Genomic DNA, 115,343 nt, shown 5'->3' on the forward strand with positions numbered 1-115,343 from the left:
GAGCTTCAGCCTGGCCAACATGGCCGATGGAGGCCCGCCGCCGGCTGTGGCTATCGAGCTGTCGCCGATGATGGTGGCGCCGGCGGTGCGGGTGGACTCAGCGGCCGACGTGGTGACGCCCGAGCCGCCGAACCAGATCGAGGAGGCGGTTGCCGAACTGAAGCCCGTCGTAGAGCCCGAGCCCGGTAAGCCGGAGCCGGTCACCGAGAAGAGGGAAGCGGCTCAACCCGATAAGACCGCTCCGATCGAGACCGCAGCGGCCGAGCAGCCCGATCAATCGCCGCCGCTGGATGAGATGGTGCCCGACATCGTCCCGACCATAGCGCCGGATGTGGTCATTCCGCTGCCCCAGACCAAGCCGGCGGAGACCAAGCCGGTGGAGGCCAAGCCGATCGAGAAGGCGAAGAAGGCTGCCGAAAAACCCAAGCCGAAACCGAAAGAGAAGAAGGAAAAGGCCGCGCCGGCGAAAGCGGTCGTGACCGCCAGTGTCGATCAAAAGGCAGCGGCGAAGGCGTCGGCGCCGAAGGCTTCGCAATCGAGAGGATCATCAGTCAGTGCAAGCAAATGGAACTCCCAGCTGATCGGATGGATCAATCGGCACAAGCGCTACCCGAGCGCGGCAAGGTCGCGGCGCGCCGTGGGTACCGCAAATGTGACCTTCGTCGTCAGCGCTTCGGGCAAGGTGACCTCCGTCCGGCTGACACGATCTTCGGGGGACGCCGATCTCGATCGCGCCGCGCTCAGCATTCTGCAGGGTGCGACGGTGCCCGCGCCACCGCCTGAGAAGGCCGGTACGGCTGTCGTGGCGCCTTTGATGTTCACGCTGCGGAACTAGAAGCAGCCGGACAAGGCCGATCCCATGACCACGTACTTTCCCGCTTGACTGACCCGCCGGACCGAATACGCTAGCGCAAAATACCGGCCTTGGTCGCCGGGCGGCAAATATGCCTCGCATGCCTCGCCCTCCGGCGCTGGCTGCGGGGCATTGTCATTTCTGAGGATCGGTTTGAAACGGCGTATCGAGATCGGCATCCTGTATTCCCGCTCGGGCAGCTACCAGCTGGTCTCCGATGCGTGCCGGATGGGGGCCATGCGCGCCATCGCCGACATCAATGCCGATCGGAGCTATGGCATCGAACTGGTTCCGGTCGAGCGCGATCCGCAAAGTAATGCCGATCGCTACGCGACTTTGTGCGAGGACATTTTCAGGACCAGCAGCGCGCGCCATGTCGTCGGTTGCGTCACCTCCTGGAGCCGCAAGGAAACGATCCCCGTGCTGGAGAAGGCCGGCGGCATGCTCTGGTATGCCTGCCCCTATGAAGGGTTCGAGGCCAACGAGCATGTCGTCTACATGCACGCCTGCCCCAACCAGCATCTGGTTCCGCTGATGGCGCATGTCGTGCCGCGTTTCGGCGCCAACGGCTTCCTGCTCGGCTCGAACTACATCTGGGGCTGGGAGATGAACCGCGTAGCGCGCGACCTGATCGCGGATGCCGGCGGCAAAGTGCTGGGCGAGCGCTATCTGCGCATCGGCGAGACCGACGTGTCGCGGCTAATCGCGGAAATCCGGGCGACGAGGCCGAGCTTCATCCTCAACAATCTGATCGGCACCTCATCCTACGCCTTCCTGGCGGCTTACCGCGAGCTGGGCGATGAGGATGCGGCATTCAGGCCGGAAAACTGCCCCGTCATCTCCTGCAACCTCACCGAAGGCGAGTTGCCGGCGATCGGCGAGACAGGGAAAGGGCATCTGTCGGTCGGGCCCTATTTCGCGCCCCGGCCGGCTGCCTTCGCTTCGTCCTTCGAGGCCTCCGCCTATGCCTCGGTGCAGGTGATGGCCGACGTGCTGTCGCGCGACACTGATGCCGGCCCGGCGGAATTTTCCAAAGCCTTCGCCGAGCGGCGCTTCTCCACCCGGCTCGGGCCGATCGCCATCGACGCCCACTCCCAGCACGCGACGCTGCCGGTGATCATCGGCCGGATCGCCGATGGCTTCTTCGAGGTCGTCAGCCAGGAGGATGAGGTCGCGCCGGATCCCTATCTGTCGCGCTACGACCCCGCCAAGACATTCGGCCGTCCGCGCCTGAGGGTGGTGTCATGACCCGGGCGCGCATCCCCAATCTCGGTGGCGCCAGAGCCTTTATCCTGCATCGCCCGCATCCGACGGTGCAGGCCATCACCAGGCAATTGTCGGCCATCGGCCTGGCTACGATCGACTGCTGGCCGGAATTGCCGCCGGAAGCTCTCGCCGCCGACTTCGTCTTCTTCGATGCCGATCTCGGTTTCGACGAGCAATTCCCGTGGAAAGCCGGTGAAGCGCCGATGCCGATGGTGGCGCTGATCGGTTCCGAGGCGCCGGGGCGTATCGAATGGGCGCTGTCGCACAAGGCCGATGCGCAGCTGCTGAAGCCGGTCGGCAATGCCGGTGTGTACAGCGCATTGCTGATCGCAAGGCAGAGCTTCGAGGCACGCAAGCATTTAGCTGGCGAGATAGCGTCACTGCGCCAGCGCGTCGCCGAGCGCCAGACCATTGTGCGCGCGGTGACGGCACTGTCGAAAGGCAGCGACGACGAGCGTGCCTATGCACAACTGCGATCGCTGGCGATGAGCTGGCAGATCAGCGTCGAGGATGCCGCGCGTCGCATCGTGGCAATGCAAAGCGAGGAAGCAACGGGGGAAGAAGGCGGCGATGACCAGTCCCATCGCGCCTGATCTGCCGGTGCGCATGCCGGTCAAGCCGCGCGCCGGTGTCTGGCGCCGGCTGGTGAAACGCCGCCTGGCGCTGCTCGGCCTGGTCATCGTCGCCATTGTCCTTGCCGGCGCTGTGCTGGCGCCCCGGCTGACCGGCTATGACCCCAACGAGCAGATGTTCGACGGCCTGACCATCGAGGGCTCGCCGCTGCCGCCCAGCGCCCAGTACTGGCTCGGCACCGACCTGCTCGGACGTGACCTCTTGACCCGCATCCTCTACGGCGCCCGCACCTCGCTGATCATCGGCATCGTCGCCAATGGCGTGGCGCTTTTGATCGGCACTTTGGTGGGCGTCACCGCAGGCTATTTCCGCGGCTGGATCGGCAGCGCGCTGATGCGCTTCACCGATCTGATGATGGCGTTCCCGGCGCTGCTGCTCGCCATCTGCCTGGCGGCAGTGTTTCAGCCCAGCCTGTGGATCGTCGCCATGGTCATCGCGCTGGTCAACTGGGTGCAGACGGCGCGTGTCATCTACACCGAGACATCGTCGCTGGCCGAACGCGAGTTCATCGATGCCGAGCGCAGCATCGGGGCGAGTGCGCCGCGCATCCTATTTCGCCACATCCTGCCGCATCTGCTGCCGACCATCATCGTCTGGGGCACGCTCGGCATCTCGACCACGGTTCTGCTCGAGGCGACGCTTTCCTTCCTCGGCATCGGTGTGCAGCCGCCGACCGCGTCGTGGGGCAACATCATTTTCGAGAACCAGACCTATTTCCAGGCCGCCCCCTGGCTGGTGTTCTTCCCCGGCGCCGCAATCCTGGCGTTGGCGCTGGCCTTCAACCTGATCGGCGACGCATTGCGCGACATCCTCGATCCGACGCAAAGGGGCCGGGAATAATGGGGGGCCGGTCATGATCGCCTATCTCGGCCGCCGGCTGATCCAGTCGCTGCTCATCCTGCTTGGCGTCTCGCTGATCACTTTTGCGCTGCTCTACCTCTTGCCGGCCGACCCGGTGCGGCAGATCGCCGGCCGCAGTGCTACGCCGCAGACGGTGGAAAACATCCGCCAGCAGCTCGGCCTCGACCAGCCTTTCGTCGTCCAGTATTGGCACTACCTGACGAAGCTAATCAGCGGCGATCTCGGCCGCTCCTACATCCAGCGCTCGGAGGTTACCGAGCTCATCGTCTCGCGGCTGCCGGCCAGCCTGCTTTTGATGGTGGGCGCCATATTGTGCGAGTTGCTGATCGGTCTAAGCATGGGGCTGATCGCCGCCGTCAAGCGCGGCTCCGCCACCGACCAGACCCTGATGGTGGCCTCCTTCGTCGGCGTCTCGGCGCCGCAATTCGTCGTCGGCTTGTTGCTGCTCTACGTCTTTGCCGTGCGGCTAAGCTGGTTTCCGATCGGCGGCTACGGCACATGGCGCCATCTGGTGCTGCCGTCGCTGACCATGGGCATACTCGGCGCCGGCTGGTACGCGCGCATGATGCGCTCGTCGATGATTGACGTCCTGCGCCAGGATTATGTCCGCACGGCGCGGGCCAAGGGCCTGGCGCGCAGCGCCATCATATTCCGCCACGCACTGCCGAATGCCATCCTGCCGGTCATCGCCATGATCGGCATCGACATCGGCATCTTCATGGGCGGCATCGTCGTCGTCGAAAGCGTGTTCGGCTGGCCCGGCATCGGTCAGCTGGCGTGGCAGGCGATCCAGCGCGTCGACATTCCGATCATCATGGGCGTCACGCTGGTCTCGGCCTTCGCCATCGTGCTCGGCAATCTGCTCGCCGACATCATCGCGCCGTTCATCGATCCCCGCATCAAGCTCAGATGAAAATGAAACAGAGAAAGGGAACACAACAATGAAAAAGTTTCTCGCATCCACAGTCGCGGCATCGGCCTTGGCCCTCATGCTCGGCATGACAAGCGTCCGCGCCGAAGACACGGTCGATCCCAACGCCAAGCAAGGCGGCGCCATCACCATCACCTACAAGGACGATGTTGCGACCCTCGATCCGGCGATCGGCTATGACTGGCAGAACTGGTCGATGATCAAGAGCCTGTTCGATGGGCTGATGGATTACGAGCCGGGCACCACCAATTTGAAGCCCGATCTGGCAGAAAGCTACGAGATTTCGCCCGACGGCCAGACCTTCACCTTCAAGCTGCGCCATGGCGTGAAATTCCACAATGGCCGCGAGATGACGGCCGACGACGTGAAATATTCGCTCGACCGCGTCACCAATCCGAAGACGCAGAGCCCCGGCGCCGGCTTCTTCGGCTCGATCAAGGGCTATGACGATGTCGCCGCCGGCAAGGCCGAAGGCCTGTCCGGTGTCACCGTCATCGACCCCTACACGGTCAAGTTCGAACTGACCCGGCCCGACGCCACCTTCCTGCATGTCATGGCCATCAATTTCGCCCATGTCGTGCCGAAGGAAGAGGTCGAGAAATATGGCGCCGATTTCGGCAAGCATCCGGTCGGCACCGGCGCCTTCAAGCTCGCCGAGTGGACGCTGGGACAGCGCATCGTCTTCGAGCGCAATGCGGACTATTGGCACAAGGGCCTGCCGCATCTCGACAAGATCACCTTCGAGATCGGCCAGGAGCCGATCGTGGCGCTGCTGCGCTTGCAGAAGGGCGAGATCGATGTTCCCGGCGACGGCATTCCGCCGGCCAAGTTCCAGGAGGTGATGGCCGATCCCGAGCAGAAGGCGCGTGTCGTCGAAGGCGGTCAGCTGCACACCGGCTACGTCACCATGAACACCACCATGGCGCCGTTCGACAATGTTAAGGTGCGTCAGGCCGTCAACATGGCGCTCAACAAGGCGCGCATCATCCAGATCATCAACGGCCGCGCCGTGCCGGCCAACCAGCCGCTGCCGCCGTCGATGCCGGGCTACGACAAGGACTACAAGGGTTATCCCTATGACGTAGCCAAAGCCAAGGCGCTGCTGGCCGAGGCCGGTCATGCCGATGGTTTCGACACGCAGCTGTTCGCCATGAACACCGATCCCAACCCGCGCATTGCCCAAGCGATCCAGCAGGACCTGGCGGCGATCGGCATCAAGGCCAGCATCCAGTCGCTGGCGCAGGCCAATGTCATCGCCGCCGGCGGTGACAAGGCCGGCGCGCCGATGATCTGGTCGGGCGGCATGGCCTGGATCGCCGACTTCCCCGATCCGTCGAATTTCTACGGCCCGATCCTCGGCTGCGCCGGCGCGGTGCCGGGCGGCTGGAACTGGTCGTGGTACTGCAATAAGGACCTCGACGCCAAGGCGGCCGAGGCGGATTCTGTGGTCGACCCGGCAAAGGCCGGCGAACGCGACAAGATGTGGAGCGCCATCTACGACAAGGTGATGGAAGACGCGCCCTGGGCGCCGGTCTTCAACGAACAGCGCTTCACCATGAAATCCGCCCGAATGGGCGGCGCCGACAACCTCTATGTCGACCCGGTCCATATCCCGATCAACTATGACAATGTGTACGTAAAAGATGTGCAATAGCTGCGACTACACCATCCATGGGCGCCATCACCATTTCGGCTGGGACAATTCCTTTGTCCCGGCCGAGCGGGTGGCGCCCGGCGCGACCATCGAGTTCCAGTGCCTCGATGCCGCCGGCGGCCAGCTGAACGCCGACAGCACGGTCGCCGAAATCGTCAAGCTCGACTTCGCCGGGGTCAACCCGGTGACCGGGCCGATCTTCGTCGAGGGCGCCGAGCCGGGTGACGCGCTCAAGGTGACGATCGAGATGTTCAAACCGTCCGGCTTCGGTTGGACGGCGAACATTCCCGGTTTCGGCCTGCTCGCCGATGACTTCACGGAACCGGCGCTGAACATCTGGAAATACGATGCAGCCGCGCTCGAACCGGCGCTGTTCGGGAAAAACGCGCGCGTGCCACTGAAGCCGTTCGCCGGCACCATCGGCAATGCGCCGGCTGAGATGGGGCTTCACTCGGTGGTGCCGCCACGGCGGGTCGGCGGCAATCTCGACATCCGCGATCTCGCTGCCGGCACGACGCTCTATCTGCCGGTTGAGGTGGCCGGCGCGCTGTTCTCGGTCGGCGATACGCACGCCGCACAAGGCGATGGCGAGGTCTGCGGCACGGCGATCGAGAGCCCGATGGACGTCGTGCTCAAGCTCGACCTTGTCAAGGACGCCAGGCTGAAGACGCCGCGCTTCACCACGCCGGGCCCGGTGACGCGCCATCTCGATGCCAAGGGTTACGAGGTGACGACGGGGATTGGGCCGGATCTGATGGCGGGCGCGAAGGAGGCGGTGGCGCAGATGGTCGATCTGCTCGCTGGGCGTTACCAGATCGATCCGGTCGAGGCCTATATGCTGGCCTCGGTGTGTGGTGATCTGCGCATCAGCGAGATCGTCGACATGCCGAACTGGGTGGTGTCGTTCTATTTTCCGCGTTGCGTGTTTGAATGATGTCAGGTCGGCGCTGCACCCCCACCCCGCTGCTTCGCAGCGACCCTCCCCATAAGGGGGAGGGTAAAGCGCTGCCGCCCTACCTCCCCCTTGTGGGGAGGTCGGACCGGACGTCCGGGTGGGGGTCAGCGCCAAGGTTTGTGCGAATGGTGCGACGGAACCAATCCGTCGCAGGGCTCCACCCACAATGACCCTCGCCGACACCCCCGTCCTCTCCATCGCCAACCTCTCCGTCAGCGTGCGCGGCGAGGACGGCGAGCGCGATGTCGTCTCCAACCTGTCGCTGACGCTGGCGCGCGGCGAGACGCTCTGCATTGCCGGCGAATCCGGCTCCGGCAAGTCGATGACCGCGCTGGCGATCATGCAGCTTTTGCCGCAGCCGGCGGCGCGCATATCGTCAGGCATGATCCGTCTTCGGGATGGGAATCGGGGCGACACCGACCTAGCAACCCTCGACGAACGCCAGATGCGGCGCATTCGCGGCGACCGCATCGCCATGATCTTCCAGGAGCCGATGACCTCGCTCAATCCGGTGCTGTCGATCGGCCGGCAACTGACCGAATCCATCGAAGCGCATACCAGCCTGTCGTCGGCGCAAGCCCGCCAGCGCGCGATCGAGGCGTTGAAGGCGGTGCGCATTTCGGAGGCGGAAAGCCGGCTAAAGCAGTTTCCGCACGAACTCTCCGGCGGCATGCGCCAGCGGGTGATGATCGCCATGGCGCTGGCGCTCGAGCCCGACGTGCTGATCGCCGATGAGCCGACGACGGCGCTCGACGTCACCGTGCAAGGCGAAGTGCTGGAGCTGTTGCGCGACCTGCAGCGCCAGCATGGCACCAGCGTCATCCTGATCACCCACGATATGGGCGTGGTTGCCGAAATGGCCGACCGGGTCATCGTCATGCGCGACGGCCGCATGGTCGAAGAAGGCACGACATCGGATATTTTTGCCCGCCCGCAGGCCGACTATACGCGCGAACTGCTGGCTGCCGTGCCGCGCATCGGCAGTGGTGTCGGTCGACAGAAATCCAGGGATGCGATTGACGTCTTGGAGCCGGCCAATGTCGCCGAGGTCAACGACCTGCATGTCCGCTTCGATCTGCGTGGCGGCATCTTTGGCCAGGTCACCCGCCGCGTCCACGCCGTCGAGGGCGTCAGCTTCTCGATCGCGCCCAACGAAACGCTCGCTCTGGTCGGCGAATCCGGCTGCGGCAAGTCGACCACCGCCAAGGCGCTGGCCGGACTGGCGCCGTATAGCGGCGACATCGTCATTGGCGGGCGCAATCTCTCCGGTCTTGGCCGCGACGAACGCAAGGCGGTGCGCCGTGACGTCCAGATGATTTTCCAGGATCCCTTCGCCTCGCTCGATCCGCGCATGCGCGTCGGCGACCTCGTTGCCGAGCCGCTGGTGATCCATGGCATCGCTTCGAAGGACGAGCGCCGGGAACGGGTGGCGGCGCTGTTCGAGCGTGTCGGCCTGTCGGCCGAACAGATGGAGCTTTACCCGCACGAATTCTCCGGTGGCCAGCGCCAGCGCGTCTGCATCGCCCGAGCGCTGGCGCTACGACCAAAACTGATCATCGCTGACGAAAGCGTCTCCGCGCTCGACGTCTCGGTGCAGGCGCGTGTGCTCGATTTGCTGAAGGAATTGCAGCGCGAATTCGGCGTCGCCTATCTCTTCATCTCGCACGACATGGCGGTGGTCGAGAACATTTCCGACCGCGTTGCCGTCATGTATCTCGGCCAGATCGTCGAGATGGGCACGCGCGACCAGGTGTTTTCCAACCCGCGCCATCCCTACACCAGGCGGCTGATCGACGCCGTGCCGGTGCCCGATCCGGCGCAGCGCAGAACGCGCTTCGCGCGCCTCGACCAGGAAATCCCGAGCGCCACCCGCAGGATCGGGGAGGCGCCGCTGAAGCTGGCGCTGAACGATGTCGGCGGCGGCCATCTGGTTGCTGCGGAAAGCTGAGCCCGCACTGGCTGGCAGCTGTTCTTTTACTTTGTTGAGTACAACCAAGAACTGCCGTCTCGGGTTTACCGCGTCTTAGGTGGACGGCGGCCACTATACGGTCGGAGTTCTTGCCAAGGGGAAAAATAGTGCTCAAGGCGGTTCTGCAGCTGCTGCCGGGTCGGTTCATGGATGTGCGCATGCGCGTATCCGCCGACTACGAGACGCGCGTCGTGGAGCGGCCCGGGCGCTGGATGAAGGCTGCCGAACTGGAGCAGCTGAGCAGCGATCTGCGGCTGGTAGCGTCCAAGACACTGAAGTTCGGCAGCCTGACCTATGGCGTGTTTTCCGGCGACCGCAGCCGGCTGGAACATTCCATCATCACCATTGTCTACCGGCGCAGCGACCGGCAGCCGATCGCCTTCAACGCGCTGGCGCTGATGGAGATATCGCTCGCCGGCAAGCCCTATGAAGTCTTGCACCTCGGTCTGGTCATGATCGATCCCGACGAGCGCAGCCGCGGGCTGAGCTGGATCCTTTACGGCCTGACCTGCTTCCTGATGTTTTTGCGCAATCAACTGCGGCCGATCTGGATTTCCAATGTCACCCAGGTACCCGCTGTCGTCGGCATGGTCGCGGAGGCGTTCAGCAATGTGTTCCCAGGACCGCATGCCGGCGCGCGCCGCTCGCTTACCCATGTGCTTCTGGCGCGGCAGATCATGGCGCGCCATCGCCATGTCTTCGGTGTCGGCCCCGAAGCTGGTTTCGACGAAGAGCGCTTCGTCATCACCAACGCCTATACGGGCGGCTCGGACGATCTGAAGAAGACCTTCGACGGGGCGGCCAAGCACCGCGTCGAGACCTTTAACGAGTTCTGCCGCAAGGAACTCGACTACACGCGCGGCGATGATGTGCTGCAGATCGGCCAGATGAGCTTTCAGTCGGCGCGCACCTATCTCGCCGACGCGGTTCCGCGCGGCTCGCTTGCCGCCCTTGCGGTAGCAGGTGCGGCGGCCACGCTGCAGCGGCTGGTTTTGCCGGTGGTACACTGGGCGGATAGCAGCCGCCAATGGAATGTGCTGAGACCATGGACACGCTGATGGCTTCATCCGTGATGATGCCTGGGTGTGAGCTGATGGGCGCTGACCGATGAACCTCGACGACACGCTCGTGGCCGACACCATCACCTCGCTGGCGGCGCTGTTCGGGCTGCTGATCGTGATATCGGTCGTCGGCGGGCGCGACACCGGCGATCCGCTGTCGCGGCGTTTTCTGTTCGGTTTGCGGGTGCTGACGGTTCTGCTCGCCTGCCGCATCCTCGACTGGACTACCGGCCTCGCACTCTTCCGCTTCGTCACCATCGCGGCGGCGGGCCTGCTGCCGCTGGCCGCACTGCTGCTGACCGAAGGCCTGCTACGCCGGCACGCGCCGTTTGCGCTAAAGTTCTTTGCCGCCGGCGGCGCCCTGCTGTTTCTACTGCTGGCGCCGATCCCGGAACGCTTTGCCGAGCCATGGCGGATGGCGGTACTACTTGCCTTCCAGTTCGGAGGTTTTCTCGCCATCGGCTGGCTGGTGATGACGCGCGATCGCGACAGCCTGTCGGCGGCCGAAAACCGCACGGTCGAGCGCATGGCGCTGTCGCTGCTGTTGATCATTCCGTTCATGGTCACCGACTACCGGCCCGGCCTGTTCGAAGTGCCGGTTCGGCTTGGCGGCATCGCCATCCTGTTCCTGTGCTGGCTGACGATCGGCCTTGGACGCGCCAGCCTCGGCCATCGCGACACGATCGGCGCCTTTACCGTGATTACGCTGAGCTCGGTTTTCGCCGGGCTGGCGCTGGGCGGCATCGACGATCTCGGCTGGCGCGGCAGTGTGCAGGGCGTGGTGATCGTGCTGTCGGCGACGCTGCTGGCAGTCATCTACAATGACAGCGTCAGCCTCACCGCGGAGAAGCGCCGCGACTCGTTGCTGAAGCATATGGCCGAGGGCGACCTCACCGATTCGGCGCGCTTCCTGCGCGGCCTGCAGAGCCATATTCTTGTCGACGGTGCGCTGATCCTGCCGGCAGCCGACCTCGGTGATTTCGACCTGAAGGTGCTGGCCCGTGCACTGGAGCAGGAGCCCGTGCGCTCGCTCGCCGATACGCAGCCGGGGGCGCCAGTCGACCAGGATACACGCGAGCAGCTGGCATGGCTGTTCGAGAAATTTGAGGCGACCCATGTGCTGCTGGCGACGCTCGAGCCGTTGACCGTGGTGGCGCTCAACATGCCGGCGCTGGCATCGTCGCCGGGCGTGGAAATGGAGCTGCGGGCAGTCCAGCGCATGGCGATGCTGATCTCGCAGCGGCATGCGAAGGGTTGATCATACTGAACGGGCCGGCTCTTGCGTCGGCCCGTTGCCGTAGCCGGGTCAGGCGGCCTTGGTCTTCAAGGCCTCTTCGTCGCGCACCATTTTTGTCACGGCGGCGAAGTCGAGCTTGCCGGAGCCAAGGACCGGTACCTTTGAGACCACCCGCACTTCGGCCGGGACCATCAGGTCCATGGCGCCGTTGGCCTTGGCGTAGGCGAGGAATTCCGCTCGTGTGGCGCCAGATGCCTCGGTGATGAGGATCAGCTTTTCGCCCTTGCGCGCGTCGGGCACTGTGGCGACCGCCGACAGCGAGCCCTTCCACAATTCGCCGGCCAGCGCTTCGACAGCGGCGAGCGAGATCATCTCGCCGCCGATCTTGGCGAAGCGCTTGGCGCGGCCGCGAATGGTGATGAAGCCGCCTTCGTCGATAGCGACGACGTCGCCCGTATCATGCCAGCCGTCGTCGAGCGGTTCGAGCACGCCGGGCTTCTCGGCCCGGAGATAACCGGCCATGACATTGGGGCCGCGCACGAACAGCCGGCCGCCTTCGTCGACGCCGGGGACCGGATCGAGGCGGTATTCCATGCCGGGCATGATCTTGCCGACGGTTCCGGAGCGATTGTACATCGGCGTGTTGATGGAGATCACCGGCGCCGTCTCGGTGACGCCGTAGCCCTCGAGGATGCGTAGGCCGAACTTCTCCATATACGTCATGCGCGTCGCTGTCTTGACCGGTTCCGCGCCGGCAAAACAATAGCGTATCGAGCGGAAGTCGTAGGGGTGCGCGGTGCGCGCGTAGCCGGAGAGGAAGGTGTCGGTGCCGAAGATGATCGTCGCGTTCGAGCCGTAGATCAGTTCCGGCACGAGGCGGTAGTGCAGCGGCGAGGGGTAGAAATAGACCGGCACGCCGGAGATCAACGGCAGCACCGTGCCCGCGGTCATGCCGAAGGAGTGGAAGATCGGCAGCACGTTGAACACCTTGTCGCCCGAATGGAAGTCGATACGCGACGCCGCCTGGGCGGCGTTGGCCAGGATGTTGCGGTGGGTCAGAACGACGCCCTTCGGCGTGCCTTCCGAACCCGAGGTGAACAAGATCACCGCCGCATCGCCGGGCTTGCGTTTCGCGCGCGGCGTCGACTTGCGCAGCAAGCCGAGCAGCTTATCCTTGAGACTGATGGTCTTTCTGAGATCGTCGAGCCACACGATGTCGACCGAGCGACCGAGTTCCTCGACTACAGCGCCGAGCTTTGCCTGTTCGACGAACGCGCGGGAGGTAAGCACGGTGCGGACTTCGGCGGCCTTGCAGGCGGACAGAATATTGGCAGCACCTGCGGTGAAGTTCATCATCGCCGGAACCTTGCCGGCGGACATGACGCCGAGCAGTGTCGCGCAAGAGCCGTTGGCGTTGGGCAGCATGATGCCCAGCGTCTGCTGGTCGGCATAAAGGTTCTGGAACTTCTCACCAAGCACGGCGGCAGCCGTGAGCAGCTTGCTGTAGCTGAGAGAACCGGTGACCGGATCCTGAACTGCGAGCTGTTTCATGCCGCGTTCGTTCGCCGTCTCGATGATCTTTTCCAGTACGGTCTTGTCTATGTCCTGGGTGCGGAAAACGAGATCCGACATCACCTGGTAGAGCGCGGAACCCGCAGCGGCGCGGCGCTTGCGGCCCTTCAGCTCCTGCGGCACCTCGAGCTTGACCGGTTCCAGAATAGTCACGTTGACCTTCGGGAACAGGCGGCGGCGCACATGCTGCGAGCTCAGCCGCGAGAAGTAGGTCTTCTCCAGCCCGTCGATGCGCACCGGCACAACCATCGAGCCGGTCTTGTCGGCAACCATGGCGGCGCCGTCATAGACCTTCATCAGGCCGCCGGTCACGGTGATGCGTCCCTCCGGGAAGATCACCAGCGGGTCGCCGCCCTGCACGATCTTGATCAGCGTGCGGGTCGACATCGGCTTGGCCGGGTTGAGCGGCAAAGCGCGGGCAAGTTTCATGAACGGCTTCATCCACCAAGCCTGGGCAATGGTGTAGTCGATGGCGAAGACCGGTTCCTCATCGGTCAGCGTCAAGGCGAGCGGACCGTCGAGGAAGCTGACATGGTTGAGCGCCAGGATCGGCGCCTTGCCGGCCGCCTTGAGGTTTTCCATACCCTCGACTTCGAGGCGCAGGAAAGCGCGGAACAGGATGGAGACGAAGTCACGGAAGGGGTTCGTCGGCAAATATTTCAGCATCAGCCAGGCGGCAATCGCATTGGCCGCGACGAGGCCGAACAGGATGCCGCCGGTCGAGACCTTCGTCTGGATCAGGGCCATGATGATGCCGCCGCCAGTCATGAAACCGGCATTGACGATACTGACGGCGGCGACGACCCGGGCGCGCCGCGCTTCGGGCGACCAGGCCTGCACGGCGGCGAAGGTCGGCACCACCAGGAAAGCGGCTGCAATGGCCATGCCGGCGAGGTCGATGGCGACGCGGATCGTGTTTGGGCCGGCGAAGAATGCGCCAAGGGTTTCCGCCTGGGGCGACGGCGTCATGCCGGAGATGGTCCAGGCGAGATGCAGGCCGAACAGGGCGAGCAGCGCCGTGCCGACCGGTGCCGGCAACAGCACGATGCGGCCCTGCGACATCCAGGCGGCGATGGCCGAACCGATGGCGATCGAGACGGCGAACACGGCGAGGTAGACGGTGACGGCCATTTCGTTGCCGCCGAGCGAATCCTTGATCAGGACCGGCAGGAGCGAGAGCACGATGGCGCCGATCAGCCAGAACCACGACGTCATCAGGCCGGCGCGCCAGATGCGCGTGTCGGTGCGCAATTCGGCGACCTGGCGCCAGGTCGAGCGGAAGATGTTCTTGTCGATGACAAGGTCGGGCGCCGCCGAACCGGTGGACGGGATATAGCGGCTGACGAGCCAGCAACCGACGGCGAGCGCCATCATGATCGGTCCGAACACCGCGACGCCGATGCCATCGGCGGAAACGACGCCGCCGGCTATGGTGCCGCCGAGAATCGCGGCAAACGTGGCTGACTCGATCCAGGCGTTGGCCTTGGGCAGTTCCTTGCGTTCGAGGTGATCGGGCAGGATTCCGTATTTGATCGGTCCGAACAGCGCCGAAATAACGCCGAACATCAACAGCGCCGTCATCAGCACGGGAATGGACGACAGGGCGATGCCGACGACGGAGACACCCGCCGCGGCGATCTCGGCGAATTTCAGACGCTTGGCTATGAGAGCCTTGTCGAAGCGGTCGGCGAGCTCGCCGCCGAGCGCCGACAGGAGCAGGAAGGGGGCCATGAAGACGGCGCCCGCCAAGGTGACCAGTGATGCCGCCTGGTCCGCCGCCAGCGTGAACAGAATAAGGAACACCAGCGTGTTCTTGAGGAAATTATCGTTGAAGGCGGACAGGAACTGCGTCCAGAACAAGGGCGCAAAGCGCCTGGACGTCATCAGATGAGCTGTCGGTCGGTTGATCGGGGCGATTTCCATAGCGGCGACTTCCATTGGGCAAGACCGATTAAAATCCTGGCTGGATTGATCAGCGGTCTTGCGCGTTGAGCCTTGTTTAGCGGGAACCCGGTTACACTTCGTTACTGCGGCTGACTTCCATCAGCAACTTCTCGGTCTTGGCGTCTTCCAGCCGGTTGATGAAGCGGCTTGCCTCTTCCGAGTCGCGCAGCGTCTTGGTGATGGTGATCGAGGTGTGCACGAGCATGATGGCGGCCATGGCGTAAAACCCCTTGGCGGCGAAGCTCGCCTCCATGAAGTAGATGCCGCCGGCCATCATCGTGGCGGCAACGGCGAAACTGGCCATGGTGAAGGTCTTCCAGGCGCTTGAGTCCTTGGGGGAATAGGTGTTCGGGGTCATCGATATGGTCCTTTCGTTTCAAGGTCAGGTTGGTTGGGCGTGGGTCTGTTTCAGGCTGGATACAATCAGGCTGGATACCATCAGGCCGGATACAATCAGACTGGATAACAATCAGGCCGGCTTGGTCATGGTCTTCGTGAGCCGTTCGAGCACGGCGTCGGCGCTGCTTCTCAGCGGCGCACCGCAGCCGGCGGCCGCAAGCTTCTCTGAGACGGCGGCAGGATCGCCCAACTGTTCCATCTCGGTCATGGCGGCCGCGGTGGCGTCGATCTGCTTTTGCCTGGTGCGCAGGCGCAGCAGCGTCTCCTCGGCGTCCCTGAGCGCCGACAGGCTGGAGCCGGGCGCGCTTTCTCGCAGGCGCTGGGTCGAGTCGACCGCGGCAACGATGCGCTGGCCGCGCTGCAATTCGCGCAGGCGCATTTCGGAGACGCGGATGATCCGCTTGAGACGCTCGATCTCGGTGTCGAAGCTTTTCTGCGCCTCGGCGGAGGCGTCGCGTTCGGCTTCCAGCATGGCGATGGTTTCGGCGGCTTCGCGGGCCAGTTCATTCTGTCCCTGCTCGATGGCGGCGATCGTGCGCTTCTCCAAATCGTCGATGCGGAGGACAAGCTTCTTGAACTGCGCGACTTCCTGTTCGTTCTGGGCGATGGCAATTGCAACCGCCCGGCGGGCGGCCGCGATAGCGTCGGCGCAATCGCGGATCTGCTGGCGCAGGATTATCAGCGCGTTGCGGTCGACGACCGCCTCGGCGGCTTCGTAGCTTCGGCCGCGAACGAGAGCAAAAAACTGTTTCAACATTTCCGTTTCTCCTCTATGAACGTTGTTCATGAGGCAAAGTAGCACATTGTGAACGGCGTTCAAGGAGAAAATGAACGGTGTTCATGATTGCGCATAAGAGAAGGTTAATGACCGCAAAACGGGACGCCAAACGCGAGGACCTCAAAGGCAGGCTGATCGAGGCCGCGCAAGCGCGCATCCAGTCCTCGGGGCTCGCCGGTCTGCGTGCGCGCGACATCACGGCCGATGCCGGCTGCGCGCTGGGCGCGCTCTACACCGCCTTCGCCGACCTGGACGAGCTCATCCTGCACGTCAATTCGATCACACTGGCCAGGCTGGGGGCGGCCCTGCAGCAAGAGGCGACCGGCGTCGCCGAGCCTAGGGCAAGGCTGAAGGCGCTGGCCAAGGCCTATCTCGGCTTCGCCCGCGACAACCGCATGGCGTGGAAGGCGCTGTTCGAGCACCGTATGGCGCCAGGCGTGGCGGTGCCCGAATGGCATCTGGCCGAACATGCGGTGCTGATCCAGCATTTGGTTGAGCCGCTGGCCCAGCTGCTCCCGGCGGCGGCAACGCCGGAGCTTTTGGCCCGCGCGCGCACGCTGTTCTCCGCCGTGCATGGGATCGTCGCCCTCTCGCTCGAAGGCCGTTTCATTGGCCTGGCGTCCACCGATCTCGAAAGTGAGCTGCTGGGTTTCGTCGGCACGCTGGTGAGCGGACTGGAGACGGAAAGGGAATGAACTGCTGCGATCGGCTCTTGCCTCACGGCACTCTGCCCTTATGAAGATCGTGGCGCGAATTGCCGGTTGATCCAGGCCGGCTGAGACTGTTGGGGGATACCCGGTGACAATCGATCAGAACCGTCGGTTTCGACCCGAAATACAAGGGTTGCGCGGACTGGCCGTCGCTCTGGTCGTCGTCTTTCACCTGTGGCCCCATGCTCTTCCCGGCGGATATATCGGCGTCGACGTCTTTTTCGTCATCTCTGGCTATCTGATCACCGGGCTGCTGGCGCAGATGGCGCTGCGCGACGGTCGCGTCTCGCTGATCGAATTCTATTCGCGACGAATCCGCCGGCTCCTGCCAGCAGCGATCCTGGTTCTATTGGTGACGCTGCTCGGTACGCTGCTGTTCATTTCCAAGGCGCGCTGGGAGGAAACGGCCAACCAGATCCTGGCCAGCGCGCTCTATGTCGAGAACTGGCGTCTGGCCCACGAGGCAGTCAGCTATCTCGACGCCGACAATCTGCCGACGCCGGTGCAGCATTACTGGTCGCTTTCCATAGAAGAGCAGTTCTACATCGTCTGGCCGGTGCTCATGATCGGCGTGATCTGGCTGGCGCGGCGATGGCATCTCTCCTTGCGACGATGCTTGGCGACGACATTGTCGCTCGTTTTCCTGGCATCGCTGGCCGCCTCGGTCATCCTGACGAAAACGGATTCGGCACAGGCCTATTTCGTCAGCCATACACGCCTGTGGGAATTGGCGTTGGGCGGCCTGCTGGTGCTTGGCGAGCACCGGTTCCGCCTGGGCGCGGGTGCAAGCCGGGTGATGGCGCTTGCCGGCACCGCCGGCATCCTTGCCTCCGCTCTTCTGTTTTCAGCGGCGACACCGTTCCCTGGCCTCAGTGCGTTGCTGCCAACCCTGGCCACCGTGCTCATCATCCTGGCTGGCGAAGGCCAAGCCGGTCGGTTTCGTGGGCTCGATTTGTGGCCGCTTCGGTTCATCGGCGATAGGTCCTATTCGATCTATCTCTGGCATTGGCCGTTGATCACATTCTTCCTGGGACAGGGCTTTTCGCTGACCTTTGCCAGTGGTGCCGGCCTGATTGCGGTGACTGTGGTCCTGTCGGACCTGTCTTATCGCTATGTCGAACAACCCTGCCGGCAATCCCGGGGTGCCTGGTGGAAGCCGCTGGGGTACGGCACCATCGCTGTCCTGGCATGCGTGGCGGCATCGGAGGGGCTGCTGCATTTCGTGACGACGCAACGCACCGACATTACGCTGATCGGCACGCCGGCCTATCCCGGGCCTGCCGCCTTGCTGACCGGCGCGACGATTCCGGACGATGTGGACCTCCTGCCGCCGCTGGCCCGGCTAAGGCGGGACGTGTCGGGTTTATTCTCGGCGGGATGTCAGCAAAACTTGAAAGGAGCGAAACCGGTGGGATGTGTGCTGGGCGACCCTGCCGGCACGAAAACCATCGTCCTCGTTGGCGATTCCCACGCTGCCCAATGGGGTCCAGCCTTGAACAAGATCGCCAGGGACCGCAAATTCAAACTGGTTTCTTTCTCGAAATCCGCCTGCGCATTCGCGCGTGCGCCTACCAAGTCGGACGGCAAACCGTATCCATCTTGCTACGAGTGGAGGGAGAAAGTGCTGGCTGAGGTTTTAAAGCTCAGGCCGCTCGCCGTCATCACCAGCCAGTCCAACGCCGGATCGGTTCCGGATGACCTGATGATCGAGGGGCTGCGCAATGTCTGGAGCGAACTGACCGAGGCAGGTTCGCAGATCATCGTCATCCGCAACACGCCCTTGATGCGATTCGAACCCGGCGATTGCCTGAGCGCCACGCCCGCAAAATGCTCCACCAAAAGAAGCGACGCCGAGCTCAACAACCTGTTGGCGCTTGCCGCGGAGGGTCAGAATAACGTGCGCGTCGTCGATATGACTGACGCTTTGTGCGGACCGGAACTATGCCCGGCGGTCGTCGGCAATATGATCGTCTGGCGCGACACCGGTCATTTGACGGCCACCTATTCGCTTGCGCTCGCGCCTTATCTCGCCCCCAGGCTCGGCCTGTGATGCGATTCCCAAAGCGAAAGGGCCTCGCGCTTTCCCAAGTTGCTCCAGCAGGCACAGAGTCCAGATATTTTTCGGGACGAGCAAAGAAATGGAAATTCCGCTGGTGGAGCTGAGGAGGATCGAACTCCTGACCTCGTCATTGCGAACGACGCGCTCTCCCAGCTGAGCTACAGCCCCGTCCAGCGGATGGCGCATTTATCGAAGGCTGCGGTTTCCTGTCAAGGCGGGGTTTTGCCGAAATCCCTTGTGCCCGATGCTTGTAGGCGACCGGCCCTTGCCGGTTTCGCGCTCAATGGCTACATGTCGGCAACAATCGGAGACCGGCATGCTCGCCCTCATTCAAACAATCGTCATGGCGCTGGACCTGTACTGGTGGGTCATCATCGCCTCGGCGATCTTTTCCTGGCTCTATGCGTTCAACGTCGTCAACTCGCGCAATCAGTTCGTCGGCAGCATCGGCAACATGCTCTACCGGCTGACCGAGCCGGCGCTGCGGCCGATCCGTCGGTTCATGCCCGACCTTGGCGGCGTCGACATCTCGCCGATCATCCTGCTTCTGCTCCTGTTCTTTCTCAGGCAGCTCATTCTCACCACGATAGCGCCGCTGGTCCTGTGAACCTGACGGCGGCATGAGCGCGCCATTCCGCTTGCGCGCCGACGGCATCGACCTGTTTATCCGGCTGACGCCGAAGTCTTCCGTGGACAGGCTCGGAGGCGTGGAGACGATGGCCGACGGGCGCAGCCATTTGAAGGCGCGCGTGCGCGCCGTGCCGGAGAATGGCGCGGCCAATGCGGCGCTGGAACCGCTGGTGGCCAAGGCGCTGGGCGTTCCGGCATCGGTCGTGTCGGTCGTTGCAGGCGGCACGGCGCGGCTGAAGACGGTGCGTGTCGGGGGTGATCCGGCGGTGCTGGCGCAGCGTATCGGGGCGCTCAGCGGCTGATCGAAGATCCAGCGTTGCGGCATGCAGCCCCTTGATCTGTCGGCGGAACAGCGCCCCCCTCTGTCCTGCCGGACATCTCCCCCACGAGGGGGGAGATTGGCAGCTTCCGCCCCACTCTCAGTCCCCCAGCGGCAGCTTCGGATCGTCGACCTTCAGCGTGTTCACGCTCTGCTTGATGCGGCGCAGGTTTTCGAGAACCCTGGGTCCGCGCGTCTCGGCCACGGAGGTGACGATCATGTCGACGATCGACAGCAGAGCATAGCGCGACGAGGTCGGCTTGTAGATGTTGCCGTCCTCCAGCGACTGGAACTGGATGACGGTATCGGCGGCCTTGGCGAGCGCTGATTCCGGCGGGGTTACGGCGATGGTGGTGGCGCCATATTGCTGGGCCACCTGAACGGCGTCGATCACCGATCGCGCATAGCCGGACACCGAGAACGCGATCAGCGTCGTCTCCGATGTGGCGACCGCGGCATACATGCGCTGCAATTGCCCGTCGATCTGCGCCAGCACCGGCACGCCGAGCCGAAACAGCCGGTTCTGCATCTCGGTCGCCATCATCGAGGAAATGCCGCCGGAGCCGATGCACAGCACATTGCCCGAACTGACGATGCGCGCGGCCACGCCCACCAGCGTCTTCATGTCGAGGTTTTCGCTGGCGCGCTGGATGGCGGCGATTGCCGCTTCGGTGATGGCCGACGCAATGCGCTGCTCGCGCGCGTCGCGGTTCAGCGGTTCGGGCGACAGATACTGGCCGCCAATGGCAATCGCCTGCGCCAGGTAGAATTTGAAATCGCGCAGACCCTCGCAGCCGAGATTGCGGCAGAAACGGGTGACCGTCGGCTCGCTGACGCCGACGCGCGCCGCAATTTCCGAGATTGCCGCCTTGGAGGCGAAGTCGAGATCGGTCAGCACGAGGCCGGCCAGGCGGCGGTCCGATTTGGTGCCGTCCTGCGACATCAGCTGCAGGCGCGTGATGATGTCGGCCGGCGTTTTCATTTCTGGGTTGTCGTCTTCATAGCGCTGCCTTCATAGCGGCAGGCCTGTTGCCGTGTCGAACAGATGAATGTTGCCCGGCGCGACGGAGACCGGCAGCATTTCGCCGGGCTTGACCTGAACCCGGTCGCGGAATACGGCGCGCACCGTGTCAGCGCCGATGGCGCCATAGACATGGGTTTCCGAGCCGGTCGGCTCGACGACATCGACCTTGATCGCCATCGCGTCGACAGCCTCACCGATGACGAAGTGTTCGGGCCGTATGCCGGCCTCGACCGTGCTGCCAGCCGGCACCGTCTTGCTGCCGAGCGCCAGTCGCCCTCCGCCGGCCGATTCGAACCAGCTTTTCTCGGGCGTCGTCTTCAGGGCGCCGGAGACAAAACTCATCGACGGCGAGCCGATGAAGGAGGCGACGAATTTGTTGGCGGGACGGTCGTAGAGTTCCAGCGGTGCGCCGACCTGCTGGATCTTGCCGCGGTCCATCACCACGATGCGGTCGGCCATGGTCATGGCCTCGATCTGGTCGTGGGTGACATAGACGATGGTCGATCTCAGCCGCTGGTGCAGCGCCTTGATCTCGGTGCGCATCTGCACGCGCAGTTGCGCGTCGAGATTGCTGAGCGGCTCGTCGAACAGGAACACCGAGGGTTCGCGCACGATGGCGCGGCCCATTGCGACGCGCTGGCGCTGGCCGCCCGACAGTTCCCGGGGATAGCGGTCGAGATAGGAGAACAGGTTGAGGACGCCAGAGGCCTTTTTCACCTTGGCGTCGATTGCCGTGCGGCTTTCGCCGCGGATCTTTGGGCCAAAGCCGATGTTGTCGGCCGCTTTCAGGTGCGGAAACAGCGCATAGGACTGGAAGACCATCGCGATGTTACGCTGCTGTGGCGGCAAATCGTTGGCGCGCACGCCGCCGATCAAGAGGTCGCCTGCGGTGATCGGCTCCAGCCCGGCCAGCATGCGCAGCAAGGTCGACTTGCCGCAGCCGGAAGGGCCGACCAGCACGACGAACTCGCCGCTCTTGATGTCGAGGCTGATGTTTTCGAGGATCTTGTGGCGTCCGAAGGATTTCGACAGGTCACGGAACTCGACATCGGTCATGGTCAGGCTCCCAATATGTCGTCGATGAAGGGCAGGAAGCCGGCGGTCAGTCCGGCGTCGACCGGCACCACCGCGCCGGTTATCCCCGATGCGCGATCCGAAACAAGGAAGGCCACCGCTTCGGCCACTTCCGTGGCGTCGACGATGCGGCCGAGCGGATAGAGCCGCTTGAGCTTGCCGAGAACATCCGGGTTCTTGGCCAGCCGATGGTCCCATGCGGCGGTGCGGATCGAGCCGGGGCAGACGACATTGGCGCGCAGCCCGTTGCGGCCGAGTTCCACAGCGACCGCTTTGGCATAGGCATTGATGCCGGCCTTGGCCGCGGCATAGGCCGGGTTGCCGAAGTGGGCGATGGCGTTGACGGAAGAGATGAAGACGACGCTGCCCGAACCGCGCGCGGCCATTGCCTTGATCAGCGGATCGGCGAACAGCATCACCCCGGTCAGATTGAGGTCGAGTTCATGCGTGATCTTGTCGGGGGTCAGCGCTGCAAGAGTCTCGGCGCGCGTCCAGCCGGCATTGTTGATCAGGATGTCGGGCACGCCGTCTTTCTCGAGGATCGCCGTGATCGCGGCATCGGTGGAGATCCGGTCGAGAAGGTCGAAGACGTGGCGCGACGCCAGATGCGGACTGCCGAGCTGGTCTTGCGACTGGTCGCAGCCGACGACGCGCGCGCCTCGTTCGGCCAGCAGCGCCACAATAGCCGAGCCGAGCCCGCCGCCGGCGCCGGTCACCAGCACGGTCTTGCCTGCGAATTCGGCCGTTGAAACCACGCTGCGCGCCTCCCTGGGATCTACGATAATCGGAAAACGCTATTTTAAGAAATGTAATTAAGCAACAGGATAATCCGCTTGCACAGCGTGAAATCATGGATAATGTAGGAAAGTCACATAAAGCCGTGGCCGCCTCAAAGCCGCAAGAGTGCAGACGCAATCAAATGGGAGAGATCGAATGAAGCTTGCAAAATGGACTGTCGGCGTGATGGCCGGAATGAGCCTGCTCGCCCTGGCCGCGCAGGCAGATGCCGGCGAGGTGCGCGTAACCGTCGCCGAATACAGCGCCAAGACCGGCCCGTATTTCGAAGCGGTGAAAAAGGAATTCGAGGCAGCCAACCCGGGTATCACCGTCAAGTTCGAAGTTGTGCCGTGGGACGTGCTGCTGCAGAAGCTGACCACCGACATCACGGCCGGTACCAATGCCGACCTGTCGATCATCGGCACCCGCTGGCTGATCGATTTCGTCCAGCAGGATGTCGCCGAGCCGCTCGACGCCTACATCAAGCCGGAGTTCAAGGACCGCTTCATCGACACCTTCCTGTCGCCGTCGATCATGGAGGGCAAGACCTATGGCCTGCCGATCGCGGCCTCGGCGCGCGCCATGTACTACAACAAGGAATTGTTCGAGAAGGCCGGAATCGCCAACCCGCCGGCAACCTGGACCGAGTTGCAGGAGGATGCGCGCAAGATCAAGGCACTGGGCACCGGCACGTTCGGCTTCGGCCTGCAGGGCAAGGAGATCGAGACCGACGTCTATTATTATTATGCGATGTGGTCGCAAGGCACCGAGATTCTCAACAAGGATGGCACGTCGGGCCTCGGCACGCCGGGCGCGCTCGAAGCCGCCAAGCTCTACAAGTCGATGATCGACGAAGGCCTGACGGAACCCGGCGTCACCTCCAACAACCGCGAGGACGTCCAGAACCTGTTCAAGCAGGGCAAGGTCGGCATGATGATCACCGCGCCCTTCCTGTCCAACCAGATCAAGGACGAGGCGCCGAACCTGAAATACGGCGTGGCCGCTATCCCCGCCGGACCGACCGGCGCGCGCGGCACGTACGGCGTCACCGATTCCATCATCATGTTCAAGAATTCCAAGAACAAGGATGAGGCCTGGAAGCTGCTCGACTTCCTGTTCACCACCGAACAGCGCGCCAAGTTCACGCAAGGGGAAGGCTTCCTGCCGGTGAACAAGGAAGAGGCCAAGATGGACTATTACGTCAACAATGCCGATCTGGCAGCGTTCACCGCGCTGCTGCCCGACGCCCGCTTTGCGCCGGTCATCCCCGGCTGGGAAGAAGTCGCCCAGATCACCTCGGATGCCATGCAGAAGATCTATCTCGGCGGCGACCCCGAGGCAGGCTTGAAGGAAGCGGCTGCCAAGGCCAACGCCGTGATCAAGAAATAGGGCGTATCTCCCTGCGCCCGGCGCGCCCCTGAGATCGGGGCGCGCCACACTTTCCTCTCCCTCCGGAGGGGGAGAGGTGGCTCGGCGAAGCCGAGACGGAGTGGGGGAACCACCTGGCAACCGCCGCGAACGGACATAGGAAGGGCAATAGGGGCAAACATCACCTCGCCTTGCGCCCCAAGGGTCGACCCCCCGAGCTTCGCTCGACACCTCTCCCCTGATCGACGGGGGAGAGGAAAGGCATTCTTCTGAAGCGCTGCTAAAGACCGATATGCAAGATTGATCCGAGCTGGCGTGCCAGCGCCACAGAACCACGGTACAAAACCGGCCGATGCAAAATCGCTTCTTGCCCTATCTGCTGACCTTGCCCAGCCTGTTGCTGGCGGCGGTCGTCATCTTCTGGCCGGTCTGGGACCTGATCCAGATCTCGACGCATGACGTCAGCCGCTTCGGCCAGCTACGCGACTTCAACGATTTCGCCAATTATTCAGCCTTCCTCGCCGATCCCGATTTCCTGGCGGCACTCTGGCGCACCGGCCTGTGGACGTTGCTGGTGGTCGGCGGCGCGCTGCTGTTGTCGGTGCCGGTGGCGATGATCCTCAACACCGATTTCTACGGCCGCGGCATTGCCCGCGTCATCATCATGCTGCCCTGGGCGGTGTCGCTGACGATGACGGCGGTGGTCTGGCGCTGGGCGCTCAACGGTGAAAGCGGCATGCTGAACTCGGCGCTGATCGGGCTCGGCCTGATCCATGAAAACATCCAGTGGCTGGCGCGCGCCGAGACGGCATTCCCGATGCAGGTGCTGATCGGCATATTGGTGACGGTACCGTTCACCACGACCATCTTCCTCGGCGGCCTGTCGTCGATCCCCGACGACCTCTACGAGGCGGCGGCCCTGGAGGGGGCGACGCCGCTGCAGCAGTTCCGCGAGATCACCTTTCCGCTGCTGAAGCCGTTCATCAACATCGCCATCGTGCTCAACACCATCTACGTCTTCAATTCCTTCCCGATCATCTGGGTGATGACGCAGGGCGGGCCGGCCAACTCGACCGACATATTGGTCACCCATCTCTACAAGCTGGCCTTCCGCATCGGCAAACTGGGTGAAGCATCGGCGGTGTCGCTGCTGATGTTCGCCATCCTTTTGATCTTCACCATGATCTATGTGCGGCTTGCCATGCGGGAGCAGCGCACATGACGCCCAAGCTGAAGCGTACGATCATCGCCTGGCTGCTGCTTTCGCCGCTGCTCGTGGTGACGATCTTCCCCTTCGCGGTAATGTTTTTGACCGCGGTCAAGCCGCGGCAGGAGGTGCTGTCGCCGACCTGGTGGCCAAGCGAATTCCACTGGTCGAATTTTGCCGACATGTGGGTGGCGACCGGCTTTGGCCAGGCGCTGGCCAATTCGCTCTATGTCTCTGTTATCGCCACCGTCGGCGCCATCCTGATCTCGGTGCCGGCCGCCTATGCCATGTCGCGGTTTCGCTTTGCCGGCTATGGCGCCTTCCGCCAGTTCCTGCTGATCTCGCAGATGATCTCGCCGATCGTGCTGGTGCTCGGCCTGTTCCGGCTGATGGCGGCCTGGGGTCTGATCGAATCCACGACCGCGCTCGGCGTCATCTACATGGCTTTCAACGTCGCCTTCACCGTGTGGATGCTGCAAAGCTATTTCGACACCATCCCGCGCGATCTCGAGGAAGCAGCGTGGATGGAAGGCGCCGGCCGATGGCTGACCTTGCGAAAAGTGTTTCTGCCGCTTTGCCTGCCGGCAATAGCGGTGACCGCCATCTTCACCTTCATCAACGCATGGAATGAGTTCGTCGTTGCGCTCACAATGCTGCGCAGCCAGGAAAGTTACACGCTGCCTATCCAGGTGTTCTCGCTGGTCGCCGGCCGCTACACGATCGAATGGCACCATGTAATGGCGGCGACGCTGCTGGCGACGCTGCCGGTGGCAATCCTGTTCATCTGGCTGCAGCGCTATCTCGTCCGCGGGCTGGCGCTCGGGGCGGTCAAATAACGGCGCCATTCACAACGGAGCTTTCATGCGCATCTTCACCGCCTCGCTGGCGACCGAAACCAACACCTTCTCGCCGGTGCCGACCGACCGGGCGTCGTTCGAGATGGCGTTCTATGCCGGGCCGGGCAAGCATCCAGACACGCCGACCTTGTGCTCCTCGCCGATGGTCGCGCTGCGCCGGCGTGCGGCTGCCGAAGGGCTGACCGTCATCGAAGGCACCGCCACCTGGGCGGAGCCGGGCGGGCTGGTGCAGCGGCAGACCTATGAGTCGTTGCGCGACGAGATTCTCGGCCAGTTGAAGGCAGCCTTGCCGGTCGACGCCGTCATCCTCGGCCTGCACGGCGCCATGGTGGCGCAAGGCTATGACGATTGCGAAGGCGATCTGCTGGAACGGGTTCGCGCAATCGTCGGGCCCGACGTGGTGATCGCGGTCGAGCTCGACCCGCACAGTCATCTGACCCCAAAGCGCGTCGCGGCATGCAATGTCATGGCCTATTTCCTCGAATTCCCGCACACCGACTTCTATGAGCGCGGCGAACATGTCGTCGAGCTTGGATTGGCGGCGGCGCGCGACGAGATCAAGCCGGTGATCTCGACGTTCGACTGCCGCATGATCCAGGTGCTGCCGACCAGCCGCGAGCCGATGCGCTCCTTCGTCGACCGCATCAAGGCGCTGCACGGCAAGGACGGCGTGCTGTCGGTCTCGGTCATCCATGGCTTCATGGCCGCGGACGTGCCGGAAATGGGCACGCGCATCCTGGTCGTCACTGACAATGACAAGGCCAAGGGCGATGCGCTGGCGGAGAGGCTAGGGCACGAGCTTTACGCCATCCGCGAAAGGACGGCGATGACGATGCTGAACACCGAGGACGGCATCGCGCGGGCACTGGCCGTGCGCAAGGAAAATCCCGGCAAGCCGGTTGTGATTGCCGACATCTGGGACAATCCCGGCGGTGGCGTCGCCGGCGACGGTACGGTCGTGCTGCGCGCCATGCTGGAACAGGGCGTGGACAATTTTGGCGTGGCGACGATCTGGGACCCGATCGCTGTCACCTTTTGCCAGGCGGCAGGCGAAGGCGCCGTCATCGACCTGCGCTTCGGCGGCAAGGCCGGGCCGCTGGCCGGCGAACCGATCGATGCGCGCGTCAAGGTGTTGAAAGCCGTCCCCGAGGGCTGGCAGAGCTTCGGGCCGAGCCGGGTGACGCTCGGACCGACGGCGCTGGTGCGGCTCGAAGGCACCGAAATCGACATCATCCTCAACACCAACCGCACGCAGACCTTCGAGCCGGATGTCTTCTCCAACATCGGTGTCGATCCGTTGTCGAAGGACATATTGCTGATCAAGTCAACCAACCATTTCTACGCCGGCTTTGAACCGATCGCGGCGGAGATCATCTATGTCTCGGCGCCGAGCTCGTATCCGAGCAATCCGGCGGTGACGGATTACAGGAAGCTGACGCGGCCGGTGTGGCCACGGGTGGCGGATCCTTGGCGCTGGTGATCTCCCCCTCGAGGGGGGAGATAAGGCGGCGCTATAGCAATCCCCGCTTCACCATCATCGCTTCCGGCGAAGGCATCTTGCCGCGGAACGCCGTGTACAGCTCCTCCGGATCCTTCGACCCGCCAGCGGCATAGATATTCTTCCGAAGCCGTTCCGCCAGCGCCGGGTTGAAGGGATCGCCGGTCTCCTCGAAGGCGGCGAAGGCGTCGGCGTCGAGCACTTCCGACCACATGTAGGAATAGTAGCCGGCTGAATAACCGTCGCCGGAGAAGATATGGCCGAAATGCGGGGTGCGATGACGCATGGCGATGGTGTCGGGCATATCAAGCTTTTCCAGCGTTTCGGCTTCGAAACGCAGCGGTTCCGCCGGCGCATCCGGCCGCGCGTGATACGCCATGTCGATCAGCGCCGACGCTGTGAACTCGACCGTGGCGAAACCGGCGCCGAACGTGCGGGCGGCCAGCATCTTGTCGAGCAGCGACTTCGGCATCGGCTTGCCGGTCTTAACATGCAGCGCATGCTTTTCCAGCACTGCGGGCACCGTCAGCCAGTGCTCGTAGAGCTGCGAAGGCAGTTCGACGAAATCGCGGGAAACCGAGGTGCCCGCCACCGACGGCCAGGTGACGTCGGTCAGCATGCCGTGCAAAGCATGGCCGAACTCGTGGAACAGGGTCTTGGCCTCATCGACCGACAACAGCGCTGCTTCCCCGGCCGGCGGCTTGGCGAAGTTCATGATATTGTAGATCACCGGCTTGGAGCCATCGCCAAGCTTGTAGCCCGACTTCAGCGCGCTCATCCACGCGCCGGAGCGCTTCGAGGACCGGGCGAAATAGTCGGCGAGGAACAGGCCGCGCTCGCTGCCATCGGCGTTCTTCACCACGAAGACGCGCGCGTCGGGATGCCAGGCGGCGATGCCCTTCTTCTCCTCGAAAGTGATGCCGAACAGTTTTGTGGCGACGTCGAAGCAGGCGTCGATGATGCGGTCGAGTTGCAGATAGGGTTTCAGTTCCGCCTCGTCGAAGGCGAATTTTTCGGCGCGCAATTTCTCCTGGTAGAAGCGCCAGTCCCAGGCGGCGAATTTTTCGTTGCTGCCTGCCTTGGTCGCCAGCCGCTCCAGCTCCTTCTGGTCGGCGGCGGCCTTCTCCAGCGCTTTCTCCCAGACCGGGTCGAGGAGGTCGTGCACCGCCTTCGGCGTCTTGGCCATGGTGTCGTCGAGTTTCAGCGCGGCGAACGAGGCATAGCCTAGCAGCCTGGCCTTTTCGGCGCGCAGTTTCAGCATGTCGCGCACCACTGCGGTGTTGTCGCTGGCGCCGCCATTCTGGCCGCGCATGGTGAAAGCGCGGAATGCGCTCTCGCGCAGGTCGCGGCGTTCGGAGAAGGTCGTGAACGGCTCATAGATAGAGCGCGACAAGGTGACTGCGTAGCGGCCTTTCTGGCCGCGCGTCTCGGCGGCTTCGGCCATCGAACTCTTCACGAAGTCCGGCAGGCCCGCAAGATCAGCCTCGTCGAGGAAAAGCGCCCAGTCGCGCTCGTCGGCCAGCACGTTCTGGCCGAAGGTCGTGCCGAGCGAGGACAGCTCCTCGCTGATGTTGGCCAGCCGCTTCTTGCCGTCGGCGTCGAGTTTTGCGCCCGATCGCACAAAGCCTTTCCAGGTCTTCTCCAGCACCCGCAGCGTCTCGGCGTCGAGTTTGAGCGTCTCACGGCGCTGGTAGAGATCGTCGACGCGGGCAAACAATTTCTCGTTCATCGAGATCGCCGAGAAATGCCTCGACATTTTTGGCGAGATATCGCGCTCCAGCGCCTGGATCGCATCGTTGGTGTGGGCGCCGGCCCGGCACCAGAAGATCGACGAGACATGGTCGAGCGGCTCACCGGCGAGCTCGAGGGCTGCCAGCGTATTCTCGATGGTCGGCGCATCCTTGTTGCCGGCGATCGCATCGATTTCGGCCTCATGTGCCTTCAGCGCCGCGTCGAACACCGAGGAGAAATCGTCGTCGCCGATGCTGGCAAAATCCGGCAGGCCGAGCGGCCCTTGCCATTTGGTCAGCGGATGGGCGGCGAGATCGACGGTTTTCGTGGACGGCATGGGGGATCTTTCGATGATTGGCGGAGCTTGCTGACCGATGTAGGGCGATGACTGGCGCGGCGCAACAGCGCGGCCGTTCAAGCCCGCGTCAGAAGCCGTCGCAATTTTCCGCGATCGCCGCTTGCGAACTGGCGGTGATGCGGTTGCCGGTGACGGCGAACGTCTCCTGCATCAGCATGTCATTGTTGGGGAAATCATAGCAGGCGATGACAGTTGTGACGCCGGCCTCGCTCTTTTCGACGCGATGCCGGATTGCGGCTCCGGCGACCGCGCCCTTCCATTCGTCGATCGACGCGATGAACTCCTGCTTCGACTGTACGACGCCGAGATCGTCGAGCTTGATGCGGACATCGTCGGCGAGCAGGTCCGACAATTCGGTGCGATCGGCGACCAGCAGCGCCGAATACCAGCGGTCGATAATGGCGCCGTCATCGGAGCGGGCAGGGACGAGCGAAATCAGCAGCGCCGCTACGGCGAAAGCGATCGCAGGCCAAACCCGCATTCTTGCCTCCTCTTATTTGACCATGCCCTTATCCGAAAACCGGTTCCCACTTTTCGGGATCATGGGTCTACGTCAAATCCGGCCGCTCGAAGTCGCCGGTGTCCTTGTTCATCACCCAGAGCTCGCCGGTCGAGATGTCGAACCAGGCGCCATGCAGCGACAGCCGCCCCTTGCCTTCGAGGATGGAGACGCAAGGGAAGGTCCTGAGATTGGCGATCGAATAGCGGATGGAAATCCGCTCCAGCGCCGTCTGCCGTTCGGTTGTCGTCATGAACGTGCTGGACGAAACGGTTTCGGCCGCCGGCGCGATCAGGCTCATCCATTTGCCGATGAAGTCGCCGGGCGACAGCGGCGCCGAATTGGTGTCGAGCGCGGCGCGGATGCCGCCGCAGCGGCCATGGCCCATCACCACGATGTTTTTCACCTTCAGGCTCTGCACGGCGAATTCGAGCGCGGCCGAGGTCGAGTGGAACTCGCCGTCCGGCGCATAGGGCGGCACCAGATTGCCGACATTGCGCAGGACGAACAGTTCGCCCGGACCGGCGTCGAAGATCGCCTCGGGGGCAGAGCGGGAATCGCAGCAGGCAACGATCATGGTTTCGGGCGCCTGCCCCTCGCGGGCAAGCTCGCGATAGCGTCCGCTCTCGGTGAGATAGCGGCCATTCATGAAGTTGCGGTAGCCGGTCCAAAGATGTTCGGGGAGATGGGGCATGGGCTAGGGATGAAGCCTTTCGGGGTTAGCGACGGCAGCTCATTTCAAGTTAGAAAGGCTCTAACGGCAAATGCCCGTCGCGGGCAATGCCGAATTGCGGATGGCTTCGTCGCAAATCGCCATGCCGCACGCATGGCGCCGCTTGCCTCACGCCCAGATCGCCAGGGGAATGCCGAAACGGTCGGCAAGCGGCGGGTCGGGAAACGGCGTTGCCTCCCCGCCGGCAATGCGTCCGGCAATCAGCATCATCGCTGCGGCGTCGAGGAAATCGTCGGCGGCAGCACCGCGTTGCGGCGGCTGGTCAAGGAAAGCTCTGGTATAGCCGTGCCGGCAGAGCAGTGCCTTGCGTTCTTCCATCCCGGCCGGATTGACGGCGCCCTTGATCTTCTTCGGCAGTGTCATCGGTTTTTCGCCGTTCAGCCGGCAGAAGGCCACTTCGGGATGCGATTCGAAGACGCGGCGGCGCAGTTGCGGACGTGCGATCAGCAGCGCGTCGATCTCGCGTATCTTGGCAAAGATGCCGAAGGCCTGGATCGAGACGCCGCGTGGCGGATCGGAGGTCGCCTTGGCCACCTCGCTGGCGCGCCGATGTGCCTCATACCAGGCCTCGACCGTGGTGAAGCCGCTGGTGTCGGCGTAGAGGGCCGGGCGGGACGGGATAGAGAAGACGCTGGATTGCCGTGCTCCGAGCATTGGCCGTACCAAGGTCTCCGGCCCGCGCCCGCCTCTTTGCGAGACGTCCGGCAGGCCGATCGGCATGTCGACGACCACTGTCGCATCGGCGGGCAAGGCGTCGAGCAGGGTCGCAAAGCTGGGAAAGACGCGGACTGACGGCGCGGCATCCAGATCGCGGCGGACGGCGATCCAGCCGGCCTTGCAGCCGTCGACGCCGACGACCACGGTCGAGGTCACGCCCGGCGGTCCCGCCCCGGATGCGTGAGGTGGCGCAGTTGCACCATCGCCATCGGATGCGACAGGCTCTGGGCATCGGTTTCAAGCTGCAACTCGTCGCCGCCACGCTTGGCGGTTCGCGCCAGGATTTCGTAGACGGCGGCGGTGGTCGATTGCAGCGCCTTGATCGGCGGCTGCCCCGACAGGATGCGGGCGAGGTAGACGGCCGCAGTCAGGTCACCGAGGCCATTCGGCGGCTTGTCGATGAGGCGGTGTTCGGCCAGCAGCGCCTGGGTGCCGTCAAGCAGCAGATTGCCGGTGCCGCCGGTCATCATCGACTGTGCCGACGTCACCAGCATTGTTGACGGTCCGGCATGGAGGGCGGCCGAGATCACCGATTTCAGATCGGGCAAAGGCGCGCCGGCCATCCACTCCAGCTCATAGCGGTTGGGGGTGGCGATGTCGGCGATCGGCATCAGCCGGTCGCGCATCGCGGCGGCCGTCGGCTCGGGCACATAGAGCCCGCCGGAATCGCCCATCACCGGATCGCATATATAAATCGCGTCCGGCGTCTTGGCCTTGACCGCCGCAACCAGCGAGGCGACGGCCTCGGCCTGGCCGGCCTCGCCAAGATAGCCCGACAGCACCGCGCCGACCTCACCCAGCCAGGGCGCGCGCTCGAGATCGGCCATCAGCGCCTTGAACTGGTCGAGCGGCGGCACGATGCGCGTGGCGCGGCCATGGCCCGGATGCCAGGGCAAGATGACCGTCGGTACCGCCCACACGGGAAAGCCCAGCGTCTCCAGCGCAAACACGGCGGCGCGGTTGCCGACCGAGCCGCGGGCGACATGGCTGGAAATGACGATGACCGCGCGCGGCGCGTCGGCTTTTTCGCGGTTCATGGAAAATCCTAGATACGGATAATTTTTCGTTGAATCGTCATCCTGATCTATCTCTTTGGTTGGAGGATGATCTCCGGACAAAACGGTTCCCGTTTGTCCGAGAAAACCGGTTCCCACTTTTCAGGATCATGCTCTAGCTGCCCCGGGAGACGTAGTACGCGAGCCAGATCAAAAGGCCGAGGGCGACGATGAGCCCAAGTGCGCGACCGATGCGGGTGCCCCAGACCTCGATCGGATCGGATCGGTCGGCCTCCGCTGCGGTAACATGATCGCGCGCGCCTTTCGCTGCCCGTGACACCAGCGATGCGCCGCCAAGGCCGCCCTCGTTCGCCACGCGCTCGATAATGCGGCGCGATTCGCTGTCATCGTCGTGGCGTTCCGCCATGATCCTGTCCTGTTTGCCGGCAACCATACCGTGTTCGCGCGATCAATCACAGGGCCTCGCCGGCGCATGAATGCGCGCCAGGAATGCGCGCCAGCGGCAGACATTTTCTTGAGCGCGGATTGTGCTAATGCTTCGCATGCAACTTCTGTCGAGGGACCTCACCATGTTTGCCCAGCGCCTTGCCTTCCCTTTCCGCAGTCTGCCGGCCGTGCTGATGATGGCCGTCGTGCTGCCTCTGCTCGCCGGCTGCGGCTTCAACACCATCCCGACGGCGGAGGAAAACGCCAAGGCGGCATGGAGCGAGGTGCTGAACCAGTATCAGCGTCGGTCCGACCTCATTCCCAATTTGGTCGAGACGGTGAAGGGCTATGCCTCGCATGAAAAGGACACGCTCGATGCGGTGGTCGAAGCGCGCGCCAAGGCGACGCAGATCACGGTGACGCCGGAAACGCTGAAGGACCCCGAAGCGCTCAAGAAGTTCCAGGATGCGCAATCAGGGCTGACCAGCGCGCTGTCGCGGCTGATCGCGGTGTCGGAGGCCTATCCCGACCTCAAGGCCAACCAGAATTTCCTGGCGCTGCAGGCGCAACTCGAAGGCACCGAGAACCGTATCGCCGTGGCGCGGCGCGACTACATCCTGGCGGTCAAGGATTACAATCTGACGCTGAGGACCTTTCCGTCGGTGCTATGGGCAACCTTCTGGTTCCGCAGCAACGAGCCCTTCGCCAACTTCACCGTCGAAGAAGACAAGATGCAGCCGCCGAAGGTCGATTTCGGCACGAAGCAGGGCGGGTGATGACGTCTGGGTGAGCTTGGCCTTTGCCAGCCTTGCGTTCCTTCACACCCCCCTCTGTCCTGCCGGACATCTCCCCCTCAAGGGGGGAGATCAGCTGTCTTCTGTCCTTGCGCCAAATATCAGCGTTGCCGGCTGAGCGTCGGCAGCGAGATTGCCAATCTCCCCCCTCGAGGGGGAGATGTCCGGCAGGACAGAGGGGGACGCGAAGGAACGCCAACCTTGGTGTTCTTCTCGCCTTTCTGGCCGTCTTCCTGCCCCTCACCGCCTTCGCCGCCGACCTCCCCGCGCTGACCGGCCGCGTCGTCGATAACGCCGGCATTATCGACGCGGGAACCAAAGCCGCGCTCACCCAGAAACTCGCCGACTTCGAGACAAAAGGCTCCGACCAGATCGTCGTCGCCACCATCCCCAGCCTCGACGGCGAGGAGATCGAGCCTTACGCCAACCGGCTGTTTCGCTTCTGGAAGCTCGGCCAGGCCAAGGAAAATAACGGCGTGCTGCTGCTGGTGGCGCCGAACGACCGCAAGATGCGCATCGAGGTCGGCTATGGGCTGGAAGGCACGCTGACCGATTTGCACACCAAGCTGATCATCGAAAACGACATGGTGCCGGCGTTCCGCGCCGGCGATTTCTCCGGGGGCATTTCCAAGGCCGTCGACGACATGGTGATGGTGCTGGAAGGCAATCCGGAGGAATTGGAGGCGCGCGGCGAGCGCAACCAGAAGCCGCCCATCAATACCGACAATCTGTTCTTCGGCGTCTTCATCAGCATCTGGGCAATCATCTTCTTCGGCAGCATGGCCGCCTCCATCCTGCCGCCGATCTTCGGCCAAAAACTCGGTCCCGGCCGCTATCGCTGGCTCGGCATGACATTCGAGCCGGGCCGGCGGTCGTCCAGCGGCGGCTGGTCTTCGGGCGGGGGCGGCTGGTCGTCGGGTTCAAGCGGTGGTGGCGGCTTTTCCGGCGGCGGCGGTTCGTCCGGCGGCGGCGGCTCCTCGGGAAGCTGGTGACGAGATGACAACACGCATCGCCAATCCCTGGCATGGCCGCTTCGCCACGATGACCGGCGCTGCCTTGCTGGTCTTGCTCGTCAGCTTCGCGGCGCTGGCGGCGGAACTGCCCGCCCTCACCGGTCGTGTCGTCGACAATGCAGGCATCATCGATGCCGCGACCGAGGCGGCGCTCACCCAAAGACTGGCCGATTTCGAGACCAAAGGCTCCGACCAGATCGTCGTCGCGACGGTTCCCAGCCTCGACGGCGAGGAGATCGAGCCTTACGCCACCCGGCTGTTCAACGCTTGGAAGCTCGGCCAGAAGGCCAAGAACAATGGCGTGCTTCTGCTGGTGGCCGTGAACGACCGCAAGATGCGCATCGAGGTCGGCTACGGGCTGGAAGCCACGCTCACCAACCAGCACGCCACACGGATCATTGAAGGCATGGTGCCGGCCTTCCGCGCCGGGGATTTCTCCGGCGGTATTTCCAAAGCGGTCGACGACATGATCATGGTGATTGAGGACAGTCATGGTGGTTGAGGGGAACTGGTGACGGCATGACAGTACGCGTCTTCAATCCGCCAAGACCTGGCCGCGCAGCCGCGACGATCGGCATCGCGCTGTTGACGATGCTCACCATGCTGTTTGTAGCTTTGGCGGCAGACCTGCCGGCACTCACCGGGCGGGTGGTCGACAATGCCGGTATTATCGACGCCGCGACCAAGGCGGCACTGACGCAGAAGCTCGCGGATTTCGAGACCAAAGGCTCCGACCAGATCGTCGTCGCCACGATCAACAGCCTCGACGGCGAGGAGATCGAACCCTACGCCAACCGGCTGTTCCGCTTTTGGAAACTCGGGCAGGCCGGCGAAAACAACGGCGTGCTTCTGCTGGTGGCCAAGAACGACCACAAGATGCGCATCGAGGTCGGCTACGGGCTGGAAGGCACGCTGACCGACCTGCACACCAAACTGATCATCGAAAACGACATGGTGCCGGCGTTCCGCGCCGGTGATTTCTCCGGCGGCATTTCCAAGGCCGTCGACGACATGGTCATGGTGCTGGAAGGCAACCCGGAAGAGCTGGAGGCGCGCGGCAAGCGCAACCCGGCCGACCGCAGCACGCCCATCGATCCCGTCGTCGCGGTCTTCCTGATCCTGTGGGCGGCGATGTTCTTCGGCGGCCTGGCGATGGCCTTCCTGCCGCCGATCTTCGGCACCAAGCTGTCGCCGGGCGTGTATAAATGGCTGGGCATGACCTTTCGCTACGGCCAGGGGCCGAGCGGATCGTCCTCGGGCTCCAGCAGCTGGACAACAAGTTCGTCGTCGGGCAGCGGATGGTCATCGGGAAGTTCGGGCAGCAGCTGGTCTTCGGGCTCAAGCAGCGGCGGCGGGTTTTCAGGCGGCGGCGGTTCGTCTGGCGGTGGCGGGTCTTCAGGGAGCTGGTGAGAGAAGATGGCAACACGACCGATCAGCCCACAGGACCATGAGCGCATCGCCACCGCGATCCGCGCGGCCGAGGCCAAAACCGACGGCGAGATCTACTGCGTCGTTGCGCATGCCAGCGACGGCTATTTCTTTCCCGCCGCCTTCATGGCGACATCAGGCATGCTGATTGCCAGCCTCGCCGTCGCTTATGGGCTGGAAGCCTGGTGGCTGTCGATCCGGCTGCCGCATTTCGTCATTGTCCAACTGCTGGCACTGGCCTCGGTGTTGGTGCTTTTGTGGGCGCTGCCGGGCTTGCGCATCCATCTGGTGCCGCGCCGGCAGCGTTATCAGGCGGCACATCACAATGCGCTCAGGCAGTTCCTCGCCCGCAATGTCCACCGCACCACGGCGCGCACCGGCGTGTTGGTCTTCGTGTCGATCGCCGAGCGTTATGCCGAAGTGGTCGCCGATTCGGGCATCGACAGCAAGGTCGGCCAGCATGTCTGGGACGGCGTGGTGCGCGATCTCCTGCAGCATGCCGGTGACGACCGGCTCGCCGACGGCTTCGTCAAGGCGATCGGGCAGGTCGGCGCGGTGCTGGCCGAGCATTTCCCGGTGACGTCGGGCGACGCCAATGAGCTGGACGATCATCTCGTCGAGATCTGAAGAGCCTGCACGCGCTACCCGGACGGACGCCTGACCGCGCCGGCTGGGCGCGTTTTCCAGGCAGGCTTTGCCCATTGTCAGCAGTGTCGCGATCGGCTGTGAGAAAGCGGTCGGCGGGCTGACCTCGAGTCTTGCAAATGGCCGATGCGGGTTTATGGTTAACAAATCATGAATACGCTGAGCATCGACATCAGGAAAGCCGAACCGCGCGACGCCGGCGCCATTGCCGACGTGCACCAGCTGGCCTGGGAGGGCGCCTATTCCGGCATCATCCCGCATCGCTCGCTGACCTCGATGATCAACCGCCGCGGCGCCGACTGGTGGGCCAACGCCATCCGCCGCGCCGCCACCGTTCTGGTGGTCGAGATCGGCGGCACCATCGCCGGCTATGCCACGATCGGCAAGAACCGCGCCCGCGAGCTGAAGCAACAGGGCGAAATCTACGAACTTTACCTGCGTCCGGAATATCAGGGCATCGGGCTCGGCAGCCGGCTGTTCAAGGCGGCGCGGGCGCGGCTTGCCGACCACGGGCTGAAGGGAATGGTGGTGTGGGCGCTGGAAGACAACCAGAACGCACTTTCCTTCTATGCCGGCGCGGGTGGCCGTGACGTCGCCGAAGGCGTCGAGATTTTCGAGCAGAGGGCGCTCAAGAAGGTCGCCTTCGTCTGGGAATGACCGGCCTCGGTTACAAATCATCATAAACCGTGCGCTTCCGTTAGCGCTTCGCACCAATCGCCGCATTGCACCATGCCGCGCCGCCCGCTATCGATCTTGGACATCGAGAGAGGGATTTAAGCCATGCGAATCGAAGCCATTGCCATCGGAAAGAACCCGCCCGAGGACATCAACGTCATCATCGAGGTGCCGATCGGCGGCGAGCCGATCAAGTACGAGATGGACAAGGAGGCCGGCACGCTGTTCGTCGACCGTTTCCTGCATACGTCGATGCGCTACCCCGGCAATTACGGTTTCGTGCCGCACACGCTGTCGGGCGACGGCGACCCGATCGACGTGCTGGTCTGCAACACGCGCGCGCTGGTGCCGGGCTGCGTCATCAATGTGCGGCCGATCGGCGTGCTGGTGATGGAAGACAATGCCGGCCAGGACGAGAAGGTCATTGCCGTGCCCTCGCCGAAGCTGACGCTGCGCTACGAAAACGTCACCGAATACACGCAGCTGCCCGAGATCACCCGCGACCAGGTCCAGCACTTCTTCGAGCACTACAAGGATCTCGAGCCCGGCAAATGGGTCAAGATCGAAGGCTGGCACGATTCGAAATACGCCAAGAAGATGATCGTCGACGCGATCGCACGGGCGAAGGCGGCGAAGTAGCGCCGAGAGAGGCCTGCGTCTCGTTCAAGTAAGCGGCAAACGCCAGCGCGAGGCACCCCCCTCTGGCCTGCCGGCCATCTCCCCCTCAAGGGGGGAGATCGGATGTCGCAACGGCTTTCGTCAATTTTCAGCGCCGAAAGAAAAGCGCCGCCAGCGAAGCTGCCAATCTCCCCCCTTGAGGGGGAGATGCCCGGCAGGGCAGAGGGGGGTGCCTTGCACCCACGTGGCTAGTTATCCACCCGACCAAACGCCGGCACGTTGCCGATGACGGTGTGCTTGTCCTTGCCACAGGCGAAACTCTTCGCCTTTTCGTCCGCCAGCTTGCGCGCCTGGTCGTTGGCCTGAGGGTTGCCGGTGGCGAGCACGAGGCCGATGGTGCAGCCGTCGCGGGCTTCCATCTGGGCGACCTTGGCGACGAGCAGCACTTCGGTCGGCTTGTTCTCATCCTCGGGATTGCTGATCGAGCGGCGGTGGATCACCGCGAAGGGAACGGCAACGTCGCCCTTGGTCTCGATGCGCCATTCGACCTTGGCGCCGGACGAGTTGAAGCCGGAAAAGCTCTCCCAGACCGAGGTCATCTCGCCGCCGGGCGGAAATCCGTAGAACAGCGATTCACGGGCGTCGTCATAGGCGATCAGCACGGGATAGCCACGATAGCCGGAGCAGGCGAGTTCGGCCCATTCGCCGTCGCCTTCCTGCGCCTGCGCATAGGTGACGCAGTCCTTTTGCGAGTCGAGGTCGGTGTAGACGCTTGATATGCCGTCGGCATGGGCGGTTTGGGATAGGGCGGCGAGGGCGAATGGAACAAGCAGCAGGGTTCGCATGCGGACGTCTCCCGTGAAGTTCGCCCCAGCCTATCGCCAAATCTGCGGCCGGCCTAGCGTGCCAATCTCAACGTTGGCGCCGCCCAAATCGCCCTGCCGGGCAATTCTCCCCCTGAACGGGAGAAAGTGGCCGGCTGCGCCGCTGGCGACAACCTTGCAACGCTGGCAATTGGCGAAATCGTGATGAGAGCGTTCCTCGCCCCATTTCCGGGAAAGGATGCCGGCAGGTGAGGGGCGGCGCCAACGTTCGAAATGTTATTTCTTCAAGCTCGCCTCGATCAGCAGGTCGGCGTTGTGGGCGACCGCCGCCGCCGGGCCTCCGAGGCCGAAGAGCTGGCCACTGATATAGGCGCCTTCGATCAACAGCAGCAGGCCGTCGCCGAGCGTGTCAGGGTCTTTAGCGCCCATCGCTGCGGCCATGGCGCGCAGGCGGTGGCGCAACTCCTGCTTGTTGGCCTCGCTGACGACACGCGCCGGATGGCCATGTTCGGGATATTCCACCGCCGCGTTGGTCATGCCGCAGCCGCGATAGTCCGGCCTTTGCGTGCGCTTGCCGACGCGAGTCAGAAAAGCCCTGAGCTGTGCCCGCGGGTCGCCGGGATGGGCAGCCACGGCTTCGTCGAAACGCTCCCAATACTCACGGTCATATTGCCTGAGATAGGAAGCGGCGAGCTCGTCCTTGGAGGGAAAGCTGCGGTAGAGGCTGGGCTTGGTGACGCCGGCGCGCTTGACGATTTCGTCGACGCCGATCGCCCGGATGCCGCGGCGGTAGAACAGGTCGTAGGCCACGTCGAGGATTTTCTTGGCAGCCTTGGGCGGTGCGGCTGCATGACCGTCCTTGATGGTCAGTTCATTATTTTTGTCCGTTGGCATGGTATGACTCGATTGACGTGTTACCGATCGGTACGTATACATGTCCTCACCCTGCAACGTACCGGTCAGTAACATGATAGCTCAATCCCGTCCCTTTGGCCAGCGCTACGCTTTCGTCGTGGTTGGCGTCATCTTCCTTTGCCTGTTGATCGCGGCCGGGCTTCGTTCCGCACCCTCGGTGATGATGCTGCCGTTGGATAAAAGCTTCGGCTGGGGGCGCGATACGGTTTCGATTGCCGCTGCGATCGGCATCTTCCTTTACGGCCTGACCGGGCCGTTTGCCGCCGCATTGATGGAGCGTATCGGCTTGCGCCGCACGCTGCTTGCCTCGCTTGTGATCATGTCGGGCTCGACCGCGCTCAGCCTGCTGATGACCGAGCCCTGGCACCTGTTCCTCACCTGGGGCGTGTTTTCCGGCATCGGCTCCGGCGCGGTCGCCACCGTGCTCGGCGCCACCATCGTCAACCGCTGGTTCAAGACCAATCGCGGCTTGGTGATGGGGCTTATGTCGGCCTCCAGCGCCACCGGCCTGTTGGTGTTCCTGCCGCTGCTGGCATCGCTCGCCCAGTCGGGCGGCTGGCAGCCCGTCGCTACCGCCGTCTCGATCGCCACCGCCTGTCTTCTGCCGCTGGTCTGGCTGTTGGTTCCGGAGCGTCCCGCTTCGATCGGCATGGTGCGCTATGGCGCCGGGGCGGATGACGTGCCGCCGGTGTCGCCGGCATCGCAAGGCAATTTCCTGGCGCATACGCTGAACACGCTACGCCGCGCCGCCGGCACCCGCGTCTTCTGGTATCTGTTCGCCACCTTCTTCATCTGCGGCTTCACCACCAACGGGCTGGTCGGCACGCATCTGATCTCCTTCTGCGGCGACATGGGCATCCCCGAGGTACGGGCCGCGGGCCTGCTGTCACTGATGGGGATTTTCGACCTGATCGGCACGACTTTGTCGGGCTGGCTCACCGACCGTTTCGACCCGCGCAAGCTGCTCGGCGTCTACTACGGCATTCGCGGCCTGGCGCTGATCTATCTGCCCTATTCCGGCTTCTCGGCGACCAGCCTGATCATCTTCGCCGTGCTCTACGGTCTCGACTGGATCGCCACCGTGCCGCCGACGCTCAGGCTCGCCAACGAGGCCTTCGGCGACCGCAGCGGCCCGATCGTGTTCGGCTGGATCGTAGCCGGCCACCAGGTGGGCGCCGCCACCGCCGCCGCCTTCGGCGGCACCATGCGCGAACTGCAGGGCAATTACGAGCTGGCTTTCCTGATCGCCGGCATGACGGCGATCGTGGCTGCGTGTCTGTCGCTGCTGATCAATACGAGCAGGCCGGCTTTCGATCCGGAGCCGCAAGCGGCGTAAGGCGCGGTACTAATCACCCCCTGGTGACGCTCGATCCGGTGCGGTCGGCGTAAGCCTATGGGTCGGTGCGAAGGATCGCTACGCCTGGAATGGGCAGCCGTCAGTCCGGGTAGCAAACCGTCGGAATCGTCGGCCACACCGCGCTGTCGCAGCCTGCAACCCGCTGCCTCTGCTTGAAAGAGGCGCTGACCGGGCCGGTGACCACGGGGTCGACGCCATCAGGGGCGTCGGCAAACATCTGCTCGGCCGTCCGGTCGGGCGACGAAGCCGGATTGGCTTCCTTCACCGTGGCGGCCGATTGAGCGGCATTGGCCGCCAGCACGGCAGCGAATGCGACCGAAGCGATGAGGGGCCAAAATCGGTTGAGTTTGTCGGTCATGAATTTCGAACTACCCGGGCCCAGAAAGGTTCCCGCCTTGGTTAACAAAACCATCTCACACCGAGATGCTTAAGATTTGATGAGTATTTGGTGGTGCGCCTCCTCTTTCGCAATTGCGAAAAACCCTGTATGAGCCGCGCAACCGAAAGAGGCGGCGCCTTCTGGCCTGCTGCCTGCAACGCTCCCGAGACCACAAAATGAAAATTCGTAATATCGCGATCATCGCGCACGTCGACCATGGAAAAACCACCCTCGTCGACCAATTGCTGCGGCAATCCGGTTCCTTCCGCGACAATCAGCGCGTCGCCGAGCGCGCCATGGATTCCAACGACCTCGAAAAGGAACGCGGCATCACCATCCTGGCCAAGGCGACCTCGGTCGACTGGAAGGACACCCGCATCAACATCGTCGACACGCCCGGCCACGCCGATTTCGGCGGTGAGGTCGAGCGCATCCTGTCGATGGTGGATTCGGCGATCGTGCTGGTCGACGCCGCCGAAGGCCCCATGCCGCAGACCAAGTTCGTCGTCGGCAAGGCGCTCAAGGTCGGCCTGAAGCCGATCGTCGTCATCAACAAGATCGACCGTCCGGACGCCCGCCACGTCGAAGTGGTCAACGAGGTGTTCGACCTGTTTGCAGCGCTTGACGCCACCGACGAGCAGCTCGACTTCCCGATCCTCTACGGTTCTGGCCGCGATGGCTGGGTCTCGGAAAATCCGGAAGGCCCGAAGGACCAGGGCCTGGCGCCGCTGTTCGACCTCGTCATCAAGCATGTGCCGGAGCCGACCGTTCATCCCGGCCCGTTCCGCATGATCGGCACCATCCTGGAAGCCAATCCATTCCTCGGCCGCATCATTACCGGCCGTATCGAGAGCGGCACGCTGAAGTCCAACCAGGCGGTCAAGGTGCTCCACCATGACGGCACCCAGATCGAAACCGGCCGCATCTCCAAGATCCTCGCTTTCCGTGGCCTCGAGCGCCAGCCGATCGAAGAGGCGCAGGCGGGTGACATCGTCGCCATTGCCGGCCTGTCCAAAGGCACCGTCGCCGACACGTTCTGCGACCTGGCGGTGACCGAGGCGTTGCATGCGCAACCGATCGATCCGCCGACCGTGACCATGTCTTTCCTGGTCAATGATTCGCCGCTCGCCGGCACTGAAGGCGACAAGGTGACCAGCCGCGTCATCCGCGACCGCCTGCTGCGAGAAGCCGAAGGCAATGTCGCGCTCAAGATCGAGGAATCGCCCGACAAGGATTCGTTCTTCGTTTCCGGCCGCGGCGAATTGCAGCTGGCCGTGCTGATCGAGACGATGCGCCGCGAAGGCTTTGAAATCGCCGTGTCGCGTCCGCGCGTCGTCATGCAGAAGGGCGAGAACGGTGAATTGCTGGAGCCGGTCGAGGAAGTCGTCATCGACGTCGACGAGGAGCACGCCGGCATCGTCGTGCAGAAGATGTCGGAGCGCAAGGCCGAGATGGTCGAGCTGCGGCCTTCGGGCGGCAACCGTCAGCGCATCGTCTTCCACGCGCCGACGCGCGGACTGATCGGCTACCAGTCGGAACTGTTGACCGACACGCGCGGCACCGCCGTGATGAACCGGCTGTTCCACGCCTACCAGCCCTACAAGGGCGAACTGCCGGGCCGCACCAACGGCGTGCTGATCTCCAACGAACAGGGCGAGGCAGTGGCCTATGCCATGTGGAACCTCGAAGACCGCGGCCCGATGGTCATCGACCCGGGCGTCAAGGTCTATCAGGGCATGATCATCGGCATCCATAGCCGTGACAACGACCTCGAAGTGAACGTGCTGAAGGGCAAGAAGCTGACCAACATCCGCGCCGCCGGCAAGGACGAGGCGGTGAAGCTGACGCCGCCGATCCGCATGACGCTGGAGCGCGCGCTGGCCTGGATCCAGGACGACGAGCTGGTCGAGGTGACGCCGAAGACCATCCGCCTGCGCAAGCTCTATCTCGACCCGAACGAGCGCAAGCGCTTCGAGAAGTCGGCCAAAGTGGTCGGCGCGGCGTAACGGTTTTTGTTTTGGCGAGATGGGGACGACCCAACCCATCGTCTCGCCGAATGGGACAGGCTTCCCACTGGGAGCAGCCTGGCGCCCAGCCAGCCCAGCGGTGTCTCTTCAAAGGACCACAGCGGAAGCTCATAGTGTCATGATATTCTCGTTCCTCTCACTCCTCCGCACGGTATGCTAGCTGTGGGTGGAGGCGAGGAAACGGGTGTGCGAAATGCCGTTCGGGATTTCGTGCGGAGTCTTATGCAAGACGACACGCGGCGAAGGCTCGCAGCCCACAAAAAGCTTGTTGGATTTGGCAACGCGGCACTGCCGGCGATCGAGTATGAGCTGGCAAAGATCGATCTGGGTAAGGTTTCCCATCGCGAAGTTTCAACGGTTGTGGCGGGCCTCGCTACTGCCCTGCACGATATTAACGAAGATGCATCTCGACGATATATTTCGGATTCGCTTGCAGGACCGATAACTCCCCTTATGCGCGCTGCGCTCCGCAGCATCGTTCGCTTTGCGATGGACGACTGGCTGCGGTCTTCAGTTGGCGACATCACTGTTCTGGAGCATGGCAAGCTCGACAGTGGTTTGGAGGCGGCGCGGCACATTGGCCACTGGCTTGCAAATGTACCTGCAGCCGATCTGATTGGCATTTCGCGAATCTATATAATCCCGGAAATCCCCGAACCCGAGTTCGCCGGCACTTACCTCCAGACAGTATCGGTCATCGAGATTGTCTGGCGACGCCCATCCAAACATTGGATTGGCAACGCATTTCGCAGATTCATGATCGAGAAAACGCTCTATCACGAAATAGGCCACCATGCGCTGCAGCATGTCGAAATGGGACAAGACCCCGATCAGGAAAAGCAGGCAGACCGCTACGCATGGAAAATGATGCGCAGGGCACATCCCAATCTATGGATGCTTACTTTTCCTCTGCGGTTCCTTGGCGCGTCTGAACGACGGAAAAATGCCAAGGAGTTGGAAGCCGTATAGGATGCGTTTCGAAAGGTCGGCCAAGGTGGTCGGTGCAGCTTAAGGGCGCGCAATGAGCGACAAACTGGTCACGGCTGCGGTATTCGACAATCGGCCCGAGGCCGCGGTCTGCATATCGATGCTTCAAGCCTACGGGATTTATGCATTTTCGGCGCATCTCGATACGAGCGGGCAAAGCCTGACCCATGTGCAGGTCGCCGACAGCGATCTCGAAGCGGCCAAGGGTTTGATCGCTTCGACCTCTGAAGAGAGCGATTAACCCCTGGCCGCAGCGGCTCATCCTCCGGCCGCCGAGATGATGACTGCGCGATCCGCTTCGCCGGCTAGGTCGATGCGGATGGTCGTCCCCTCGCGAGCCGGCTTGCGCAAAGCCTTGGCTCCCTCCGGAAAGACGGTCAACACCAGCTTCTCCTCCAGTGCCTGAAGCCGCGACCGCGAGATGCCGAGTTCGCCGGCGAGCAGACGGTCGAGCCGCAGCGATGTCGGCATTTCCAGCCCAAGCCTGATTTCAAGCGCGGCTGCGGGTCGGCCTTCGCCGCCGAGCCGGTGTTTGTGAACGGCGACATCGGGAAACTCCTCGACGCGGCCGACCCGGTTTCGCAACGCCACGACATCGAAGGCATGGCGGCGGGCGAGGGCCGGATCGTTGCTTTCGAGCGCTGCCAGCAGCGCGGGTTCGATGTCGCGGCGGTTGCAGCGTTCGAAAATGCCGCAATTCCACGAATTGTCGCAGTCGATGCAGCGATAGATCAGCCACACGTCGATTCGCTTGCCATTGGCGTTGACGCGGAATTTGTCGCTGCAGCGATAGGCTTTCACGGCGCCGCAGCGGTTGCAGTGGATCAGAGGTCGAGGCGCGATTTCGGGCGTGATTGCCCAGTGGATAGCGAGATGTTGGGACAAGCCGGAAGACCTTCCAGTGTGGAAGTTCTTCAGGTCGGCAATGGCGAGATGCCCATGCGGGCACGGCGTGGCGAGAGCTAGCTATGTCGGAAATCAGCTGTCACGGGCGGCAAAGCGCGCGAGACAACGGTTCAGCAGTGCCAAACCGGTCTCGAACCGCCGCCTGAGGAACACGTGAAATGGAGCAGGCACCGCTTAATGCGGCGCCCTGCCAAGCGTGATCAGGGGAGTTGGCGAGACCGGCGGTTACTGAGGCAAAATGAAGCTCGAAATGAATGTCGGGACGGTTCTTCTAGCGGCAAGATGCCGAGCGGGCAAGGTTCATAGGGTGTCTCGCCCTGCTCAGGCGAAGGCGATCTGTACCTTCATCGATTTGTTGCGGTCGCCGGCGATCTCGAAAGCCGCAACCGCCTCGTCCATCGGATAGATGCCGGTCAGCAGCGGCTTAACGTCGACGCGACGGTTGTTGATCAGATCGACGGCCAGCGCGAACTCGTCGTGGAAACGGAAGGAGCCGCGCATTTCGATCTCCTTGGCGACGATGAGATTCTGAGGCAGCGACATGTCGCCGCCTAGGCCGAGCTGCACGAGCACCCCGCGCGGCTTCAGCACATCGAGCCCGGCTCGCACCGCGCGCTCATTGCCGGAGCATTCGAACATGACGTCGAAACTGCCCTTCTCGACATTGTAGCCAGCGAGCTTGTCGGCATCTGTGGCGACATTGATGGTGCGGTCGGCGCCGATCTCGTTGGCCTTGGCCAGAACCGCGTCCATGACATCGGTGACGACGATCTCACGCGCGCCGTGGACACGTGCGGCAAGGATGCTGAGCGCACCGATCGGCCCGCAGCCGGTGACCAAGACCCGCTTGCCGAGCAGCGAGCCGGCGCGGTTGACGGCATGCAGCGTTACCGCGAACGGCTCGGCAAAGGCGGCTTCGTTGATGGAGACATGGTCGGCGATCTTGTGGCACTGCCAAGCCTCGGCGACGAGGCGCTGGCGGAAGGCGCCCTGTATGTGCGGCATCGGCATGGCGCTGCCGTAGAATCGCATGTCGAGGCATTGGTTCTGCACGCCCTGCAGGCAGTAGCGGCACGCATTGCAGGGCCGGCTGGGCGAAATCGCGACGCGGTCGCCGACCACGAGGCTGGAGACGCCGGCGCCAAGCGCCTTCACCGTGCCGGCGACCTCATGTCCGAGGATCATCGGCTCGCGCAGGCGCACCACGCCGAAGCCGCCATGGTTGTAGTAGTGCAGGTCCGAGCCGCAGATGCCGCCGGCCTCGACCGATATTTCGACCTGTCCGGCGCCAGGCGCGCCCGAATCGGTCTCTTCGATGCGCAGGTCTTTTGCGGCGTGGATGACGATTGATTTCACGGCCGCGATCCTTTCTCAAACCGCTGGCACGGGCAAGTCCGATCTCCGAAATGTGTCGCGTTCGTTGGCCCATCAGGCAGAGGGGTGCCAAATTGACGCCGACCGGATATCATTTGCCATCCAACGAAGGCTCCGCCATGCACCTCACCTCGCTGCTGATCTTCGCCGCCGCTCTCTTCGTTGCCGCCGGCTCGCCCGGCCCATCGATCGCCGCACTGGTTGCCCGCGTCATCTCGAAGGGCTTTCGTGACGTGTTTCCGTTCCTGCTCGCCATGTGGATCGGCGAGGCCATCTGGCTGTCGCTGGCGGTGTTCGGGCTGGCGGTCGTGGCGCAGACCTTCCATTTCGCCTTCGTCGTCGTGAAATGGATCGGCGTCGCTTACCTCGCCTACCTCGCCTTCAAGATGTGGACCGCACCTGTCGACGCAAAAGAAGGCGAGATGCCGCGCGAGGATTCGCCGGCAAAACTGTTCTTTGCCGGCATGGCGGTGACGCTCGGCAATCCCAAGATCATGATGTTCTATCTGGCGCTGCTGCCGACGATCATCGACCTCGCTTCGGTGAGTGTCATCGGCTGGGTCGAACTGACGGCGACGATGGCGGTGGTTCTGATCGCCATCGATCTCGCCTGGGTCGTCGCGGCCTCACAGGCGCGCAAACTGCTGAAGAGCAAGCGCGCCATGAAGATCGCCAACCGCATCAGCGCCACGACGATGGCCGGCGCTGCCGGGGCCATCGCGGCGCGTTGACCTCTCCTGCGAGGAGAAGGAAACTTTCACCTCGCCATGGCGTGGTATTCGTCGTTCGGCCGCATGTCGATGGCCGCCGCCACGCGGTTCGACATGTTGAAGAAGGCGGCGGTCGAGGCGATGTCCCAGATGTCGCGGTTGGTGAAGCCGGCGTTGCGCAGTGCTGCCCTGTCCGCCTCGACGATCTTTGCCGGCTCTTCCGTCAGCTTGACGGCGAATTCGAGCATCGCCGTCTGCTTCGGTGAAAGATCGGCGGCGCGGAAATTCATCACCATCATCTCGCCGAAGGACGGGTCGCCGGAGAGCTGGCGCACCGCCGCGCCATGCGCCGTCAGGCAATAATAGCAATGGTTGATCGATGAGACGACGACCGCGATCATCTCCCGTTCCAGCTTCGACAGGCCGGATTCACCCAGCATCAGATCATTGTATGTGTCGGTGAAGGCGCGCAGCTTCTTCTCGTCGAAGGCATAGGCAAGAAGCACGTTGGGAACCAGGCCGAGCTTTTCCTCGCATTTGGCGAAATAGGCTTTTGTCGCCTCGCTCAGTTCCGCGATACCGAGGTCAAGTGCGCTGATTTTGCCGGACATGGGGTCTCCCTCCTGGTTCACCGCCGCCTGACCGTCGAATTCCTGTAATTCTTATCGAGCCGTCAAACCTTTGTCGCCAAACAGCGGTCATCTGCTACCATAGTCGTAAAAGCATGTGACGGGAGGACAACATGGCGAGCGTGAAATCCGCAGCTAAGCCGAAGAAAACAGCCACTGCCGGGGTGAAACCCGACGGGAAGCCGGCCAGGCTCGCCGACTATCTGCTGGCCCGCGCGCCGGCCGAAGACATTGCCGCCTATGACGCCGCCGACCTGGAGCGCGCCGCCGACCTGGCAGGACGTGCGGTCGCCGCCCACAAGAAGGGCCAAAGTGTCGTCGCCGTCGATGCCGGGTCGGGCGTCTCCCGCGAGGGCCGCCCGATGACGATCATCACCGTCGTCAACGACAACATGCCGTTCCTGTTCGATTCGATCCTCGGCGAGATCACAGAAACTGCCGGCGAACCGACTTTGGTCACCCATCCGGTCATCGTCGTGCGTCACGGCAAGGCCGGCGTCGACGAGATCCTCGGCGACGGCAGCGCCCTCAAGGACGATGGCAATCACGACCGCCTGAGCGTCGTCCATGTCCATATTCCGCGCCTGACGGCGGAGCAGGCCGACGCGCTGGCCGACCGCCTGCGCAAGATGCTCAACCAGGTGCGCGCCGCCGTCAGCGACTGGAAGCCGATGCTCGCCCGTCTCGACCAGGCGATTTCCGAATTCCGCTATTCCGCCGTGCCGCTCGACAAGAAGAGCGTTGCCGAGGCCATCGCCTTCCTTGAATGGCTGCGCGACGACAATTTCACTTTCCTTGGCATGCGCGAGTTCAAATATTCCGGCGGCGCGGAGAGCGGCAATCTGGAGCGCGCCGACAAACCCGGTCTCGGCATCCTCGCCGACCCGGATGTGCTGGTGCTCCGGCGCGGCACCGAGGCGGTGACGACGACGCCCGAAATCCGCGCCTTCCTGCATGGGCCGGAGCCGCTGATCGTCACCAAGGCCAACGCCAAGTCGCTGGTGCACCGCCGCATTTATCTCGATTATATCGGCGTCAAAACCTACACCGCCAAGGGCACGCTTGCCGGCGAGTTGCGCATGGTCGGCCTGTTCACCTCGACTGCCTACACGCGCTCGGTGATGAAAATCCCGTATCTGAGGTCAAAGGCCGAGACCATCATCGCCAAGTCCGGCTTCGACCGGCACGACCATTCCGGCAAGGCACTGATCAACGTTCTGGAGAGCTATCCGCGCGACGAACTGTTCCAGGTGCCGGTGCCGATCCTGAAGAAGCACGCCGCGGCCATTCTCGGCCTGGTCGAGCGGCCGCGGGTGCGGGCGCTGGTGCGCGCCGACCAGTTCGACCGCTTCGTCTCGATCCTCGTCTTCGTGCCGCGCGACCGCTATGACAGCGTTGTGCGCGAGAAGATCGGCGCCTATCTCAAGACCGTCTTCGAGGGCCGTTTGTCGGCTTATTATCCGGCGTTTCCGGAGGGCGGGCTGGCGCGTGTGCATTTCATCATCGGCCGCTCGGGCGGCAAGACGCCGAAGGTCGAGCAGGCGGCGATCGAAGCGGCGATCCGCGATATCGTGCGAACCTGGGACGACGCGCTGGCCGAAGCCGCGGAAGCCGTCGGCGGCGATCCATCGCTGAAGGCGATCGCCGCGCGTCTGCCTGAGAGCTATCGCGATTCCTTCAGCGCGGCCATCGCGCTGAAGGATGCGGGGCGCATCGCCGGCATCAGCACCGCCAACCCGATCGCCATCGACTATTACCGCCATGCCGAACAGAAACCCCATCAGGCAGCGCTGAAGATCTACCACCACGGCAGCCCGGTAGCGCTGTCGCGTCGCGTGCCGGTGCTGGAAAACATCGGCTTCCGCGTCATCAGCGAGCGCACCTTCGAGGTTGGCGAGGACGGCGGCGACACCGTCTTCGTCCACGACATGGAGCTGGAGAACAGCTACGGCAAGCCGATCGACCTCAGCGATGGCGGCGCGCTGTTCGAGGACGCGTTCCTGTCGGTCTGGCGCGGCGACATCGACAATGACAGCTATAACGGGCTTGCCCAGACCGCCGGCCTGTGGTCGGGCGAAGTCAGCATTCTGCGCGCCTATGGCCGCTACCTGCAGCAAGCCGGTATCCCGCAGAGCCAGGATTTCATCGCGGCCGCGCTCAACCGCTATCCCGACATTGCGCGCGGCCTGCATGCACTGTTCGTCGCTCGTCTCGGCCCGACCGCCGAGACGGAAGGCGTCGTCGCCGCCAAGCACCTCAAGGCCAAGATCAAGGACGCGCTGGAGGAAGTCCCCAACATTGATGACGACACCATCATCCGCCGCTATCTCAACCTGATCGAAGCCTCGTTGCGCACCAATCATTTCGTTGCGGGAACGAAGGCGCGGGGCCAGTCACTGGCGATCAAGCTGGACTCGCAAGCGGTCGAAGGCCTGCCGGCGCCGCGGCCGTGGCGCGAGATCTTCGTCTACGGTTCCGAGGTCGAAGGCGTGCATCTGCGCTTCGGCCCGGTTGCGCGCGGCGGCCTGCGCTGGTCGGACCGCGCCCAGGATTACCGCACCGAGGTGCTCGGCCTGGTCAAGGCGCAGCAGGTCAAGAACGCCGTCATCGTGCCGGTCGGCGCCAAGGGCGGCTTCTATCCGAAGAAGCTGCCGATGAGCGCCGGCCGCGACGCCATCTTCGAGGCCGGCACCTCGGCCTACAAGAATTTCGTTTCCAGCCTGCTGTCGATCACCGACAATATCGGCCTCGATGGCGTCATACCCCCAGCCGGTGTCGTCAGGCGCGATCCTGACGACCCCTATTTCGTCGTCGCCGCCGACAAGGGCACGGCAACCTTCTCCGACACCGCCAATGCCATTTCGGAGAAACACGGTTTCTGGCTCGACGATGCCTTCGCCAGCGGCGGCTCGGCCGGTTACGACCACAAGAAGATGGGCATCACCGCCAAAGGCGCTTGGGAAGCGGTCAAGCGGCATTTCCGCGAGATCAACCGCGACATCCAGACCACCCCCTTCACCGTCGTCGGCGTCGGCGACATGTCGGGAGACGTGTTCGGCAACGGCATGCTCTTGTCGCCGCAGACCAGGCTGATCGCCGCCTTCGACCATCGCGACATCTTCATCGATCCCGATCCAGACAGAGTGGCGTCGATGGCGGAGCGCGAGCGCATGTTCGCGCTGCCGCGTTCGTCCTGGCAGGACTATGACAAGACCAAGCTGTCGGAAGGCGGCGTCATCGTCTCGCGCAGCCAGAAGTCGATCACGCTGCCTGCGGCAGCGGCCGCGGCGATTGGTCTCGCCAAGACCACGGCGACACCGGCCGAGATCATGACCGCCATCCTCAAGGCGAATGTCGATCTGTTGTGGTTCGGCGGCATCGGCACGTATTTACGGGCCTCGGGCGAAACCAATGCCGAAGTCGGCGACCGCGCCAATGACGCCATCCGCATCACCGCGCTCGATGTCCGGGCCAAAGTGATCGGCGAGGGCGCCAATCTCGGCGTCACGCAGCGCGCCCGCATCGAATTCGGCATGAATGGCGGCCGCTGCAACTCCGACGCCATCGACAATTCGGGCGGCGTCAACTGCTCCGACGTCGAGGTCAACATCAAGATCGCGCTGGCGTCCGCCATGCGCAAGGGGTCGCTGACCCGGCCGGCGCGCAACAAGCTGCTGGCCGAGATGACCGACGAGGTCGCCGGCCTCGTGCTGTCCAACAATTACGAACAGACGCTGGCGCTCTCCATCGCCCGCAAGCGCGGCCTTGCCGACATCGCGCACCAGAGCCGGTTCATGGCGGCGCTGGAGGCTCGGGGCCTGCTCGACCGCGCTGTCGAGACGCTGCCGTCGCCGGCCGCCCTTGCCGAGCGCGAGGCGCGTGGCGAGCCGCTGACCCGGGCGGAGCTTGGCGTGCTGCTCGCCTATGCCAAGATCGTGCTGTTTTCCGACATCGTCGCCAGCGACGTGCCGGACGACGCGCATTTCGACCGCGACCTGATGGGCTATTTCCCCGATCGGATGGCGAAGAAATACGCGGCCGAGATCCATGGCCACCGGCTGCGCCGCGAAATCATCGCCCGCGTCGTCGCCAACGATCTCGTCAATCGCGGCGGACCGTCATTCGTCAACCGGCTGCAGGAAGCCACGGGGCGCAGCGCGGCCGACGTGGTGCGCACCTTCGCCGTGGTGCGCGACGGCTTCGCCCTGCCGGCGCTCTATCGGGAGATCGATGCGCTGGACAGCCACATCGACGGCCAGGCGCAGCTCGATCTCTACCAGTCCGTCAGCCGGCTTATCTTCGTGACCAGCGGCTGGTACCTGAAGAACGATGCCGGCACCGCAGCGCTCGGCCAGCGCATTGCCGAACTGCAAGAGGCGCGCATGGCGCTGGAGCCGAAGCTGCTCTCGCTGCTACCGGCCTTCTCGCGCGAGCGGGTCGAGGAGCGGCGGCACGGCCTCTTCAAGGCCGGCGCCCCGGAAAAGCTCGCCGGGCAGCTGGCAATGGCCGATGTGGCGGGACTGATCCCCGACATCGCACTGACGGCGCGGACGGCCAATGCCGACGTCGTCGCCTCGGCCAAGGCGTTCTTCGCCGTCAGCGATGCCTTCCGCATTCCGCGCGTCGAAGAGGCGGCGCGTTCAATCACGCCGTCGGACTATTACGACCAGCTGGCGCTGTCGCGCGCCACCGACACGATCGGCGCGGCGCGGCGCGGCATTGCGGTGGCGGCTCTCGCCGGCCATGCCGGGACGGCGGATCCTGTGGCGGCCTGGCTGGAAGCCGGCGGCGAGCGCGTGGCGCGCATTCGCGAGCGGCTGCAGGCGCTGACCGAAGGCGGGGATATCACCGTGTCCAGGCTGTCGGTGGCTTCGGGGCTGATGAGCGATCTGACGGGGATGTGAGGCTCGGGACTTTACCCTCCCCCTTGTGGGGAGGGTCGCTGCGAAGCAGCGGGGTGGGGGTGCGGCACCGACCCCCACCCGGACCTTCGGTCCGACCTCCCCACAAGGGGGAGGTAGGGGCGCGGCGCCTTTCTTCGCGTCTCTATGCAGGTAGACAGCGGCGACATCCAGGTGAGGGGCAGCGCGAATCTTTGGCGGTTTGCATGAGCATTCGAAACATGCAGACATGGCGTCCGACGAGCGCGGTGTCCCGGGGGAATCATGATGGCGGCGGTAGAAACAGTGCAGCGGGCATCCGGGCGCGGCATCTGGGGATGGATGTTCTTCGACTGGGCGGCGCAGCCGTTTTTCACCGTTGTCACCACCTTCATCTTCGGGCCTTATTTCGTCTCGCGCATGGCGAGCGATCCGGTCTCAGGCCAGGCGGCCTGGGGCTACGGCATCGCTGTTGCGGGCCTGGTCATTGCCGTGCTGTCTCCCATCCTCGGCTCGATTGCCGACCAGACCGGGCCGCGCAAGCCGTGGATTGCGTTCTTCGCCTCGATCAAGATCATCAGCCTTTGCCTGCTATGGTTCGCCGCTCCCGGCTCGAACCTTTTCCTGGTGGTGCTGTTCTTTTCTCTCGCTTCGGTCGCGGCGGAATTCTCGACCGTGTTCAACGATTCGATGATGCCGCGCCTGGTGCCGAAGAGCGAGATCGGCCACGTCTCCAACATTGCCTGGGGACTTGGTTATCTCGGCGGCATGATCGCGCTGATCTTTGTCGTCGCCTGTCTGGCGGGTTCGCCGGAGACCGGCAAGACGATCATCGGCATCGACCCGCTCTTTGGGCTCGACCCGAAACTCGGCGAGGACGCGCGCGCCACCGGGCCGCTGTCGGCCGGCTGGTATTTCCTGTTCATCCTGCCGATGTTCTTCTTCACGCCAGACGCCATCAAAGGCATTCCGATCGGGCCGGCGGTGCGCGAGGGGCTGTCGGAACTGAAGTCGACGCTGACTGAAGTGCGCCGGCGCAAAGGCATCTTCCGCTTCCTTGTCGCCCGCATGATTTATCAGGACGGCGTCAATGCGCTGCTCGCTTTGGGCGGCACATTTGCGGCAGCGATGTTCCACTGGTCGATCACCGAGATCGGCATGTTCGGCATTATCCTCAACGTCGTCTCCATCGTCGGCTGCCTGGTTGCCGCATGGCTAGACACCGCGCTTGGCTCCAAGACCATCGTGATGATTTCGCTCGTCCTGCTCAGCATCGCCACCATCGGCATCGTTTCCACCGGGCCAGGCTACACGCTGTTCGGCGCCTGGATGATGCCGGGAGCCGATAGTGGCGGCCTGTTCGGCACGGCGGCGGAAAAGGCCTACATTTTCTATGGCCTGTTGATCGGGCTGGCGTTCGGACCGGTGCAGGCGTCGTCACGCTCCTACATGGCGCGCAGCGTGACCGCGGCCGAATCCGGCCGCTATTTCGGCATCTATGCGCTGGCCGGAAGGGCGACGAGTTTCCTGGCGCCGTTCATGGTGGCGTCGATCACGCTCGCCAGCGGCTCGGCGCGGCTCGGCATGGCGGCCATCGTGCTGTTCCTGGGCGTTGGGATCGCGATATTGATCAAGACGCCGTATCCGGCGGATCAGCCGGTGGAATAGCGCCGCACTTTTCCTTCTCCCCTTGTGGGAGAAGGCAGAGGCGCTCAATGCCTGAAATGCCTCACGCCGGTAAACACCATGGCGATGCCATGCGCGTCGGCAGCGGCGATAACGTCGTCGTCGCGCATCGAGCCGCCGGGCTGGATCACCGCCGTGGCGCCGGCTTCGATGGCTGAGATCAGCCCGTCGGCGAAAGGGAAGAAAGCGTCGGAGGCGACCACCGAGCCCTTGGTCAACGGCTCCGCGAGACCAGCTGCTTCCGCCGCGTCGAGGGCCTTGCGGGCGGCGATGCGCGAGGAATCGACGCGGCTCATCTGGCCGGCGCCGATGCCGACGGTAGCGCCGTCTTTTGCATAGACGATGGCGTTCGACTTGACGTGCTTGGCGATGCGGAAAGCGAATTTGAGGTCGGCCATCTCGGCCGCCGTCGGTGCGCGCCTGGTCACCACCTTGAGCTCGAGATCGTCGACTACCGCATTGTCGCGGCCCTGGACGAGCATGCCGCCGGCGACGGATTTCACAGTGATGCCGCCGGCGTGCGGATCGGGCAGACCGCCGGTGACCAGCAGGCGCAAATTCTTTTTGGCGGCGATGATGCGGACAGCGTCCTCCGACGCGTCCGGCGCGATGATCACCTCGGTGAAGGTTTTTACGATCTCCTGCGCCGCTTCCGCATCGAGGATGCGGTTCATGGCGACGATACCGCCAAAGGCCGAAACCGGGTCGCAGGCCAGCGCTCTCGCATAGGCAGCAGCCAGCGAAGCGTCCTCGGCGACGCCGCACGGGTTGGCGTGCTTGATGATGGCAACGGCGGCGCAGCGGTTGGGGTCGAACTCGCCCACCAGCTCGAAGGCGGCATCGGTGTCGTTGATGTTGTTGTAGGACAGCTGCTTGCCCTGCAACTGGCGAGCCGTGGCGACCCCCGGCCGCTTATCGCCATTGACATAGAAGCCGGCGCTCTGATGCGGGTTCTCGCCATAGCGCATGACACTTTCCAGCCTGCCCCCGAAGGCGCGCCAGGTCGGATGCTCGATCTCCAGCGTTTCGGCGAACCAGCCGGAGATCGCCGCATCGTAGCTGGCGGTGCGGGCAAAGGCCTTTGCCGCCAGCTTCTGGCGGAAATCCAGCGACAGCGAGCCGATGTTCATCTCCAGCGCGTTCAGCACCGAGGCATAATCGCCGGGATCGGTGACGATGGCGACATAGGCATGGTTCTTGGCCGAGGCGCGGATCATCGCCGGGCCGCCAATGTCGATGTTCTCGACAACAGCGGCATAGTCGGCGCCGGAGCGGCGGACCTCCTCGAACGGGTAGAGATTGGAGACGAGCAGATCGATCGGCTCGATACCGTGATCGTGCATCGCCTTGGCGTGTTCGGGATCGTCGCGCACGCCGAGCAGCGCGCCGTGCACCGACGGGTGCAGCGTCTTGACGCGGCCGTCCATGATCTCGGGAAAGCCGGTCAGTTCCGAGACGTCACGCACCGCCAGCCCCGCCTCGGCGATCGCCTTTGCCGTGCCTCCGGTCGAGACCAGCTCGACGCCGGCCGCGACCAGCCCTTTGGCGAAGTCGATCAGGCCGGTCTTGTCGAAGACGGAAAGCAGGGCGCGGCGGACCGGAAGGAGGTCGGGTGCCGGAATGTTCTTGGCGGCGACGGCCATGGACTGGCGGCCTTTCAGGGCTGATTAGAGAGCGTTGCCGGGCCGTAGCACATGACATCAGGAAATCAAGCCGGAAGCTCGATCAAGCCGGCGCCGGCAACGACGCTCAGCTGTGCTCGGGATAGCCGGCGATGCCGGTGCGCGTGAGCTGCCAATGCACTTCGGCGATCTCCGAGGCCTTGAAGGCGAGCACGATCTGGCGGCTGCGGCGCGGGCCGCCAAGGCCGGCGAAATAGATCGATTCCTCGACCTCCGGCACCACTTCGGTGCAGGTGAACACCCAGGTGTCGGCCTGGTCGGCGGTCAGCACCAGGCGGTCATGCTCGTCCTGCAAAAGGTTGATATCAGGGTGGATGTGGAAGCGCACCACGACGAAGTCGCGGCCATTGTTGCGGATCGCCGCACCGCCCGGGCGGAGGAAGCGATCCCTGCCGGCGAGCACATTGCCCTCGCTCGACAGTTTCAGCTCGCGCTCATGCAGGAAGCCAAAGCGCTGCATATAGCCGTCATGGCGGGCGATGAAGCCTTGCGTGCCCTTCTGGTCGATGCGCTTGCAAGGCACATGCTGCGGGCCGCCGAGCAAGGGTGAGCCGAGCAGGTCGTTGACGCGCAGCGAATGGGAAAACCGCGCCGACGAAGTGTCGTTGATGGTGGCGGTCGAATGCGCCGCGGTGGCACGGGCCAGCGGCCGGAACTCGGCGGCGCCATAGGTGTCGATGCCGGCATTGACGATATAATGCTGGCGGCCGGACGAGAGTTCGAAGGCCAGGCACCCGGCATGCGCGGCGTTGGACACATCGACGGCCGGCGACGGGCCGGTATCGGCAATCACCGTAACGCCGCCCATACACAGCCGCTCATAGCCGGAATGCGGCGCGTGCAGCAGCGGCGCGCCGGCGGTGTCGTCGTGGCGCAAGATGGTGGCAATGCGGTCGTGGATGGTCGCGCCCATGCCGTTGAAGCGGGCCAGGCTGCCATCCTGATGGCGGAAGAAACGGAGCGCCGGCAGCATGCGGTCGATGGCGCCCATCAGGGCTGCCGGTGGCGTTTCGGCCTGATTGGCATAGGTCTGACGCAGCGGCAGGAGATCGGCGAGCAGTTCGAGCACCGCCATCGGGTTGCGCGAAATATGGCCGCCATCGGGAAGGATCTGGCGGTCGAGTTCTTCCGCCAGGTTGCGGGTGGCGCCGCGCAGTGCGGAGGCCGGCGCCGGCAGCGACAGCGCGGCGAAGGCAAGCGCGATGCGAGCGCGCAGCCTGTCCTTGCCGTCCGGCATTTCGCGCGCCATCGAGCGGAGATAGCGGATCTGCACGGCGAGCGATTTCAGGAAGGCGCGATAGAACGGAAATTCGGCCCCTTGTAGGACAACCGACGAGTGTTGCAACCAGGCAATGACGCGCTTGGCGGTGGTGCCGGGCTCCCAGGCTATGCCGGAAATCTGGTTGCCATGCATGGCGACCCAGTCGGAGACAAGCGCGCGTGCATTGGCGGCGGCCAGCTCGGTGCCGGCGGCGCGCATATGGCGCAGCCAACGAAAGCCGTGCAGCGTCTTCACCCAGCCGCGATTGGCGACATCGATCTGGAATGGCGATTTGCCGCCGGTCTCGACGAGGTGTCCCGACAGCGGATAGCGGCCATAGTAGATCTCGAGCGCGATCTGCGGATCGGCGAGCCTGAGGTCGGGCGGTGCAATCAGGACGCGTTCGGGCGTGCGCCCGGAATAGCGCCAGCGATAGACTGGCCCTGCGCGAAGGCGCCGGCGCGTCTTGCGCCAAAACTCCTTAGCGACAAGCGTCCACAGACGTGTCGTGCTGCCGGCAGCCAGTGCCAAAACCCCTCCTCGTCGCCTGGAGATAGAGCATGCTGTCGCCCGAAAACCGCGTCACACTTTTCGGCATCATGTTCCGGTACCCCAGCGAAGCTTATATGATTCAAGAACTTGTGCGAAGTCGAATTCCGCCGACGTGAAGCGCCTCACGCTGCCGGCCACCGACCCGCCCCGAAAAAAGTCAAGCGCTTCGCGGGTTTATGCCCGGCAATCCGGCACTCACTTGCGGTTGTGGCGAGACCGAAATTCGCTGGGCGAACAGTTTTCCCGGTCGCGAAACAGACGGGAGAAATAGAAGGCGTCGTGGATGCCGACGGCGGCCGCAATGGACTCGATGGGCGAATCGGAGGCGGCCAGCATCTGTTTGGCGCGGTCGAGCCTCGTGCGCAGTTGGAAGGCCTTGGGCGACATGCCGGCTGCCCGCGCAAATCTGCGCCGCAAGGTTGCCGGCGACATCGAGAATTTCGCGGCGAAGGCATCGAGATCGACCGGGTCGCACGCGCAGCGGCGCAATTCGTCGATGATGGGCTGCATGTCGGCATGCTGGAAGCCGGGATTTCGTTGACGGTTGTTCCAATCCATTGCCTGGCGGGCAGCACGCACGACGATGCGATGCATCGTGGCGGCGGCTTCTGCCTGGCTCAGCATCGTATCGAGCGACAGCTCACCATGCAGCCTGTCGAACAGCCGCTGCATTTTGCCGAGGTCGCGCAAGGGGACGACAGGGGCGTCCTCGGCGATCAGCCGCAGCCGGGTGAAATCGCGTATCAAGGCGCCGTCGAAGAGCGCCCAGCGTTCGAGCCATCCCGATGCATCCGGCCCGTAGGAATGCATCCTCCCGGGAAACAGCCAGAACAGGGCCGGCGCTCGGATCGTCTGCATGCCGGCTGTCCTGGTTTCAAGCCAGCCTTGACCATCCTCAATCAGCACCACGGCGAATTCCGGCAATTTGCGCGCTTGGATCGCCTGCGTGACGCGATGCCGACCAATCCCTGTAACCGACAGGCCGCCGGCCGCGGCCGGTGCGGATCTGTAGAGCGCGTAAGGGTGATCGTTCATGAGCGAAAAGTCCATGGCTTCGTTCCGTCCATGGGCGAGCGTGCGAACAGTATGCCATTTCCAGCTAAGGATGGAAAATCGCAGGTGGCTGAAATGTCAAGCTCAACAGGTGGCACGCAACGACGGATTCCTGTTGCGTCAATCGATCTGAACGCCAACGGCAAGACATTATCGATGGCGCCGAACCGGTTGGGTCATCTCGTGCCAACCGACGCCGGGGTCGGCATCGATGCCATTCGCGGCCTCCTTGCCGAGCAAGGCTATGTCTGGCTGAAAAGTATGCTGCCGCGCCGCGACGTCATCGATTTTCGCGGCTGGGTGTTTTCGTATCTGGCCGACACCGGCTTGCTGCAGCCCGGGTCCGATCCCGCGCTTGGCCTAGCGGCGGCCGCCGGCACGTTCGACCGTCAGCTCGCCGATCGCCGGTTGATGGCGCTGGTTCGCTCCACCGCCTATGAAGGGTTCTGCGCACAGCCCCTGATGGCCCGGCTGATGGATGCGTTCGTCGGCGGGCTGTCCTATTTGCACAAGCGCAAGATCATGCGTTTCACCCAACCGGGCACCACTGTGGCGACGCCGGCGCATTACGACCTCGTTTATCTGCGCGGCGGCACCAGCCGCATCGTCACGGCCTGGATCCCGATCGGCGACGTTCCCGTCGACATGGGCGGCCTGGTCTATCTCGAGGGATCGCACGCCATCGGCCTCGACATGGAGGCCCGGTTCGCCAGGGAAAATGCCGGGCTGAGCCCGCAGGAGCGCATCAGCGCCTACAACAGGAACATGAGCGAGGGCGGCTGGGTGTCGAAGGACCTGCCCGACATGGCGGAGCGGTTCGATACACGCTGGCTGATCGCGGACTTCGAGGCCGGCGATGTCGTCCTCCACTCGCCCTATATGATCCACGCCTCGACGACCAACCAGAGTGCGGAGGGGCGTATCCGGCTCTCCACCGATATCCGCTACCAGAATGTCGATGATGAGATCGATGCAAGGTGGGGGAAGCACTGGAGTCTGAACGACATGCTTTAGGCATGTCGTCGCGTCGGAGTCAGGCCAGACGTCGCATGCGGGCGGCGAAGAAGCCGTCCAGGCCGGAAACCCCTGGCGAACCAAGGTCAAGATCGGCGGGTGTGGTGCGCAGCGTGCCTTGCGGGGTCAGGAAGGCGTCGATGCCAGCGATTTCGCCGGGCTGCAGCGGATCGTCGGCGACGGTCTTGTTGCCGGCCAGAAAGGCGCGATACAGATCCTCGCCTTCGATCGGGTCCAGCGAACAGTTGGAAAAAACAATCCGGCCGCCCGGTTTGACCAAAGTGACGGCGCGGGCGAGCAGCTTTGCTTGCAGATCGGCTAGCTTTTCGACGTCGGCTACCGTCTTGGTCCATGGCACGTCCGGGTGGCGCCGAACCGTGCCGGTGGAAGAGCAGGGCGCGTCGAGCAGGACGGCGTCGAAAAGCTCCGCCGGCTGGTATTTCAGCAGATCGGCCTGCACGATCTCGGCGGACAGCCCAAGCCGTTCGAGGTTCTGCGTCAGCCGCGCCAGCCGGTTCTTCGAGGTGTCCAAGGCGGTGACTTTGGCGCCGGCAAGGATAAGCTGAGCGGTCTTGCCGCCGGGGGCGGCGCAGAGGTCGGCGACGCGTAATCCTTTGACATCGCCGAACAGCCGCGCCGGAAAACTGGCGGCGGCGTCCTGGACCCACCATGCGCCTTCGCTGAAGCCCGGCAGTTCGGTGACGGAGGCGCTGAGCTTTTCCACTCGCACCGTGCCGGTCGGCAGCACGATGCCGCCGAACTTTTCGGCCCACAATTCGGGATCGGCCTTGACCGTGAAATCGACCGGCGCCTCAACGCGATGCGCCGCCAGGATCTGTCTGGTCATCTCGGCGCCATAGGCGGCCTTCAGCCGGTCGGAGAACCATTTTGGCGCCTCGTCGGTGGCGGCAAGAGCTGCCGGCAGTTCGGTCTCCTTGGCGCGCACCAAAGTGCGCAGCACGCCATTAACGAGGCCGGAAAAGCGCTGCGTGCGTGGGTCCGACTTGGCGTGGGTCACAGCCAAATCGACGGCGGCGCTGTCGGGGATGTCGAGGAACAGGATCTGCGCCGCCGCAACATGCAGGATGTGCGACAAAGCTGTGGCGTTGGGTGGCAGCGGCTTTTCAAGGCGGCGGGCGAGGAGCCCGGCAATGGTCATGCGGTAGCGCAGCGCGGTCACCAGTATGGCGCGCACCAGGCCGCGGTCGCGCAGGTCGAGCACCTTGTATTGCGGATGGCCGTTCTCGTGGTCCGTCAGCCCGTCGAGCGGCGTCTTGGCGTCGATAACGGCGGCCAGCAGCCGCGCCGCTGCCTTGCGCGCGGCGAGGCCGGCGACGAATTCGTCCGAGCTGTTTTCGCGATCGCCTGAATGTGCGGGCCGGGATCTGGCGCCGCTCACGACCACGGACCTTTGGGTCCGGTCGGATTGCGGCCCCACGGATTGGCTTTCGGCTTGGCCGGTCTGGTCGGCGGAGTGGGGCGTGCTGCCTTGCCCCACGGGCCTTGCACGGCATCGGCCGGGAATTCTTCTGTTTGCCCGGGCGTCGGCGCTTGGCGCGGCGCCGGCTGGCGGCCTGCCATGTCGCGCGCCATCGCCTGCAGCGCGGCGATGCGGTTGTCGGTATTCGGGTGGGTCGAAAACAGGCTGTCCATGCGCTCGCCGTGAAGGGGATTGATGATGAAGAGATGCGCGGTCGCGGGATTGCGTTCGGCATCCTGGTTGCGGATGCGTTCGGCGCCGCGGGCGATCTTGTCAAGCGCCGATGCCAGCCAAAGCGGATTTCCAACGATTTCGGCGCCGCGCCGGTCGGCCTCGTATTCGCGCGTGCGGCTGACCGCCATCTGCACGATCATGGCGGCGAAGGGTGCGACCAGCATCGCCACCAGCACGCCGACAAAGCCGAACGGGTTGTTGTTGTCGCGGCTGCCGCCGAAGAAGAAGGCGAAATTGCCGAGCATCGAGATGGCGCCGGCGAGTGTCGCGACAATGGTCATGGTCAGCGTGTCTCGATGCTGGATGTGGGCCAGCTCATGCGCCATGACTGCCGCCACCTCCTCATGCGACAGGCGCTCCAGCAGCCCGGTCGAGGCCGCGACCGCGGCGTTCTCGGGATTGCGGCCGGTGGCGAAGGCGTTCGGCTGCGGATTGTCGATCAGATAAGTCTTGGGCATCGGCAGGCCGGCCTGCTTGGCCAACGCCTCGACGATGGCGTGGAATTCGGGCGCGTTCTTCGCGTTGACCTCGACGGCGCGGTTCATCGACAGCACCATCTTGTCGGCATTCCAGTAGCTGAACAGATTGGTGCCCGCGGCGACCAGGAAGGCGATCATCATGCCGCCGGTGCCGCCGATCAGAAAGCCGACGCCCATGAACAGCGCCGTCATCGCGGCCAGAAGCATGGTGGTGCGTAGCGTGCTCATCATCTGCTCCCTGTGCGGCCGTGGCAAAAAAAGGTCGATCGGGGTGAACTCATGGCTATATGATGGGAAACGCCGCCCTTCGTTTCAATCCGCCCGGACTATCGCATGACCGACCAACCCAGCAAAGCCGATGCCGACCGGGAGAAGGACCTGACGCCGGCGGCCAGCCGAGCGCTGGCTGAAGCCGAGGCGCGCCGTGAAGCGTATCGCCAGAAGGAAGCTGCGTTGCCGAAGGAAATCGGCGGCCGCGGCGGCAAGGAACCCGGCCGCTACGGCGACTGGGAAGTGAAGGGACTGGCTAGCGATTTCTAGGGGTTCAGGAACGGAAGAACTGGGGAACTGGTGAACTGAAGAGTTGAAGAAAAAGGCGCATAGCAGTTCTCCAGTCCTCCAGTCCTCCAGTCCTCCAGTCCTCCAGTCCTCCAGTCCTCCAGTTCCTCAGGCCGCGCTGCGCTGTGCCCCCAGCGTCATCCAGCCGCTGTCATCGATGGCGATGGAGACGGTTTCGTAGCCGCCAATCGAGTTGTGCTGAGTCGTCATTGGATGCTGGTGAGTGGCGCTGATCACCATCACCGACGCGCCCGCTGCTTCCGCCGCCGCGATACCGGCCGGTGCGTCCTCGAAGACCAGACAGTCGCCGATGTCGACGCCGAGCCGTTTTGCCGCCAGCAGGAAACAGTCGGGCGCCGGTTTGCCGTGCGACACATCCTCGGCCGCGACCACCAAGGCGGGAACCGGGATGCCGGCGGCCCGCATGCGCAGCAGCGCCAACGGGCGCGGCGCGGAGGTGACGATCGCCCAGCGCTCGGCCGGCAGCGCGTTGAGAAACCGTACTGCGCCGGCGATCGGCAGCACGCCTTCGACATCGTCCGACTCGGCCTGCAACAGCACAAACGCCTCATGAACAGGGTCGACGCCGGGAAGCGCCAGCCTGGTGATGGTCTCGACCGCCCGCACGCCATGGATCGTCGGCAGGAAGGCTTCGACGTCGAGACCGTGCTTAAGCGCCCACGCCGCCCAGACGCGCTCGGCCGAGGCGATCGAATTGAGCACCGTGCCATCCATATCGAACAGGAACGCGGCGAATTTTCTGCCTGCAAACATCAGATTTTCCACGGGTTAGGGATCGTTTCGGGAGGTCGAAACATGTCGTTCGACCGTAACGTCGCCACGCCTGCCTGGGAAGCCGCGGGAGAGCCTTTTCGATAGTTCCAGGGAACCATGGTCCCGCCTCTGGCGTTTTGAGCATACTGTTTTCCACGGGATCGAAGGGGCAATCATTGTGCTGATCCGGCTCGGCTACGAAATCGCCATTGAATGCGTCGGCGCCACGCCGGTCATCTCGCTGCTTGATATCCACAGGGATCGTCAGGCCGACATCAAACGGCAGACGCGCGTGCTGACGTCGCCTTCAGTGCCGAGCAAGGTCTATCACGATCTGTTCGGCAATACCTGCCGCCGCTTCACCGTACCCGCCGGCAGTTTCCGCATTCTCTATGACGCAGCCGTCGAGGACAGCGGCGAGCCTGACGCGGTCAACACGCTGGCCAGGGAAGTGCCGGTGGCGGAACTGCCGGACGATGTGCTCGGCTACCTCCTCGGCAGCCGCTATTGCGAGACCGATCATCTGAGCAGTCTGGCCTGGCAGCTTTTCGGCCATGTTCCCTCCGGCTGGGCGCGGGTGCAGGCGATCGTCGACTATGTCCACAACCGGCTGTCCTTCGGCTATGGCTATGCGCGGTCGACGCGTACCGCAGCCCAAGCGCATGAGGAGCAGGTTGGTGTATGCCGCGACTTCGCCCATCTGGCGATCACGCTCTGCCGCTGCATGAACATCCCGGCCCGCTATGTGAACGGTTATCTCGGCGACATCGGCGTACCGGCCGACCCGGCGCCGATGGATTTTTCAGCCTGGATGGAAGTGTTCCTCGACGGCAAGTGGTACACGTTCGACCCGCGCCACAACAAACCCAGGATCGGCCGCGTCGTCATCGCGCGCGGCCGCGATGCCACGGATGTCCCGCTGCTGCACAGTTTCGGCCCACACCAACTCTCGCTGTTCAAGGTCTGGACCTACGAGCAGGAAGGCAAGCTGTTCAATCCGCCCTATCACGGCGTCGACAAGACGATCAGCGCGCGGATGCTGGCGTGACCGGATTCTGATCTGCTTCGACACACAATCCGGAAATGGAAAAGGCCGCCGCTTCTTGACGAAGCCGGCGGCCTTCCGTGTTTCCGTCCGTGGCGCGGCCAATGGCGGCGACCGAGGTCACCCGCCGCGCTTATCGCGCCTTAACGGGAAGACTGCTTCCCGAAAGTGCAATCCGCTGAGGCCACGTTCTGGAAAACGAAATCACTCGACATCGGATCACCTCCTTTCGATTTGTTGAACACGTACAGATGATGGGGTGCGTTGCAGCAAAAAACAAGATGCCGATTTGAAATAGCTGGCGAGCCGCCTTTTGCGCCGGGTTGCGAAGAGCCGCGAGGGCGGGCAAAATCCATGCAAGGTGGATTGTCAGGACTCGGGAGGATGGCCATGGAGGCAGCCGAGAAGGCCGCGCGCATCGTGCGAACGGTGATCGAAACGCTGAAGCCGGGTTTTGCGGTCAAGCTGTGGACCGGCGAGCGGATCGGTCCCGCCATCGGGCCCGTGCTCACCATCAACGACCAGGACATCGTCTGGCAGGTGGTGAAGCGGCCATCGCTGTCGACGCTGATCGAGATGTGGATCTCCAAGACGATAGACATCGAAGACGGGACGATTTTCGATTTCTACGCACTGCCGTCGCAAGGCAAGCTCAGGACCAAGCTCAAGTCGCTGCCGAAGCTGGCGATCCTGCGCGACCTGCCGGCGGTGCTCCTGTCACGCAAGCAGATGAGTGCACGCACCGATCTGTCGGGTCGCAACCCCTATGTCAGCGGGTCGAGCCAGGAGGCGATCCAGCATCACTACGACATTTCGAATGCCTTTTACCGGCTCTTCCTCGACGAGCGCATGGTCTACAGCTGCGGCTACTTTAAGGATTTCGCCGATGGCATCGACCAGGCGCAGGCCGACAAGCTCGACCATATCTGCCGCAAGCTCAGGCTGAAGCCGGGCGAAAAGCTGCTGGACATCGGCTGCGGCTGGGGTGCCATGCTGATCCATGCGGCCAAAAATTACGGCGTCGTCGGCCATGGCGTGTCGCTGTCGCAGGCGCAGACCGATCTCGCCCGCGAGCGCATCCGCGCCGAAGGGCTGCAGGACCGCATCACCATCGAAATCAAATCCTATACGGAGCTCAAAGGCTCCTTCGACAAGATATCGTCGATCGGCATGTTCGAGCATCTCGGCCTCGCCAACCACGCCACCTATTTCAAGACCATCCATCGCTTGCTGAAGCCCGGCGGCATCTATCTGCACCACGCCATCACCAGGCGCAGCAAGGGCGACTTGAAGAAAACCTTGCGCAAGGGGCCGGAGTTCAAGGCGCTGCTCAAATACATTTTCCCAGGCGGCGAACTCGACACGATCGGCATGACGCTGGGCAATCTGGAGGCGCATGGCTTCCTGGTCTACGACGTCGAGAATCTGCGCGAGCACTATGCGCGCACCTGCCGGCTGTGGGCCGAGCGGCTACAGGCTCGCTTCGACGAGGCGGTCGCCGAAGTCGGCGAGGCCAAGGCACGGCTGTGGCTGCTTTATCTCACCGGCTGCTCGATCACCTTCGAGCGCGCCTCGGCGCAGATTTTTCAGACCGTCGTCACCAAACGCGCACGCGGGCCGAGCGGGCTGCCGCCGACACGGGCGGATCTGTATCGGTAGAGATAGGATTCGGGGCCGAACCCCACGCTTTCCAAGGTCTGCGATTCGCTGCCTCGCGGTAGAGGCCTACACGAACCGCATCGGCGCGCCGATCTCGACGCGGGCAGGCCTGTCCACAGTGCAATAGACGCCAAGATTGTGCGCGTTGTGGCGGACCAGATTGCGCAGGATGCCGGGATCGTGGTCGAAGCCGTCCTGGCTGATGATGGTGAAGCCGCAGCGGCGGCACGGCTCCGAGACGGTCACCAGCAGATCGCCGATGGCGAGCTTGCGGCCAATCCATTCGGTCTCGGGAAACGAGCCTTTGACCGCCGCCATGTCGACGACGATGTTGGGGCGGAAGCGGCGCGGATCGGGAATGCCTTCGGGGTGCAGCGCCTTGAGCCGCGCCAGCGATGCGGTGGTCAAGAGATGGATCGGCGCTTTGCGGTAGCGCGCCGCGGTGAGCGGGCCGGTGTAGCCGGGAGCGTTGTCCTGGCTGAACGGCCTGATCGAGGCGGCGAAGCCGAGATAGGCCGAGATGGCTTGGTCGCATTCCACACCCGGCACTGCCAGCCAGTCGCCGTCGGGAACGGCGATCTCCAGCTTGCGGTCCTTGCTCAGCCGGGTGCGGATGCGCGGCACCTTGTGCCACTTGGCGTCGCGGTCGGGCCGCGCGATCTCATTGTCCGAGACATCGACAAGGCCGAACAGCCGGTCGCCGTCGATGGTTTCAAGGCCGACCGAAATGGCGTCCTGGCGTTCGCCGGCAAGCGAACTTGCGGGGTAACGCCAGAGCTCCGTGACTGCGCCCAGTGCAGCCATCAAATCCCCTCAGCCCTTCTTGTTCTGGCGGTTGGCGATCAGATCATCGACCACGGCCGGATCGGCCAGTGTCGAGGTATCGCCGAGCGCGGAAAAATCGTCCTCGGCGATCTTGCGCAGGATACGGCGCATGATCTTGCCGGAGCGGGTTTTCGGCAGTCCGGGCGCGAATTGCAGCTTGTCGGGCGAGGCGATGGCGCCGATCTCCTTGCGGACATGGGCCACGAGCTCCTTGCGCAGTTCCTCGCTCGGCTCCACGCCTTTCATCAAGGTAACGTAGCTGTAGATGCCCTGGCCCTTGATGTCGTGGGGATAGCCGACGACAGCTGCTTCCGACACCTTCTCATGGCTGACGAGCGCCGATTCGACCTCGGCCGTTCCCATGCGGTGGCCGGAAACGTTGATGACGTCGTCGACGCGGCCGGTGATCCAGTAATAGCCGTCGGCGTCGCGGCGACAGCCGTCACCGGTGAAGTATTTGCCCTTGTAGGTGGAGAAATAGGTCTGCACGAAGCGGTCATGATCGCCATAGACCGTGCGCATCTGGCCGGGCCAGGAATCGGCGATGCAGAGATTGCCGTCGGCCGCCCCTTCCAGCACCCTACCTTCGCCGTCGACCAGCTGCGGCCTGATGCCGAAGAAGGGCCGCGTCGCCGAACCAGCCTTGAGGTCGGTGGCGCCGGGCAGCGGCGTGATCAGGATGCCGCCGGTCTCGGTCTGCCACCAGGTGTCGACGATCGGCACCTTGCCGTTGCCGACGATGTTGAAATACCACTCCCAGGCTTCCGGATTGATCGGTTCGCCGACCGAGCCCAGCACGCGCAGCGACTTGCGCGAGGTCTTCTTCACCGGTTCGTCGCCGGCGCCCATCAGCGCGCGCAGCGCCGTCGGCGCGGTGTAGAAGATGTTGACCTTGTGCTTGTCGATGACTTCCCAGAAGCGCGACTGCGAGGGGTAGTTCGGCACGCCCTCGAACATCAGCGTGGTGGCGCCGTTGGCGAGCGGGCCATAGACGATATAGCTGTGGCCGGTGACCCAACCGACATCGGCGGTGCACCAGTAGATATCGCCATCATGGTAGTCGAAGACATATTGGTGGGTCATCGCGACATAGACGAGATAGCCGGCGGTGGTGTGCAGCACTCCCTTCGGCTTGCCGGTCGAGCCTGAGGTATAGAGGATGAACAGCGGATCCTCGGCCTTCATCTTCTCCGGCTTGCAGTCGCCTTTCACCGTGGCGATCTCGTCATGGTACCAGATGTCGCGTCCCTGGACCCAGCCGGTCTTGCCGCCGGTGCGACGAACGACGACCACCTTATCGACCTTGGTGCCGGCCTTGGCGGCGATTTCGATCGCTCTGTCGGTGTTTTCCTTCAGCGGGATCGGCTTGCCGCCGCGCAGGCCTTCGTCGGCGGTGATGACGAAGGTCGACTTGCAGTCATCGATGCGGCCGGCCAGCGCGTCCGGTGAAAAGCCGCCGAAGACGATCGAGTGGATGGCGCCGATGCGGGTGCAAGCCAGCATCGCGTAGGCCGCTTCCGGGATCATCGGCATGTAGATGGTGACGCGGTCGCCCTTCCTGACGCCGTGCTTCTTCATCACATTGGCGAGCCGGCAGACATGCTCGTAGAGCTCGTTATAGGTGATCTTCTTGTCGTCGTAGGGATTGTCGCCTTCCCAGATGATGGCTGTCTGGTTGCCGCGCTTCTTCAAATGGCGGTCGATGCAGTTGTAGGAGACGTTGGTTTCGCCGTCCTCGAACCATTTGATCGAGACCTTGCCCTCGAAGGAGGTGTTCTTGACCTTGCTGAACGGCTTGAACCAGTCGATGCGCTTGCCGTGCTTGCCCCAGAACTTGTCCGGATTCTTCACGCTGTCGGCATACCATTTGAGGTAGGTGTCGTTGTCGATCAGCGCATTCTTCTTCCACGCCGGCTGGACGCGGTGGATCTTCACCTCGGACATGTCTTCACTTTCCTCCCAAACCACCCCGCCGGCTTGACCACAGCCAGGATCACGGCGACGCAGCCGCGAATTCGGCGGCATTATTAACAGTTCCGCGCTGACGGCAACATTAGACGTTGGATTCGCGTGGCGCGATGCCGCAGCTCCCGTTTCGGTTGTATCAGCACTCGGCAGCGGTCGCTGCTAACTGCATGTTTTCGTGCATAAAACCCGACTGGGATCAGGAAAATCATAGACAGTTAAGGAACGGCGCGCACAATTCGGTGTTGGGAGGAATGGAGAATCAACTAGGCCAAGGGGCTGTCATGCGCGATCATTCCGAAATGGACCTGATGCTCAAGGGGTATGGCCTGACCACGGCCAAGATTCTGTACCATTTTCCCGACCACCCGCATCTGCTGCAGAGCTTCATCTGGCAGGATTACGATCTGGCGCCGAAGTTTCCGGTGCTGATCAAGTTCATCGAGTTCTGGAAGGCCAGGCTCGACGGGCCGCTGCATTCGATCAGCTACACGCACCAGAAGCTGATCGCGCCGAACGAATGGCGGAAGGTGGATGGGGAGTTCGTGCTGCACTGAGCGGCAGTATAGCTGATCTCCCCCGCAAGGGGGGAGATTGGCAGCTTCAACGTCGTGCGATCACACCGCAGGCGGGTTCAGTCGGGCGAAACCTTCCTGGCGGCGATAAGGGAAGTACGGGTAGGGCGCGGTCACTTCGCTTGCGGCGTCGAGCTTTTTGACCTGCTCCGGCGTCAATGCCCAGCCGACGGCGCCGAGGTTCTGGCGCAGCTGTTCCTCGTTGCGGGCGCCGATGATGACCGAGGACACGGTCGGGCGCCGCAACAGCCAGTTGATGGCGATCTGCGGCACGGTCTTGCCGGTCTCTTCAGCCATCGCATCAAGCGCATCCATGACCCGGTAGAGATGTTGGTCCGCGACCGGCGGGCCGAAATCGGCGGTGTCGTGCAGCCGGCTCTTTTCCGGCAGGGGCTGGCCGCGGCGGATCTTGCCGGTCAGGCGGCCCCAGCCGAGCGGGCTCCACACCAGCGCGCCGATGCCCTGGTCGATACCGAGCGGCATCAGCTCCCATTCATAGTCGCGACCGACCAGCGAGTAGTAGACCTGATGCGCGGCGTAGCGCGGATAAGCATGCTTGTCAGCTTCCGCCAGCGATTTCATCACCTGCCAGCCGGAGAAGTTGGAGACGCCGACATAGCGCAGCTTGCCGGCGCGCACGAGGTCGTCCAGCGTCGACAACACCTCCTCGATCGGCGTGCCGGCATCGAAGGCGTGCAGCTGCAACAGGTCGATGTAATCGGTGCCCATGCGCTTCAGGGCGGCGTCGACGGCTTTGATCAGCCGCGAGCGCGACGAGCCGTAGTCGGCCGGTCTGTCGCCCATCGGCAGCGAAGTCTTGGTCGAGATCAGCACCGCGTCGCGGCGGCCTTTGATGGCTTCGCCAAGCACTTCCTCGGAGGCGCCGTTCGAATAGACATCGGCGGTGTCGAACAGATTGACGCCGGCCTCGAGGCAGATGTCGATCAGCCGCCGCGCTTCCTTGGCATCGCTGTTGCCCCAGGCCCCGAACAGCGGCCCGGAGCCGCCGAAAGTGCCGGCGCCGAAAGAGAGTGCGGGCACTTTCAGGCCCGATGCGCCGAGACGTCGATAATCCATTTTATGCTCCTTGATGATGTCGAAGAAGGATTGCGCGTGATGCTCATGACTGGGCGCAGACCGGCACCCCGATTGTGGGGGCGCGATCGAGGCGCAGCGCCAGGGCAGCGACGCCAAGAGCCGCGACCGGCAGCAAAGCGGCGATCCAGGTTAGTGAGCCGAGGCCGAGGTCATGGGCAATCACCGCGCCGCCAAGCCAAGCGCCGGCGGCATTGCCGAGGTTGAAGGCGGCGATGTTGAAGGACGAGGCGAGGCTCTGGCCCGCGCCTTGCGCCTTTTCCAGCACCCACATCTGCAGCGGCGCCACGGTGGCGAAGGCGGCGGCACCAAGCAGGCCGACATAGATGACGGCCAGGATTTGGCTGTGGACGGCGAAGGTCATTGTGGCCAGCACCAACGCCAGCACCACGAGGCTGCCGAGCACCGCCGGCACCAGCCAGCGGTCGGCGACCTTGCCGCCAAGCAGATTGCCGGCGATAAGACCGCCACCGAAGACGAGCNTCTCGGTGAGCAGCGGGGCGATGTAGGTGAAGACGGCGAAGACGCCGGCATAGCCGAGCACGGTGGTGGCGAGGCCGAGCAGCACCGGCGTGCGGCGCAGCACTGCGAGGTCGGCGCGCAGATTGGTCTTCTCGGGCGCTTCCTTGCTGCGCGGCACCAGAAGCAGGATGACGGCAAAGGCTGCCAAGCCGACCAGGGTTACGGCCCAGAAGGTGGCGCGCCAGCCGAAGGTCTGGCCGAGCCAAGTGCCGAAGGGCACGCCGAGGATGTTGGCGATAGTCAGGCCGGTGAACATCAGCGCGATCGCCGAGGCTTTCTTGTTGGGCGCGACCAGGCCGGTGGCGACCACCGAGCCGACGCCAAAGAAAGTGCCATGGGCAAAGGCGGTGATGATGCGGGCGCCCATCAGCGTCCAGTAGTCGGGGGCGATCGCACAGGCGAGGTTGCCGAGCGTGAAGATCGCCATAAGGGCCAGAAGGACGGTCTTGCGGGGCCAGTTGCCGGTGGCGATGGTCAAAAGCGGCGCGCCGATGACGACGCCCAACGCGTAGCCCGAAATCAACTGGCCGGCGGCCGAGATCGAGACTCCGAGATCTTTGCTGACATCGATCAGCAGCCCCATGATGACGAATTCGGTGACACCGATGCCGAAGGCGCCGGCAGCGAGGGCGTAGAGAGCAAGAGGCATGGCGGTTTCCAGTTCGAACTCGATGAACGCGACCAGACCCGCGCCCCGACCGCAGAGATCGTGTTGCCATGCCTTGTGAACCAGACTTGCCTTGGGCATATTTCCTGTGAAATAGATTCACAAATGGCCAGACCCGATATCAACCGTTCCGGCGAGATCGAAGTGTTCGTCCGCGTCGTCGAGGCGAGCAGCTTCTCGGCTGCGGCTCGTTCGCTGCGTATGACACCGTCGGCGGTGAGCAAGCTGATCGCGCGACTGGAGGCAAGGCTCGGCGCGCGGCTGGTCACCCGCTCGACGCGCAAGCTGCAGCTGACGCCGGAAGGGACGGCGTTCTATGATAGCGGGGTGCGCATCCTGGCCGATATGGCGGCGGCCGAGCGCGAGGCCGCCGTGGGTGCCGCGCCACGCGGACGGCTGCGCGTCAACTCCTATGTGCCCTTCGGGGTGCATCGGCTGATCCCGCTGCTGCCTGATTTCCTCGAACGCTACCCCGGGATTTCGGTCGATCTGGTGCTGACCGACAGCGTCATCGATCTGATGGCTGAACGTGCCGACGTCGCCATCCGCGCCGGGCCGCTCGGCGAGTCGCGGCTGGTGGCGCGCAAGCTCGGGCAAAGCCGGATGACAGTCGTTGCCGCACCGTCCTATCTCAAGACGCATGGCACGCCGCTGGTTCCAGCAGATCTCGACCGGCACAATCGCATGGCTTTCGGCTTTGTCCGGCATGTCGATGGCTGGTCGTTTGTCGATGCAACCGGGAACGCCGTCATGGTGCCGATCACCGGAAACACGCTGGTCGGCGATGGCGAGTCGATGCGGTTGATGGCGGTCGGCGGCGCCGGCATCGCCCGGCTGGCACACTGGCATGTGGCCGATGACATCGCGGCGGGGCGGCTGACGGCGCTGCTGGAGGATTTCAATCCGGGCGACGAGGAGCCTACCCACGCCGTCTATGTCGGCCAGGGCCGGCATTTGCCCGCACGGGTGCGGGCGTTTCTCGACTTTCTGGTCGAGAGCGTGCGGATGAGCTGAAAAGACGTTGGGGAGCCAGATGACCCCCCAAGCATCAGGCGACAGCGATGACTATTTCTTCAGGGTGAACGGCGCCGGGCGGCGACCGGCGCCCTGACGCTCCAGCATCCAGCCGGGATATTCGGCCGGCAGCGCACTGACCTCATCCAGTCTGGCGAGATCGTCGGCGTCGAGCTTCACCTCTGCCGCGGCAAGGTTCTGCTCGAGCTGCTCCATGCGGCTGGCGCCGATGATCACGCTCATGACGAAAGGTTTGGCCAGGACATAGCCGAGCGCCACCGTGGCGACGCTGACGCCGTGCTTCTGGGCGATCTCGCGCNCGAAAGGTTTGGCCAGGACATAGCCGAGCGCCACCGTGGCGACGCTGACGCCGTGCTTCTGGGCGATCTCGCGCATCACGGCGACAGCCGCCCAGGCGCGGTCCTCATCGACCGGCGGGAAGTTGAAGGCAGCGCGGCGGCCCTCGCCATTGCCGGGCGCGCCCGGTCCGTATTTACCCGACAGCAGGCCGCCGGCCATTGGCGACCACACCATCAGGCCGAGCTTTTCCTCGTTGATGAGCGGCACGATCTCGCGCTCGAGGTCGCGGCCGGCGATCGAATAATAGGACTGGATGGTCTCGAAGCGGGAAAACCCCTTGCGCTCGGCTATGCCGAGGGCCTTAGAGATGCGCCAAGCCGCCCAGTTGGAGACGCCGACATAGCGGACCTTACCGCTGGCAACGAGATCGTCGAGCGCCCGCAGCGTCTCGTCGATTGGCGTCACGGTGTCGGTGCCGTGCAGCTGGTAGAGATCGATATGGTCTAGCTGCAGCCGCTCCAGGCTGCCCTCGACCGAATCCATGATGTGGCCGCGCGAAGAGCCGCGCTCGTTCGGGCCCTGGCCCATGGCGCCATGCACCTTGGTGGCAATGACGACGTCCGAGCGCTTGACGCCAAGATCCTTGAGCGACTGGCCAAGCAGGCGTTCGGACTGGCCGAATGAATAGACGTCGGCCGTGTCGAAGAAATTGACGCCGGCGGCGATGGAACGGGCAACGATGTCGTTGACGCCCTTCTGGTCGAGGCTGGCGATCAGGCCCCATTGGGCATTCTCGCCGGCGGCGCCGAAGGTCATGGTGCCGAGGCACAGTTCGGAGACGAACATCCCCGTATTTCCGAGTTGATTGTAGCGCATGGTGGCGGCTCCAGCAGATTGGTGATGACGCCAAGCAAATAGGAACGGTGCGTTTCGTTTCCAGTGGTGGCACAATGGACGCGTCGCGTCTGGCATCATGGAACCTTAGCCACGCCGGGCATTCGCTGGGGTTGTCCGGTGGATCATAATTGCTCGGAACGGAAACGTTGGAGATTAGCCGAAACGTTTCTCACTTCGTCATCCACGGGCGGAGCAGCCGCGGAGCGGCGTCGCGAAGACCCGAGGATCCATGCCGCGACCCTGACCAAAGGGCGCGGCGGAGCAGAAATTCTTCACTGCAGCGGAGCTCAGATGTCGCGGCATGGATCCTATGGTCTGCGCCGCGTCGCTTCGCTCCTTGCTTCGCCATAGGATGACGAAAGCACGATCGCCCGCTGCCAATCGTATATCGTCGAAATTGGCTTACCGGCTCCCAAAAATCGCCGAGCCGACGCGGACGCTGGTGGCGCCGAAGGCTATGGCGGTCTCGAAGTCGCCGGACATGCCCATCGACAGTTTTGCGACCCCGGCCTCCTTGCCGAGCTTTTCCAGCAGGGCGAAATGCGGGCCGGGGTTTTCGTCGGCCGGCGGGATGCACATCAGGCCTTCGATGGCGAGGCCATGGACATCGCGGCAGCGGGCGACGAAGGCGACGGCGTCGCGCGGCTCGATGCCGGCCTTTTGCGGCTCAGAGCCGGTATTGACCTGGACGTAGAGTTTCGGCGTGCGGCCCTGGCGCACGATTTCCTTGGCGAGTTCGGCGGCGATCTTTTCGCGGTCGACGGTCTCGATGACGTCGGCGAGAGCGACGGCTTCCTTCGCCTTGTTCGACTGCAGCGGGCCGATCAGATGCAGTTCGATATCAGGGAATTCCGCTTTCAAGGCCGGCCATTTGCCTTGCGCTTCCTGCACGCGGTTTTCGCCGAAGACGCGCTGGCCAGCCTCGATGACCGGGCGGATGACGTCGGCCTCAAAAGTCTTCGACACCGCAACCAGCGTCACCGAACCGGCGTCGCGGCCGGCCTCGCGCTCGGCGGCAGCGATCCTCGTCTTGACGGCGAAAAACTGTTCAACGGCGCTGGCCATGTCCATATCCTGCCTGTCTTTAATCGTCTTGGCCGGCTCGCCGCAGTTGACGGGTCCGGCAATCCATGGTGAACACCGCGACGACATTTACCTCGGCCACCGGGCCTTGTCCGGCGGTCTGCGCCTGCTTTTAAGTGAAAATCATCCGATGGCAACCGAACGATACAATCCGCGCGCGTCAGAGCCCAAATGGCAGAAGGCCTGGGCCGAAAAGAAGCTGTTCGAAGCGCATAACAACGATCCAAAGCCGAAATACTACGTGCTGGAGATGTTCCCCTATCCCTCGGGGAAGATCCATATCGGCCACACCCGCAACTACACGATGGGTGATGTGGTGGCGCGCTACAAGCGGGCCAAGGGCTTCAACGTGCTGCACCCGATGGGCTGGGACGCTTTCGGCATGCCGGCTGAAAACGCGGCGATGCAGAACAAGGTCCATCCCAAGGAATGGACCTACGCCAACATCGCCGCCATGCGCGAGCAGCTCAAGATGATGGGCCTGTCGCTGGACTGGGCGCGTGAGTTCGCCACCTGCGACGTCGACTATTACCACCGCCAGCAGATGCTGTTCCTCGATTTCGTCGAAAAGGGGCTGGTGACGCGCAAATCCTCCAAGGTCAACTGGGACCCGGAGGACATGACGGTGCTCGCCAACGAGCAGGTCATCGACGGCCGTGGCTGGCGCTCGGGCGCGCTGGTCGAACAGCGCGAGCTGACGCAGTGGTTCTTCAAGATCACCGACTACGCGCAGGACCTGCTGGACTCGCTGAATGGTCTCGGCGAGTGGCCGGAAAAGGTCAAGCTGATGCAGCAGAACTGGATCGGCCGCTCGGAAGGGCTGCTGATCCGCTGGCCGCTGGCCGCTCCGGTTGGCGATGCGAAGGAACTGGAGGTCTACACGACCAGGCCCGACACCATTTTCGGCGCGTCGTTCATGGCGGTTGCCGCCGACCATCCGCTGGCCAGGAAGGCCGCCGAGACCAATCTCGATCTGGCCAAGTTCATCGACGAAATCAGGCATATGGGCACGTCGGTGGCCGCACTGGAGACGGCCGAGAAGAAAGGTTTCGACACCGGCATCCGCGTCGTGCATCCGTTCGACGACTCGTGGACCCTGCCGGTCTACGTCGCGAATTTCGTTTTGATGGAATACGGCACCGGCGCCATATTCGGCTGCCCGTCGGGCGACCAGCGCGACCTCGATTTCGCCAACAGATACGGCCTGCCGGTGATCCCGGTGGTGATGCCGGAAGATGCCGACGCCAAGACCTTCCAGGTCACGGAAGAGGCCTATGTCGATGACGGCGTGATAATCAATTCGCGTTTCCTCGACGGCCTGAAGCCGGAGCAGGCGTTCGACGAGGTGGCAAAGCTCCTGGAGCAGAAGACCATAGGCGGGCGGCCAATGGCGGAGCGCAAGGTGAACTTCCGCTTGCGCGACTGGGGCATTTCGCGTCAGCGCTACTGGGGCTGCCCGATCCCGATGATCCATTGCGAGGATTGCGGCGTCGTGCCGGTGCCGAAGGCCGACCTGCCCGTCAAGCTGCCCGACGACATCGAGTTCGACCGTCCCGGCAATCCGCTCGACCGCCACCCGACCTGGCGGCATGTGAAGTGCCCGCAATGCGGCAAGGATGCGCGCCGCGAGACCGACACGATGGACACGTTCGTCGATTCGTCCTGGTATTTCGCGCGCTTCACCGCGCCCTGGGCCAATGAGCCGACGGAGCCCAAGGCTGCCGATGACTGGCTGGCCGTCGACCAGTATATTGGCGGCATCGAGCACGCGATCCTCCATCTGCTCTATTCGCGCTTCTTCACCCGCGCCATGCGCGCGACCGGGCATCTCGACCTGGCCGAGCCATTCAAGGGCCTGTTCACGCAAGGCATGGTGGTGCATGAGACCTACCGCGTCGGCGGTGCGTCGAACAATGGCCGCTGGCTGTCGCCGGCTGAGGTCAGGATCGAGGATGTCGGCGGCAAGCGCCGCGCCATCGAGATCGCCACCGGCGAAGAGGCGGCGATCGGCTCACTCGAAAAGATGTCGAAGTCGAAGAAGAATACGGTAAGCCCGGAAGACATCACCGACGGCTACGGCGCCGACACCGCACGCTGGTTCATGCTGTCGGATTCGCCGCCCGAGCGCGACGTCGAGTGGACGGACGATGGCGCCGCCGGCGCACATCGCTTCATCCAGCGTGTCTGGCGCCTGGTGTCCATTGCCGCCGAGACGCTTGACGGCGCCAAGCCGCAGGCGGCGCCGGAGGGCGAGGCGGGCGCCGTTTCCAAGGCCGCGCACAAGATCCTAAAGGCTATCGGCGAGGATATCGAGAAGCTCGGCTTCAACCGGGCCATCGCCCGCATCTACGAACTGGCCAATGCCTTGACCGCGCCGCTCAGCGACGTCGCCGAGGGCAAGGCCGACGCGGCGCTGAAAGGCGCCTGCCGCGAGGCGGTGGAGATCCTTGTGCATGTGGTCGCGCCGGTCATGCCGCATCTGGCCGAAGAGTGCTGGCACACGCTGGGCGGCACCGATCTGGTCGCCGAACGGCCTTGGCCGGTCTACGATCCGGCACTGGTGGTCGACAACGAGATCGTGCTGCCGGTTCAGGTCAACGGCAAGAAGCGCGGCGATTTGACAATTGCCCGCGACGCGGACCAAGGTGCGGTCGAAAAAGCGGTTCTGGCTCTCGACTTCGTGCAGAAAGCGCTGGAAGGTAAGGCGCCCCGCAAGGTGATCATCGTGCCGCAGAGGATCGTCAATGTCGTTGCTTGACTTCAGAAGGATGGGGCCTGATCTAGAAAAGACGACGCTATTGCTGCGCCGCGCAGCGCTGTACGGCATGGTCGCCTCGGTGGCGCTGGTTTCGGCCTGCACGGTGAGGCCGCTCTATTCCAGCGCGCCGCTGAGCGCCGGTTCCACGGTCAGCGCTTCGGCGGAACTGGCGTCGATCGCGGTCAAGCCGGTCAAGACACGCTACGCCCAGCAGGTCCGCAACAATCTGATCTTTGCCTTCGGCCAGGGTGCCGGCGAGACGACGGCACCGGTCTACATGCTCGATCTCGGTGTCACCGAACTGGTCGAATCGGCCGCGGTGGTGCAGATCCAGACCGACGAAGACGAGCCGACGGCAGGCACGGTGACGCTGACCGCAAACTATGTGCTGACCGATGCCAGGACCGGCGTGGTGATCGCAACCGGCAAACGGTCGATCCCATCATCCTTCGACAAGCCGACGCAGGAGTTCGCCTCCTACCGGGCACAGCTCGACGCCGAGAACCGCGCCGCGCGTGAACTGGCTGAAATGGTGAGCCTGTCGGTCGCCCAGGACTTGGTCAGGCACGGCAAGAAGGCCTGAGCATTCCCTGGCGCTGCCAACTAGACTTTTAGCAGTCCGCAACAAAAAGGCCGGTTTCCCGGCCTTTCTTCGTTTGTATCGAACCGATCTCAGCCGATCTTCTGGCCGGTCTTGGCCCAGTCGGCAGCGAACTGATCCAGGCCCTTGTCGGTCAACGGGTGCTTGACCAGCGCCTTCAGCGTCGCGGCCGGCGCGGTAACGACATCGGCGCCGATCAGGGCTGCCTGCTTGACGTGGTTCACGGTGCGAACCGAAGCGACGAGGATCTCGGTGTCGAAATCGTAATTGTCGTAGATCTGCCGGATCTCCTGGATCAGTTCCATGCCGTCCGCGCCGGTATCGTCGACGCGGCCGACGAAGGGCGAGATGAACGAGGCGCCGGCCTTGGCCGCCAGCAGCGCCTGGTTGGCCGAGAAGCACAGCGTTACATTGACCATGCGGTTCATCTCGGTGCGGATCGTCTTGCAGGCGCGCAGGCCGTCGAGCGTCAGCGGCACCTTGATGCAGACATTGTCGGCGATCTTGGCCAGGATGTTGGCCTCGGCCATCATGTCCTTGTATTCGACCGCAACAACCTCGGCCGAAACCGGGCCCTTGACGATGTCGCAGATCTGCTTGGTGACCTCGGCGATCTTGCCGCCGGATTTCAGGATCAGCGAGGGATTGGTGGTCACGCCGTCGAGCAGCCCCAGGTCGTTCAGTTCCTTGATGTCCTTGATGTCAGCGGTGTCGACAAAAAATTTCATGGGGGTCTCCTGAAAGATTTCCATGTGCATGCCATGCACATTCGGGGTTGCCCTTTGATCTAGACCAAAGTCGGGGCAAGGTCACGCCCGATGATCGAAGATTCGCCCTTTGTCGCAGCCGCGCCGGTGCTGGTGCCGATGCCGGCCGAACGGCCCTACACCTACGCTGTGCCTGCCGGCGTGCGCGTGGTGCCGGGCTCGATCGTGCGCGTGCCGCTCGGTCCGCGCCAGGTTGCCGGCATCGTCTGGGATGGTGCGGTCGAGAATATCGACGCCAAAAAGCTGCGCCCGATCGAACAGGTCTTCGACTGCCCGCCGATCGACCGCGGCATGCGCCGCTTTGTCGACTGGCTGGCGCAGTACACGCTGTCGCCGCCCGGCATGGTGGCGCGCATGCTGTTGCGCGCGCCGGAGGCGTTCGATCCCGAACCATGGATCGAGGGCCTGCAGCGGACCCTCGTCATGCCCGACCGGATGACGGATGCCAGGACGCGCGTGCTGGAGACGGCGGAAGGGGGGCTTGCCTGGACGCGATCCGGCCTGGCGCACGCGGCGGGCGTGTCGTCGACGGTGGTCGAGGGGCTCAAGGCGCAAGGCGTGTTCGAGACGGTGATGATCCCGCCTCGACCGGTGGTCGCCGCGCCCGATCCCTCCTACGCCATGCCGGAGCTGATGCCGGACCAGGCAGACGCGGCCGCCATGCTGCGCGCCAATGTCGCGGCCGCTGCTTTCAACGTCACGCTGCTCGACGGCGTCACCGGCTCGGGCAAGACGGAAGTTTATTTCGAAGCGGTGGCGGCAGCCCTGGACCAGGGCAGGCAGGTGCTGATCCTGCTGCCGGAGATCGCGCTGACGCATGCCTTCCTCGAACGCTTCCAGCAGCGTTTCGGCGCCAAGCCGGCGGAATGGCATTCCGACCTGCCGCCCCGAATGCGCGAAAAGGTCTGGCGACAGGTGGCGGAAGGCGGCGTGCGCGTCGTCGCCGGCGCACGCTCGGCGCTGTTCCTGCCGTTCCGCGAGCTCGGGCTGATCGTCGTCGACGAGGAGCACGACCCCGCCTACAAGCAGGAGGATCGCGTCTTCTACAATGCGCGCGACATGGCGGTGGTGCGCGGCCATATCAGCGGCTTCCCGGTGGTGCTGGCGTCGGCGACGCCATCGGTCGAAAGCCGGGTCAATGCGCAGCAGGGCCGCTACAGCAGGGCGGTGCTGTCGGCGCGCTTTGCCGAAGCCGCGCTTCCCGATCTCAAGACGATCGACATGCGGCGCGCGCCGCCGGCCCGCGGCGGCTTTCTGTCGCCGCTGCTGATCGACCAGATGCAACGTACGCTGGAGAAGAAGGAGCAGTCGCTGCTGTTCCTCAACCGGCGCGGCTATGCGCCGCTGACGCTGTGCCGCGTCTGCGGCCACCGCTTCGGCTGCCCGGTTTGTTCGGCCTGGCTGGTCGAGCACCGCTTTCGCGGCCAACTCGTCTGCCATCATTGCGGGCACAATGAGAAGCGGCCGGAGGCTTGTCCGGAATGCGGCACGCTCGACCATCTGGTCGCCTGCGGGCCTGGCGTCGAGCGGATAGCTGAAGAAGTCGTGGCGCATTTCCCCGACGCGCGCACGATCGTCCTGTCGTCCGATTTGATGGGTGGAGTGCGCCGGCTGCGTCTGGAGCTCGAGGCCATTGCCAATGGCGAGGCCGACATCGTCATCGGCACGCAGCTGGTCGCCAAGGGCCATAACTTTCCCAACATGACGCTGGTCGGCGTCGTCGATGCCGATCTCGGCCTCGCCAATGGCGATCCGCGCGCCGCCGAACGGACCTTCCAATTGCTCAGCCAGGTGACTGGACGCGCCGGCCGCACCGGCAAGAAGAGCCTCGGCCTGCTGCAGACTTTCCAGCCGGACCATCCGGTGATGCGGGCGATCGTCTCGGGCGATGCCGAGGCCTTTTACGAACGCGAGATCACTGAGCGCGAACGGGCAGCCCTGCCGCCCTTCGGCAGGCTTGCCGGCGTCATCGTCAGTGCGGTGACGCGGGCCGAGGCCGAAGGCCACGCGCGCGGCCTGCGCCGTGCAGCACCCCAGGCCAGCGACCTGTTCGTGCTCGGCCCGGCCGAGGCGCCGCTGTCGCTGCTTGGTGGGCGCCATCGTTTCCGCTTGCTGATCCAGGGTGAAAAGCGCGCCGACATCCAAGGCTTCATCCGCACCATGCTGGCCGAAGGGCCGAAGCAGCGCGGCTCGGTTCGCGTGCAGGTCGACATCGATCCGCAGAGCTTCTTGTAAGCACAAAGGCTGACGACGCCGCCGGCTGCCCTATGCCGTTTTGTCAAGAAAGCTCAACATCTTAGCGCCGGCTAAAATGCGCGCCGTTCATGTACCCGGCTCCCATCCGTTCGCTGACTAATCCTGATTTGAAAAGCCACAAAATAAATGTTGACTCGTTTTATCATGAATTATAACTGGGCCTTTCCGCTCTGGCGCTGGGGACCAGGGCATAGATGGGGACAGCATGCGCAGATTTTTCAGTACGCTTCTTTGGTCATCGGCTTTGGGTTCGTCGATTATGGCAGGCGCGGCATTTGCCCAGGAAGCCGCTCCGACGGACCAGCAGGGAGCCACCGTGCTCGATCAGATACTGGTCACCGGCCGCAATGAAAGGTCGATTTCCAGCGTCGCTCAGTCTGTCCAGGTCGTGGAACAGGAACAGGTCGAGGAAGCCGCGCAGGAAAATATCGACGCCGCGACCCTGATCAGCCGCATCGTCCCCGGCTACGCGCCACGCAACCAGACCATTTCCGGCGCTTCGGAAACCTTCCGCGGGCGCAGTCTTCTCATCATGGTCGACGGTGTGCCGCGCAACACACCGCTGCGGGACGTCTCACGCATCCTGTCGATGATCGACCTGAATTCGGTCGAGCGCATCGAAGTCATCAATGGCGCGTCCAGCCTTTATGGCGCCGGCGCCACCGGCGGCACGATCAACTTCATCACCAAGCGCGGCGACAGCGACAAGCCGAAGGTGACGGTGCGCACCGGCGTCACCGCCTTCACCGAAAACCCCGGCAAATCGGCCGGGCCCAGCACCAGCGTCTCGGTCGAGGGCAAGAAAGGCGATTTCGACTATTTCTTCTCGGCGTCCGGCGATCTGTCGCGTCGCACCTATGACGGCCACGGCAACGAGGTGGCTTCGGACGCCATGCTTGGCCAAGGCGGCGGCGACCGCACCGGCACGGGCAATCTGTTCGGCGTGGCCGGCTACCAGTTCGATTCCAGGCGCTTCGAGGCCAGCGTCGACTGGACCTATGCCAACCAGAAGCCGCACTGGTTCACCGATTACACGACCAATCCCGTCTCCCCGGATTTCGGCGATCCCTATGAAGGCAAGCCGCTGAAGGAAGATTCGAAATATCTGACCGCCAAATACACCGACAGCGACTTCGCGCTCGGAAACCTCGAGGTCAAGGCGTTCTACAACGACATCTTCAAGCAGTCGCCCTTTACCAAATTCTCGGCCGTCAACAGCCAGGTGTATTTACCGACGAACCCGACGCGGCCGGTGATCCTGCCGCCGGGTACCGACCCGACCGCCGACTTCAACCAGACGGCGCTGCAATCGCGGCGCAGCGGCGTCAACCTGACCGTCAACACGCCGATGAACTTTATCACTCAGGGCAGCACGCTGACCTGGGGCGCCGACTACGTCTTCGATGCCACCGATCAGCAGCTGACCAACGGTCAGGACGCCATCTCGCCCACGACCCAGAACTCGGTTGCCTTGTTTGCGCAAGGCGAAATTCCGGTGACGGATCGCTTTCGCATCAGCGGCGGCGCGCGCTACGACCAGTTTTATCTCAATGTTGAAGACTTCACCCGGCCTGCCGCTGCCGTTCTGCTCGGCCGCAACATTATCGGCCTGCCGGCGATCCGGGTGACCGGCGGCTCGTTCGACTACGACGCCGTCACCTTCAACGCCGGCGCCGTCTACGATCTGACCGAAAGGATGCAGCTTTTCGGCAATTTCTCGCAAGGCTACAGCCTGACCGACATTGGCGGCTTCACCCGCCGGGCCGGGTTGAACTCCAACGCCGAAACCTGCGACGCCTATGGCACCGCCATCCGGCCGCTGCTGCCGTGCACCAACGCGCCGGATTATGCGATCAGCTATGCCGATATCGCGCCTGAACCCCAGCTGGTGAACACCTGGGAAGCCGGTCTGCGCGGCGATTGGGGCGACTATCGCGGCGGCGTCAGCACCTATCTGTCGACCTCGGACAACGGCGTCAGCTACGACATCGTCAACAACCGGGTATCGCAGCAGAAGGAACGTATCTGGGGCGTCGAAGCCAATCTCGAGGCAGACCTCAGCGGCATGTTCACGCTGGGCGGATCGGTCGGCTATGTCGAAGGCAAATACGACGCGGATCACGACGGCCACATCGAAGCGAACGAGTATCTGCCGAACAACCGTGTCCCCTCGACCTACAAGGGCCTGGTCTATCTCACCACCCGTTTCGAGAACGAGCTGACCCTGCGCAGCGAGTTGGAGCTGTTTTCCGGACGCGACCGCATCGCCACCCAGGAACTGGACGGTGCAGCACTGGTCAATCTCGCCGTCTCGAAGACGTTCGGCAATGAAAGCGTGCTGAACCTTGCCGTGCGCAATGTGTTCGACACCTACTACATCAACCCTTCCGCATCGGCGACCCGCGGCGCCGACGTTCCGGGTCTGGGACGTTCGGTCGCTCTGTCCTACCAGATCACATTCTGAGGGGCGGCGGTGGCGGTGTCTCTCCAACGAAACGGTGCATTAGTCTCGCTGCTGGGAGAAGCGCCAGCCGATCCGGCGGATGGCGCGCGCTATATCGAGGCGCTCGGCCGCCTTTCGCAGGAACGGGAGCCGTTCGTGCTCCTGGTTGATATCCGCATCGAGATCGCGCTGAGCGACGCCCGGCGCAAGGCGCAAAACCTCTGGTACAAGGCGGAACGCGAGCAGCTCGAAAAAGCCTGCCGCGCCTGTGCGCTGGTGCGCCCCGCCGCCGACGAGAACATGCAGCGCGTCTGGCAAAGCCTGTTCGGCTTTCCAGTGCTCGTCACCCGCAGCCGGGCGGAGGCCGGCGCCTTCCTGAACGGTTACGCACCGAAGGACTATGTCAAATGAGCGCCGACGCAGACCGGCCGGCGCCCGCCGGGCTTCCGCGCCTGCGGCTTTTCGTCGTTCTCGCCTGCCTTTATCTGGCGCAGGCCATCCCGAGCTATCTGTTTGCCGCGGCGATCCCGCCGATCCTGCGCGAGCAGGGCGTGTCGCGCACCGCCATTGGCTTGATCGCGCTGCTGATGCTGCCGCTGGTGCTGAAATTCCTATGGGCGCCGCTGGTCGACCGCTTTCGGCCAATGGCCCGCGCCCATCGCGCCGGCTGGGTCATCATCACCCAGATCGGCGTCATCGCCGGCATCGCCGCCATGCTTTGGATCGAGCCGACCGATGTCGCCGGTATCTTTGCCGTCGGCCTTGTCGTGAGCCTGTTGATGTCGACCCAGGACATCGCCACCGACGGCTACGCGGCCAAATATCTCGACCCGAAGGACAGGCCGATCGGCAATGCGATCCAGGGCGGCGCCGTCGCGCTCGGCGTCGTTCTCGGCGGCACGCTCGGCCTGTTGGCTTATCATCATGCCGGCTGGCAAACCATGGTGGCCATGGTGGCCGCGCTGTCCATCATCCCGCTGGTCGCCGCCTTCGCCATGCGCGAGACCGATCCCGTCGCCAGCGCGCCGCAGGCGGCCATCGACCGCCCCTCGATCCTGCGCTTTCTGCGCCGGCCGGAGGCACGCCAGATCCTGTGGATCGCGCTCATCTACCGCGCCAGCGAGGGGCTGGTGAAGTCGATGGAAGGCTCCTATCTCGTCGATGCCGGCGTGCCGCTCGATATCATCGGTTATCTCTCGGGCGGTGCCGCGCTCACCGTCGGGCTCGGCGGCTCGGCGCTGGCGGCGTGGCTGCTGCACAAAAGGGGCGCCGCCTCGGTGCTCGGCCTGCTCGGCGCGCTGCGAACCATCTGCTTCCTGATCTTCGCGCTGCACGCTTTCGGCGCTATCGCCGGCTTCTGGCCGATCTTCGGCGCCTCGTTCCTGCAGACGCTGGTGCGCTACATGGAGATCGTGGCGCTCTACAGCCTGTTCATGTCCGTCACGTCGTCGGACCAACCCGGCACCGATTTCACCATCCTGTCCTGCGCCCAGCTTATCGTCTATCTCGTCGGCTCCATGCTGGCCGGCCGCCTCGCCGACATGCTCGGCTACTCCGCGCTGTTCACCCTGGCGACAGTGCTGTCGGGCATCGCCGTGGTGGCGACCTATCGCATGCTGAATGCCCATTTCGCCGATGCCGCAAAAGCCCAGCCGGGTACTCCGATGCAGCCGCTGCCGGAGGTCGCCGAATGAGCGCGGTTTGGCTAGTGCTTGCGAACCATGGCAGCGAGACAGGCAGCGGCCAGCGCCAGCGCCGCGCAGTCGGCCAGCGGCGCAAAGGGCCAGAGCGTGAAGGCAAAGCCGCCGGCCAATGCGCCGATGCTCTGGCCGAGCACATGGGTGCTGGTGAGCCAGCCGGCCGCCGCGCCCTGCTCGCCGGGCTCCAGGCGCTTCATCAGCCAGGCGGTGTAGCCGGGTGTCGCCAGGGCAATGCCGGCCGCCGCCACCACCAGAGACGCTGCCGAGGCAACATGGCTGGCCGCGACGGCCAGCGCCGTCATGCCGACGCAAACCATGAAACAGCCGACGACGACGCTGTTGCGCTCCGCCAGCCGCAGGCGCGCCATGAGCAGTCCCTGGACCAAAACCATGACGATGGCGACCAGCATCAGGGCCAGGCCGGTCACCGTCGTGGCCTGCGTCGCACCAAGGCCAAAACGCTGCTGGGCCATCGGGCCGAGCATCATCTGCACCTGTCCGAAGCCGAGCGTCAGGCACAAGCCCATCGCCAGGCAAGGCAGAGCGCGGCGATCGAAGGGCGATATTCCACGGCCGACGTCGGCTGCCTTGCCGTCGCCCCGTCCGCCGGCTTCCCCTTTGCCCGGCGCGAGCCACAGCAACAGCGGGCTGAACAGGAACAGGATGGGCGGCAGCAGCGGCGACAGGACGGCAGCCGTTGCCGCCAGCGCGCCGGCCAGCCGCCCCATGCTGACGCCGGCGCCAAGCAGTCCCAGCGCGGCCTGTCGCCTGTCATCGGCAACCGAGCGGCTGGCCCAGACCTGCGCCGTCGGCATGACGCCGGACGTGGCAAAACCGTACACGGTTCGCGAAAGCATCAGCAAAGCGATGCCGAGCGCGGCTCCCATGCCGGCTATCNATCCGCCGCGCCGCGGCCGAACCGGGATTCCTTAGCGATGCCGAGCGCGGCTCCCATGCCGGCTATCAGCAGAATGGCGAACACCGCCTGGCCGGCCAGCATGGAGAGGCCGAGCAAGCGCAGCAGCCTGGCATGGCCAAGCCGCTCGCCCATACGGCCCCACAGCGGCGAGCCGACCAGAAAGGCCGCCGCGCCGACAGCAGTTGCCGCGCCGATCGCAAACGTGTCGAGCCTCAGCCGCTCCATCACCAGGGGAACGAGCGATACGAAGGCCGACTGGCCGAAGCCGATTGCCGAGACCGCGATTGCCAGGCGGCGAAGAAGCGAAGATCGATTTTTCATACTGGTCGTCATAATGCGAAGCTTATTTCCTGGTTAGAATAAATAATCAACAGAAATGTTCTAATAACCACAGCGTATAAGATATAATACTACAGTATTGCGTGGATTTATGAGGATGCACATGGAACAAGTAAAACCAGAATCTTCCTCTGCATTAAGCCCGTTCCTCAACGCGTTGCTGCGGGAATGGGATGGCTGGGAATTCGTCGACGCCAGCCAAACCGGGCTGTTTCGGCCGCAGGCGGCCGTGCTGCGTCTGAATTTCCCTGCCTCGCGCGCGGCGGTGCTCGTCGAGGCGCGGCATCGCTCGAAGGTTGGTTACCACGATTTCGCGATGCCGCTCTGGCGCCTCGATATTAGTAACGAGGGGGCCGATGGCGAGGCGTCCGAGATCGACCTTTTCAGTCTTTTGGCGCTGATCCTGGCGGAGCCCGACATTGCCGGCCGGGCGACAGCGAAAAGCCGACTGACCTTCCTGCGCCGCAGCCTGGCCAGCATCGCCGCAATCGCTGACGCGACTGCGGCGCGTGGATCTTCGCGGCCCTTCTCCGAAGGCGATCCTGATTTCATCGATGCCGAAAGCGCCCTGCGCTTCGGCCATGCCGTGCATCCGGCGCCGATGAGTCGCGAAGAGTTCACGCACACGGATTCCGCGCGCTTCGGGCATGAATACTGCAATGCGTTCAAACTGCGCTGGTGGGCCGTCGACCCGACCATCCTCACTGGGGGCAGCGTCGAGCCGCTAGATGTCACCGAGATGGTCCGCGGGCTTGCCGCCAGCGATCCGCAGCTGCTTGCTCGGGCTGGCAAGCAACAGGGCAAGGTTCTCGTTCCGATGCATCCGTGGCAGGCCGTACGGCTCATGCTGGAAGACCGCGTCGAGCGCCTGTTTTGCGCCGGCCGTATCGTCGATGTTGGGCTCGGCGGACCAGCGTGGCGGGCCACGACCTCGCTGCGCACGGTTCATTCAGCTGAAGCCGAGTGGATGCTGAAATTCTCGCTCAGCCTGCGCCTGACCAATTCCAGGCGCATCGTCGAGGAGCATGAGTGCCGGCGCGGCCTTTCGGTGCACCGGCTGGTCAAGGGCAAGCTCGGCTAAGATCGGAAGAGCACACGTCNGTTCGGCCTGCGTGGCGAAGACGGCCGGCTGATGACGGATACCATCGTCTCGTTTCGCGAAAATCCGTTTCGCGGCACGGGCAATCCGCCGGCTGCCGTTCTCGGCGCGCTTTGCGAGCGCCATCCCGGCCGTACCGAAAGCCATCTGTCCGACCTGGTCCACCGTATCGCCCGCGACGAGAAGCGACCTGTCGAGGAAACGGCGCGTTTGTGGTTCGAGCGTTTCCTTCATGCCGCCATCGAGCCGTTTATCGTTGCCTTCTCGGAATTCGGCCTGCTGTTCGGCGCCCATCAGCAGAACCTCGTCGTCGGTCTTTCCGGAGGCTGGCCGAATGCGCTCTATTTTCGCGACTGCCAGGGCACCGGTTATGTCGAGGAATTTCTGCCCAGGCTGCGCGAATTCGTGCCCGAGGCCGGTCAGGCGGGCGATCATGTCTTCCCAGCGGAAGCGGCCGCGAAGCTGTTCGGCTACTATCTGGTCGTCAATGGCGCTTTCGCCGCCGTCGCAGCCCTTGCCGCCGCTGGCCTCACCAACGAAGACGATCTGCTGGCGATATTCCGCCGCTCGCTCGAGCGGCTGGCCGCCACGCCGATGGCTGACCGGTCCTGCGTCGACTATTTGCTCAACGCGCCGACGCTTGCTGCCAAGGGCAATTTCCTGATCGCGCTGCGCGACATCAATGAGAACACCGAGGTGACCGACCCGCTGGCCGGTTACGTCGAGCTTCCCAACCCCCTGCATGTGAGAGAATACGCATGAACATCGAGGCTGCGAAAAACTGGTCACCCGCCACCGTCGCCGGCAACGAAGGATGGCAGCATCTGGCCTCGGCCGCGGAGCCGCTCGCCATCCGTGCCGGCGATGGCCATGTCAGCCTGGTCAACGCTGAGGGAACAGCGGTGGGACAGGCCCGCATCTCCATCGCGGATGGCCGCCTGCTCATCGATGACGTCGCGTTCACGGGAGGCCGTCTCGATCAGCCGCAGGTCCTGGCGGGCCTCGTCGACGCGGCACTGTGCCTGCATCCTACCTTCGACCGCGCCTTCCTGCCGGCGGCCAAGACGCTGTGGCCGGTTTCGGCGCTGGCCACCGAGACGGCCGCAGGCGAACCGGAGCGCGCCGTCATTCATCGCTCGGTCCTGCGCCAGCTGCCGCTGCTGTGGCGCAGCCAGGCCTCGCATGTCACCTATCCGGCATTGACGACCGCTATCGGCCCGGAAGACCGGCTGCCGCCATTGCGCCAACCGCGCCCCTGCGGCCCGATGTACGAACGCTGGATTCCGGAAATCGGCCTCACCGTGTCGCTGCGGCCGATCGACCGCCGGACCGATCTCGACCTCTTCCATCGCTGGATGAACGATGGCCGCGTCGCCTTCTTCTGGGAACTTGCCCAGAGCCATGAGGATCTCGACAAATATCTCGCCGGGCAGGAAAGCGATCCGCATATTTTCGGCGTCATCGCCAGCTTCGACGGCGAGCCGACCGGCTATTTCGAGTTCTACTGGGCCAAGGAGGACCGGCTCGGGCCCTATTATGAGCCGCACGACTGGGACCGCGGCTGGCATGGGCTGATCGGCAATATGCGCCATCTCGGCCGGCCGAAGACGCTGTCACTGTTCCGCTCCGTCACCCACTATCTGTTCCTCGACGAGCCGCGCACGCAGCGCGTCGTCGGCGAGCCACGCGCCGCGCACCAGAAGATGCTGAGCTATTGCGCCGGCGCCGCCTACGACAAAGTCAAGGAGTTCGACTTCCCGCACAAGCGCGCGGCGCTGGTCTGCTGCGAACGCGAGCGCTTCTTCCGCGAGGTGCCGCTGTGACGGTGCAGCAACCGATTGCCAAAGCGGGGGAGGCGACACGCTGGGCCGCGATCAACCGCGACGCCGTCGCCAAGGCCATTTCCGAACTGACCTTCGAGGAGTGCCTGTCGCCGCGCGAGCTTTCGCCCGGCCGATGGGAGCTGACGCCCGGCCCCGGCGTGACCTATCGCTTTGCCGCGACGCGGCGCCTGTGGGGCCAGATCGCCGTCCGTCCGGAGACGCTGACTCGCGACGCCGGCATCGAGCTGCCGGTCGACGATGCGGTCGCCTTCTTCGCCGACGCGCGCGAGACGCTCGGCATGTCGCCGGCAACATTCTGCACCTATGCGAAGGAGCTTTACAACACGCTGATGGCCGACATGCGGATCGCCAAGGCACGCGGCAATCGACCGGCCGCCGATCTAGCCGCGCTGCCGGATACCGAGTTGCAGGCATTGCTCGACGGCCATCCGAAGGCCCCTGCCAACAAGGGACGGCTTGGCTGGGGACGGGACGACTTCGAGCGCTACGCGCCAGAATCGGCCACCGCATTCCAGCTCTTCTGGCTTGCCGCCGCCAGCGATCGCTGCCTGCTGGCGCTTGACTGCGGGCTCGACGGAGAGGCGCTGCTGCAGGCCGCACTCGGCGACTACGAGCGCGCAAGGCTCGAAGCGGCTTTCAGCGCCGCCGGGATCTCGCGATCGACGCATAGGCTGCTGCCGGTCCACCCCTGGCAGTGGCAGGCGATGATCGCCTCGCAATATGGTAGCGAGATCGCCGCCGGCCGGCTGGTGCCGCTTGGCCAGTTCGGCGATCCGTTCCTGCCCTTGCAGTCGCTGCGCACGCTTGCCAATGTGGCACGGCCCGAGGCGCTGCACGTCAAGCTGCCGCTGACCGTCCTCAACACCTCAGCGTGGCGCGGCGTGCCGGGCAAATACATGGCGATCGGCGCCGATCTGTCGCGCTGGCTGGCCACGGTGGCGGCCGCGGACCCGGTGCTCAAGGACGTCAAGGTGCTGAAGGAAGTCGCCGGCGCCTTCTATCCGCATCCGCACTATACCGGCGTTGAAGGCGCGCCCTATCAGTTTTGCGAGATGCTGGGCGCCATCTGGCGCGAAAGCCCCGAAAAGGATCTGACAGCGGGCCAGCGGCCGATGATGATGGGCGCCTTGCCGCAGCGCGACGCCCATGGCAGGCCGATCGCCAGCGCCCTGATAGAGCAGTCCGGCCTTGGTCCGGAGGCATGGCTCGATCGCCTGTTCTCCACGGCCTTCGTGCCGCTCTACCACTTCATGTGCCGTTACGGCGTCGGCTTCATCGCCCATGGCCAGAACGTCACCATCATCCTCGACGGAGCGGCGCCTCTCGGCGTGGCGGTCAAGGATTTCCAGGGCGACCTCGATCTCGTCGACCAGCCGTTTCCCGAACTGGCCGGCCTCGACCCCAAAATCCTGTCGACGCTGAAGCGCCGGCCCCCGGCACATCTTCTCCAGCATCTGCAAACGGGACACATCGTCAGCGTTCTGCGTTTCCTGTCCGAGGCGCTGGCCGCCTATGACCGCTTCGACGAGAGGACTTTCTACGCCATCCTGGCCGGCGCCATCCGGCGCTACCAGGCGCAGAACCCGGATCTGTCGGAACGGTTCGCGCTCTTCGATCTGTTTGCTCCGAAGATCCCACGCATCGCCATCAACAAGGTGCGCTTCGCCATCGGCTACGGCGACAGCGGCGAACGCCCTCTGCCTGACCTTGGCACACCGCTCGACAATCCGCTTAACCCCGAGTCAGCCCGGCGATCTCCCATCAGCCCAGCCAGCTCCATAAGGAGTTCGCCATGACCCATACGCTTGACCTCGCAGGCATCGGCATCGGGCCGTTCAATCTCAGCCTCGCCGCCCATCTCGATGCGGTGGAAGGCGTCGAAGCGCGCTTCTTCGATCGGGCGACGCGGCTCGAATGGCACCCGGGCATGATGCTGCCGGGCGTCGAACTGCAGACATCCTTCCTCAAGGATCTCGTCACCGCGACGCATCCGACCAGCCCATGGTCGTTCATGTCCTATCTGGTCGCGCAGAAGCGGTTCTATGAATTCCTCAACGCGGATTTCTCAGCCATCCCGCGGCCGGAATTCGCCCGCTATCTCGGATGGGTCGGCGAGAACTTGTCTTCGCTGCGCTTCGCCAGCGCCGTCGACCGGATCGACTTCGACGGAACGAATTTCAGGCTGCGTATCGGCCGCGAGCAGGTGAACGCGCGCAATCTCGCCATTGCCGTCGGGCTGGTGCCCAACATCCCCGCCTGGGCGCGGGCGGCGGCCTCCGATCAATGCTTCCACAACGCCCAGGCCGCCAACCGCCTCGATCGCCTGAGCGGACAGCGTGTCGCCGTGATCGGCGGTGGCCAGAGCGGCGCCGAAGTGCTTCTGCATCTGATCTCCTCCGACCGCTTCGCCGGCCGCGAAATCGAGTGGATCTCGATGCGGCCGAATTTCCTGCCACTGGACGACTCGCCTTTCACCGACGAACTCTTCACGCCGGGCTATGTCGAAAGCTTCCATCGGCTGCCGCAAGGGCGGCGTGAGACGATCCTGGAACAGCAACTGCTTGCCGGTGACGGCGCATCGACGAGCACACTGAAGGCGATCTATCGCCAGCTTTACACGCTGCGGCACCTCTCGGAGGAAACGACGGCGGTCAACATGACGCCGCACCGCGAAGTGCTGAACGTGACGCGGGAAGGCAGCGAATACCGGCTGATCATGCGCAACGGCTTCGACGGCGCCATCGAGACGCGCACCGTCGATGCGGTGGTTCTGGCCACCGGCTATGCCTTTGCCATTCCTGATTGCATGGCGCCGCTCATGAACAGGATCGCGCTGGACGAGCGCGGTCATTACAGGCTCAACGCCAGCTTCGAGGTCGAATGGGACGGGCCCGACGACCGCCGGATCTACGCGCTCAATGCCGGCCGGCTCAGCCATGGCATAGCCGAGCCGCAGCTCAGCCTGATGGCTTGGCGCAGCGCCAAGATCGTCAATTCGCTGCTCGGGCGGGCACAGTTCGATCTCGATCTGCCCGATCCGCCGGTTGCCTGGAGTTCAAGGCACACGATACAAAGCCTGCATCATCTCGGCGCCAATGCGAGGATGACCGAATCGGGCGCGCGGTGATGTTGGTGGAGGCGGGCCGAAGAGCGTGGTACGGCGCGCGTTAAGGTTGACATCGACCCGTAAAGCTTTTCTGTGAGAGAGATCGTTCGGTCCTGCTGGAGGCTCAGCGCATGAAAACCCTTGGCCTCATCGGCGGCATGAGCTGGGAATCGACGGCGATCTATTATCGCCTGCTCAACGAGATCGTGCGCGAGCGGCTGAGCGNCGGCATGAGCTGGGAATCGACGGCGATCTATTATCGCCTGCTCAACGAGATCGTGCGCGAGCGGCTGAGCGGGCTGCATTCGGCAAAGCTGTTGCTCTATTCCTTCGACTTCGCCGAAATCGCCGACCGGCAGCATCATGGCGACTGGGACAGTGCGGGCGTGCTGCTGGCGGATGCGGCGCGCAAGCTGGAGGCGGGCGGCGCAGAGGGGCTTTTAATCTGCACCAACACCATGCACAAGCTCGCCGACCGGGTGCAGGCGGCGGTGTCGATCCCGCTTATCCACATTGCCGACGCCACGGCCGTCGCGGTCAAGGGCGCCGGCGTCAAGCGGCCGGCGCTGCTGGCGACCCGCTTCACCATGGAGCAGGATTTCTACAAGGGCCGGCTGAGGGAGAAATACGGGCTGCAGCCCGTGGTGCCGGACCAGGCCGGGCGCGACATGGTGCACCAGGTAATCTACGACGAGCTTTGCCGGGGCATCGTCAACGCGGCATCGAAGGCGGCCTATATCGACGAGGTCGCCCGTCTGCGGCGCGATGAGAAGATCGATGGCGTCATCATGGGCTGCACCGAGATCACCATGTTGATTGGCGAGCGCGATTTCGACATTCCGGTGTTCGACACCACGCGCATCCATGCTGAGGCGGCGGTCGCATTCATGCTGCCCTGAAGGGTCAAAACAAGGATCAGGGCTGGGCGGCCACGGCGACATTGCCGCTGCCGACAACTTTCAGCTTCCATCGATCTGCTTCCGTGCCGGCCAGATTGAGGTGCCTGGTCAGGAAATAAAGGCGATCGGTGTCGGGGCCTTTGGCTGTGCAAAACCGGTCCTGCAGATAGGAGGGAGGCGTCGCCTGATAATACAGGTTGGCCACGATGCTGGCCGGACGCGCGCGCGGCCTAAACAGCCTTCCGCTCCTTCACGAATTGCGTGCCAAAACTGCCGCGCGCTTGACTTCTTTTTGCAGCGACATTCAATGCATCCGGCATTGCTGTGAGGGGATGAAAGCAAGATGGAATTTGCGTTTCCGTGGCCGACCAGCCAGGGCGAATGGCTGGCTTGGTCTAGCGCCGTCGTCACCTTGGCGCTCGGTCTGCTGTTTTTCCTCGCGCCAGGGCTGGCATTTCGGATTCTGCGGCTGCAGGTCCGGGCCGAAAGGGCAGCGGCAATCGCGGAAGGGCGCGGCCGGATGTCGGGCTTCTATCTCGGCGTCAGCCTGTGCTGCATTCTGTTGGCGCAGCCGTGGCTCTATATGGCACTCGGCTTTTCCTGGCTGTTCACCGCTTTTGGCCGTTTGCTGTCGATGATGTCGGACGGCGCCAACACGCCTTTCAACTGGGCGTCGATCGTCGTCGAACTCGTCCTGGCCGCGTTGCCGCTCGCCTTCGTCTTCGGCTTTCTGCCCTGAATCGGCAGCCAATCCAAAGGCTTCGGTTGAACTCTGCGGCCGGATGCGACAATAGTGCCCGAAAAGCATGCGGAACGACGCATTGCGGTCTTAAAATGCCTGTGCTAGACGGCAATCGACTTTCGGCCGGGGATAGCGGAAGCCGCGCCTCCGTGCTTGGAAAAACTTAGTAAGGTCAAAGATTTAGCCAGAGTTTTTGCTCGCGCCAACAATCTGCGGCCCCTCAGACAAGAGAAAAGACGGTCCGTGGCTCAATCGTCATCGCCAATCTCGGGTGTCGCAGAACGCTACGCGGGTTCGCTGTTCGAACTTGCGCGGCAGTCGAATTCGGTGGCCAAGGTCGAGGCCGACCTCGACAGTTTCGCCAGGATGCTGGATGACAGCGCCGACCTGACGCGCCTCATCAACAGCCCGGTGTTCTCCAGCGAGGACCAGGCCAAGGCAATCGCGTCGATCGCCGACAAGGCCGGCATTACCGGCCTGACCGGCAATTTCCTGCGCGTCGTCGCCCGCAACCGCCGGCTCTTCGCGGTGCCCGGCATGATCAAGGCTTTTCGCAAGATCGCCGCCGAACAGCGCGGTGAGACATCAGCCGAGGTCACTTCGGCGCATGAACTGACGGCTGCCCAGCAGACCGAACTCAAGGCCGCGCTGAAAGGCGTCGCCGGCAAGGACGTGGCCATCACTGTTACCGTCGATCCGTCGCTGCTCGGCGGGCTGGTGGTCAAGATGGGCTCGCGCCAGATCGATACGTCGCTCAAAACCAAACTCAATTCGCTCAAGCTTGCACTGAAAGAGGTCGGCTGATGGACATCCGCGCCGCGGAAATTTCCGCAATTCTCAAAGACCAGATCAAGAATTTCGGCAAGGAGGCCGAGGTCTCCGAAGTCGGCCAGGTGCTGTCCGTCGGTGACGGTATCGCTCGCGTCTACGGCCTCGACAATGTCCAGGCCGGCGAAATGGTCGAATTCCCCGGCGGCATCCGCGGCATGGCGCTCAACCTCGAAGCCGACAATGTCGGCGTCGTCATCTTCGGCGCCGACCGCGACATCAAGGAAGGCGACATCGTCAAACGCACCGGCGCCATCGTCGATACGCCTGTCGGCATGGGCCTGCTCGGCCGCGTCGTCGACGCGCTCGGGAATCCGATCGACGGCAAGGGCCCGATCAAGGCGACCGAACGCAAGCGCGTCGACGTCAAGGCGCCAGGCATCATCCCGCGCAAGTCGGTCAACGAGCCGATGTCGACCGGCCTCAAGGCCATCGATGCGCTGATCCCCGTTGGCCGCGGCCAGCGCGAGCTGGTCATCGGCGATCGCCAGACCGGCAAGACCGCGATCATCCTCGACACGATGCTCAACCAGAAGGCCGTGCACGACAACGGGCCGGAAAAGGAAAAGCTCTACTGCGTCTACGTCGCCATCGGGCAGAAGCGCTCGACGGTCGCGCAGTTCGTGAAGGTTCTCGAAGAGCGCGGCGCCCTTGAATATTCGATCATCGTCGCCGCCACAGCTTCCGATCCGGCGCCGATGCAGTTCCTGGCGCCGTTCACCGGCGCCACCATGGGCGAATATTTCCGCGACAACGGCATGCATGCGCTGATCAGCTATGACGATCTGTCGAAGCAGGCCGTCGCCTATCGCCAGATGTCGCTCTTGCTGCGCCGCCCGCCGGGTCGCGAAGCCTATCCGGGCGACGTGTTCTACCTGCATTCGCGCCTGCTCGAGCGCGCCGCCAAGCTCAACGACGATCTGGGCGGCGGTTCGCTGACCGCGCTGCCGATCATCGAGACGCAGGCCAACGACGTGTCGGCCTACATCCCGACCAACGTGATCTCGATCACCGACGGCCAGATCTTCCTCGAAACCAACCTGTTCTTCCAGGGCATCCGTCCGGCGGTCAACGTCGGCCTGTCGGTGTCGCGCGTCGGTTCGTCGGCGCAAATCAAGGCGATGAAGCAGGTCGCCGGCTCGATCAAGGGCGAGCTCGCGCAGTACCGCGAAATGGCTGCGTTCGCGCAGTTCGGCTCCGATCTCGACGCCGCCACGCAGCGCCTGCTCAACCGCGGCTCGCGCCTGACCGAACTGTTGAAGCAGCCGCAGTTCTCGCCGCTCAAGGTCGAGGAGCAGGTCACGGTGATCTTCGCCGGCGTCAACGGCTATCTCGACAAGCTGGCGCTGAACCAGGTCGGCAAGTTCGAGCACGGCCTGCTCAGCCATATGCGCTCGGCCGGCAAGGACGTGCTGGACGGCATCCGCAAGGAAAAGGCGCTGTCGGACGATCTGCGCGCCAAGCTGAAGGCCGAGATCGACGCCTTCGCCAAGACCTTCGCTTGAGAAGAAGCCGGACGCTCGGGATCAGGTTTGAAGCATGCCTTCATTAAAAGACCTTCGTAACCGTATCGCCTCGGTCAAGGCGACGCAGAAGATCACCAAGGCGATGCAGATGGTCGCCGCGGCGAAGCTGCGTCGCGCGCAGGAAGCAGCGGAGGCGGCGCGTCCCTATTCCGAGCGGATGGGTGCGGTGCTGGCCAATATCACGCAGGCGATCGGCGGCGGCGGCGATGCCCCGGCGCTGATGACCGGCACCGGCAAGGACGATGTGCATCTGCTCGTCGTCTGCACGGCCGAGCGCGGCCTGTGCGGCGGCTTCAACTCGCAGATCGCACGTCTGGCCCGCGACCATATCCGCCGGCTTCTGGCCGACGGCAAGCAGGTCAAGATCATCTGCGTCGGCAAGAAGGGTTTCGACATTCTGCGCCGAGACTATGCCTCGCTGATTATCGACCGCGTCGACCTACGCGATGTCAAGAAGCTCGGCTTCGTCAATGCCGATGCGATCGCCCGTAAGATCATCCATCTGTTCGGCGAAGGCGGCTTCGATATCTGCACGCTGTTTTATTCGCAGTTCAAGTCGGTGATCAGCCAGATTCCGACCGCGCAGCAGATCATTCCTGCCGGCGTGGCTTCGGCTCCCGCCGAAGCGACCGCCGGTGGCAATGCCGTCTACGAATACGAGCCGGAGCCGGGCGAGATCCTCACCGACCTCATTCCGCGCAACATCTCGGTCCAGGTCTTCCGCGCGCTGCTCGAAAACGCAGCCGGCGAGATGGGCGCCAAAATGAGCGCCATGGACAATGCAACGCGCAATGCCGGCGACATGATCAACAAACTGTCGATCACCTATAACCGCCAGCGGCAGGCGCAGATCACCAAGGAACTGATCGAAATCATTTCGGGCGCCGAAGCGCTCTAGGCGCGACCGCCAGGAGGTCATCGACCTTCTGATGGAGCGTGAGAAACAAAGGACGAGAAGGGTAAAGACGATGGCGAAAGCAGCGACCCCCGCGAAGACGGCCCCCAAAGCGGCCGCAAAGGCTCCGGCAGCAGCGGCGAAGGCCGCTCCGGCCAAGAAGGCGGCCGCGCCCGCCAAGGCCGCGGCCCCGGCAGCGAAGACGACGAGCGTTGCCGTCAAGAAGACCGGCGCCATCGGCAAGGTTCGCCAGGTCATCGGCGCCGTCGTCGACGTGCAGTTCGGCGATCATCTGCCGGCCATTTTGAACGCCATCGAAACCTCCAATGTCGGCAACCGCCTGGTGCTCGAAGTTGCCCAGCATCTGGGCGAAAACACCGTGCGCTGCATCGCCATGGATTCCACCGAAGGCCTGGTTCGCGGCCAGGACGTCTATGACACCGGCGCGCCGATCACCGTTCCGGTCGGCCCGGGCATGCTCGGCCGCATCATCAACGTCATCGGCGAGCCGGTCGACGAAGAAGGCCCGGTCGACGGCATCGAGATGCGCGCCATCCACCAGCCGGCGCCTACCTATGTCGAACAGTCGACGGAAGCGCAGATCCTGATCACCGGCATCAAGGTGCTCGACCTTCTGGCGCCCTACGCCCGCGGAGGCAAGATCGGCCTGTTCGGCGGCGCCGGCGTCGGCAAGACGGTTCTGATCCAGGAGCTGATCAACAACGTCGCCAAGGCGCATGGCGGCTTCTCGGTCTTCGCCGGCGTCGGCGAGCGCACCCGCGAGGGCAACGATCTTTATCACGAGTTCATCGAGTCCGGCGTCAACAAGAAGGGCGGCGGCGAAGGCTCCAAGGCGGCACTGGTCTATGGCCAGATGAACGAGCCGCCGGGCGCGCGTGCCCGCGTCGGCCTGACCGGCCTGACGGTCGCCGAATATTTCCGCGACCAGGGCCAGGACGTGCTGTTCTTCGTCGACAACATCTTCCGCTTCACGCAGGCCGGTTCTGAAGTGTCGGCGCTGCTCGGCCGTATTCCTTCGGCCGTGGGTTACCAGCCAACGCTGGCCACCGACATGGGTGCGCTGCAGGAACGCATCACCACAACGACCAAGGGTTCGATCACTTCGGTGCAGGCGATCTACGTGCCGGCCGACGATTTGACCGACCCGGCGCCTGCGACCTCGTTCGCCCACCTGGACGCGACGACCGTGCTCAACCGCGCGATCTCGGAAAAGGGCATCTACCCCGCCGTCGATCCGCTCGACTCGACCTCGCGCATGCTCGATCCGCTGGTCGTCGGCGAGGAGCACTATGCCGTCGCCCGCCAGGTGCAGTCGATCCTCCAGCGCTACAAGTCGCTGCAGGACATTATCGCCATCCTTGGCATGGATGAGCTGTCGGAAGAGGACAAGCAGACGGTGGCCCGCGCCCGCAAGATCGAGCGCTTCCTGTCGCAGCCGTTCTTCGTCGCCGAAGTGTTTACGGGTGCGCCGGGCAAGCTGGTCGACCTCGCCGACACAATCAAGGGCTTCAAGGGCCTCTGCAACGGCGACTACGATCACCTGCCGGAAGCCGCCTTCTACATGGTCGGCGGCATCGACGAAGCGGTCGAGAAGGCTCAGCGCCTGGCGGCTGAAGCAGCGTAATCAAGGCAATAGGGAGTAGTCAGTAGTCAGTAGTGAATAGCGGCCGGGTGATCAGGACAGCTGTCCTCTCCCTACTCCCTACTCACTATTCCCTACTCACTAAATTGACATGGCTGAAGCTTTCAAGTTCGAACTGGTCTCGCCGGAGCGCCTCCTGGTTTCCGAGCAGGTCGAGTCCGTCGTCATTCCAGGCGCCGAAGGTGAAATGACAGTCATGGCGCACCATGCGCCAGTCATGACCACGATCAAGCCGGGCGTCGTCACGCTGAAGACCGCCGGCGGCAAGGAAGAGCGCTATGTGGTGTTCGGCGGCTTTGCCGACATCGTCCCTGCCGGCTGCACGCTGCTCGCCGAATCGGCGGTCGCCGTCGGCGATATCGACCGCGCCGATCTCGCCCGCCGCATCCAGGAAGCCAAGGAAGACGCCGCCGACGCCAAGGACGACCAGAGCCGCAGCAAGGCGGAGCAGTTCCTTAGCCAGCTTACCACGCTCGAAGGCGCGCTGCTGCCGGCGTAAGCCGCAGAATGACTTGAAGAAAAGGCCGGGCTCAGCCCGGCTTTTTTGTTGCGGCCGCCATCCTGGATCGTCTCGCATAGGCGCAGGGCCTTGGCGGGATTTCAGGGCGGGCAGCCAGCATGATCAGATCGGGTGGCGGCATGCCGGCTGCCAGTCAGGGCGAGATGAGCTTGTATTAGGCGATGGCGCCGGCGGAACCGCGATTTGGCTGCGGCGGTACAGTCGGATCGGGGCTTGCCCCTGCTTTCTGGTTGTTCGACAGTCCGGCTGTCTATCGATTTGGGGTGGCCGATGACGGAACAGACAACGCAACCGGAAGCGGCCTCGCGATCCCGGTGGACGACGGCGCTGATCGCGGCCTTTGGCGGTCCGTTCGGCGGGTTCCTTTGGATCGGCGCCGGCCGGCCGGCGGTTGGCAGCCTGGTGGTGATCAGCGCCATAAGCATTGCGCTGACATATGTGGGATTCCCGGTTCTGCCGGGGGTCGATCTCGCCTGGCTGGTGGATCTCTCCAGTTTAGGTCTCATGGTCCTGTGGGTAGCGCTCGTCGTGCCTTTCGCGTCACGATACAGACCGAACCGGTGGTATTCACACGGCCTTTCGGTGCTGCTGTTGGCCGTGCTGACCTCCTACGGAGCCGCGTTAGCGATCCGCACATTCCTCTTCCAGCCGTTTTCGACCCCGGCAGGCAGCATGACACCAACGCTGGAACTCGGCGACTATTTCTTCGTCTCGAAGTTTGCCTATGGTTACAGCCGCTACAGTGTTCCTCTTGGGCTGCTGCCCTTCGAAGGCCGGATCTTTGCCGCCGAGCCGAAGCGCGGAGATATTGTGGTGTTCAAATTTCCAGCGGATCCGAGCATCGACTACGTCAAGCGGGTCGTTGGACTGCCGGGCGACAAAATCCAGATGGTCGACGGAATCCTTCGCATCAATGGTGTGGCGGTCAAACTCGAGGATGTTGGTCCGTACAGCTCCGAGGACTCTCCCCAAAGCGCCAGACTGCAACGTGAAACCCTCCCCAACGGCGTTTCCTATTCCGTCATCAGTCTTACGGACAATTCAATAACCGACAACACGCGGGTGTTCGACGTGCCCGAAGGCCACTATTTCGTGCTTGGCGACAACAGGGATAATTCCTCCGATAGCCGGCTCAGTGTCGGCTTCGTTCCTGCCGAAAACCTGGTCGGCAAGGCAGTGCGACTGTTCTGGAATTCGCAAGGCACGGAGTATTCGTCGCGGCAGAGGCTGGACGCTCCGGCGGGACAATAGGCTTGAAATGGGCGGTTCCGGACCAGCTTCAGCCTACGTTTGTCGGCTCCGGTATGCCGAGCGCTGAGAGCGCAAGCACGATCCCGCCTTGCAGGATATGCTCGCGATGAGCGGCGACCAGTTCGATCAGCGTCTGCCGCTCGGGCTTGCCGCTGGCGAAGCCGGCCCAGTCGAACACCGCCGCTACTCGTTCCAGCATCCGTCGTTCGTCGAGCGCCGCCAGCGCCGCGTCGAGCGGATCGGTAAAGTGGGCTTCCGGCAGGTCCTTGCCGCGCGCCTCGCAGGCGGCGATCCAGGCGGCGATCACCAGCGTCAGATGCTCCGGGACCAAGCCGGCCTGGATGCACTCGATGGCGGTAGCGACAATGCGCTGCGGCAATTTCTGGCTGCCGTCATTGGCGATCTGCGCGGTGCGGTGGGCCAGCGCGGTGTTGGAGAAACGTTCGGCAAGTTCGGCCGTATAGGCTGACGTGTCGAGCCCGGCATCCCCAGGCAATGTCGGGATGGCCTCGGCCCAGAGCCGGTCGACGAACGCGCGGATCGCGGGATCCGCGAAGGCGCGGTCGACGGTGACGTGGCCGCTGAGCAGGCCGATATAGGCGATGCCCGAATGGGCGCCGTTGAGCAGCCGAAGCTTCATGTCCTCGAACGGCCGGACATCCTCGACCATGGTGACGCCGAATTTCTCCCAGGCCGGGCGGCCGGCTGGAAACCTGTTTTCGATCACCCATTGCCGGAACGGTTCGGTCATCACCGGCCAGGCGTCCTCGAGGCCGAGTTCGACCGCGATGCGCGCCCGGTCGGCATCGGTGGTTGCCGGCACGATGCGGTCGACCATGCTCGATGGGAATGCAACGTCATCGGCTATATGACCGGCGAGGGCAGCGTCGCCTGAAGCAGCAGCGCCGGCATCGCGCAGTTTTGCAAACCCGACCAGCAGCCGGTGCAGCGTGGCGCCATTGGCCGGCAGGTTGTCGCAGCAAAGCACGGTGAAGGGCGGCGTGCCGGCGGCCCGGCGTCGCACCAGCGCTTCCGCCAGGAATCCATGCGCTGTCCTGGGAGATCCGGGATTGCCCAGATCGTGGACGATATCGGGATGGTTTTCGTCGAGGCTGCCGTCGGCGGCCCTGAGATAGGCCTTTTCGGTGATGGTCAGGGTGACGATGCGGGTGCGCGGGTCGGTCAGCGCGGCCAGCACCGCGCCGGGGTCTTCCGGCGCGACCAGCATCGACTGGATCGAGCCGATAATGTGCAGCGCTTCGCCATCGCTGCCGCGCACCGCCAGCGTGTAGAGCCCGTCCTGTGGCGTCAGCGCATCGCGCGTGTCGGGGCTGCGCAGCGAGACGCCGACAATGCCCCAGCCGGTCTCGCCGGCCGCTAGGCAGTCATCGACATAGGCGGCCTGATGGGCACGGTGGAAGGCTCCAACGCCGAGATGGACGATGCCTGGGGCGACACTGGCGCGATCATAGGGGGGGACCGCGACCGAGGCCGGCAAGGATTGCACTGTTGCGTTGGAAAGGCGTCTGCTGGTCATGGCTTGGCTTGTTGGGCGCGGCTTGTCGCTGGATGGTGTGCGGGGCGGGATCTGCTAGCGGCGTAACATCCGCTCTTCCGCCGCACAATGACCTGACGCCGGTTAAAAGTCATCATACAACAATCCAGTTTTTGTATGTTGACATTATTTCTTTCCAATCCTACCGATATCGCCCCTGGGAGGAACGACGTGGCGGGACTGACCGATCCGGATCTGCTTTTTGCCGCCGAAGGGCGCGCGCTGTCGATCGCGCGCGATCTCCATGCCGGCATCAAGGACCTGCCGATCATCAGCCCGCACGGCCACACCGATCCGCGTTGGTATGCGCTCAACGAGCCATTCCCCGATCCCGCGCAATTGCTGGTGGTGCCCGACCACTACATTTTCCGTATGCTGTTCAGCCAGGGCGTGCGGCTGGAAGATCTCGGCGTCCCGACCCTCGACGGCTCGCCGGTCGAGACCGATCCCAGGGCGATCTGGCGGCGCTTCGCCGAGCACTATTACCTCTTCCGCGGCACGCCGACGCGGTTGTGGCTCGACCATGTGCTCGAGCATCTGTTCGGCATCGAAGAGCCGCTCAACGCCAGCACCGCTAGCCGCCATTACGACACCATCGCGGCGCTTTTGCAGCGCGACGATTATCGCCCACGCGCGCTGTTCGAGCGCTTCAACATCGAGGTCATCGCGACGACCGAGGGCGCACTCGACGATCTCCAATGGCACAAGACGATCCGCGACAGCGGCTGGCAGGGCCGCGTCGTCACTGCCTACAGGCCGGATGCCGTCGTCGATCCCGACTTCGAAGGATTTTCTGCCAATCTCGATCGCCTGGGCGAGATCGCCGGCTGCGACACCGGCACATGGGCCGGCTATCTCGACGCGCATCGCCAGCGCCGCGCCTTCTTCAAAAGTTTCGGCGCAACCTCGTCGGATCACGGCCATCCGACGGCCGAGACCGCCAATCTTTCCGATGCGGCGGCGGAAGAGCTGTTCAACCGCATCCGCCGCGGCTCGGACGACGAGCGCGAGCGCAAACTGTTTCGCGCCCAGATGCTGACCGAAATGGCCAAGATGAGCCGCGACGACGGGCTGGTCATGCAGATCCATCCCGGCTCATGGCGCAACCACTCGCCTGGTGTTTTCCAAAAATTCGGCCGCGACAAAGGCTTCGATATTCCGACCCGCACCGACTATGCCGCGGCGCTCAAACCCTTGCTCGACTGCGTCGGGCTGGAGCGCGACCTCTCCATCATCCTGTTCACGCTCGACGAGACCAGCTACGCGCGCGAACTGGCGCCGCTGGCCGGCGTCTATCCGGCGTTGAAGCTCGGGCCGGCCTGGTGGTTCCACGACAGTCCGGAAGGCATGCGCCGGTTCCGCGAGATGACCACCGAGACCGCCGGCTTCTACAACACCGTCGGCTTCAACGATGACACCCGTGCCTTTCCGTCGATTCCCGCCCGTCACGATGTGGCGCGCCGGGTTGACTGCGCCTTTCTCGCCCGTCTCGTCGCCGAGCACCGGCTGCGTGAGGACGAGGCGCATGAGCTGGCGCGGGAGCTTGCCTACACGCTTGCCAAGAAGGCGTACCGGCTGTGAGCCGGGCGCGTGGAATTTTAAAAGGGAGGAAGACAGTCATGTTGCATTTTTCAAAACTGGTGGCAGCCACATTCGCCTTCGGCTCGCTGATGATCGGCGTTGCCGGCGCCCAGACCGTACTGCGCTCGGCCGACACCCATCCGGACGGGTATCCGACTGTCGAGGCGGTCAAATATCTCGGCGAGCTCATCAAGGAGCGCACCGCCGGCCGCTATTCGGTCGAGGTCTATCATTCGGCGCAGCTCGGCGAGGAAAAGGACACGATCGAGCAGACGCAGACCGGTGTCATCGATCTGAACCGCGTCTCGATGGGTCCGTTCAACGGCATCGTGCCGGAAACCGCGGTGCCGTCGCTGCCCTACATGTTCCGTTCGGTCGAGCACATGCGCCATGTCATGGACGGGCCGATCGGCGACGAGATCCTCAAGGCCTTCGAGACGCATGATCTGGTCGGCCTTGCCTTCTACGATTCCGGCGCCCGTTCCTTCTACAACACCAAGAAGGACATCACCTCGATCGCCGATCTGAAAGGCATGAAGTTCCGCGTCATCCAGTCCGACGTGTTCGTCGATATGGTCAACGCGCTTGGCGCAAATGCCACGCCGATGGCGTATGGCGAGGTCTATTCGGCGCTCGAAACCGGTGTCATCGACGGCGCCGAGAACAACTGGCCCAGCTTCGAATCCGCCAAGCACTACGAAGTCGCCAAGCACTATACCGTCGACCAGCACCAGATCGTGCCGGAAGTGCTGGTGATGTCGAAATCGAGCTGGGACAGACTGACGCCGGAAGACCAGGCGATCGTCAAGCAGGCGGCCAAGGACAGCGTCGTCAAGATGCGCGAATTGTGGGACGCGCAGGAGAAGAAGTCGCGAGAGATCGTCGAGAAGGCCGGCGTCAAGGTCAGCGAGATCGACAAGCAGCCGCTGATCGATGCGATGAAGCCGGTCTACGACAAGTATCTGAAGACGCCGGAGCTCAAGGACCTCGCGACGCGCATCCAGGCGACCAAGTGATTTTCTGGCGGGGCGGCATGGCGCCGCCCCGCCAATCGCTTTTAGGGGACGGAAAGACCGGGAGGATCGGATGACTGCGGGAACGGCCAGGAGCGGAGCGCCACCGCGCTTCAGCGCGGTGCTTTCGAAGATTTGCGACGGTGCGCTCTATCTCGCGGGCATCGGGATGGTCGCCATGACCGCGCTTGTTGCCTACCAGGTGTTTTCCCGCTTCGTGCTCAACGCGTCACCGAGCTGGACCGAAGTCACCGCCATCATGCTGATGAACTGGTTCATTTTCCTGGGCGCTGCCGTCGGCGTGCGCGAGAATTACCATATGGGCTTCGACGTGCTGCTCTACATCCTGCCCAAGGGCAGCAAATGGGCGCTGCGCACCCTGTCCGACCTGATCGCGTTCGGCTTCGGCTTCGGCATGGTCTGGTACGGCTGCAAGCTGGTCGGGCTGACCTGGCGGACCATCATCCCGGCGCTCGAGCTTCCCGGCGGTTTCGACTATCTGCCGCTGGTCGCCGGCGGCTTTCTGATCTGCCTGTTCTCGGCCGAACGCATCGTGCTGCGCTGGTCCGGCGCCGACATCGACAAGGATATCAATCTCGAGGAAGTGCCGGAAATGCCGGCCGTGCAGGAGGCCTAGATGGAACTCTGGATCCTGTTTGGCGTCTTCACGCTTTTGATGTTTGCCGGCACGCCGATCGCCTTTTGCCTGGGTGCGGCGTCCTTCGCCACCGTGCTTTATCTCGGCCTGCCGCCCCTGGTGGTGTTCCAGCAATTGAAGTCGGGCATGTCGGCGTTCTCGCTGATGGCGATCCCGTTCTTCATCTTTGCGGGCGACCTGATGGTGCGCGGCGGCATCGCGCAGCGCATCGTTTCCTTTGCCGGCTCGCTGGTCGGTCATGTCCGCGGTGGGCTCGGTCAGGTCAACATCATCGCCGCGACGTTGTTCGGCGGCATTTCCGGCTCGGCTGTGGCGGAAGCCGCTGCCGTCGGCGGGCTGATGATCCCGCAGATGAAAGCGCGCGGCTACGGCGCCGACTACGCCGTCAACGTGACCTCGATGGCGGCGCTGATCGCGCTGCTTCTGCCGCCGTCGCAGAACATGATCATCTATTCGATCGCCGGCGGCGGCAAGATTTCGATCGCCGACCTGTTCACCGCCGGTATCCTGCCTGGCCTGCTGTTCGCCGCTTCGCTGATGGTCACTGCCTATTTCGTCGCCCGCAGCCGCGGCTACCCGGTCGAGGCCTTTCCCGGCTTCTCGCGTGTCGGCCAGCTGGCGGTCATCGCCATCCCCGGACTTCTGCTTATCGGCATCATCTTCGGCGGCGTTCGCTCGGGCATTTTCACGGCGACGGAAAGCTCCTGCATCGCCATCATCTACGCCTTGCTGGTCACCGTCTTCGTCTACCGGTCGATGGCCTGGGGCGATTTCGTCCATGCCACAAAGGGCGCGGTGCGCACGACCTCAATGGTGCTGCTGATCATCGGCACGGCGGCCTCGTTCAGCTGGCTGATGGCCTATCTCAAAGTGCCGGTGCTGCTGATCGCAGGCATGAACGCCATCTCCACCGATCCGCTGGTGGTGCTGCTTCTGCTCAACGTCTTGATGCTGCTGCTCGGCACCTTCATGGACATGGGGCCGATGATCATCATCTGCACGCCGATCTTCCTGCCGCTGGTCACCCATTACGGCGTCGACCCCGTGCATTTCGGCGTCATCACCATCCTCAATCTCGGCATTGGCCTCAACACGCCACCGGTCGGCACGGTGCAGTTCGTCGCCTGTGCCGTCGGCAAGATTACGGTCTGGGAAGCGATGCGCTCGATCTGGCCGTTCTATGGCGCGGGCATCGTGGTCCTGGGGCTGGTGACCTATATTCCGGCGATTTCGCTCTGGTTGCCGAGCGTGTTCAAATAGGGCGTCTTCAAATAGACGTCTTCAAACAGGGGTGCGATATGGCATCAGATAGCGCTGTTGATCTCAGGGTCGAGAGAAAACCCAAACTGTCGGAGACCGTCGTCGCTGCGATCCGCAAGCAGCTGCAGGCGGGCGAGATCCTGCCCGGCTACAAATTGCCGACCGAAGGACAACTGACCGAGACCTTCGGCGTCAGCCGCACCGTCATCCGCGAAGCGCTGGCCAAGCTCGCCGCCGACGGGCTGGTCGAGGCGCGCCAGGGCGCAGGCGTGTTCGTCACCGAGCACATCTCAACGATGTTCGGCGCGCTCGCCGCCGACATGGGCAGCAAGGATTCCATCGCGCTCAATGTGCTCGAAGTGCGCCTGGCCGTCGAGATCGAATCGGCCGGGCTCGCCGCCATCCGCCGCAACGCGGCGCAGGAAGCAGCGATCCAGGAAGCGTTCTTCGAGTTCGAACGGCTGCTTCTCAACAGCGAGCCGACCGGTCCCGCCGATCTCGCCTTCCACCGGGCAATCGCCAGCGCCACCAACAACCCGTTCTATGTCGAGATGCTCGATGTGCTCGGCCGCCGCGCCATTCCCTGCGACGTGACCTCGCCCTGGTCGACGGAACTTGTGCAATCCGACAGCTATCAGCGCGGGCTGCAGCGCGAGCATCTGGTGATCCTGAATGCGATCACCTCAGGCGACGCCGAAGCCGCGCGCGAGGCGATGCGCGCTCATCTCACCGCCAGCCAAGAGCGCTACCGCGAGCGGCTGCACGCCCGCCAGGTCTACTACGCCGACTCGGTCAAGGCGTCGGCAACCAAATAGCCATTCATTCAGCTGGAGCAGCAATGACTCAAAGTCACCCGCATACCGATTTCACCTCGCGTTTCGCCATCGACCCGGTCGCCGCTGCTTCCATGGGCACCGACGAACTGCGTCACAATTTCCATATTGACGACCTGTTCCAGCAGGGACGCATCAGCCTGACCTACACCCACTATGACCGCATGATCGTTGGCGGCGCCGTGCCGGCGGCAGCGCCGCTGCCGCTGGAAGCGATCAAGCCGACGGGCACCAAGAATCTTCTCGATCGCCGCGAGTTGATCATCGTCAATATCGGCGGCGCCGGCTCGGTGACGGCGAATGGCGAGGCCCACCAGTTGCAGGCGCGCGACATGCTCTATCTCGGCATGGGCAGCACCGACGTTTCGTTCGCATCGGCCGATGAGGGCGCACTGGCCAAATTCTATCTGCTCAGCGCGCCTGCGCATCACACCCATCCCAACCGGCTGATCCGCATTGGCGATGCCAAGCGCCTCGATCTCGGCAGCAAGGAAACCTGCAACGAACGCTCCATCTTCCAGTTCATCCATGCCGATGGCGTCAAGACCTGCCAACTGGTGGTCGGTATGACCCAACTGGCGCCGGGCTCGGTGTGGAACACCATGCCTTGCCATGTGCATGACCGGCGCATGGAGGCCTATCTCTATTTCGACCTGCCGGAGACGGCGCGCGTCTTCCATTTCATGGGCGAGCCGGACGAAACGCGGCATCTGGTGATGGCCAACGAGGAGGCGGTGCTTTCGCCGGGCTGGTCGATCCATTCGGGGGCCGGCACCTCGAACTATGCCTTCATCTGGGCGATGGCCGGCGACAATGTCGACTACACCGATGTCGACCCGGTGCCGCTGGGTGAATTGCGTTGAGCGGCTCTTCCTCCTTCAGCCTGGCCGGCAAGCGTATCCTGGTCACCGGCGCGAACACCGGCATCGGCCAAGGCATCGCCGTCTCGATCGCGCGCGCCGGCGGCACCGTCATCGGTGTCGGCCGCTCGGCGATGGACGACACGGAAAGACAAGTCGCGGAAGCCGGTGGCCAGTTCGAGGCGGTGCGATGCGATCTTGCCGACCATGCGGCCGCCAAGGCGATGCTCGACCAGGTCTGGGAAAAGACCGGCCCGATCGACGGGCTGGTCAACAATGCCGGCATCATCCGCCGCGCCGATGCGGTCGATTTCTCCGAGGCCGATTGGGACGACGTCATCGACGTCAATCTGAAGACGCTGTTCTTTCTCAGCCAGGGTTTTGCCAGGCGCGTGCTGACCGACCCGAGGCGGCGCGGCAAGATCGTCAACATCGCCTCGGTGCTGAGTTTCCAGGGCGGCATCCGCGTCGCCTCCTATACCGCGTCGAAACATGGCGCGCTCGGCATAACCCGGCTGCTGGCCTGCGAATGGGCGGCAAAAGGCATCAACGTCAACGCGATTGCGCCCGGCTATATCGAAACCAACAACACCGAGGGGTTGCGCGCCGATCCCGACCGCAGTGCTGCCATCCTGGCGCGCATTCCGGCGGGACGTTGGGGCGGGCCGGAAGACATAGGCGATGCCGCCGTGTTCCTGCTGGCGCCAGCGTCCGACTATATGCATGGCGCGGTGGTTCCCGTGGACGGCGGCTGGCTGGCGCGATGAGGAGATGGTCATGATTGAAGCCAAGATTTTCGCACAGCCCGGCGAGAGCGCCTGGACGCCGACGCCGGACGGCAACAGACGCCGCGTTCTCGTCTCCACCGATGAGCTGATGATGGTCGAGTTCGGCTTCGACAAGGGCGGCGTCGGCGCACTGCATTCGCACCCGCATGTCCAGGCCAGCTATGTCGCCGAAGGTCGCTTCGAGGTGACCATCGACGGCCGCACCGCGACCATCGAGACCGGCGGCAGCTTCATCGTGCCGTCCAATCTGGTGCACGGCGTCAAGGCGCTGGAGGCCGGGCGCCTGGTCGACAGCTTTACCCCGCACCGCGCCGATTTCCTGGCCTGAACCTTTTTCGGCAATTCCAGAAACAGGAAACCCGCGCCTCCTGGGGAGGCGCGGGCTGTTGCCTGTGCGCTCGTGGCGCAGCGGTACTCGAAACATCGCCGCAGGGTTGGACGGTGCCGCAACATGGTGAAGATAGGTTTAACGATGCCAATCAGGTCGATCGCCGGTGGGGTGTTGCTGCTGCTTGTTGTGGTCACGCAGGGGCTGCGCTAATCGTTCTGTCCACGCCGCTGCTTCGGGCGGCCGATCGCAAAAACATCAGTGATGCAGATATCGACGACAAGCGTGCCGACGCACGATCCCAAACGGCGCGTCCTCAAGGACGTGTTCGGCTTCGACGATTTCCGTCCCGGACAGGCCGCGGTGATGGAGGCGCTGCTTGGCGGCCGCCATGTGCTGGCCGTCATGCCAACGGGTGCCGGCAAATCGCTGTGCTACCAGGTTCCGGCGCTGGTCAAGGGTGGGCTGACCATTGTCGTTTCGCCGCTGGTGGCGCTGATGCAGGATCAGGTCGCGGCACTGCGCCTCGCCGGCGTCGCCGCCGATACGATCAATTCCTCGATCGACCGTGATGCCAATGTCGCGGCATGGCGCCGCGTCGCGTCGGGCCAGACGCGGCTGCTCTACCTCGCGCCGGAACGGCTGATGACCGAGCGGATGCTGGATGCGCTTGCCAGGCTCGATGTCAGCCTGATCGCCATCGACGAGGCGCATTGCATTTCGCAGTGGGGGCCGGCGTTCCGGCGCGAATATGAAGACCTGTCGCAGCTGCGTGGCATCTTTCCCGACGTACCGATCATTGCGGTGACGGCGACGGCGGACGAGACGACGCGGGCAGACATCGAGAGACGGCTGTTTGGCGGGCGTGTCGAAACGCAGGTGCTTGGCTTCGACCGGCCCAACATCAAGCTTGCCATCGAGCCCAAGCAGGACAGCAAGCGGCAGTTGCTCAACTTCATCGAGCGCCATCAGGGGCGCAGCGGCATCGTCTACTGCCTGTCGCGCAAGAAGACCGAAGAGATGGCGGCATTCCTCGAAAAGAACGGCGTGACCGCGCTCGCCTATCACGCCGGGATGAGCAAGGAGGCGCGTGATGCCAACCAGAACGCCTTCATGACCCTGTCGGGCGTCGTCATGGTGGCGACCATCGCCTTCGGCATGGGGATCGACAAGCCTGATGTCGCCTATGTCTTCCACACCGACCTGCCGGGCAGCCTCGAAGCCTATTACCAGGAAATCGGCCGCGCCGGTCGCGACGGCCGGGCGGCGGAGGCGCATATGCTTTACGGCCTTGGCGACATCCGCATGCGCCGCATGTTCATCGACGACGAGGACGCCGCTGTCGAACACAAGCGCCGCTCGCATGGCCGGCTCGATACGCTGATCGGCTATTGCGAGACGGCCGAGTGCCGCCGCCAGGTGCTGCTCGGTTATTTCGGTGAAGAGGCGGTCCCTTGCGGCAATTGCGACAATTGCCTGGAACAGGCGCCGCGCGCCGACGGCACCGCCGAGGCGCGCCTCATCCTGGCGGCGGTGGCGCAGAGCGGCGAGCGCTTCGGCGCCGGCCATGTCATCGACATCCTGATCGGCCACGAGACTGAAAAGATCGCGGCAAGGGGGCATCACAGGCTGGCAGCCTTCGGCAATGGCGCCGCGCACAAGAAGGATTTTTGGCAATTTATGATTCGCCAGCTGGTCGCGAACGGTTTCCTGATGCCGGACCCGGCCGGCCATGGCGGGTTGGCCATCGCGGACAAGGGCCACGCACTCGGCCGGGGCGAGGTGCCGTTCCAGTATCGGGTCGAGATGCGCACGCGCGCCGCGCGCCGCGCGGCTCGTGCCGGGCAGAGCCCCCAGAGCGAAAATGTAGATGCGTCGCTGCTCGCGACGCTGAAGACGCTGCGGCTGCGTCTGGCCAAGGAACGCCAGGTGCCGGCCTATGTGGTGTTTTCGGATCGTACACTGATCGACATGGCCGAGCGTCGTCCGCAAGACCTCGACGATTTTGCCGGGGTCAACGGCGTAGGTGCGGCCAAGCTCAAGGAGTTCGGCGCGATTTTTGTCAGCGCCATTGCCGCGCACCTTTCCGAGACGCCAGGCTGAAAGGGGTTTTGCTGGACCAAAGCCCGATCCGGCATCAGTACGCCTTCAACTTGCCCGCCCGCTTATCCTTTCATTTTGGCGCTACCCTGCCGTAGGGGAATGGCCTTCCAAATTGTATGGAACCGTGACGACAACACACATTCCTGAATCTATGCGGTCGATTCTTCGGATGGAGCCGTGACTATGGAACCCGCTGTTGCGCGCGGGTGGCGGTTTTCTTGGCCTTGGAGACGCTACGTTGGCAGCCGCTATCCGCTGAGCCGAATGGTATGATTCAGACCATCTTTGTTGTTGAAAACCCGCTTTCGACGGGAGTATAGAACTCGACGTTACCATTGCTTTTCGTAGGAGGCTGTGGTGGATAACGTGGGTCCAATCCGCAAAGCATTGCCTTGCGTGGAAGTGGTCGAAGCCGGCGGCGAATGGGTCCGTTCGTGTGGCCAAGGAAGACCAGGAAATTACCCGATCATTCGTGATTGAATCGTTTGCGCTGTCCTATGCTGAGGGCCAGCGGATACGCCTGGATCTCGACAAGTTCGTTCGTCTGTAGAGAGGCTAAGCCCGATGAAAGACCGGTGGGAACCTGACCACCAGTTCATTGAAAGCGCCCGCCGTAGCCAGCTCCGAGCGGAGAGCCAACTGGACTCCCTGCAATCGACCATCGCCGAAACGCGACGCGTCCTAGAGGCTTCACGGAAGCTCTTGGAAAAGATTGCCGAGCGGGAACACCATACCCAGCCATAGGGAATGGCCGGTGCAGGTTGGGCATGCTTGTGGGGCTTCACCGCACCGGCCACTGCGGGAAGATATGAGGCCCCCCGCGCCGCCTAAGATATAGGCATATTAGCAATCGCGCAATTAACCCTATTGCGCTACCCAGCCGTAGAGGCAAGGAATCGGAGAAGTTGGTGCCGGTTAACCGCCAGCACGCGAGCAAGTCATTCTGAAAGCATGAAAAACGCGATTTTGCTCGTGCCAATTGAGCGTCTGAAATCTAGTTCCTGCTGCCGATTATCCCTAAGTTAACTGGAATACTTATATTCCCGAAGGGTTGCGAATCAGTCGATTGTCAAGCGCATGCCATGGAGCAAGCAAGGGATCGGTCTGAGCAGAAGGGCCGCAGCGGTCGAAGCGCGCTGGGAAATCCGAGCGGCTTCGGCAATTGTCCGCTCTGGCTCGCCCGCTACAACTCGACTCGCGCAGTGTGGACGGAATCACCGGCCATGCGGACGAGAACCATCTGGCGATGTCGTTCACCGAGTTTCGTTCGCGCTACAGCCTTTAAGGGCAAGGTGATCAAGGGCGATCGGATCGCCGCCTCAGGCGGCTTCGCGTTCGGCCTGCGCAGTCAGGTCCGGCTCCCGGCGGCTGTACTGCCGCGGCGAACAGCCCATGACGCGCTTGAATGCCGTGCTGAAGGCGCTTTCGGATTCGTAGCCGAGCGCCAGCGCGATGACGGAAACCGGATCGCCGGAATGCATCAGTCGGTCGCCGGCGAGCATCATGCGCCATCGCGTCAAATAATCCAGAGGTGAGGCCCCGACCGTCTGCTTGAATCTGAGCGCAAAAGTCGATCGCGACATGTTAGCGCGCTCCGCAAGTTGCTGCAGCGTCCAGCCATGTGCAGGGTCTTCGTGCATGGCGCCGATCGCCGCGCCGATCTGCCTGTCGGTCAGTGCGAACAGCCAGCCGACATTGCCTTGCGCGGTCATATGCAGGCGCAAGGCCTCGATCAGGATCATGTGGGCGAGGTGCTCGACGATGAGAAAGCCGCCGGGACGCCGCTGGCGCAATTCCTGCATCATCCGCTCCACCGGCCAGCGAAGCGCCGAATGGTCGCTCTCGCCGCGGATGTGGACGATGGGCGGCAGCATCCGCAACAGGATGCCGGCATGGTCGCCGGACAACGTGAAGCGACTGCTGACCAGGAGGAAATCGCGGCCGCCATTATGGACGGTGATGCCGCCGGTGCGCGCCGGTGAAAAGATCGTTCGGGCATCGACCGTCGGCAGGCCGAGATCGCTGGCAAGGCGGAAAGGCCGGCCGCGCGGCAACAGGAAGCAGTCGCCCACATCCAGCCGCACCGCGTCAGGGACGCCCTCGACCGACAGCCAGCATCGGCCGGACACCACGGCGCCGCATTTGATGGCGGCCTGCTGGTCGGGAAACTGGATCGCCCAGTCGCCACCGGCTTCCAGGCCGGCGGACAGGTAATTGCGCGGCTTCAGCAGCGACAGCACGTCTGACAGCGGATCCATGAGGGTTCTCGGACGATTGCGAAGATATCTCGGATTTTACCGCATAGATCGTATGATCTCAACCTTCTATCTCCTTCGGCAACGGCTGCTTTGTGCAGTCATCGACGAAAACAAGGAGAAATCATCATGCGTGTGTTCGTTACCGGGGCTACCGGTTTTGTCGGTTCGGCTGTTGTGAGGGAATTGCTCGGGGCGGGCCATCAGGTGCTTGGCCTCGCGCGGTCGGAAGCAGGTGCGGAGTCGATCGTGGCCG

102 protein-coding genes, 1 tRNA gene and 1 pseudogene (1 of these 104 running past the window's edge) are annotated in these 115,343 nt (G+C 63.8%); 67 read left to right on the top strand and 37 right to left on the bottom strand.

Annotation, left to right across the window (positions count from 1 at the left end; all coding sequences use genetic code 11):
• From X771_RS146805 to X771_RS146760, 10 genes are all read left to right on the top strand, one after another.
• Positions 1-835: energy transducer TonB (locus X771_RS146805; RefSeq protein ID WP_023688821.1), on the top strand; the 835-nt coding region annotated here is incomplete at its 5' end.
• A 171-nt stretch (positions 836-1,006) separates the two neighbouring features.
• Positions 1,007-2,101, top strand: coding sequence for a transporter substrate-binding protein (locus X771_RS146800; protein ID WP_023688822.1), 1,095 nt, complete (start codon positions 1,007-1,009; stop codon positions 2,099-2,101).
• Positions 2,098-2,712 carry an ANTAR domain-containing protein gene (locus X771_RS146795; protein ID WP_023688823.1) on the top strand — a complete coding sequence of 205 codons (615 nt, stop codon included), beginning with the start codon at positions 2,098-2,100 and terminating at the stop codon, positions 2,710-2,712. Before X771_RS146800 ends, X771_RS146795 begins: the two co-directional genes overlap by 4 nt.
• Entirely contained in the window at positions 2,690-3,592 is a 903-nt protein-coding gene (locus X771_RS146790; protein WP_023681457.1) for an ABC transporter permease, read from the top strand. Before X771_RS146795 ends, X771_RS146790 begins: the two co-directional genes overlap by 23 nt.
• Positions 3,593-3,605: 13 nt before the next feature.
• On the top strand, positions 3,606-4,526 hold the full coding sequence (locus X771_RS146785; protein WP_023688824.1) for an ABC transporter permease: 921 nt from the start codon (positions 3,606-3,608) through the stop codon (positions 4,524-4,526).
• 28 nt (positions 4,527-4,554) lie between these two features.
• Complete coding sequence (locus X771_RS146780) at positions 4,555-6,198, top strand: ABC transporter substrate-binding protein (protein ID WP_023688825.1); 1,644 nt, start codon at positions 4,555-4,557, stop codon at positions 6,196-6,198.
• Positions 6,188-7,132 (top strand): acetamidase/formamidase family protein, encoded by a 945-nt coding sequence (locus tag X771_RS146775; RefSeq protein WP_023668593.1) that lies wholly within the window; start codon positions 6,188-6,190, stop codon positions 7,130-7,132. The genes X771_RS146780 and X771_RS146775 overlap by 11 nt, the downstream gene beginning before the upstream one ends.
• 187 nt (positions 7,133-7,319) lie before the next feature.
• Complete coding sequence (locus X771_RS146770; protein WP_023688826.1) at positions 7,320-9,101, top strand: ABC transporter ATP-binding protein; 1,782 nt, start codon at positions 7,320-7,322, stop codon at positions 9,099-9,101.
• 128 nt (positions 9,102-9,229) lie between these two features.
• Positions 9,230-10,180, top strand: a complete 951-nt coding sequence (locus tag X771_RS146765) for a hypothetical protein (RefSeq protein WP_031202804.1) — start codon at positions 9,230-9,232, stop codon at positions 10,178-10,180.
• Positions 10,181-10,229: 49 nt separating this feature from the next.
• Complete coding sequence (locus X771_RS146760) at positions 10,230-11,441, top strand: hypothetical protein (protein WP_023688828.1); 1,212 nt, start codon at positions 10,230-10,232, stop codon at positions 11,439-11,441.
• Positions 11,442-11,489: 48 nt separating this feature from the next.
• On the opposite strand, the gene X771_RS146755 is transcribed toward X771_RS146760, so the two are convergent.
• From X771_RS146755 to X771_RS146745, 3 genes are all read right to left on the bottom strand, one after another.
• Positions 11,490-14,915 carry an acyl-[ACP]--phospholipid O-acyltransferase gene (locus X771_RS146755; RefSeq protein WP_023688829.1) on the bottom strand — a complete coding sequence of 1,142 codons (3,426 nt, stop codon included), beginning with the start codon at positions 14,913-14,915 and terminating at the stop codon, positions 11,490-11,492.
• 91 nt (positions 14,916-15,006) lie between these two features.
• Positions 15,007-15,294: a YiaA/YiaB family inner membrane protein gene (locus tag X771_RS146750; protein WP_023668598.1), complete on the bottom strand. Its 288-nt coding sequence runs from the start codon at positions 15,292-15,294 to the stop codon at positions 15,007-15,009.
• Between the two features lie 111 nt (positions 15,295-15,405).
• Positions 15,406-16,092, bottom strand: a complete 687-nt coding sequence (locus tag X771_RS146745) for a PspA/IM30 family protein (RefSeq protein WP_023688830.1) — start codon at positions 16,090-16,092, stop codon at positions 15,406-15,408.
• A 107-nt stretch (positions 16,093-16,199) separates the two neighbouring features.
• Here X771_RS146745 and X771_RS146740 point away from each other — a divergent pair, with 107 nt between their 5' ends.
• Positions 16,200-16,808, top strand: a complete 609-nt coding sequence (locus tag X771_RS146740; RefSeq protein ID WP_023688831.1) for a WHG domain-containing protein — start codon at positions 16,200-16,202, stop codon at positions 16,806-16,808.
• A 103-nt stretch (positions 16,809-16,911) separates the two neighbouring features.
• The gene (locus X771_RS146735) at positions 16,912-18,873 is read left to right on the top strand and encodes an acyltransferase family protein (protein ID WP_084566783.1); all 1,962 of its coding nucleotides are present in this window, start codon (positions 16,912-16,914) and stop codon (positions 18,871-18,873) included.
• A gap of 101 nt (positions 18,874-18,974) precedes the next feature.
• On the opposite strand, the gene X771_RS146730 is transcribed toward X771_RS146735, so the two are convergent.
• Positions 18,975-19,050 (bottom strand) — tRNA-Ala (locus X771_RS146730).
• A gap of 148 nt (positions 19,051-19,198) precedes the next feature.
• Here X771_RS146730 and X771_RS146725 point away from each other — a divergent pair.
• Complete coding sequence (locus X771_RS146725; RefSeq protein WP_023668602.1) at positions 19,199-19,489, top strand: YggT family protein; 291 nt, start codon at positions 19,199-19,201, stop codon at positions 19,487-19,489.
• Between the two features lie 13 nt (positions 19,490-19,502).
• On the top strand, positions 19,503-19,814 hold the full coding sequence (locus X771_RS146720; RefSeq protein WP_023688833.1) for a DUF167 family protein: 312 nt from the start codon (positions 19,503-19,505) through the stop codon (positions 19,812-19,814).
• Positions 19,815-19,931: 117 nt separating this feature from the next.
• On the opposite strand, the gene X771_RS146715 is transcribed toward X771_RS146720, so the two are convergent.
• From X771_RS146715 to X771_RS146705, 3 genes are read right to left on the bottom strand one after another with little or no spacing between them, the layout of a single operon-like run.
• Positions 19,932-20,813, bottom strand: a complete 882-nt coding sequence (locus X771_RS146715; protein WP_023681445.1) for a MurR/RpiR family transcriptional regulator — start codon at positions 20,811-20,813, stop codon at positions 19,932-19,934.
• Positions 20,814-20,843: 30 nt separating this feature from the next.
• Positions 20,844-21,911, bottom strand: coding sequence for a sn-glycerol-3-phosphate ABC transporter ATP-binding protein UgpC (ugpC, locus tag X771_RS146710; protein ID WP_023688834.1), 1,068 nt, complete (start codon positions 21,909-21,911; stop codon positions 20,844-20,846).
• Positions 21,912-21,913: 2 nt separating this feature from the next.
• Positions 21,914-22,684, bottom strand: a complete 771-nt coding sequence (locus tag X771_RS146705) for an SDR family oxidoreductase (RefSeq protein ID WP_023688835.1) — start codon at positions 22,682-22,684, stop codon at positions 21,914-21,916.
• A 178-nt stretch (positions 22,685-22,862) separates the two neighbouring features.
• On the opposite strand from X771_RS146705, the gene X771_RS146700 reads away from it, so the two are divergent.
• The 4 genes from X771_RS146700 (at position 22,863) to X771_RS146685 (ending at position 27,618) form a co-directional block, all read left to right on the top strand.
• A complete protein-coding gene (locus X771_RS146700) occupies positions 22,863-24,095 on the top strand; it encodes a sugar ABC transporter substrate-binding protein (RefSeq protein WP_023688836.1) in 1,233 nt (410 codons plus the stop codon).
• 331 nt (positions 24,096-24,426) lie between these two features.
• Positions 24,427-25,296, top strand: a complete 870-nt coding sequence (locus X771_RS146695) for a sugar ABC transporter permease (protein ID WP_023681441.1) — start codon at positions 24,427-24,429, stop codon at positions 25,294-25,296.
• Entirely contained in the window at positions 25,293-26,117 is an 825-nt protein-coding gene (locus X771_RS146690; protein WP_023668609.1) for a carbohydrate ABC transporter permease, read from the top strand. The genes X771_RS146695 and X771_RS146690 overlap by 4 nt, the downstream gene beginning before the upstream one ends.
• Before the next feature lie 25 nt (positions 26,118-26,142).
• The gene (locus X771_RS146685; protein WP_023688837.1) at positions 26,143-27,618 is read left to right on the top strand and encodes a M81 family metallopeptidase; all 1,476 of its coding nucleotides are present in this window, start codon (positions 26,143-26,145) and stop codon (positions 27,616-27,618) included.
• A 31-nt stretch (positions 27,619-27,649) separates the two neighbouring features.
• On the opposite strand, the gene X771_RS146680 is transcribed toward X771_RS146685, so the two are convergent.
• The 6 genes from X771_RS146680 to X771_RS146655 all read right to left on the bottom strand — a co-directional run bounded on the left by X771_RS146680 (position 27,650) and on the right by X771_RS146655 (position 33,096).
• On the bottom strand, positions 27,650-29,704 hold the full coding sequence (locus X771_RS146680; RefSeq protein WP_023688838.1) for a M3 family metallopeptidase: 2,055 nt from the start codon (positions 29,702-29,704) through the stop codon (positions 27,650-27,652).
• 88 nt (positions 29,705-29,792) lie between these two features.
• Positions 29,793-30,206 carry a hypothetical protein gene (locus X771_RS146675; RefSeq protein ID WP_023688839.1) on the bottom strand — a complete coding sequence of 138 codons (414 nt, stop codon included), beginning with the start codon at positions 30,204-30,206 and terminating at the stop codon, positions 29,793-29,795.
• 67 nt (positions 30,207-30,273) lie between these two features.
• Positions 30,274-30,918 (bottom strand): carbonic anhydrase, encoded by a 645-nt coding sequence (locus tag X771_RS146670; RefSeq protein WP_023668613.1) that lies wholly within the window; start codon positions 30,916-30,918, stop codon positions 30,274-30,276.
• 147 nt (positions 30,919-31,065) lie between these two features.
• Complete coding sequence (locus X771_RS146665; protein ID WP_023688840.1) at positions 31,066-31,830, bottom strand: DUF429 domain-containing protein; 765 nt, start codon at positions 31,828-31,830, stop codon at positions 31,066-31,068.
• Positions 31,827-32,711, bottom strand: a complete 885-nt coding sequence (gene pdxY / locus X771_RS146660; protein WP_023688841.1) for a pyridoxal kinase PdxY — start codon at positions 32,709-32,711, stop codon at positions 31,827-31,829. The genes X771_RS146665 and pdxY overlap by 4 nt, the downstream gene beginning before the upstream one ends.
• Before the next feature lie 133 nt (positions 32,712-32,844).
• Complete coding sequence (locus tag X771_RS146655) at positions 32,845-33,096, bottom strand: hypothetical protein (RefSeq protein ID WP_023688842.1); 252 nt, start codon at positions 33,094-33,096, stop codon at positions 32,845-32,847.
• A 163-nt stretch (positions 33,097-33,259) separates the two neighbouring features.
• Here X771_RS146655 and X771_RS146650 point away from each other — a divergent pair, with 163 nt between their 5' ends.
• From X771_RS146650 to ppa, 7 genes and pseudogenes are all read left to right on the top strand, one after another.
• A complete protein-coding gene (locus X771_RS146650; RefSeq protein ID WP_023681434.1) occupies positions 33,260-33,892 on the top strand; it encodes a LemA family protein in 633 nt (210 codons plus the stop codon).
• A 239-nt stretch (positions 33,893-34,131) separates the two neighbouring features.
• A complete protein-coding gene (locus X771_RS146645; protein WP_196813610.1) occupies positions 34,132-34,902 on the top strand; it encodes a YgcG family protein in 771 nt (256 codons plus the stop codon).
• A gap of 49 nt (positions 34,903-34,951) precedes the next feature.
• A pseudogene (locus tag X771_RS146640) lies at positions 34,952-35,407 on the top strand (TPM domain-containing protein); the annotation flags it as partial.
• Positions 35,408-35,442: 35 nt separating this feature from the next.
• Entirely contained in the window at positions 35,443-36,333 is an 891-nt protein-coding gene (locus tag X771_RS146635; protein WP_023681431.1) for a YgcG family protein, read from the top strand.
• Between the two features lie 6 nt (positions 36,334-36,339).
• Positions 36,340-36,978, top strand: coding sequence for a TPM domain-containing protein (locus X771_RS146630; protein ID WP_023668621.1), 639 nt, complete (start codon positions 36,340-36,342; stop codon positions 36,976-36,978).
• A 168-nt stretch (positions 36,979-37,146) separates the two neighbouring features.
• Positions 37,147-37,653: a GNAT family N-acetyltransferase gene (locus tag X771_RS146625; protein WP_023688843.1), complete on the top strand. Its 507-nt coding sequence runs from the start codon at positions 37,147-37,149 to the stop codon at positions 37,651-37,653.
• 123 nt (positions 37,654-37,776) lie between these two features.
• On the top strand, positions 37,777-38,310 hold the full coding sequence (ppa, locus tag X771_RS146620) for an inorganic diphosphatase (RefSeq protein ID WP_023668623.1): 534 nt from the start codon (positions 37,777-37,779) through the stop codon (positions 38,308-38,310).
• A 227-nt stretch (positions 38,311-38,537) separates the two neighbouring features.
• On the opposite strand, the gene X771_RS146615 is transcribed toward ppa, so the two are convergent.
• Together X771_RS146615 and X771_RS146610 are read right to left on the bottom strand one after the other, a co-directional pair.
• Positions 38,538-39,134, bottom strand: coding sequence for a hypothetical protein (locus tag X771_RS146615; protein WP_023688844.1), 597 nt, complete (start codon positions 39,132-39,134; stop codon positions 38,538-38,540).
• A gap of 255 nt (positions 39,135-39,389) precedes the next feature.
• Positions 39,390-40,007: a TetR/AcrR family transcriptional regulator gene (locus X771_RS146610; protein ID WP_023688845.1), complete on the bottom strand. Its 618-nt coding sequence runs from the start codon at positions 40,005-40,007 to the stop codon at positions 39,390-39,392.
• Positions 40,008-40,080: 73 nt separating this feature from the next.
• Here X771_RS146610 and X771_RS146605 point away from each other — a divergent pair, with 73 nt between their 5' ends.
• A complete protein-coding gene (locus tag X771_RS146605; protein WP_031202809.1) occupies positions 40,081-41,364 on the top strand; it encodes an MFS transporter in 1,284 nt (427 codons plus the stop codon).
• A gap of 100 nt (positions 41,365-41,464) precedes the next feature.
• On the opposite strand, the gene X771_RS146600 is transcribed toward X771_RS146605, so the two are convergent.
• Complete coding sequence (locus X771_RS146600) at positions 41,465-41,797, bottom strand: hypothetical protein (protein WP_023688847.1); 333 nt, start codon at positions 41,795-41,797, stop codon at positions 41,465-41,467.
• A gap of 143 nt (positions 41,798-41,940) precedes the next feature.
• Here X771_RS146600 and typA point away from each other — a divergent pair, with 143 nt between their 5' ends.
• The 3 genes from typA (at position 41,941) to X771_RS146580 (ending at position 45,019) form a co-directional block, all read left to right on the top strand.
• A complete protein-coding gene (typA, locus tag X771_RS146595; protein WP_023681424.1) occupies positions 41,941-43,770 on the top strand; it encodes a translational GTPase TypA in 1,830 nt (609 codons plus the stop codon).
• A 243-nt stretch (positions 43,771-44,013) separates the two neighbouring features.
• On the top strand, positions 44,014-44,760 hold the full coding sequence (locus X771_RS146585) for a hypothetical protein (RefSeq protein WP_023704967.1): 747 nt from the start codon (positions 44,014-44,016) through the stop codon (positions 44,758-44,760).
• Positions 44,761-44,812: 52 nt separating this feature from the next.
• The gene (locus tag X771_RS146580) at positions 44,813-45,019 is read left to right on the top strand and encodes a hypothetical protein (protein WP_023688850.1); all 207 of its coding nucleotides are present in this window, start codon (positions 44,813-44,815) and stop codon (positions 45,017-45,019) included.
• A gap of 17 nt (positions 45,020-45,036) precedes the next feature.
• Here X771_RS146580 and X771_RS146575 read toward each other — a convergent pair whose 3' ends face one another.
• The gene (locus tag X771_RS146575; protein WP_023688851.1) at positions 45,037-45,663 is read right to left on the bottom strand and encodes a DUF1062 domain-containing protein; all 627 of its coding nucleotides are present in this window, start codon (positions 45,661-45,663) and stop codon (positions 45,037-45,039) included.
• 342 nt (positions 45,664-46,005) lie between these two features.
• Positions 46,006-47,040, bottom strand: coding sequence for an L-idonate 5-dehydrogenase (locus X771_RS146570; protein ID WP_023688852.1), 1,035 nt, complete (start codon positions 47,038-47,040; stop codon positions 46,006-46,008).
• A gap of 137 nt (positions 47,041-47,177) precedes the next feature.
• Here X771_RS146570 and X771_RS146565 point away from each other — a divergent pair, with 137 nt between their 5' ends.
• A complete protein-coding gene (locus X771_RS146565; protein WP_023688853.1) occupies positions 47,178-47,789 on the top strand; it encodes a LysE family translocator in 612 nt (203 codons plus the stop codon).
• Positions 47,790-47,815: 26 nt separating this feature from the next.
• Here the strand turns inward: X771_RS146565 and X771_RS146560 are convergent, their stop codons facing one another.
• Positions 47,816-48,379, bottom strand: a complete 564-nt coding sequence (locus X771_RS146560) for a peroxidase-related enzyme (protein ID WP_023688854.1) — start codon at positions 48,377-48,379, stop codon at positions 47,816-47,818.
• A gap of 131 nt (positions 48,380-48,510) precedes the next feature.
• Between X771_RS146560 and X771_RS146555 the strand changes: the two genes are divergently transcribed.
• Positions 48,511-53,301, top strand: coding sequence for an NAD-glutamate dehydrogenase (locus tag X771_RS146555; protein WP_023688855.1), 4,791 nt, complete (start codon positions 48,511-48,513; stop codon positions 53,299-53,301).
• Between the two features lie 261 nt (positions 53,302-53,562).
• Entirely contained in the window at positions 53,563-54,945 is a 1,383-nt protein-coding gene (locus tag X771_RS146550; RefSeq protein ID WP_031202810.1) for an MFS transporter, read from the top strand.
• Between the two features lie 44 nt (positions 54,946-54,989).
• Here X771_RS146550 and purH read toward each other — a convergent pair whose 3' ends face one another.
• The 3 genes from purH to X771_RS146535 all read right to left on the bottom strand — a co-directional run bounded on the left by purH (position 54,990) and on the right by X771_RS146535 (position 59,493).
• Positions 54,990-56,606 (bottom strand): bifunctional phosphoribosylaminoimidazolecarboxamide formyltransferase/IMP cyclohydrolase, encoded by a 1,617-nt coding sequence (purH, locus tag X771_RS146545; RefSeq protein ID WP_023688857.1) that lies wholly within the window; start codon positions 56,604-56,606, stop codon positions 54,990-54,992.
• A 106-nt stretch (positions 56,607-56,712) separates the two neighbouring features.
• The gene (locus tag X771_RS146540; RefSeq protein ID WP_023688858.1) at positions 56,713-58,437 is read right to left on the bottom strand and encodes a heparinase II/III family protein; all 1,725 of its coding nucleotides are present in this window, start codon (positions 58,435-58,437) and stop codon (positions 56,713-56,715) included.
• A gap of 216 nt (positions 58,438-58,653) precedes the next feature.
• A complete protein-coding gene (locus X771_RS146535; RefSeq protein ID WP_023688859.1) occupies positions 58,654-59,493 on the bottom strand; it encodes an AraC family transcriptional regulator in 840 nt (279 codons plus the stop codon).
• Between the two features lie 93 nt (positions 59,494-59,586).
• On the opposite strand from X771_RS146535, the gene X771_RS146530 reads away from it, so the two are divergent.
• Positions 59,587-60,525, top strand: coding sequence for a phytanoyl-CoA dioxygenase family protein (locus tag X771_RS146530; protein WP_023668640.1), 939 nt, complete (start codon positions 59,587-59,589; stop codon positions 60,523-60,525).
• A 19-nt stretch (positions 60,526-60,544) separates the two neighbouring features.
• On the opposite strand, the gene X771_RS146525 is transcribed toward X771_RS146530, so the two are convergent.
• Positions 60,545-61,930: an RsmB/NOP family class I SAM-dependent RNA methyltransferase gene (locus tag X771_RS146525; RefSeq protein ID WP_023688860.1), complete on the bottom strand. Its 1,386-nt coding sequence runs from the start codon at positions 61,928-61,930 to the stop codon at positions 60,545-60,547.
• The gene (htpX, locus tag X771_RS146520) at positions 61,921-62,946 is read right to left on the bottom strand and encodes a zinc metalloprotease HtpX (protein ID WP_023688861.1); all 1,026 of its coding nucleotides are present in this window, start codon (positions 62,944-62,946) and stop codon (positions 61,921-61,923) included. The genes X771_RS146525 and htpX overlap by 10 nt, the downstream gene beginning before the upstream one ends.
• 105 nt (positions 62,947-63,051) lie before the next feature.
• Between htpX and X771_RS146515 the strand changes: the two genes are divergently transcribed.
• Complete coding sequence (locus X771_RS146515; protein WP_023688862.1) at positions 63,052-63,258, top strand: DUF1674 domain-containing protein; 207 nt, start codon at positions 63,052-63,054, stop codon at positions 63,256-63,258.
• Positions 63,259-63,384: 126 nt separating this feature from the next.
• Here the strand turns inward: X771_RS146515 and X771_RS146510 are convergent, their stop codons facing one another.
• Positions 63,385-64,050, bottom strand: a complete 666-nt coding sequence (locus tag X771_RS146510; protein WP_023668644.1) for an HAD-IA family hydrolase — start codon at positions 64,048-64,050, stop codon at positions 63,385-63,387.
• Positions 64,051-64,228: 178 nt separating this feature from the next.
• Here X771_RS146510 and X771_RS146505 point away from each other — a divergent pair, with 178 nt between their 5' ends.
• Together X771_RS146505 and X771_RS146500 are read left to right on the top strand one after the other, a co-directional pair.
• Positions 64,229-65,098, top strand: coding sequence for a transglutaminase family protein (locus X771_RS146505; protein ID WP_023688863.1), 870 nt, complete (start codon positions 64,229-64,231; stop codon positions 65,096-65,098).
• A 387-nt stretch (positions 65,099-65,485) separates the two neighbouring features.
• Positions 65,486-66,754, top strand: a complete 1,269-nt coding sequence (locus X771_RS146500) for a cyclopropane-fatty-acyl-phospholipid synthase family protein (protein WP_023688864.1) — start codon at positions 65,486-65,488, stop codon at positions 66,752-66,754.
• Between the two features lie 66 nt (positions 66,755-66,820).
• Here X771_RS146500 and X771_RS146495 read toward each other — a convergent pair whose 3' ends face one another.
• Both X771_RS146495 and acs read right to left on the bottom strand, forming a co-directional pair.
• Positions 66,821-67,558 (bottom strand): MOSC domain-containing protein, encoded by a 738-nt coding sequence (locus X771_RS146495; RefSeq protein WP_023688865.1) that lies wholly within the window; start codon positions 67,556-67,558, stop codon positions 66,821-66,823.
• A 9-nt stretch (positions 67,559-67,567) separates the two neighbouring features.
• Positions 67,568-69,523 (bottom strand): acetate--CoA ligase, encoded by a 1,956-nt coding sequence (gene acs / locus X771_RS146490; RefSeq protein ID WP_023688866.1) that lies wholly within the window; start codon positions 69,521-69,523, stop codon positions 67,568-67,570.
• Positions 69,524-69,828: 305 nt separating this feature from the next.
• On the opposite strand from acs, the gene X771_RS146485 reads away from it, so the two are divergent.
• Positions 69,829-70,101 carry an usg protein gene (locus tag X771_RS146485; RefSeq protein WP_023668649.1) on the top strand — a complete coding sequence of 91 codons (273 nt, stop codon included), beginning with the start codon at positions 69,829-69,831 and terminating at the stop codon, positions 70,099-70,101.
• A 60-nt stretch (positions 70,102-70,161) separates the two neighbouring features.
• Here the strand turns inward: X771_RS146485 and X771_RS146480 are convergent, their stop codons facing one another.
• Positions 70,162-71,196 (bottom strand): aldo/keto reductase, encoded by a 1,035-nt coding sequence (locus X771_RS146480; protein ID WP_023688867.1) that lies wholly within the window; start codon positions 71,194-71,196, stop codon positions 70,162-70,164.
• A gap of 43 nt (positions 71,197-71,239) precedes the next feature.
• On the bottom strand, positions 71,240-72,385 hold the full coding sequence (locus X771_RS146475; RefSeq protein ID WP_023688868.1) for an MFS transporter: 1,146 nt from the start codon (positions 72,383-72,385) through the stop codon (positions 71,240-71,242).
• Between the two features lie 123 nt (positions 72,386-72,508).
• Between X771_RS146475 and X771_RS146470 the strand changes: the two genes are divergently transcribed.
• Positions 72,509-73,417: a LysR family transcriptional regulator gene (locus X771_RS146470; RefSeq protein WP_023688869.1), complete on the top strand. Its 909-nt coding sequence runs from the start codon at positions 72,509-72,511 to the stop codon at positions 73,415-73,417.
• Positions 73,418-73,468: 51 nt separating this feature from the next.
• On the opposite strand, the gene X771_RS146465 is transcribed toward X771_RS146470, so the two are convergent.
• Together X771_RS146465 and X771_RS146460 are read right to left on the bottom strand one after the other, a co-directional pair.
• Entirely contained in the window at positions 73,469-74,593 is a 1,125-nt protein-coding gene (locus X771_RS146465; protein WP_023688870.1) for an aldo/keto reductase, read from the bottom strand.
• 423 nt (positions 74,594-75,016) lie between these two features.
• Positions 75,017-75,679: a YggS family pyridoxal phosphate-dependent enzyme gene (locus X771_RS146460; RefSeq protein WP_023688871.1), complete on the bottom strand. Its 663-nt coding sequence runs from the start codon at positions 75,677-75,679 to the stop codon at positions 75,017-75,019.
• A 148-nt stretch (positions 75,680-75,827) separates the two neighbouring features.
• Between X771_RS146460 and leuS the strand changes: the two genes are divergently transcribed.
• Both leuS and lptE read left to right on the top strand, forming a co-directional pair.
• A complete protein-coding gene (gene leuS / locus X771_RS146455; RefSeq protein ID WP_023688872.1) occupies positions 75,828-78,455 on the top strand; it encodes a leucine--tRNA ligase in 2,628 nt (875 codons plus the stop codon).
• Positions 78,442-79,038 (top strand): LPS assembly lipoprotein LptE, encoded by a 597-nt coding sequence (lptE, locus tag X771_RS146450; RefSeq protein WP_023688873.1) that lies wholly within the window; start codon positions 78,442-78,444, stop codon positions 79,036-79,038. The genes leuS and lptE overlap by 14 nt, the downstream gene beginning before the upstream one ends.
• An 89-nt stretch (positions 79,039-79,127) precedes the next feature.
• Here the strand turns inward: lptE and fsa are convergent, their stop codons facing one another.
• Positions 79,128-79,784 carry a fructose-6-phosphate aldolase gene (gene fsa / locus X771_RS146445; RefSeq protein ID WP_023688874.1) on the bottom strand — a complete coding sequence of 219 codons (657 nt, stop codon included), beginning with the start codon at positions 79,782-79,784 and terminating at the stop codon, positions 79,128-79,130.
• A 90-nt stretch (positions 79,785-79,874) separates the two neighbouring features.
• Between fsa and X771_RS146440 the strand changes: the two genes are divergently transcribed.
• From X771_RS146440 to X771_RS146425, 4 genes are all read left to right on the top strand, one after another.
• Entirely contained in the window at positions 79,875-82,058 is a 2,184-nt protein-coding gene (locus tag X771_RS146440; protein ID WP_023688875.1) for a primosomal protein N', read from the top strand.
• Between the two features lie 280 nt (positions 82,059-82,338).
• Entirely contained in the window at positions 82,339-84,543 is a 2,205-nt protein-coding gene (locus tag X771_RS146435) for a TonB-dependent receptor (RefSeq protein WP_023688876.1), read from the top strand.
• A 15-nt stretch (positions 84,544-84,558) separates the two neighbouring features.
• Positions 84,559-84,933: a hypothetical protein gene (locus X771_RS146430; RefSeq protein WP_156936009.1), complete on the top strand. Its 375-nt coding sequence runs from the start codon at positions 84,559-84,561 to the stop codon at positions 84,931-84,933.
• Positions 84,930-86,216, top strand: a complete 1,287-nt coding sequence (locus X771_RS146425) for an MFS transporter (RefSeq protein WP_023688878.1) — start codon at positions 84,930-84,932, stop codon at positions 86,214-86,216. The genes X771_RS146430 and X771_RS146425 overlap by 4 nt, the downstream gene beginning before the upstream one ends.
• A gap of 11 nt (positions 86,217-86,227) precedes the next feature.
• On the opposite strand, the gene X771_RS01000000165120 is transcribed toward X771_RS146425, so the two are convergent.
• Both X771_RS01000000165120 and X771_RS1000000169885 read right to left on the bottom strand, forming a co-directional pair.
• A complete protein-coding gene (locus tag X771_RS01000000165120; protein WP_023688879.1) occupies positions 86,228-87,109 on the bottom strand; it encodes an MFS transporter in 882 nt (293 codons plus the stop codon).
• A 5-nt stretch (positions 87,110-87,114) separates the two neighbouring features.
• Positions 87,115-87,462, bottom strand: coding sequence for an MFS transporter (locus X771_RS1000000169885; protein ID WP_023688880.1), 348 nt, complete (start codon positions 87,460-87,462; stop codon positions 87,115-87,117).
• A gap of 121 nt (positions 87,463-87,583) precedes the next feature.
• Between X771_RS1000000169885 and X771_RS1000000168220 the strand changes: the two genes are divergently transcribed.
• The 6 genes from X771_RS1000000168220 (at position 87,584) to X771_RS146405 (ending at position 94,428) form a co-directional block, all read left to right on the top strand.
• Positions 87,584-88,561: an IucA/IucC family protein gene (locus X771_RS1000000168220; RefSeq protein ID WP_198025838.1), complete on the top strand. Its 978-nt coding sequence runs from the start codon at positions 87,584-87,586 to the stop codon at positions 88,559-88,561.
• 51 nt (positions 88,562-88,612) lie between these two features.
• Entirely contained in the window at positions 88,613-89,341 is a 729-nt protein-coding gene (locus X771_RS1000000168225; protein WP_156936011.1) for an IucA/IucC family C-terminal-domain containing protein, read from the top strand.
• Positions 89,338-90,402, top strand: a complete 1,065-nt coding sequence (locus tag X771_RS146420) for a GNAT family N-acetyltransferase (protein WP_023688881.1) — start codon at positions 89,338-89,340, stop codon at positions 90,400-90,402. The genes X771_RS1000000168225 and X771_RS146420 overlap by 4 nt, the downstream gene beginning before the upstream one ends.
• Positions 90,399-92,219, top strand: a complete 1,821-nt coding sequence (locus X771_RS146415) for an IucA/IucC family siderophore biosynthesis protein (RefSeq protein WP_050587456.1) — start codon at positions 90,399-90,401, stop codon at positions 92,217-92,219. The genes X771_RS146420 and X771_RS146415 overlap by 4 nt, the downstream gene beginning before the upstream one ends.
• Positions 92,216-93,550 (top strand): SidA/IucD/PvdA family monooxygenase, encoded by a 1,335-nt coding sequence (locus X771_RS146410; RefSeq protein ID WP_023688883.1) that lies wholly within the window; start codon positions 92,216-92,218, stop codon positions 93,548-93,550. The genes X771_RS146415 and X771_RS146410 overlap by 4 nt, the downstream gene beginning before the upstream one ends.
• Positions 93,551-93,759: 209 nt before the next feature.
• Positions 93,760-94,428 carry an aspartate/glutamate racemase family protein gene (locus X771_RS146405; protein ID WP_031202821.1) on the top strand — a complete coding sequence of 223 codons (669 nt, stop codon included), beginning with the start codon at positions 93,760-93,762 and terminating at the stop codon, positions 94,426-94,428.
• Between the two features lie 16 nt (positions 94,429-94,444).
• Here the strand turns inward: X771_RS146405 and X771_RS146400 are convergent, their stop codons facing one another.
• A complete protein-coding gene (locus X771_RS146400; protein WP_023688885.1) occupies positions 94,445-94,633 on the bottom strand; it encodes a hypothetical protein in 189 nt (62 codons plus the stop codon).
• A 138-nt stretch (positions 94,634-94,771) separates the two neighbouring features.
• Here X771_RS146400 and X771_RS146395 point away from each other — a divergent pair, with 138 nt between their 5' ends.
• The 7 genes from X771_RS146395 to lepB all read left to right on the top strand — a co-directional run bounded on the left by X771_RS146395 (position 94,772) and on the right by lepB (position 101,853).
• Positions 94,772-95,167 (top strand): DUF4345 family protein, encoded by a 396-nt coding sequence (locus X771_RS146395; protein WP_023688886.1) that lies wholly within the window; start codon positions 94,772-94,774, stop codon positions 95,165-95,167.
• 246 nt (positions 95,168-95,413) lie between these two features.
• Positions 95,414-95,974 carry a F0F1 ATP synthase subunit delta gene (locus X771_RS146390; RefSeq protein ID WP_023688887.1) on the top strand — a complete coding sequence of 187 codons (561 nt, stop codon included), beginning with the start codon at positions 95,414-95,416 and terminating at the stop codon, positions 95,972-95,974.
• Complete coding sequence (gene atpA / locus X771_RS146385) at positions 95,974-97,503, top strand: F0F1 ATP synthase subunit alpha (protein WP_023684101.1); 1,530 nt, start codon at positions 95,974-95,976, stop codon at positions 97,501-97,503. The genes X771_RS146390 and atpA overlap by 1 nt, the downstream gene beginning before the upstream one ends.
• 34 nt (positions 97,504-97,537) lie before the next feature.
• Positions 97,538-98,422, top strand: coding sequence for a F0F1 ATP synthase subunit gamma (locus tag X771_RS146380; protein WP_023668672.1), 885 nt, complete (start codon positions 97,538-97,540; stop codon positions 98,420-98,422).
• A 70-nt stretch (positions 98,423-98,492) separates the two neighbouring features.
• On the top strand, positions 98,493-100,064 hold the full coding sequence (gene atpD / locus X771_RS146375) for a F0F1 ATP synthase subunit beta (protein ID WP_023668673.1): 1,572 nt from the start codon (positions 98,493-98,495) through the stop codon (positions 100,062-100,064).
• Positions 100,065-100,173: 109 nt separating this feature from the next.
• The gene (locus X771_RS146370) at positions 100,174-100,581 is read left to right on the top strand and encodes a F0F1 ATP synthase subunit epsilon (RefSeq protein WP_023668674.1); all 408 of its coding nucleotides are present in this window, start codon (positions 100,174-100,176) and stop codon (positions 100,579-100,581) included.
• Positions 100,582-101,106: 525 nt separating this feature from the next.
• Complete coding sequence (gene lepB, locus X771_RS10775) at positions 101,107-101,853, top strand: signal peptidase I (RefSeq protein WP_032892998.1); 747 nt, start codon at positions 101,107-101,109, stop codon at positions 101,851-101,853.
• Positions 101,854-101,881: 28 nt separating this feature from the next.
• Here lepB and X771_RS146365 read toward each other — a convergent pair whose 3' ends face one another.
• On the bottom strand, positions 101,882-103,390 hold the full coding sequence (locus X771_RS146365) for a mannitol dehydrogenase family protein (RefSeq protein ID WP_023688888.1): 1,509 nt from the start codon (positions 103,388-103,390) through the stop codon (positions 101,882-101,884).
• Between the two features lie 189 nt (positions 103,391-103,579).
• Here X771_RS146365 and uxaC point away from each other — a divergent pair, with 189 nt between their 5' ends.
• The 9 genes from uxaC (at position 103,580) to recQ (ending at position 112,832) form a co-directional block, all read left to right on the top strand.
• On the top strand, positions 103,580-104,989 hold the full coding sequence (gene uxaC, locus X771_RS146360; protein ID WP_023688889.1) for a glucuronate isomerase: 1,410 nt from the start codon (positions 103,580-103,582) through the stop codon (positions 104,987-104,989).
• A 38-nt stretch (positions 104,990-105,027) separates the two neighbouring features.
• A complete protein-coding gene (locus tag X771_RS146355) occupies positions 105,028-106,005 on the top strand; it encodes a TRAP transporter substrate-binding protein (protein ID WP_023668677.1) in 978 nt (325 codons plus the stop codon).
• A 166-nt stretch (positions 106,006-106,171) separates the two neighbouring features.
• Complete coding sequence (locus tag X771_RS146350) at positions 106,172-106,639, top strand: TRAP transporter small permease (RefSeq protein ID WP_245259954.1); 468 nt, start codon at positions 106,172-106,174, stop codon at positions 106,637-106,639.
• Entirely contained in the window at positions 106,640-107,920 is a 1,281-nt protein-coding gene (locus tag X771_RS146345) for a TRAP transporter large permease (RefSeq protein ID WP_023684106.1), read from the top strand.
• 38 nt (positions 107,921-107,958) lie between these two features.
• Positions 107,959-108,735 carry a FadR/GntR family transcriptional regulator gene (locus tag X771_RS146340; RefSeq protein WP_023668680.1) on the top strand — a complete coding sequence of 259 codons (777 nt, stop codon included), beginning with the start codon at positions 107,959-107,961 and terminating at the stop codon, positions 108,733-108,735.
• A gap of 23 nt (positions 108,736-108,758) precedes the next feature.
• Positions 108,759-109,616, top strand: a complete 858-nt coding sequence (gene kduI, locus X771_RS146335) for a 5-dehydro-4-deoxy-D-glucuronate isomerase (RefSeq protein WP_023688891.1) — start codon at positions 108,759-108,761, stop codon at positions 109,614-109,616.
• Positions 109,613-110,380, top strand: a complete 768-nt coding sequence (gene kduD / locus X771_RS146330) for a 2-dehydro-3-deoxy-D-gluconate 5-dehydrogenase KduD (RefSeq protein ID WP_023688892.1) — start codon at positions 109,613-109,615, stop codon at positions 110,378-110,380. Before kduI ends, kduD begins: the two co-directional genes overlap by 4 nt.
• Before the next feature lie 10 nt (positions 110,381-110,390).
• Entirely contained in the window at positions 110,391-110,729 is a 339-nt protein-coding gene (locus tag X771_RS146325) for a cupin domain-containing protein (protein ID WP_023684110.1), read from the top strand.
• Between the two features lie 264 nt (positions 110,730-110,993).
• Positions 110,994-112,832: a DNA helicase RecQ gene (recQ, locus tag X771_RS146320; RefSeq protein WP_023688894.1), complete on the top strand. Its 1,839-nt coding sequence runs from the start codon at positions 110,994-110,996 to the stop codon at positions 112,830-112,832.
• Positions 112,833-114,151: 1,319 nt separating this feature from the next.
• Here the strand turns inward: recQ and X771_RS146310 are convergent.
• Positions 114,152-115,090, bottom strand: a complete 939-nt coding sequence (locus X771_RS146310) for an AraC family transcriptional regulator (protein WP_023688896.1) — start codon at positions 115,088-115,090, stop codon at positions 114,152-114,154.
• A 126-nt stretch (positions 115,091-115,216) separates the two neighbouring features.
• Here X771_RS146310 and X771_RS146305 point away from each other — a divergent pair, with 126 nt between their 5' ends.
• Positions 115,217-115,343 carry the 5' end (the start) of an SDR family oxidoreductase gene (locus X771_RS146305; protein ID WP_023688897.1) on the top strand. Its footprint extends 767 nt past the window's final position, so the window shows 127 of its 894 coding nt (coding positions 1-127); the start codon lies at positions 115,217-115,219; the stop codon falls past the right edge of the window.

The sequence above is a fragment of the Mesorhizobium sp. LSJC269B00 genome, from assembly GCF_000502815.1.
Lineage (GTDB): Bacteria > Pseudomonadota > Alphaproteobacteria > Rhizobiales > Rhizobiaceae > Mesorhizobium.

Excerpts from the sequence above, each read along its gene's own strand:
- X771_RS146795 (WP_023688823.1), top strand. The coding sequence starts at position 2,098 with ATGACCCGGGCGCGCATCCCCAATCTCGGTGGCGCCAGAGCCTTTATC.
- X771_RS146790 (WP_023681457.1), top strand. The coding sequence starts at position 2,690 with ATGACCAGTCCCATCGCGCCTGATCTGCCGGTGCGCATGCCGGTCAAG.
- X771_RS146785 (WP_023688824.1), top strand. The coding sequence starts at position 3,606 with ATGATCGCCTATCTCGGCCGCCGGCTGATCCAGTCGCTGCTCATCCTG.
- X771_RS146780 (WP_023688825.1), top strand. The coding sequence starts at position 4,555 with ATGAAAAAGTTTCTCGCATCCACAGTCGCGGCATCGGCCTTGGCCCTC.
- X771_RS146775 (WP_023668593.1), top strand. The coding sequence starts at position 6,188 with ATGTGCAATAGCTGCGACTACACCATCCATGGGCGCCATCACCATTTC.
- X771_RS146770 (WP_023688826.1), top strand. The coding sequence starts at position 7,320 with ATGACCCTCGCCGACACCCCCGTCCTCTCCATCGCCAACCTCTCCGTC.
- X771_RS146760 (WP_023688828.1), top strand. The coding sequence starts at position 10,230 with ATGAACCTCGACGACACGCTCGTGGCCGACACCATCACCTCGCTGGCG.
- X771_RS146755 (WP_023688829.1), bottom strand. The coding sequence starts at position 14,915 with ATGGAAATCGCCCCGATCAACCGACCGACAGCTCATCTGATGACGTCC.
- X771_RS146750 (WP_023668598.1), bottom strand. The coding sequence starts at position 15,294 with ATGACCCCGAACACCTATTCCCCCAAGGACTCAAGCGCCTGGAAGACC.
- X771_RS146745 (WP_023688830.1), bottom strand. The coding sequence starts at position 16,092 with ATGTTGAAACAGTTTTTTGCTCTCGTTCGCGGCCGAAGCTACGAAGCC.
- X771_RS146740 (WP_023688831.1), top strand. The coding sequence starts at position 16,200 with ATGACCGCAAAACGGGACGCCAAACGCGAGGACCTCAAAGGCAGGCTG.
- X771_RS146725 (WP_023668602.1), top strand. The coding sequence starts at position 19,199 with ATGCTCGCCCTCATTCAAACAATCGTCATGGCGCTGGACCTGTACTGG.
- X771_RS146720 (WP_023688833.1), top strand. The coding sequence starts at position 19,503 with ATGAGCGCGCCATTCCGCTTGCGCGCCGACGGCATCGACCTGTTTATC.
- X771_RS146715 (WP_023681445.1), bottom strand. The coding sequence starts at position 20,813 with ATGAAAACGCCGGCCGACATCATCACGCGCCTGCAGCTGATGTCGCAG.
- ugpC (WP_023688834.1), bottom strand. The coding sequence starts at position 21,911 with ATGACCGATGTCGAGTTCCGTGACCTGTCGAAATCCTTCGGACGCCAC.
- X771_RS146700 (WP_023688836.1), top strand. The coding sequence starts at position 22,863 with ATGAAGCTTGCAAAATGGACTGTCGGCGTGATGGCCGGAATGAGCCTG.
- X771_RS146695 (WP_023681441.1), top strand. The coding sequence starts at position 24,427 with ATGCAAAATCGCTTCTTGCCCTATCTGCTGACCTTGCCCAGCCTGTTG.
- X771_RS146690 (WP_023668609.1), top strand. The coding sequence starts at position 25,293 with ATGACGCCCAAGCTGAAGCGTACGATCATCGCCTGGCTGCTGCTTTCG.
- X771_RS146685 (WP_023688837.1), top strand. The coding sequence starts at position 26,143 with ATGCGCATCTTCACCGCCTCGCTGGCGACCGAAACCAACACCTTCTCG.
- X771_RS146680 (WP_023688838.1), bottom strand. The coding sequence starts at position 29,704 with ATGCCGTCCACGAAAACCGTCGATCTCGCCGCCCATCCGCTGACCAAA.
- X771_RS146675 (WP_023688839.1), bottom strand. The coding sequence starts at position 30,206 with ATGCGGGTTTGGCCTGCGATCGCTTTCGCCGTAGCGGCGCTGCTGATT.
- X771_RS146670 (WP_023668613.1), bottom strand. The coding sequence starts at position 30,918 with ATGCCCCATCTCCCCGAACATCTTTGGACCGGCTACCGCAACTTCATG.
- pdxY (WP_023688841.1), bottom strand. The coding sequence starts at position 32,711 with ATGAACCGCGAAAAAGCCGACGCGCCGCGCGCGGTCATCGTCATTTCC.
- X771_RS146655 (WP_023688842.1), bottom strand. The coding sequence starts at position 33,096 with ATGGCGGAACGCCACGACGATGACAGCGAATCGCGCCGCATTATCGAG.
- X771_RS146650 (WP_023681434.1), top strand. The coding sequence starts at position 33,260 with ATGTTTGCCCAGCGCCTTGCCTTCCCTTTCCGCAGTCTGCCGGCCGTG.
- X771_RS146635 (WP_023681431.1), top strand. The coding sequence starts at position 35,443 with ATGACAGTACGCGTCTTCAATCCGCCAAGACCTGGCCGCGCAGCCGCG.
- X771_RS146630 (WP_023668621.1), top strand. The coding sequence starts at position 36,340 with ATGGCAACACGACCGATCAGCCCACAGGACCATGAGCGCATCGCCACC.
- X771_RS146625 (WP_023688843.1), top strand. The coding sequence starts at position 37,147 with ATGAATACGCTGAGCATCGACATCAGGAAAGCCGAACCGCGCGACGCC.
- ppa (WP_023668623.1), top strand. The coding sequence starts at position 37,777 with ATGCGAATCGAAGCCATTGCCATCGGAAAGAACCCGCCCGAGGACATC.
- X771_RS146615 (WP_023688844.1), bottom strand. The coding sequence starts at position 39,134 with ATGCGAACCCTGCTGCTTGTTCCATTCGCCCTCGCCGCCCTATCCCAA.
- X771_RS146610 (WP_023688845.1), bottom strand. The coding sequence starts at position 40,007 with ATGCCAACGGACAAAAATAATGAACTGACCATCAAGGACGGTCATGCA.
- X771_RS146605 (WP_031202809.1), top strand. The coding sequence starts at position 40,081 with ATGATAGCTCAATCCCGTCCCTTTGGCCAGCGCTACGCTTTCGTCGTG.
- X771_RS146600 (WP_023688847.1), bottom strand. The coding sequence starts at position 41,797 with ATGGTTTTGTTAACCAAGGCGGGAACCTTTCTGGGCCCGGGTAGTTCG.
- typA (WP_023681424.1), top strand. The coding sequence starts at position 41,941 with ATGAAAATTCGTAATATCGCGATCATCGCGCACGTCGACCATGGAAAA.
- X771_RS146585 (WP_023704967.1), top strand. The coding sequence starts at position 44,014 with ATGCAAGACGACACGCGGCGAAGGCTCGCAGCCCACAAAAAGCTTGTT.
- X771_RS146580 (WP_023688850.1), top strand. The coding sequence starts at position 44,813 with ATGAGCGACAAACTGGTCACGGCTGCGGTATTCGACAATCGGCCCGAG.
- X771_RS146565 (WP_023688853.1), top strand. The coding sequence starts at position 47,178 with ATGCACCTCACCTCGCTGCTGATCTTCGCCGCCGCTCTCTTCGTTGCC.
- X771_RS146560 (WP_023688854.1), bottom strand. The coding sequence starts at position 48,379 with ATGTCCGGCAAAATCAGCGCACTTGACCTCGGTATCGCGGAACTGAGC.
- X771_RS146555 (WP_023688855.1), top strand. The coding sequence starts at position 48,511 with ATGGCGAGCGTGAAATCCGCAGCTAAGCCGAAGAAAACAGCCACTGCC.
- X771_RS146550 (WP_031202810.1), top strand. The coding sequence starts at position 53,563 with ATGATGGCGGCGGTAGAAACAGTGCAGCGGGCATCCGGGCGCGGCATC.
- purH (WP_023688857.1), bottom strand. The coding sequence starts at position 56,606 with ATGGCCGTCGCCGCCAAGAACATTCCGGCACCCGACCTCCTTCCGGTC.
- X771_RS146535 (WP_023688859.1), bottom strand. The coding sequence starts at position 59,493 with ATGAACGATCACCCTTACGCGCTCTACAGATCCGCACCGGCCGCGGCC.
- X771_RS146530 (WP_023668640.1), top strand. The coding sequence starts at position 59,587 with ATGTCAAGCTCAACAGGTGGCACGCAACGACGGATTCCTGTTGCGTCA.
- htpX (WP_023688861.1), bottom strand. The coding sequence starts at position 62,946 with ATGAGCACGCTACGCACCACCATGCTTCTGGCCGCGATGACGGCGCTG.
- X771_RS146515 (WP_023688862.1), top strand. The coding sequence starts at position 63,052 with ATGACCGACCAACCCAGCAAAGCCGATGCCGACCGGGAGAAGGACCTG.
- X771_RS146510 (WP_023668644.1), bottom strand. The coding sequence starts at position 64,050 with ATGTTTGCAGGCAGAAAATTCGCCGCGTTCCTGTTCGATATGGATGGC.
- X771_RS146500 (WP_023688864.1), top strand. The coding sequence starts at position 65,486 with ATGGAGGCAGCCGAGAAGGCCGCGCGCATCGTGCGAACGGTGATCGAA.
- X771_RS146495 (WP_023688865.1), bottom strand. The coding sequence starts at position 67,558 with ATGGCTGCACTGGGCGCAGTCACGGAGCTCTGGCGTTACCCCGCAAGT.
- acs (WP_023688866.1), bottom strand. The coding sequence starts at position 69,523 with ATGTCCGAGGTGAAGATCCACCGCGTCCAGCCGGCGTGGAAGAAGAAT.
- X771_RS146485 (WP_023668649.1), top strand. The coding sequence starts at position 69,829 with ATGCGCGATCATTCCGAAATGGACCTGATGCTCAAGGGGTATGGCCTG.
- X771_RS146480 (WP_023688867.1), bottom strand. The coding sequence starts at position 71,196 with ATGGATTATCGACGTCTCGGCGCATCGGGCCTGAAAGTGCCCGCACTC.
- X771_RS146470 (WP_023688869.1), top strand. The coding sequence starts at position 72,509 with ATGGCCAGACCCGATATCAACCGTTCCGGCGAGATCGAAGTGTTCGTC.
- X771_RS146460 (WP_023688871.1), bottom strand. The coding sequence starts at position 75,679 with ATGGCCAGCGCCGTTGAACAGTTTTTCGCCGTCAAGACGAGGATCGCT.
- leuS (WP_023688872.1), top strand. The coding sequence starts at position 75,828 with ATGGCAACCGAACGATACAATCCGCGCGCGTCAGAGCCCAAATGGCAG.
- lptE (WP_023688873.1), top strand. The coding sequence starts at position 78,442 with ATGTCGTTGCTTGACTTCAGAAGGATGGGGCCTGATCTAGAAAAGACG.
- fsa (WP_023688874.1), bottom strand. The coding sequence starts at position 79,784 with ATGAAATTTTTTGTCGACACCGCTGACATCAAGGACATCAAGGAACTG.
- X771_RS146440 (WP_023688875.1), top strand. The coding sequence starts at position 79,875 with ATGATCGAAGATTCGCCCTTTGTCGCAGCCGCGCCGGTGCTGGTGCCG.
- X771_RS146435 (WP_023688876.1), top strand. The coding sequence starts at position 82,339 with ATGGCAGGCGCGGCATTTGCCCAGGAAGCCGCTCCGACGGACCAGCAG.
- X771_RS146425 (WP_023688878.1), top strand. The coding sequence starts at position 84,930 with ATGAGCGCCGACGCAGACCGGCCGGCGCCCGCCGGGCTTCCGCGCCTG.
- X771_RS01000000165120 (WP_023688879.1), bottom strand. The coding sequence starts at position 87,109 with ATGGGAGCCGCGCTCGGCATCGCTTTGCTGATGCTTTCGCGAACCGTG.
- X771_RS1000000168220 (WP_198025838.1), top strand. The coding sequence starts at position 87,584 with ATGGAACAAGTAAAACCAGAATCTTCCTCTGCATTAAGCCCGTTCCTC.
- X771_RS1000000168225 (WP_156936011.1), top strand. The coding sequence starts at position 88,613 with ATGACGGATACCATCGTCTCGTTTCGCGAAAATCCGTTTCGCGGCACG.
- X771_RS146420 (WP_023688881.1), top strand. The coding sequence starts at position 89,338 with ATGAACATCGAGGCTGCGAAAAACTGGTCACCCGCCACCGTCGCCGGC.
- X771_RS146410 (WP_023688883.1), top strand. The coding sequence starts at position 92,216 with ATGACCCATACGCTTGACCTCGCAGGCATCGGCATCGGGCCGTTCAAT.
- X771_RS146405 (WP_031202821.1), top strand. The coding sequence starts at position 93,760 with ATGAGCTGGGAATCGACGGCGATCTATTATCGCCTGCTCAACGAGATC.
- X771_RS146395 (WP_023688886.1), top strand. The coding sequence starts at position 94,772 with ATGGAATTTGCGTTTCCGTGGCCGACCAGCCAGGGCGAATGGCTGGCT.
- atpA (WP_023684101.1), top strand. The coding sequence starts at position 95,974 with ATGGACATCCGCGCCGCGGAAATTTCCGCAATTCTCAAAGACCAGATC.
- X771_RS146380 (WP_023668672.1), top strand. The coding sequence starts at position 97,538 with ATGCCTTCATTAAAAGACCTTCGTAACCGTATCGCCTCGGTCAAGGCG.
- atpD (WP_023668673.1), top strand. The coding sequence starts at position 98,493 with ATGGCGAAAGCAGCGACCCCCGCGAAGACGGCCCCCAAAGCGGCCGCA.
- X771_RS146370 (WP_023668674.1), top strand. The coding sequence starts at position 100,174 with ATGGCTGAAGCTTTCAAGTTCGAACTGGTCTCGCCGGAGCGCCTCCTG.
- lepB (WP_032892998.1), top strand. The coding sequence starts at position 101,107 with ATGGTCCTGTGGGTAGCGCTCGTCGTGCCTTTCGCGTCACGATACAGA.
- X771_RS146365 (WP_023688888.1), bottom strand. The coding sequence starts at position 103,390 with ATGACCAGCAGACGCCTTTCCAACGCAACAGTGCAATCCTTGCCGGCC.
- X771_RS146355 (WP_023668677.1), top strand. The coding sequence starts at position 105,028 with ATGTTGCATTTTTCAAAACTGGTGGCAGCCACATTCGCCTTCGGCTCG.
- X771_RS146350 (WP_245259954.1), top strand. The coding sequence starts at position 106,172 with ATGGTCGCCATGACCGCGCTTGTTGCCTACCAGGTGTTTTCCCGCTTC.
- X771_RS146345 (WP_023684106.1), top strand. The coding sequence starts at position 106,640 with ATGGAACTCTGGATCCTGTTTGGCGTCTTCACGCTTTTGATGTTTGCC.
- X771_RS146340 (WP_023668680.1), top strand. The coding sequence starts at position 107,959 with ATGGCATCAGATAGCGCTGTTGATCTCAGGGTCGAGAGAAAACCCAAA.
- kduI (WP_023688891.1), top strand. The coding sequence starts at position 108,759 with ATGACTCAAAGTCACCCGCATACCGATTTCACCTCGCGTTTCGCCATC.
- X771_RS146325 (WP_023684110.1), top strand. The coding sequence starts at position 110,391 with ATGATTGAAGCCAAGATTTTCGCACAGCCCGGCGAGAGCGCCTGGACG.
- recQ (WP_023688894.1), top strand. The coding sequence starts at position 110,994 with ATGCAGATATCGACGACAAGCGTGCCGACGCACGATCCCAAACGGCGC.
- X771_RS146310 (WP_023688896.1), bottom strand. The coding sequence starts at position 115,090 with ATGGATCCGCTGTCAGACGTGCTGTCGCTGCTGAAGCCGCGCAATTAC.